At 34.3% G+C, this 98,203-nt stretch carries 83 protein-coding genes, 2 tRNA genes, 1 pseudogene and 1 riboswitch (1 of these 87 cut by a window edge); of the genes and pseudogenes, 55 read left to right on the plus strand and 31 right to left on the minus strand.

Translation table 11 applies throughout. From position 1 onward, the window contains the following. The 5 genes from ACFPH8_RS04970 to ACFPH8_RS04990 form a co-directional block, all read left to right on the plus strand. Window positions 1-945, plus strand: the 3' portion of a protein-coding gene (locus tag ACFPH8_RS04970; protein ID WP_376858941.1) for a pyruvate dehydrogenase complex E1 component subunit beta. 33 nt of this gene lie to the left of the window's left edge; the window shows 945 of its 978 coding nt (coding positions 34-978); the start codon falls outside the window, past its left edge; it ends in the stop codon at window positions 943-945. A gap of 64 nt (window positions 946-1,009) precedes the next feature. Then, window positions 1,010-3,511 (plus strand): DUF5686 and carboxypeptidase-like regulatory domain-containing protein, encoded by a 2,502-nt coding sequence (locus ACFPH8_RS04975; RefSeq protein ID WP_376858943.1) that lies wholly within the window; start codon window positions 1,010-1,012, stop codon window positions 3,509-3,511. 326 nt (window positions 3,512-3,837) lie between these two features. Beyond that, the gene (locus tag ACFPH8_RS04980) at window positions 3,838-4,365 is read left to right on the plus strand and encodes an inorganic diphosphatase (protein ID WP_376858945.1); all 528 of its coding nucleotides are present in this window, start codon (window positions 3,838-3,840) and stop codon (window positions 4,363-4,365) included. Window positions 4,366-4,481: 116 nt separating this feature from the next. Further along, a complete protein-coding gene (locus ACFPH8_RS04985) occupies window positions 4,482-6,923 on the plus strand; it encodes a sodium-translocating pyrophosphatase (protein WP_376858947.1) in 2,442 nt (813 codons plus the stop codon). 80 nt (window positions 6,924-7,003) lie between these two features. Then, window positions 7,004-8,002 carry an App1 family protein gene (locus tag ACFPH8_RS04990; RefSeq protein WP_376858949.1) on the plus strand — a complete coding sequence of 333 codons (999 nt, stop codon included), beginning with the start codon at window positions 7,004-7,006 and terminating at the stop codon, window positions 8,000-8,002. 3 nt (window positions 8,003-8,005) lie between these two features. Here the strand turns inward: ACFPH8_RS04990 and ACFPH8_RS04995 are convergent, their stop codons facing one another. Both ACFPH8_RS04995 and ACFPH8_RS05000 read right to left on the minus strand, forming a co-directional pair. Continuing rightward, a complete protein-coding gene (locus ACFPH8_RS04995) occupies window positions 8,006-8,620 on the minus strand; it encodes a deoxynucleoside kinase (RefSeq protein ID WP_376858951.1) in 615 nt (204 codons plus the stop codon). Window positions 8,621-8,625: 5 nt separating this feature from the next. Next, window positions 8,626-9,402 (minus strand): hypothetical protein, encoded by a 777-nt coding sequence (locus ACFPH8_RS05000; protein WP_376858953.1) that lies wholly within the window; start codon window positions 9,400-9,402, stop codon window positions 8,626-8,628. 169 nt (window positions 9,403-9,571) lie between these two features. Here ACFPH8_RS05000 and ACFPH8_RS05005 point away from each other — a divergent pair, with 169 nt between their 5' ends. The 4 genes from ACFPH8_RS05005 to ACFPH8_RS05020 all read left to right on the plus strand — a co-directional run bounded on the left by ACFPH8_RS05005 (window position 9,572) and on the right by ACFPH8_RS05020 (window position 15,437). After that, window positions 9,572-10,492 carry a GLPGLI family protein gene (locus ACFPH8_RS05005; protein ID WP_248397773.1) on the plus strand — a complete coding sequence of 307 codons (921 nt, stop codon included), beginning with the start codon at window positions 9,572-9,574 and terminating at the stop codon, window positions 10,490-10,492. A 175-nt stretch (window positions 10,493-10,667) separates the two neighbouring features. Then, window positions 10,668-13,421: a carboxypeptidase regulatory-like domain-containing protein gene (locus ACFPH8_RS05010; protein ID WP_376858955.1), complete on the plus strand. Its 2,754-nt coding sequence runs from the start codon at window positions 10,668-10,670 to the stop codon at window positions 13,419-13,421. 229 nt (window positions 13,422-13,650) lie between these two features. Then, the gene (locus ACFPH8_RS05015; RefSeq protein WP_376859110.1) at window positions 13,651-15,171 is read left to right on the plus strand and encodes a M20/M25/M40 family metallo-hydrolase; all 1,521 of its coding nucleotides are present in this window, start codon (window positions 13,651-13,653) and stop codon (window positions 15,169-15,171) included. Window positions 15,172-15,355: 184 nt separating this feature from the next. Continuing rightward, window positions 15,356-15,437, plus strand: a tRNA-Tyr gene (locus ACFPH8_RS05020). Between the two features lie 261 nt (window positions 15,438-15,698). On the opposite strand, the gene ACFPH8_RS05025 is transcribed toward ACFPH8_RS05020, so the two are convergent. Beyond that, entirely contained in the window at window positions 15,699-16,490 is a 792-nt protein-coding gene (locus tag ACFPH8_RS05025; protein WP_376858957.1) for a DUF547 domain-containing protein, read from the minus strand. 86 nt (window positions 16,491-16,576) lie between these two features. Here ACFPH8_RS05025 and ACFPH8_RS05030 point away from each other — a divergent pair, with 86 nt between their 5' ends. Beyond that, window positions 16,577-17,287, plus strand: coding sequence for a glycosyltransferase (locus tag ACFPH8_RS05030; RefSeq protein ID WP_376858959.1), 711 nt, complete (start codon window positions 16,577-16,579; stop codon window positions 17,285-17,287). A gap of 56 nt (window positions 17,288-17,343) precedes the next feature. Here ACFPH8_RS05030 and metK read toward each other — a convergent pair whose 3' ends face one another. Next, window positions 17,344-18,633, minus strand: coding sequence for a methionine adenosyltransferase (gene metK / locus ACFPH8_RS05035; protein WP_376858961.1), 1,290 nt, complete (start codon window positions 18,631-18,633; stop codon window positions 17,344-17,346). 256 nt (window positions 18,634-18,889) lie between these two features. Then, window positions 18,890-19,015, plus strand: a riboswitch (SAM riboswitch). Window positions 19,016-19,137: 122 nt separating this feature from the next. Between metK and ACFPH8_RS05040 the strand changes: the two genes are divergently transcribed. The 6 genes from ACFPH8_RS05040 to ACFPH8_RS05065 all read left to right on the plus strand — a co-directional run bounded on the left by ACFPH8_RS05040 (window position 19,138) and on the right by ACFPH8_RS05065 (window position 27,589). After that, a complete protein-coding gene (locus tag ACFPH8_RS05040; protein ID WP_376858963.1) occupies window positions 19,138-20,433 on the plus strand; it encodes an O-acetylhomoserine aminocarboxypropyltransferase/cysteine synthase family protein in 1,296 nt (431 codons plus the stop codon). Window positions 20,434-20,456: 23 nt separating this feature from the next. Beyond that, the gene (locus tag ACFPH8_RS05045; protein ID WP_376858965.1) at window positions 20,457-20,906 is read left to right on the plus strand and encodes an OsmC family protein; all 450 of its coding nucleotides are present in this window, start codon (window positions 20,457-20,459) and stop codon (window positions 20,904-20,906) included. A 3-nt stretch (window positions 20,907-20,909) separates the two neighbouring features. Next, on the plus strand, window positions 20,910-24,308 hold the full coding sequence (thrA, locus tag ACFPH8_RS05050) for a bifunctional aspartate kinase/homoserine dehydrogenase I (protein ID WP_376858967.1): 3,399 nt from the start codon (window positions 20,910-20,912) through the stop codon (window positions 24,306-24,308). Window positions 24,309-24,440: 132 nt separating this feature from the next. Continuing rightward, window positions 24,441-25,700: a pyridoxal phosphate-dependent aminotransferase gene (locus ACFPH8_RS05055; protein WP_376858969.1), complete on the plus strand. Its 1,260-nt coding sequence runs from the start codon at window positions 24,441-24,443 to the stop codon at window positions 25,698-25,700. Window positions 25,701-25,744: 44 nt separating this feature from the next. Further along, window positions 25,745-26,836 (plus strand): acyloxyacyl hydrolase, encoded by a 1,092-nt coding sequence (locus ACFPH8_RS05060; protein WP_376858971.1) that lies wholly within the window; start codon window positions 25,745-25,747, stop codon window positions 26,834-26,836. Window positions 26,837-26,839: 3 nt separating this feature from the next. Further along, complete coding sequence (locus ACFPH8_RS05065; RefSeq protein WP_376858973.1) at window positions 26,840-27,589, plus strand: head GIN domain-containing protein; 750 nt, start codon at window positions 26,840-26,842, stop codon at window positions 27,587-27,589. Window positions 27,590-27,591: 2 nt separating this feature from the next. On the opposite strand, the gene gldA is transcribed toward ACFPH8_RS05065, so the two are convergent. Beyond that, window positions 27,592-28,491 carry a gliding motility-associated ABC transporter ATP-binding subunit GldA gene (gldA, locus tag ACFPH8_RS05070; protein ID WP_376858975.1) on the minus strand — a complete coding sequence of 300 codons (900 nt, stop codon included), beginning with the start codon at window positions 28,489-28,491 and terminating at the stop codon, window positions 27,592-27,594. A 310-nt stretch (window positions 28,492-28,801) separates the two neighbouring features. Here gldA and ACFPH8_RS05075 point away from each other — a divergent pair, with 310 nt between their 5' ends. From ACFPH8_RS05075 to rlmN, 10 genes are all read left to right on the plus strand, one after another. After that, a complete protein-coding gene (locus ACFPH8_RS05075) occupies window positions 28,802-29,626 on the plus strand; it encodes a prephenate dehydratase (RefSeq protein WP_376858977.1) in 825 nt (274 codons plus the stop codon). Continuing rightward, window positions 29,626-30,768: a pyridoxal phosphate-dependent aminotransferase gene (locus tag ACFPH8_RS05080; protein WP_376858979.1), complete on the plus strand. Its 1,143-nt coding sequence runs from the start codon at window positions 29,626-29,628 to the stop codon at window positions 30,766-30,768. The genes ACFPH8_RS05075 and ACFPH8_RS05080 overlap by 1 nt, the downstream gene beginning before the upstream one ends. Window positions 30,769-30,772: 4 nt before the next feature. Further along, complete coding sequence (locus ACFPH8_RS05085) at window positions 30,773-31,624, plus strand: prephenate dehydrogenase (RefSeq protein WP_376858981.1); 852 nt, start codon at window positions 30,773-30,775, stop codon at window positions 31,622-31,624. A gap of 90 nt (window positions 31,625-31,714) precedes the next feature. Next, window positions 31,715-32,797, plus strand: coding sequence for a chorismate mutase (locus ACFPH8_RS05090; protein ID WP_376858983.1), 1,083 nt, complete (start codon window positions 31,715-31,717; stop codon window positions 32,795-32,797). A 60-nt stretch (window positions 32,798-32,857) separates the two neighbouring features. Beyond that, a complete protein-coding gene (gene rsgA / locus ACFPH8_RS05095) occupies window positions 32,858-33,808 on the plus strand; it encodes a ribosome small subunit-dependent GTPase A (protein WP_248397807.1) in 951 nt (316 codons plus the stop codon). Between the two features lie 50 nt (window positions 33,809-33,858). Then, complete coding sequence (gene dtd, locus ACFPH8_RS05100; protein ID WP_376858986.1) at window positions 33,859-34,311, plus strand: D-aminoacyl-tRNA deacylase; 453 nt, start codon at window positions 33,859-33,861, stop codon at window positions 34,309-34,311. Beyond that, entirely contained in the window at window positions 34,311-34,637 is a 327-nt protein-coding gene (locus tag ACFPH8_RS05105) for a nucleotide pyrophosphohydrolase (protein ID WP_066248482.1), read from the plus strand. Before dtd ends, ACFPH8_RS05105 begins: the two co-directional genes overlap by 1 nt. Before the next feature lie 3 nt (window positions 34,638-34,640). After that, window positions 34,641-35,870, plus strand: a complete 1,230-nt coding sequence (locus ACFPH8_RS05110) for a 3-phosphoshikimate 1-carboxyvinyltransferase (protein WP_376858988.1) — start codon at window positions 34,641-34,643, stop codon at window positions 35,868-35,870. A 101-nt stretch (window positions 35,871-35,971) separates the two neighbouring features. Further along, on the plus strand, window positions 35,972-37,021 hold the full coding sequence (gene queA / locus ACFPH8_RS05115; RefSeq protein ID WP_376858990.1) for a tRNA preQ1(34) S-adenosylmethionine ribosyltransferase-isomerase QueA: 1,050 nt from the start codon (window positions 35,972-35,974) through the stop codon (window positions 37,019-37,021). Between the two features lie 69 nt (window positions 37,022-37,090). After that, window positions 37,091-38,131, plus strand: a complete 1,041-nt coding sequence (gene rlmN, locus ACFPH8_RS05120; RefSeq protein ID WP_376858992.1) for a dual-specificity RNA methyltransferase RlmN — start codon at window positions 37,091-37,093, stop codon at window positions 38,129-38,131. 56 nt (window positions 38,132-38,187) lie between these two features. Here rlmN and ACFPH8_RS05125 read toward each other — a convergent pair whose 3' ends face one another. Beyond that, window positions 38,188-39,009 (minus strand): choice-of-anchor J domain-containing protein, encoded by an 822-nt coding sequence (locus ACFPH8_RS05125; protein WP_376858994.1) that lies wholly within the window; start codon window positions 39,007-39,009, stop codon window positions 38,188-38,190. Window positions 39,010-39,313: 304 nt separating this feature from the next. Continuing rightward, complete coding sequence (locus ACFPH8_RS05130) at window positions 39,314-40,471, minus strand: T9SS type A sorting domain-containing protein (RefSeq protein WP_376858996.1); 1,158 nt, start codon at window positions 40,469-40,471, stop codon at window positions 39,314-39,316. Window positions 40,472-40,797: 326 nt separating this feature from the next. Between ACFPH8_RS05130 and ACFPH8_RS05135 the strand changes: the two genes are divergently transcribed. From ACFPH8_RS05135 to ACFPH8_RS05150, 4 genes are all read left to right on the plus strand, one after another. Beyond that, a complete protein-coding gene (locus tag ACFPH8_RS05135) occupies window positions 40,798-41,775 on the plus strand; it encodes a polyprenyl synthetase family protein (protein WP_376858998.1) in 978 nt (325 codons plus the stop codon). A 62-nt stretch (window positions 41,776-41,837) separates the two neighbouring features. Continuing rightward, window positions 41,838-42,419, plus strand: a complete 582-nt coding sequence (locus ACFPH8_RS05140) for an RNA polymerase sigma factor (RefSeq protein ID WP_376859000.1) — start codon at window positions 41,838-41,840, stop codon at window positions 42,417-42,419. After that, on the plus strand, window positions 42,406-43,176 hold the full coding sequence (locus ACFPH8_RS05145; protein WP_376859002.1) for a hypothetical protein: 771 nt from the start codon (window positions 42,406-42,408) through the stop codon (window positions 43,174-43,176). The genes ACFPH8_RS05140 and ACFPH8_RS05145 overlap by 14 nt, the downstream gene beginning before the upstream one ends. A 28-nt stretch (window positions 43,177-43,204) precedes the next feature. After that, complete coding sequence (locus tag ACFPH8_RS05150) at window positions 43,205-44,284, plus strand: hypothetical protein (RefSeq protein ID WP_376859004.1); 1,080 nt, start codon at window positions 43,205-43,207, stop codon at window positions 44,282-44,284. 63 nt (window positions 44,285-44,347) lie between these two features. Here the strand turns inward: ACFPH8_RS05150 and ACFPH8_RS05155 are convergent, their stop codons facing one another. Continuing rightward, a complete protein-coding gene (locus ACFPH8_RS05155; protein WP_376859006.1) occupies window positions 44,348-46,180 on the minus strand; it encodes a Xaa-Pro dipeptidyl-peptidase in 1,833 nt (610 codons plus the stop codon). A gap of 75 nt (window positions 46,181-46,255) precedes the next feature. Continuing rightward, on the minus strand, window positions 46,256-47,353 hold the full coding sequence (locus tag ACFPH8_RS05160) for a DUF748 domain-containing protein (RefSeq protein WP_376859008.1): 1,098 nt from the start codon (window positions 47,351-47,353) through the stop codon (window positions 46,256-46,258). A 133-nt stretch (window positions 47,354-47,486) separates the two neighbouring features. Between ACFPH8_RS05160 and dnaG the strand changes: the two genes are divergently transcribed. Next, a complete protein-coding gene (gene dnaG, locus ACFPH8_RS05165; protein WP_376859010.1) occupies window positions 47,487-49,448 on the plus strand; it encodes a DNA primase in 1,962 nt (653 codons plus the stop codon). Here dnaG and ACFPH8_RS05170 read toward each other — a convergent pair. Together ACFPH8_RS05170 and nadE are read right to left on the minus strand one after the other, a co-directional pair. Further along, the gene (locus ACFPH8_RS05170; protein ID WP_248397842.1) at window positions 49,443-50,069 is read right to left on the minus strand and encodes a response regulator; all 627 of its coding nucleotides are present in this window, start codon (window positions 50,067-50,069) and stop codon (window positions 49,443-49,445) included. The genes dnaG and ACFPH8_RS05170 overlap by 6 nt on opposite strands. A gap of 93 nt (window positions 50,070-50,162) precedes the next feature. Then, a complete protein-coding gene (nadE, locus tag ACFPH8_RS05175) occupies window positions 50,163-50,951 on the minus strand; it encodes an NAD(+) synthase (RefSeq protein ID WP_376859013.1) in 789 nt (262 codons plus the stop codon). A 93-nt stretch (window positions 50,952-51,044) separates the two neighbouring features. Here nadE and gldB point away from each other — a divergent pair, with 93 nt between their 5' ends. Together gldB and gldC are read left to right on the plus strand one after the other, a co-directional pair. Next, window positions 51,045-52,010: a gliding motility lipoprotein GldB gene (gldB, locus tag ACFPH8_RS05180; protein ID WP_376859015.1), complete on the plus strand. Its 966-nt coding sequence runs from the start codon at window positions 51,045-51,047 to the stop codon at window positions 52,008-52,010. After that, a complete protein-coding gene (gene gldC, locus ACFPH8_RS05185) occupies window positions 52,003-52,335 on the plus strand; it encodes a gliding motility protein GldC (RefSeq protein WP_248397850.1) in 333 nt (110 codons plus the stop codon). The genes gldB and gldC overlap by 8 nt, the downstream gene beginning before the upstream one ends. A 161-nt stretch (window positions 52,336-52,496) precedes the next feature. Here gldC and ACFPH8_RS05190 read toward each other — a convergent pair. From ACFPH8_RS05190 to ACFPH8_RS05230, 9 genes and pseudogenes are all read right to left on the minus strand, one after another. Next, a pseudogene (locus ACFPH8_RS05190) lies at window positions 52,497-52,992 on the minus strand (aquaporin). A gap of 210 nt (window positions 52,993-53,202) precedes the next feature. Next, window positions 53,203-54,000, minus strand: coding sequence for a neuromedin U (locus tag ACFPH8_RS05195; protein WP_376859017.1), 798 nt, complete (start codon window positions 53,998-54,000; stop codon window positions 53,203-53,205). Between the two features lie 231 nt (window positions 54,001-54,231). Beyond that, window positions 54,232-55,509, minus strand: coding sequence for a rod shape-determining protein RodA (gene rodA / locus ACFPH8_RS05200; RefSeq protein WP_376859019.1), 1,278 nt, complete (start codon window positions 55,507-55,509; stop codon window positions 54,232-54,234). A 5-nt stretch (window positions 55,510-55,514) separates the two neighbouring features. Further along, on the minus strand, window positions 55,515-57,446 hold the full coding sequence (mrdA, locus tag ACFPH8_RS05205) for a penicillin-binding protein 2 (RefSeq protein WP_376859021.1): 1,932 nt from the start codon (window positions 57,444-57,446) through the stop codon (window positions 55,515-55,517). Next, a complete protein-coding gene (locus ACFPH8_RS05210; RefSeq protein WP_376859023.1) occupies window positions 57,446-57,949 on the minus strand; it encodes a rod shape-determining protein MreD in 504 nt (167 codons plus the stop codon). Before ACFPH8_RS05210 ends, mrdA begins: the two co-directional genes overlap by 1 nt. Beyond that, window positions 57,942-58,766: a rod shape-determining protein MreC gene (gene mreC / locus ACFPH8_RS05215; protein WP_376859025.1), complete on the minus strand. Its 825-nt coding sequence runs from the start codon at window positions 58,764-58,766 to the stop codon at window positions 57,942-57,944. The genes ACFPH8_RS05210 and mreC overlap by 8 nt, the downstream gene beginning before the upstream one ends. A gap of 11 nt (window positions 58,767-58,777) precedes the next feature. Continuing rightward, window positions 58,778-59,806, minus strand: coding sequence for a rod shape-determining protein (locus tag ACFPH8_RS05220; RefSeq protein WP_248397866.1), 1,029 nt, complete (start codon window positions 59,804-59,806; stop codon window positions 58,778-58,780). Window positions 59,807-59,965: 159 nt separating this feature from the next. Further along, entirely contained in the window at window positions 59,966-61,498 is a 1,533-nt protein-coding gene (purH, locus tag ACFPH8_RS05225; protein WP_376859027.1) for a bifunctional phosphoribosylaminoimidazolecarboxamide formyltransferase/IMP cyclohydrolase, read from the minus strand. 112 nt (window positions 61,499-61,610) lie between these two features. Next, entirely contained in the window at window positions 61,611-62,066 is a 456-nt protein-coding gene (locus tag ACFPH8_RS05230) for a GAF domain-containing protein (protein ID WP_248397872.1), read from the minus strand. A gap of 94 nt (window positions 62,067-62,160) precedes the next feature. On the opposite strand from ACFPH8_RS05230, the gene xrtF reads away from it, so the two are divergent. The 7 genes from xrtF to ACFPH8_RS05265 all read left to right on the plus strand — a co-directional run bounded on the left by xrtF (window position 62,161) and on the right by ACFPH8_RS05265 (window position 66,901). After that, complete coding sequence (gene xrtF / locus ACFPH8_RS05235; RefSeq protein ID WP_376859029.1) at window positions 62,161-62,709, plus strand: exosortase family protein XrtF; 549 nt, start codon at window positions 62,161-62,163, stop codon at window positions 62,707-62,709. Continuing rightward, window positions 62,706-63,149, plus strand: a complete 444-nt coding sequence (locus ACFPH8_RS05240; RefSeq protein WP_376859031.1) for an exosortase F system-associated membrane protein — start codon at window positions 62,706-62,708, stop codon at window positions 63,147-63,149. The genes xrtF and ACFPH8_RS05240 overlap by 4 nt, the downstream gene beginning before the upstream one ends. A gap of 50 nt (window positions 63,150-63,199) precedes the next feature. Next, window positions 63,200-63,601, plus strand: a complete 402-nt coding sequence (locus tag ACFPH8_RS05245; RefSeq protein ID WP_417281666.1) for an HYC_CC_PP family protein — start codon at window positions 63,200-63,202, stop codon at window positions 63,599-63,601. 124 nt (window positions 63,602-63,725) lie between these two features. Continuing rightward, the gene (locus ACFPH8_RS05250; protein WP_376859035.1) at window positions 63,726-63,935 is read left to right on the plus strand and encodes a heavy-metal-associated domain-containing protein; all 210 of its coding nucleotides are present in this window, start codon (window positions 63,726-63,728) and stop codon (window positions 63,933-63,935) included. A gap of 1 nt (window position 63,936) precedes the next feature. Then, window positions 63,937-66,174 carry a TonB-dependent receptor gene (locus ACFPH8_RS05255; protein WP_376859037.1) on the plus strand — a complete coding sequence of 746 codons (2,238 nt, stop codon included), beginning with the start codon at window positions 63,937-63,939 and terminating at the stop codon, window positions 66,172-66,174. A gap of 56 nt (window positions 66,175-66,230) precedes the next feature. After that, window positions 66,231-66,602: a heavy-metal-associated domain-containing protein gene (locus ACFPH8_RS05260; protein WP_376859039.1), complete on the plus strand. Its 372-nt coding sequence runs from the start codon at window positions 66,231-66,233 to the stop codon at window positions 66,600-66,602. A gap of 92 nt (window positions 66,603-66,694) precedes the next feature. Further along, window positions 66,695-66,901, plus strand: coding sequence for a putative signal transducing protein (locus ACFPH8_RS05265; protein WP_066248571.1), 207 nt, complete (start codon window positions 66,695-66,697; stop codon window positions 66,899-66,901). Between the two features lie 18 nt (window positions 66,902-66,919). On the opposite strand, the gene ACFPH8_RS05270 is transcribed toward ACFPH8_RS05265, so the two are convergent. The 8 genes from ACFPH8_RS05270 to miaB all read right to left on the minus strand — a co-directional run bounded on the left by ACFPH8_RS05270 (window position 66,920) and on the right by miaB (window position 76,253). After that, the gene (locus tag ACFPH8_RS05270) at window positions 66,920-69,277 is read right to left on the minus strand and encodes a hypothetical protein (protein WP_376859041.1); all 2,358 of its coding nucleotides are present in this window, start codon (window positions 69,275-69,277) and stop codon (window positions 66,920-66,922) included. A 171-nt stretch (window positions 69,278-69,448) separates the two neighbouring features. Beyond that, window positions 69,449-71,077 (minus strand): chaperonin GroEL, encoded by a 1,629-nt coding sequence (groL, locus tag ACFPH8_RS05275; RefSeq protein ID WP_248397894.1) that lies wholly within the window; start codon window positions 71,075-71,077, stop codon window positions 69,449-69,451. A gap of 123 nt (window positions 71,078-71,200) precedes the next feature. Next, a complete protein-coding gene (locus ACFPH8_RS05280; RefSeq protein ID WP_066248585.1) occupies window positions 71,201-71,476 on the minus strand; it encodes a co-chaperone GroES in 276 nt (91 codons plus the stop codon). A 159-nt stretch (window positions 71,477-71,635) separates the two neighbouring features. Beyond that, window positions 71,636-71,989 carry a preprotein translocase subunit SecG gene (secG, locus tag ACFPH8_RS05285; protein ID WP_066256321.1) on the minus strand — a complete coding sequence of 118 codons (354 nt, stop codon included), beginning with the start codon at window positions 71,987-71,989 and terminating at the stop codon, window positions 71,636-71,638. Window position 71,990: 1 nt separating this feature from the next. Further along, window positions 71,991-72,965, minus strand: a complete 975-nt coding sequence (locus tag ACFPH8_RS05290; protein ID WP_376859045.1) for a hypothetical protein — start codon at window positions 72,963-72,965, stop codon at window positions 71,991-71,993. Window position 72,966: 1 nt separating this feature from the next. Continuing rightward, window positions 72,967-73,473 carry an LptE family protein gene (locus tag ACFPH8_RS05295; protein ID WP_248397903.1) on the minus strand — a complete coding sequence of 169 codons (507 nt, stop codon included), beginning with the start codon at window positions 73,471-73,473 and terminating at the stop codon, window positions 72,967-72,969. Window positions 73,474-73,493: 20 nt separating this feature from the next. Next, a complete protein-coding gene (locus ACFPH8_RS05300) occupies window positions 73,494-74,762 on the minus strand; it encodes a sigma-54 interaction domain-containing protein (RefSeq protein WP_376859047.1) in 1,269 nt (422 codons plus the stop codon). 51 nt (window positions 74,763-74,813) lie between these two features. Then, complete coding sequence (gene miaB, locus ACFPH8_RS05305) at window positions 74,814-76,253, minus strand: tRNA (N6-isopentenyl adenosine(37)-C2)-methylthiotransferase MiaB (RefSeq protein ID WP_376859049.1); 1,440 nt, start codon at window positions 76,251-76,253, stop codon at window positions 74,814-74,816. A 151-nt stretch (window positions 76,254-76,404) separates the two neighbouring features. Here miaB and ACFPH8_RS05310 point away from each other — a divergent pair, with 151 nt between their 5' ends. The 8 genes from ACFPH8_RS05310 to ACFPH8_RS05345 all read left to right on the plus strand — a co-directional run bounded on the left by ACFPH8_RS05310 (window position 76,405) and on the right by ACFPH8_RS05345 (window position 86,367). Further along, a complete protein-coding gene (locus ACFPH8_RS05310) occupies window positions 76,405-76,566 on the plus strand; it encodes a hypothetical protein (RefSeq protein ID WP_376859051.1) in 162 nt (53 codons plus the stop codon). A 159-nt stretch (window positions 76,567-76,725) separates the two neighbouring features. Beyond that, a complete protein-coding gene (topA, locus tag ACFPH8_RS05315; protein WP_376859053.1) occupies window positions 76,726-79,257 on the plus strand; it encodes a type I DNA topoisomerase in 2,532 nt (843 codons plus the stop codon). Between the two features lie 9 nt (window positions 79,258-79,266). Then, window positions 79,267-80,433, plus strand: coding sequence for a formimidoylglutamase (locus ACFPH8_RS05320; protein ID WP_376859055.1), 1,167 nt, complete (start codon window positions 79,267-79,269; stop codon window positions 80,431-80,433). 163 nt (window positions 80,434-80,596) lie between these two features. Further along, window positions 80,597-81,967, plus strand: a complete 1,371-nt coding sequence (porK, locus tag ACFPH8_RS05325) for a T9SS ring complex lipoprotein PorK/GldK (RefSeq protein ID WP_376859112.1) — start codon at window positions 80,597-80,599, stop codon at window positions 81,965-81,967. A gap of 60 nt (window positions 81,968-82,027) precedes the next feature. Next, window positions 82,028-82,672, plus strand: a complete 645-nt coding sequence (gene porL, locus ACFPH8_RS05330) for a type IX secretion system motor protein PorL/GldL (RefSeq protein ID WP_248397918.1) — start codon at window positions 82,028-82,030, stop codon at window positions 82,670-82,672. A gap of 51 nt (window positions 82,673-82,723) precedes the next feature. Further along, window positions 82,724-84,274, plus strand: coding sequence for a type IX secretion system motor protein PorM/GldM (porM, locus tag ACFPH8_RS05335; RefSeq protein WP_376859058.1), 1,551 nt, complete (start codon window positions 82,724-82,726; stop codon window positions 84,272-84,274). A gap of 50 nt (window positions 84,275-84,324) precedes the next feature. After that, window positions 84,325-85,224 carry a type IX secretion system ring subunit PorN/GldN gene (gene porN / locus ACFPH8_RS05340; RefSeq protein ID WP_376859060.1) on the plus strand — a complete coding sequence of 300 codons (900 nt, stop codon included), beginning with the start codon at window positions 84,325-84,327 and terminating at the stop codon, window positions 85,222-85,224. Window positions 85,225-85,323: 99 nt separating this feature from the next. After that, window positions 85,324-86,367, plus strand: coding sequence for an NAD(P)/FAD-dependent oxidoreductase (locus ACFPH8_RS05345; protein ID WP_376859062.1), 1,044 nt, complete (start codon window positions 85,324-85,326; stop codon window positions 86,365-86,367). Here the strand turns inward: ACFPH8_RS05345 and ACFPH8_RS05350 are convergent. Then, a complete protein-coding gene (locus ACFPH8_RS05350) occupies window positions 86,360-86,740 on the minus strand; it encodes a DUF983 domain-containing protein (protein WP_248397923.1) in 381 nt (126 codons plus the stop codon). The two genes, ACFPH8_RS05345 and ACFPH8_RS05350, sit on opposite strands and share 8 nt — an antisense overlap. 82 nt (window positions 86,741-86,822) lie before the next feature. Here ACFPH8_RS05350 and ACFPH8_RS05355 point away from each other — a divergent pair, with 82 nt between their 5' ends. The 7 genes from ACFPH8_RS05355 (at window position 86,823) to ACFPH8_RS05385 (ending at window position 92,595) form a co-directional block, all read left to right on the plus strand. After that, window positions 86,823-88,730, plus strand: a complete 1,908-nt coding sequence (locus ACFPH8_RS05355) for an ABC-F family ATP-binding cassette domain-containing protein (protein ID WP_376859064.1) — start codon at window positions 86,823-86,825, stop codon at window positions 88,728-88,730. 113 nt (window positions 88,731-88,843) lie between these two features. Next, window positions 88,844-89,593 (plus strand): leucine-rich repeat domain-containing protein, encoded by a 750-nt coding sequence (locus tag ACFPH8_RS05360; RefSeq protein ID WP_376859066.1) that lies wholly within the window; start codon window positions 88,844-88,846, stop codon window positions 89,591-89,593. A gap of 71 nt (window positions 89,594-89,664) precedes the next feature. Then, window positions 89,665-89,847, plus strand: a complete 183-nt coding sequence (locus ACFPH8_RS05365; protein WP_248397929.1) for a CPXCG motif-containing cysteine-rich protein — start codon at window positions 89,665-89,667, stop codon at window positions 89,845-89,847. Between the two features lie 119 nt (window positions 89,848-89,966). After that, window positions 89,967-90,039, plus strand: a tRNA-Met gene (locus tag ACFPH8_RS05370). 55 nt (window positions 90,040-90,094) lie between these two features. Then, window positions 90,095-91,417: a tyrosine-type recombinase/integrase gene (locus tag ACFPH8_RS05375; protein WP_376859068.1), complete on the plus strand. Its 1,323-nt coding sequence runs from the start codon at window positions 90,095-90,097 to the stop codon at window positions 91,415-91,417. Window positions 91,418-91,426: 9 nt separating this feature from the next. Continuing rightward, complete coding sequence (locus tag ACFPH8_RS05380) at window positions 91,427-92,119, plus strand: hypothetical protein (protein WP_376859070.1); 693 nt, start codon at window positions 91,427-91,429, stop codon at window positions 92,117-92,119. Between the two features lie 38 nt (window positions 92,120-92,157). Next, window positions 92,158-92,595: a hypothetical protein gene (locus ACFPH8_RS05385; protein ID WP_376859072.1), complete on the plus strand. Its 438-nt coding sequence runs from the start codon at window positions 92,158-92,160 to the stop codon at window positions 92,593-92,595. 702 nt (window positions 92,596-93,297) lie between these two features. Here ACFPH8_RS05385 and ACFPH8_RS05390 read toward each other — a convergent pair. Continuing rightward, a complete protein-coding gene (locus ACFPH8_RS05390) occupies window positions 93,298-95,214 on the minus strand; it encodes an N-6 DNA methylase (RefSeq protein ID WP_376859074.1) in 1,917 nt (638 codons plus the stop codon). A 9-nt stretch (window positions 95,215-95,223) separates the two neighbouring features. Then, complete coding sequence (locus ACFPH8_RS05395; RefSeq protein WP_376859076.1) at window positions 95,224-97,755, minus strand: DEAD/DEAH box helicase family protein; 2,532 nt, start codon at window positions 97,753-97,755, stop codon at window positions 95,224-95,226. Window positions 97,756-98,203: the final 448 nt, after the last annotated feature.

The following is a 98,203-nucleotide window of genomic DNA, read 5'->3' on the forward strand; positions in this document are numbered from 1 at the left end:
GAAGCCATGAGCGAAGAAATGCGTCGTGACGAAAGTGTTTATTTAATGGGTGAAGAAGTTGCCGAATATAATGGTGCCTATAAGGCATCTAAAGGTATGCTGGATGAATTCGGCCCAAAACGTGTTATTGATACGCCCATTGCCGAGCTAGGTTTTGCTGGAATAGCAATAGGATCTACCATGACAGGTAACAGACCGATTGTAGAATATATGACGTTTAATTTCTCATTAGTTGGTATTGATCAAATTATAAATAATGCGGCGAAAATCAGACAAATGTCTGGAGGACAATTTCCGTGTCCAATTGTTTTTCGTGGACCAACCGCCTCTGCAGGTCAATTAGCTGCTACACACTCGCAAGCTTTTGAAAGTTGGTTTGCTAATACACCAGGTTTAAAAGTAGTAGTTCCTTCTAATCCATATGATGCAAAAGGCTTATTAAAATCGGCTATTCGTGATAACGACCCCGTTATTTTTATGGAAAGTGAGCAAATGTACGGTGATAAAGGCGAAGTGCCAGAAGGCGAATATGTTGTTCCATTGGGTGTTGCAGATATTAAACGAGAAGGTACAGATGTTACTATTGTTTCTTTTGGTAAAATTATTAAAGAAGCTTATATAGCTGCTGATGAATTAGCTAAAGAAGGTATCTCATGTGAGATTATCGATTTACGTACGGTAAGACCAATGGATCGCGAGGCTATTTTAAAATCGGTTAAAAAAACCAATCGTCTAGTTGTTTTGGAGGAAGCATGGCCATTTGGAAATGTTGCGACAGAAATAACATATTTAGTCCAATCTGAAGCATTTGATTATTTAGATGCACCTATTATTAAAATAAATACAGCAGATACACCTGCGCCTTATTCACCAGTTCTTTTTGAAGAATGGTTGCCTGATCATAAAGAAGTGATAAAGGCCGTGAAAAAAGTAATGTATAAATAAATACGTATATTTTACGTTAATAAAACTTCATTGGCTAGATTGTTGATGAAGTTTTTTTATAACTATGAGATTTAACTTACTACTTTTTATTTTTGCCCTTGCTACTTTTGTTGGTTACGCCCAAACAAAAGTTAGTGGCTACGTGTTTGATGAAAACAATGAACCCGTTGCTTATGCTAACATAATTTTTAAAGGTTCTTTTGAAGGCACCATAACTGATGAAAATGGTCGTTTTTATATGGAATCTGATAAAACGTGGCCAACGTTAATTGTCTCCTTCGTAGGTTATAAAACCATAGAGTTGCCATTAGACAAGAAAGTGAATTACGACTTACGTTTTACTATTGAAGAAGAAGCAGCTGCGCTTAATGAAGTGTTTATTGTAACAGGAAAACAATCTAAAAAAGCAGAAGAAAATCCAGCAATTGCAATTCTGCAAAAAATTTGGGAACGCAAACGTCAAAATGGCTTGAGTCAGTTTAAGCAGTATGAATATGATAGGTATGAAAAAGTAGAATTCGATTTAAATACTATTGATAGCGCACTGATAAAGAGTAACCTTTTTAAAGGTATGGAGTTTATTTTTGAGCAAGTAGATACATCTAAAGTTACAGGAAAAACATATTTGCCAATATTTTTAAATGAAGAGGTGGCCAAAGTTTATGGCGATAATTTATTAAACAAGGAGAAAGTAGAATTAAAAGGAAACAAAAATTCAGGCTTCAGTAATAATCAAAGCATTATTGCTTTTATCAAGGACTTATATTCGGAATACGATGTGTATGATAACTATCTAAAGTTTTTTGATAAAAGTTTCGTGAGTCCAATTTCCAGAACAGGTGTCAATACCTATAATTATGTATTATCTGATAGTGCTTATCGGGACAATAAATGGTGTTATAACATTATTTACTATCCAAGACGTAAAAACGAACTAACTTTTAAAGGTGACTTCTGGGTGAATGATTCCACATTTGCTATTAAGGAAATTAATATGCAAGCCTCTAAAAGTGCCAATATAAACTGGGTAAAAGAAATTTATATTGAACAAGAATTTGACGTGCTAAATGACTCTGTCTTTCTTATAAAACGCGATTATTTCATGTCCGATTTCACGTTTAATAAAAAAGAAAAGTCGCGAGGTGTTTATGGTAAACGCACAACGTTATACGATAATTACGAGTTTAATAAATCCAAAGACGAAAAGTTTTATAAGGAAGAGGTATTCGATTACAATTTAGATGCCTATAATCGGGAAGATGATTTTTGGGACGAAAACCGAATGGAAGCTTTAAATAATGATGAAAAGGGTATTTACCAAATGTTAGATACTTTAAAAACCGTAAAAAAGTTTAAGCGGTTGTATAATGCAGGAAGTATTTTGGCGTCTGGGTATATTGAGTTTGACGATTTAAACCTTGATTATGGCCCTATTTTTTCTACTGTAGGTTATAATGATGTAGAAGGTGTGCGTTTACGAGCAGGTGCAAGAACGTATTTTGGACCTAATGATTTGTGGCGCTTACAAGGATTTTTGGCTTATGGTTTTAAAGATGATAAAATGAAATATGGTTTTTCGGCCAAGTATTTATTAAACAAGCGAAACCGGTTAATTGTATCTGCAGGTCATAGGCGCGATATTGAACAAATTGGGGCAAGTTTAACCACATCAACCGATGTTTTAGGGCGAAGTCTAGCTTCCAATGCGGTTTTCAGTACAGCCACCAATGATAAATTAACCAATATTAATCTAACGGCGTTAGCTATAGAACTGGAGCCCATTAAAAACGTATTGTTTCGCGTGGGAGGTGATTATAGAACGCTGTCATCCGCTTCGCCAACATTTAGTTTAGATTATGTAGATCCGGAATCCACTACTGGTGTTTCATCAGAAATAAAGCAATTTGAAAGTACCTTTGCAGTATCTTATTTTCCAGGTAGAAAAATGGTAGGTTACGGTGTAGAACGTCGTAATGGAAATGATACCTATGCATCTATATTTGCACAATATTCTTTAGGTGATAAAAATATTTTTGGTAGCGATTTTAATTATACCAAGTTACAGCTTTCTTATATTCAGCCATGGCAATTAGGTGGTTTAGGCCGCCTGTATTCTACCATTGAAGTAGGTAAAACATTTGGAACGGTTCCATTGGGGTTATTAAGTGTGGTACCTGGTAACCAGTCGTATTTCTCTATATACAAATCGTTTTCGCAATTAAATTATTATGAGTTTGTAACAGATACCTATGCCTCTTTGCATTTAGAACATAATTTTAATGGACGATTGTTTTCAAGAATTCCATTTTTAAGAAAGTTAAATTGGCGAGAAATTGTTGGTTTTCGCGGTGTTTGGGGAGATATATCAGCAGATAATATAGCTTTAAGCGCACCGTCTAATATTCCATTGGTAGCACCAACAGACGAAATTTATTATGAATACAGCCTTGGTATTGGTAATATTTTTAAAGTATTTAGAATAGACTTTAATTTCCGTGGAAATTATCATGAGGTCCCTGATGCCCGAAATTTTGGCGTAACCGGAAGTTTTGGCTTTAATTTCTAAAATTCAGACAACCTATTTTTGAAATAATTATATAAATATAGCCTCTAACTACTAGAGGCTATTTTTATTAAATAAAAGATTTAATTCATTTGCTTACTTTTAAAATTATCAGATCGTGATTTGGATTCCTTTTTAGGAAACGTGGTATTTAACATATTGGTATCGACAAATTCGAAATTATAGGATCTAAATTAATTTTAGTTGCCCAAACCCAAAGACTTATGTATCTTTGCAGCCCGTAAAAATGAGGCTTCTGAATATGAACCTTCTTCAATTTTAATAGGAATAAAAAAACAAGCCTGAATAAAAGGTTAAAATAATATATAATGACAAAAAACGGAAAATTAACTTTTGATGTGTTAATCGAAATACCGAAAGGAAGTAGAAACAAATATGAATATGATTTCGATTTAAAAAAAATACGTTTTGACCGTATGCTTTTTTCATCCATGATGTATCCAGCAGATTATGGGTTTATACCAGAAACATTAGCATTAGATGGTGATCCATTAGATGTTTTAGTGTTAGGTGGTGAACCAACATTTCCTATGTGTGTGGTAGAGGTAAAACCAATTGGTGTTTTCCATATGGCAGACGAGAAAGGTCCAGATGAAAAAGTAATTTGTGTACCAGTTTCAGATCCGATTTGGAATATTTTAAATGATTTGTCAGATATGAATCCACACCAAATAAAAGAAATTGAACACTTTTTTCAAGTTTATAAAGATTTAGAAAAGAAAAAAGTTGACGTAGGAGGCTGGGGAAATGCAGGTGAAGCCTATGATATTTTAAACAAATGTTTAGATCGTTACGAGAATAGTGAGCATAAAGCAAATGGTAATTTTACCATATAGTTGTAAGAAACACAGTAATATAAAGCCCTTCTATTATTAAATAGAAGGGTTTTTTAGTTTTAATGTATTTCACTACTTTAGCGAGCTAATTAACAATTTAAAAAAATTATTAATATATGGAATCAATGATGATTTATATGCCAATTGCCATGGCACTTTTAGGATTAATTTATATGGTCGTAAAGAAATCTTGGGTTATGAAACAAGATGCTGGCGACGGAAAAATGAAAGAAATTTCAGATCATATTTATGAAGGAGCTTTGGCTTTTTTAAATGCCGAGTATAGATTACTTGCCATATTTGTACTTGTAGTAAGTATTGCACTTGCAGCTGTGTCATTTATTGTTCCAACAACACATTGGTTAATTGTAGTTGCATTTATTTTTGGAGCTGTCTTTTCGGCATTTGCAGGAAATATAGGTATGAAAATAGCAACAAAAACGAATGTTAGAACGACACAAGCGGCTAAATCTAGTTTGCCTAATGCACTAAAAGTATCTTTTGGTGGTGGAACTGTAATGGGATTAGGAGTAGCTGGATTGGCAGTTTTAGGTTTAACTATATTTTTCATAGGGTTCTTCCATTTCTTTATGGGAGGTGTTTGGACAAATACCATGGATATGACTATTGTTCTTGAAACATTGGCTGGTTTTTCTTTAGGTGCTGAATCTATTGCTTTATTTGCCCGTGTTGGTGGTGGTATTTATACCAAAGCTGCCGATGTTGGAGCCGATTTAGTTGGTAAAGTAGAAGCAGGAATTCCTGAAGATGACCCTCGTAACCCTGCAACTATTGCAGATAACGTTGGTGATAATGTTGGTGATGTTGCTGGTATGGGAGCCGATTTATTTGGTTCGTATGTAGCTACAGTATTAGCTGCTATGGTTTTAGGAAACTATGTAATAAAAGATATGGGTGGAAATATTGCTGATGCCTTTGGCGGTATTGGACCAATCTTATTACCTATGGCTATTGCTGGTGCGGGAATTATTATTTCTGTTATTGGTACTATGTTGGTGAAAATTAAAAGTAACGAGGCTAAAGAAGCTCAAGTTATGGGCGCTTTAAATGTGGGTAACTGGACCTCTATTGGTTTAGTAGCCTTATCTTGTTTTGGTTTAGTAACGTGGATGTTACCGGAAACCATGCAAATGAATTTCTTTGGTGAAGGCTTACAAGAAATATCTTCCATGCGCGTATTCTACGCTACTCTAGTAGGATTAGTTGTTGGCGCTGTTATTTCTTCGGTAACTGAATATTATACAGGTTTAGGTAAAAAACCTATTTTAAATATAGTACAACAGTCAAGTACAGGTGCTGGAACCAATATTATTGCTGGTTTAGCTACTGGTATGATTTCTACATTCCCTTCTGTATTGTTGTTTGCTGGAGCCATTTGGGCGTCTTATGCATTTGCCGGTTTTTATGGTGTGGCTTTAGCAGCTTCAGCTATGATGGCAACTACAGCTATGCAATTGGCTATTGATGCCTTTGGACCTATTGCGGACAACGCAGGTGGTATAGCTGAAATGAGTGAACAGGAACCTATAGTAAGAGAACGTACTGATATTTTGGACGCTGTTGGAAATACAACTGCGGCTACAGGAAAAGGTTTTGCTATTGCTTCTGCAGCATTAACATCTTTAGCTTTATTTGCTGCCTATGTAACCTTTACTGGTATTGATGGTATTAATATTTTTAAAGCGCCCGTTCTAGCCATGTTATTTGTAGGAGGAATGGTGCCTGTCGTATTCTCTGCTTTAGCTATGAATGCGGTAGGAAAAGCAGCTATGGAAATGGTAGAAGAAGTACGTCGTCAGTTTAGAGAGATTCCAGGAATTATGGAAGGTACTGGGAAACCAGAATATGATAAATGTGTGGCAATTTCTACTGAAGCGTCTTTAAGAGAAATGATGTTGCCAGGTTTATTAACTATTGGTTTTCCGTTAGTAATTGCATTTGTTCCTATGATTTTTGGAATGAATAACATGGCAATTGCTGAAATGTTAGGTGGTTATATGGCTGGTGTTACTGTTTCAGGTGTGCTTTGGGCTATATTCCAAAACAATGCTGGTGGCGCTTGGGATAATGCTAAAAAATCCTTTGAAGCTGGTGTATTAATTAATGGCGAAATGACCTATAAAGGTTCGGAAGCTCATAAAGCTGCTGTAACTGGTGACACCGTTGGAGATCCATTTAAAGATACTTCTGGTCCATCTATGAATATTTTAATTAAGCTAACCTGTTTAATTGGTTTGGTAATTGCACCAATTTTAGGTGGTCATTCTGCTGAAACTGGTTTGGCTATTACTGAAACTACAGAAGTTGTAGTAGGACTTACGGCAAAAAAAGTATATGTTGATTTTGTAATTAAATCAGACGATTTTGCAAAAGCTGTCGTTAGCGTTACAAATGTAAATGGTAATAACATTAATATGGAAGAATTAGTAATCTCTGGGACAAAAGCAGAAGTTGATGCTAAAATTTCCAAGCTAAAAGAAGAGTCTACGCAATTCAAAATGGATGTAACAGATGATAGACCAATACAGGTTAAATAAATGTTATAGTACTATAATATTACAAAACCACGCTAATCAGCGTGGTTTTTTTATCAATCAAATCTTTTATATTTTTAAACATGTTTAAAAAAGATCCGTTTCAAATTATTACGTTTCAAAGTTATGGAAGTGACACGCATTTTTATCTGCGCGGTAGAGCTCTTGAAGACGAATCTATAAACCTAGAAGATAAAGGTTGGTTTAAACTTTTAGTAAACACCTATAAACGGTTTGAAAGTGATGAAATTAAAAATGTTGACATAAATTTAAAGTTGCCCAACGGGACAATTTTAAAAACTAAAACGGACAATAAGGGGTATTTTAAATGCGAAAAACAACTAGAAGGTTTAGGCGCCTTAGCTAATAATGAAGGTTGGTTACCAATAGTTGCATCTTTTAGTGATGTAAATTTGAAGCGAAACATAACCAATAATAATGTATTTCCAGCTGAAATTTTAATTCCATGTGAAGAATCAGAATTCGGCGTCATTAGTGATATAGATGATACTATTTTGCATACTGGTGTGGTTTCACTATTTAAATGGCGCGTCATATTTAATACGGCCTTTAAAGGTGCCTTTAGTCGGATTCCTTTTGAAGGAGCAGCCAAATTCTACCATAAGTTGCATCGGGGCAAATCAGGGCAAAACGCAAACCCTTTATTTTATGTTAGTCACAGTCCTTGGAACCTTTATCGGTATTTAAAGTACTTTCTAAAAACGAATGATTTTCCAAAAGGACCCATTTTATTGCGTAGTGTTAATGGGGTTTTTCACAAGAAAAGTCAAGATGAAAAGCCGCAGAAGCAGAATGAAATTATGCATATTCTAGAGGCTTATCCGAATTTGAATTTCATTCTAATTGGTGATTGTGGTGAATATGATGCGGATATTTATATGGAAGTATCAGAAAGCTACCCGAACCGTATTTTGGCTATTTACCTACGAATCGTTAATCATAAAAAGAAAATGTTACGTATCAAAGCCTTGTTTGAAAACTATAAAACAACACCTGCGTTATTAGTTGAAAGTAGCGATCAGGCTATTATTCATGCAAGAGAACGTGGCTTTATAAAATAAACCCTAAAAAAGGCCGTGAATTTGTGCTTCAATTTTATTGATAATAGTCCCTAAATCTTCTGGGTTTGCCACAAAATCCATATTATCTACATCTATTATTAATAAGTTGCCCTTATCATAACCATGAATCCAAGCTTCATAGCGTTCATTTAAGCGACTTAAATAATCAATACTAATCGTGTTTTCATAATCGCGACCACGTTTGTGAATTTGACTCACTAAATTCGGGATAGAACTGCGTAAGTAAATCAATAAATCGGGACCTTGAACAAAGGATTCCATCAAATCAAACAGCGAGCGGTAATTTTCAAAATCTCTATTTGTCATTAATCCCATGGCATGTAAGTTGGGAGCAAAAATATGCGCATCTTCATAAATGGTACGGTCTTGAATAATATCCTTACCACTTTCTCTAATCTGATTTACTTGACGAAAACGGCTATTTAAGAAATAGACTTGTAGGTTGAAACTCCAACGTTCCATTTGGTTGTAAAAATCGTCTAAATATGGATTGTCTACAACATCTTCAAGTTGCGGTTCCCATTTATAATGTTTGGCTAATAATTTGGTAAGTGTAGTTTTTCCTGCACCAATATTTCCGGCTACTGCAACATGCATACGTTTTAATTTTTAAGTTGGAATTCATGAAGAATTTTCGAATCGTAAATATACATCGTTTCACCCGTTACTAAAAACTGATTTATTAACAAATTTGGTAAAGCAATTGGTGTAATTTCTTGTGTTTTATCATTTAAAAAATAAAGGTTGTTTCCCTTCTGAAGAATAATATCATCATTCCGTTCTGTGAGCTTGGTATAACCGGTATTTTTAATTTTAAAAAGTAAACTACCAAAATAACTGTATTTATAAATGTAATTCTCCGTTAACAACCACGCGTAATTGTAATTACTTGTAAAAGACAATGCATTAGAAACAACAGGGATAGTAGTGGCTCTCACGGATTTTGCTTTGTAATCATACAACTCCAATTGCTGGTTATCTTGATTGAAAATCCATATGGTATTGTCATTTCCTAAGGACACAAAACTAGCATTTTTGTATGGTTGAACTGTATTAAAATCTATCCTTAAAATTTCTGACAATCGATTATCTAAAATAATTACAGTATTGAAATCTTTGTAAAAGGCAATTAATTTTAGCGGGTTAAAAACATCAACAGAGGTTAATCTTCCTAATTGAACATTGCTATAATTAATGGTTTTTTCAGCAGTTTTTTTATAGAAAACATTATTGATCTCATAATATTTGGTGCCAAAATTATCAACACCTATTATGGTTTCAACCTCTATGGGGAATTTAGACTTCCTAAACGTAGAGATACTATCTTGTGCAAACACAGATAGAGACAATAAACTAATTATAAAGGTGAGTAGATTCATGAAGCATGAAAAGTACAAAATTCAAACCAAACTATATATTTTAGTTCGGGATTAGCTGGAATTTCTTTTTAAGAAAACTTTAACAATTTAAGGCTTTACGTTTTAACCTTATTTAAGTCTAACTAGTATCAATTAAGATTATTTATAAAAATCATATAAAATATTCCAAATGAATCAATTCTACAAATTACTTGCAATCTTGTGCCTAACCTTATCAATATCTACTTACAATTACGCGCAACAGGATTTTCAGGGTCAGGCTTATTACCAAACTAAAACCACTATGGATTTAGATAATTGGGGTGGGCGCCAAATGAGCGAACAACAAAAAAAGCAAATCATGGAACGTATGAAAACCATGCTTGAAAAAACCTATGTGTTGACATTTTCTCAAACAGAATCTACCTATAAAGAAGAAGAAAAGTTAGAAGCGCCAGGAAGTGGAAGAGGTTTTGGAATGATGAGTAGTTTTACAGGTGGTTCTCAATACAAAAACATTAAAGACAAGCAAATGATTCAGGAACAAGAATTTTTTGGAAAACAGTTCTTAATTGTAGACGAAATAACAGAATTGGATTGGGAATTAAGCGGTGAAACCCGACAAATAGGTCAGTACATGTGCTTTAAAGCAACGGCTGTAAAAAAAGTTGATGAATTTGATTGGACTAGTATGAGAAGAAGGTCCAGAGATGATGATAAAAAAGAAGACAAAGAAAAAAGTCAGGACTCTGTTAAAACCGAAACGGATTCTACAGCTACGGATTCTACCAGTAAAGACTTCATGGCAGATATAGAAGTGCCAAAAGAAATTACGGTTACGGCTTGGTACACACCTCAAATACCAGTAAGTAATGGACCTGGTGAATATGGCGGTCTGCCAGGGCTTATTTTAGAAATTAATGCAGATAGAACGACTATGTTATGCTCTAAAATTGTTTTAAACCCTTCAGAAAAAGAGACTATTAAAAAACCAACAAAAGGAAAAGAAGTAACGCGTAAGGAATACAATGCCATTATGAAACAAAAAATGGAAGAAATGCGTGAAATGTATGGTGGTAGAGGCGGCCGAGGCGGCGGTCGTGGACGTTAATTACAAATTATAGTCTGCCATTTTAATTGATTTTTTCTTTATTGAAAATTATCAATTCACATTTATATTACAATTTCAAGGACCCAATTACAACAGGTGCCCCCTTGCTGTTGTTAGGCTTAATAGCATCCCTAAACAATCAAGAAAAAAAATCAACAAACCAATCACCAAATAAATGAAACATGTAATTACGGCAATATTGCTACTAGTAGTATCTGCCACGTTTTCCCAAGTAAAAATTGAAGGTATTGTAAAAGATAGTATAGGTAATCCACTGGAACTCGCCAATGTCATTGCTATAAACCAGCAAACAAGTAAATTGGAATCCTATGGAATTACTAACGATCAAGGGCGGTATAAGCTGACTTTAGAAAAAAATACAGATTATAAAGTTCAAGTCAGTTATATTGGTATGAAAACATCCGATGCATCCATTTCAACCAAAGAAGCTGATATTTCAAGAGATTTCACACTAGAGAATGATAATGCTTTAGATGAAATTGAATTGATTTACGAAATGCCTGTAACCGTTAAAGGCGATACGCTTATTTATAATGCCGATTCGTTTAATAAAGGAACCGAACGGAAACTAGAAGATGTCCTTAAAAATTTGCCAGGTGTTGAAATAAATGCGGATGGTCAAATTGAAGTAGAAGGCAAGGTTGTCTCCAAAGTGATGGTGGAAGGTAAAGACTTTTTTGATGGCGATTCTAAATTAGCCACCAAAAACATTCCGGCCAATGCAGTAGATAAAGTTCAAGTTCTTAAAAATTATGCCGAAGTTGGCCAATTAAGTGGGGTTCAAAACAATCAAGATAATATTGCTATTAATATTAAACTGAAAGAAGGAAAAGACGCCTTTTGGTTCGGAACTGTTACAGCAGGAGCTGGAGTAGCAGATGATAATGGCTTGTATTTAGCGCAGCCAAAATTGTTTTATTACAGCCCAAAATACAGTGTTAATGTTATTGGAGATATCAACAATATTGGTGAACTAGCCTTTACGCGTCGTGATTATTTTAATTTTGCAGGTGGTTTTAATCGACCTAGTCAAACGAGTGGTACCAATTTAAATTTAAGCGACAATGGTTTAGACTTTTTATCCCTTCAAAATAATCGAGCCAAAGAAATAAATGCCCGTTTTGGTGCTGCAAATTTTAGTTATTCTCCGAATGATAAATTAGATTTAAGCGGATTTGGAATTTATACGGGAAATAAAATTCGATTACAGGAAAACAGTAATGTCATTTATAATGATCCAGAACTAGGAATTCCTGATGAAAGCACTGAAAGTAATACCACACAACGTAGTGATTTGGGGATGTTGAAATTAAGTGCTAAATACAAACCGAATGCTAGTAACCAATTGGATTATGAAATTTTAGGACGTATGTCTCAAGAAACACAAGAGCAAAATGTGTTTTCTACCGTTATTGGAGGAATTGCTCAAAATGAAGAGACAAACCCATTTAGTCTTAATCAGAATTTAAATTACTATTACACCTTAAATGAAAATAATATTTTTGCTTTTGAAGCCACTCACCTTTTAAAAGACGAAGATCCATTTTATAATGCACTTTTAGCCAACGATCCAACAAATAATGCCGATATGCCAAACGATCCTTATGATGATACGGCTGAAGATTTAGGGATGGATCAAAATCAATTTATTTACGATTTATCTCAAAACAAACGCGTTAAATCCAATCAATTGGATGCCAAGTTAGATTACTGGAACGTGCTAAACAATAAGAGTAATATAAACGTAACTTTTGGAACTATTTTAAGTAATCAGAAGTTTAATTCTGATATATTTCAAACACTAGATGATGGATCTATCTTCAATAATCAACCTGTAAATTATAATCCAGAGAATGATATTAACTATACCTTCACCGATTTGTATGTTGGTTTACATTACCAATTAAAAGCCGGAATTTTCACATTCACTCCTGGTTTATCGGCTCACGCTTATAGTGCCAAGAATGAACAATTTGGTGTGGAATACAAAGATAATTTCTTCAGAGTTTTACCAGATTTTAACACGCGTATTCAATTTAAAAAGAGTGAAACCTTAACGTTTAACTACCGTATGCAAACGCAGTTTACAGACGTTAATCAATTAGCTGAAGGATTGGTGTTAAATAGATACAATTCATTCTTTACGGGTAATCAAGAATTAGAAAGTTCATTGGCTCATAATTTAAGCTTAATGTATTTTAGTTTTAACATGTTCAATTATACCAATGTATTTGCTCGTGTGAATTACACAAAAAATATTGATAGAATTAGAACCGCTTCCCAGTTTCAATCTGGTAGTGTAATTAATGTTGGAACACCTTTTAACTCTAATTATGCTGACGAAAGCTTTTCAGCTAATGGTCGTTTTCAACGTGCTTTTGGAAAACTTCGTGCAACTGCCCAAGCTAATTTTAGTTATGCTAAGTTTAATCAGTTTATTTCCACTAGAGATAATCCAGGCGAGCTTACCCGTTCGGTTAATGAAAACTACAACCAATCATACACAGCTTCTTTACGGTCAAATTACCGGGAAGCACCAAATTTTGAAGTAAGCTATACCTACGGAATTCAAGATAACGACCAAGGTACGAGACGAACCAAGTTTTATACCAATGCGCCAAAATTAGAGTTTGATGCCTTAATTTGGAAAGCCTTTACCTTAAAATCCAGTTACGAGTATAACCTGTTAAGTGATGAAGCTGGTAAAATTAATAGTTTTGATTTCTGGGATGCATCATTAGCCTACCGAAAAGATGCAGATGCCAAATGGGAATTTGAAATGAAGGCAACTAACTTGCTAAATACCAAATCGCAAAGCCAAACAAATGCAGGTTCTTTGTCTGTAAGCACTAACGATTATTATATTCAACCGCGCTTTGTAACATTGCGCGTTATATACAACTTATAATTAATCAGCACAACACGATTAATTAGGCTGCCTGACAAGTTATTATACTGATATTTAGAATAAAAATTCACTTTTCAGGCAGCTTTCTTTTTTGGGTATTTCACTTCTGTTTTTCCAGCTTATTATACGGTCTGTCTCATAGAAATGTTGTATTTTAATAGGTCACAATTTATTAACTAAAATTAGAATTATGAGAAACATTTTTAAACACGGTTTGGCTGCTTTAGTTATGGTTTCCGTGGGCTTTATTCATGCACAAAACACGGATGCTGTTGTTGAAAATATTGTAAAAGAAGCTACTGAAAATTCACAATTAGAACGTTTAGCACACGAAATGTTAGATGTAATTGGTCCGCGTTTAGTGGGAACACCACAAATGAAACAGGCCAATGATTGGGCTGTTGCTCAATATGGGGAATGGGATATTTCAGCTAGAAATGAAAAATGGGGAGAATGGCGTGCATGGGATCGTGGTATCACACATATTGATATGGTGCACCCAAGAATCCAATCGTTAGATGGTATGCAATTAGCTTGGAGTCCAAGCACGGGATCCAAAGGAGTTACAGCAGAAGTAATAATACTTCCAACGGTTAAAGATTCTTTGGAGTTTAATAATTGGATGAAAAGTGTAAAAGGCAAATTCGTTATGACATCTATGTATCAAACTACGGGGCGTCCAGATTATAACTGGGAAGAGTTCGCAACAGACGAATCATTCGAAAACATGAAAAAAGAACGCGATTCGCTCTCAACAGAATGGTATGCCAACTTGAAGAGAATGGGTTATAATTCAAGAAATATTAATCAAGCATTAGAAACGGTTGGAGCAGCCGGAATTATTACGTCCTACTGGTCTAAAGCATTTGGTTCTAACAAAATTTTTAGCGCAAGAACTGAAAAAATTCCAACCGTAGATATTGAGCTGGAAGATTATACCATGTTATATCGTTTAGCAAAATACGGTAGTAAACCACGTGTAAAAATTGTAGCGGAATCTAAAGATTTAGGTGTAGCTACAAATTATAATACTATAGCTGAAATAAAAGGTTCTGAAAAACCAGACGAGTATGTTATTATGTCAGCCCATTTCGATTCTTGGGATGGTGGAACTGGAGCTACCGATAATGGTACTGGAACATTAGTTATGATGGAAGCTATGCGCATTCTAAAAAAGGTATATCCAAATCCAAAACGTACTATTTTAGTTGGTCATTGGGGAAGTGAGGAGCAAGGTTTAAATGGGTCTCGGGCTTTTGTGGAGGACCATCCTGAAATTGTGAAAAACATTCAAGCCGTATTTAATCAAGATAACGGAACAGGTCGTGTTGTGAATCTTTCTGGTGCTGGTTTTTTGCATGCTTATGAGTATTTATCACGTTGGTTAGAGCCAGTTCCAAACGATATTTCAAAGCATATTGAAACTAATTTTCCAGGTTCGCCTAGTGGAGGTGGATCAGATAATGCATCGTTTTTAGCCGCTGGCGCGCCATCATTTAACTTGAGCTCATTAAGTTGGTCTTACTGGAATTATACATGGCATACAAATAGAGATACCTATGACAAAATTGTCTTTGACGACGTAAGAAGTAATGCTATTTTAACGGCTATTTTAGTTTATATGGCTTGCGAAGATCCAAATAGAGCATCTTCCGAAAAAATAATACTACCAGTTAACGCGAGAACAGGTGAGCAACGTACTTGGCCAGAGCCACGTTCACCACAGCGTAAAGGCGGTCTTAATGATTAATTAAACGCCGAGTTTAAAGCAATTTTCCTCTTAATGTATTAAGGAAAATTGTAACAAGAACTCATAATGAATAACTAATGGATTCATTATGAGTTTTTTGTGTTTTAATGTGGACATTATAGAAAAAAAGGAGCCGTTTTTTGCAAAAAGAAATAAAAACTATAATATATTTACGCTCGGTTTTGGGGAGATACTCAAGCGGCCAACGAGGGCAGACTGTAAATCTGCTGACTACGTCTTCGCAGGTTCGAATCCTGCTCTCCCCACTTTAACTCGAAAAATCCACACTGCCGTGTGGATTTTTTTGTGTTATAAAATGCGCGTGAGTTTACTCACAAGCGTATTTTATAACACAAAAAAATAAACTGCTTTTGCAGTTTGATTTTTCAATTTCCAAAAGAGTTAAGCAGGATCAGCGCAGCTAATCCTGTAATGTAACGCTTACTTTTCTGTTTTGTGTCTTTTTATGTTTTCAAGGAGTGGATTACAGGATCAGCGTAGCTAATCCTGCCTTTTATATAAAAGTTTTAATTAAAATCTGCCCAATTATCTAAATCTAATGTCCAATCATAATCGCCGTAATCTATCGAGAATTTTTCAGTGGTCGCTAATATAGCATAAGATTTCAGTATATCTTTTATGTCATTTTTAGAGCCAAAATCGCCTCGAAACCATTTAAACAAAGGTGAAATGGTTACAATTTTCTTTTCGTTATCATAGGTGGTTGTTTTTATTAAATAATTTCTAGAGCTCATATCAAACTGTGCTTCTAGATTATCTGGCGTATAAATAGAGACAGGTGGACAATTTTTAGCACCACAATTTAAAACAAAATGAATTCTGAAATCGCGTTCGTCAACACGCAATGCGCGCTCAAATTTATTAGGAAACCATTTTCTAATTTTACCCAGTCCTAATTTCCATTGCGATTTTCTAATTATACCATGTTCAATTTTGTCAAAAGACACCATGTTGCCGGCAATAGCAATTTGTTTTTTCTTGAAAAAAGCACCTCGATCCTCAAACAATTCTGGTTTATCGGTTAATATAATTTGAATATAGGCATTGTATATATTCACCCAAAACGCTAGTTTTTCAGTATCCGTTTTTAATGCTGTGCTTAACGTTTCTAATGAGGTATTCTTTAAAATATCCTGAATGTCCTGTATGTTTTGTCCACTTTTTATTTTTGTCAACAGTTGTTCGGAAAGCGCATTAAAGTTCGTTGGTTCACTTGTATCTGTTTGTGCTTCGCCCTGAACAGAGATTAATAGAACGGAAAGAAATAGGATGACTTGTTTTAAAATTGTTGTTTTCATGAATTTGTTTTTATGATGGGATTTTAGCTACAAAAGTAAGTTAGTTATAAATCCACATCCTATAAATTTACGTATATTTCTTATATATGGTTTTAGTTAAAAGTATTTCAGTGATTATTCCGGCGCATAACGAACGAGATAACTTATTCGTTTTAGTACCACATTTAGTAGCTATTTCTCAAGGATTTAATGTTGAAATTATTATCGCCTTATCAGCGGAATCCCAGAGTATAAGTGCTAAAGATTTTCGGTGGAATGAGGTTTCTATACTTAGGTGTGCAAAAAAAGGTCGCGCCGTTCAAATGAATCAAGCAGCTAAAAGTGCTATGGGAGATATTCTAGTTTTCCTTCATGCGGATGTTTTACCGCCATTAAGTTTTTTTAAGAATATTCAAGAAACAGTTGCATCAGGTATGGATGCTGGTTTTTTCTCTTATACATTTGATTCGGATAATTTCTGGTTGAAAATAAATGCGCATTTCACTAAATCCGACGGCATATTTACTGGGGGTGGTGATCAATGTTTATTTATTAAAAAGTACGTTTTTGAAATTTTAGGTGCTTTTGATGAAGATCAAGTTCTAATGGAAGATTTCGAGTTTTTTAAACGAATGAAGAAGGCCAAAACACCCTACACCATTGTAAATAACGACTTAATTGTTTCGGCTAGAAAGTATCAAAACAATTCTTACCTAAAAGTTAACTTGTGTAATTTATTAATGGTTGTTTTATTCAAATGTGGCTATAAGCCCGAAAAATTAAAAACCTTATACGGCCGTATGCTTAAAACGACTTAACACAAAAAAAGCCTCACAAAAAAATGTAAGGCTTTTAGAGATTTTTAAGGGTGATATTATAGGTCGAATGCGGCTTTTACTTTATCCACATAGTCTAATTTTTCCCATGTAAATAATTCAACATCCAAGGTAATGGATTCACCATTTAATTGTTCAAATGTCTTGGTAATAGTTTCGTTCTTTCGTCCCATATGCCCATAGGCAGCCGTTTCACTATACATAGGTTGGCGTAATTTCAATCTGCTTTCAATAGCAAATGGTCTCATATCAAAAATTTCAGTCACTTTCTGTGCTATCTCACCATCTGTTAAATTAAACGGACAGGTTCCATATGTGTCAATATAAATAGAGGTTGGTTTTACCACACCAATAGCATAACTAACTTGTACTAAAATTTCATCTGCAATACCAGCGGCAACCAAGTTTTTGGCAATGTGTCGTGTTGCATAAGCAGCACTTCTATCTACCTTACTTGGGTCTTTGCCTGAAAACGCACCACCACCATGGGCACCTTTTCCTCCATAAGTATCCACAATAATTTTACGACCCGTTAAACCGGTGTCACCATGTGGTCCTCCAATAACAAACTTCCCTGTTGGGTTGATATGATAGGTGATATCGTCATTAAATAATTCCTGAATATGCTCCGGAAGTTTTGCAACCACGCGTGGAATTAGTACCTCTTTAATGTCCTTGTTTATTCGTGCTATCATTTCCTCTTCAGCTGCATTTTTATCTTCAGCAGATTTGGATTTTGGTAATACAAATTCATCGTGTTGTGTTGAAATGACAATAGCTTCAATACGTTGTGGTACATTGTCATCACTATACTCTATAGTTACCTGACTTTTAGAGTCAGGACGTAAATAGGTGATGTCTTTTTCTTCACGACGTAATTCTGCTAATTCTAATAACAATCTGTGCGATAAATCTAAAGCCAATGGCATATAGTTTTCGGTTTCGCTTGTCGCATAACCGAACATCATGCCTTGATCTCCTGCACCTTGTTCTTCTTTACTCGCTCGATCTACACCTCGATTAATGTCTTCTGACTGTTCATGAATGGCAGAAAACACACCACACGAACTACCATCAAACATATACGCGCCTTTGGTGTATCCAATTTTATTAATGGTATCACGTGCAATTTTCTGAACGTCTAGGTAGGTGTTGGATTTTACTTCGCCTGCTAAAACAACTTGCCCCGTTGTTACTAATGTTTCACAGGCTACCTTTGATTCGGGATCAAAAGCTAAAAAATTATCAATTAATGCGTCACTTATCTGGTCGGCAACTTTGTCTGGATGTCCTTCAGAAACACTTTCCGAAGTAAATAAATATGGCATAGTTTCACTTATTTATGCGTTAAACACTGTGAAAAATTATGTGATTGCTGTGGCCTGCTAGAGTAGTAGAATTGAACTGCTTTAGCATTTTTTTATGAGGTTGCAATCAGACAAATTTTTCCTCTTAATTATTACGCTGCAAAAATAAGAAATTTAAATGGAACAAAATTTTTTTAGACTTTTTTTCACATTTAATTTGGTTATTATGAATTTGTATTGCAATATTTGTGCTCACAAAGTTCAAAAACTTACTGAAATGTTATCAAGAAAGGTGGAGGGATTAGACCCGTTGAAGCCTTAGCAACCCTTAGTTCTATACTATGAAGGTGCTAAATTCTACTTAATTTTCGATTCATTTATCGAAATATTGGATAGATAACTCAAACGAAATTACTCATCTGTGATTTCAATTTTCTTTTTAACATTTTTCTAATAGGTACGCTTCTAACGAGGCTTATTTGACTTTTGGTTTAATTTATTTATTAATTCAAAAAAACTAGAAAAATGAGTATTCAAAATTTCGCAACAAAAGCGTTGCATGCTGGACATGATGTTCAGCAACATGGAGGAACCAAAGCCGTTCCTATTTATCAAACGACATCTTATGTTTTTAACAATTCAGAACATGCAGCTAATCTTTTTTCATTAAAAGAATTAGGGTTTATTTATACCCGTTTAAATAACCCTACGAATCAAATCCTACAAGATCGTTTGGCTGCCGTAGAAGGTGGTGTTGGCGCCGTGGTTTTCGCGTCGGGAACATCAGCAATTTCTACAGGGCTATTAACCCTTTTAAAAGCTGGAGATCATATTGTAGCTTCTAGTAGTTTGTATGGTGGCACATTTAATTTGCTAAATGTTACTTTACCAAGATTAGGGATTACAACCACTTTTGTAAATGCTGATAATCCCGACAACTTTGCAGCAGCCGTGCAAGATAATACAAGAGCTTTCTTTGTTGAGTCTTTAGGGAACCCAAAGCTTGATGTTTTAGATTTAGATGCTATTTCCGTACATGCAAAAGCAGCTGAAGTTCCTTTTATTGTAGATAATACTGTGGCAACTTCCGTATTAGTAAAACCCATAGAGCATGGTGCAGATATTGTTATTCATTCCCTTACAAAATACATTGGTGGTCAAGGAACTTCCCTAGGAGGCGCCATAATTGATGCGGGCACTTTTAATTGGGCAAATGGAAAATTCCCTGAATTTACAGAGCCTTCAGCAGGATATCATGGTTTAAAGTATTATGAAACTCTAGGAGCTGCTTCCTATACTTTTAAATTAATTTTAGAAGGTTTGCGTGATTTTGGTGGTGCGTTAAGTCCAACCAATGCTTTTAATATTATTCAAGGTTTGGAAACATTGCCCATAAGAATTAAACAACATTCTCAAAATGCATTAGCATTGGCTAAATGGTTAGAAGACCAAGAAGAAGTAAGTTGGGTAAATTACCCAGGTTTAGAAAGTAGTAAATACAAATCTTTGGCAGATAAATATTTGCCAAACGGGCAGAGTGGTTTAGTGACTTTTGGTGTTAAGGGCGGATTTGAGTCGGCAAAAACTATTGCTGACAACACGAAATTATTTTCATTATTAGCCAATATTGGAGATACAAAATCATTGATAATTCACCCAGCGAGTACAACCCATCAGCAATTAGATGCAGCGCAACAAGCCAAGGCAGGCGTAAGTCAAGATTTAATTAGGTTGTCAGTTGGTATTGAAGATCTAGAGGATTTAAAAGAAGATTTAAAAGCTGCTTTTAAAATAATTAACGAAGCCGTTTTACAAGATTAATTAAATTTTTATAGATACTAATTATGAGCGATTTAATATTTAAAGTACACGGAGAAAGTGCTTCTCCTGCGAAATTCATTGCCAAAACAAGGAATTTTAGACTAATAATAGACGAGCCAGAAGATTTAGGTGGTACCGATGAAAATGCCAATCCTGTTGAATATGTTTTAGCGGGTTTAGCTGGATGTGTAAACGTAGTTGGACACTTGGTGGCTAAAGAATTAGGGTTTACAATTAATACCTTAAAAATAGAAGTTGAAGGAAGTATAAATCCAAATAAACTTTTTGGAAGGTCTAATGCTGAAAGAGCAGGATTTAAACAAATTAGTTTAAAGCTAATTCCAGATACAGAAGCGCCCATTGAAACATTGGTAACTTGGTTGAAAATAGTTCAAGAGCGCTGTCCTGTTAAGGATAATTTATTGAACGCGACGCCAGTAAGTTTGGAGGTTGAAAAACAATATGCCATTTAAAGCATGTCAAAATTAGAACACATCCAAATTCCACATTTCAAATTAGAGATTGGTAAGACAGTTACTTTAAAATTGTCTTACCAATTATTTGGAAAACCTTTAGGTTCAGCCCCAATTGTGCTTGTTAACCATGCGCTTACGGGAAATAGTAATGTGTCTGGAGCCGATGGTTGGTGGAAAGATCTTATTGGAACAGCTAGAGTTATCGATACGCAGGTATATACGGTTTTAGCGTTTAATATTCCGGGTAATGGTTATGATAATTTTATCATTGAAGACTATAAGAGTTTTGTTGCCAAAGATATTGCAGCACTATTTTTAGTGGGGTTAAAAGCACTTAAAATCCATAAGTTATTTGCCATTATTGGCGGCTCTTTAGGTGGTGGTATTGCTTGGGAAATGTTAGTACTGAAACCAGATTTAGCATCACATTTTATTCCAATAGCTACCGATTGGAAAGCAACGGACTGGCTTATTGCCAATTGTCAAATCCAAGAACAGTTTTTAGTTAATTCTAGCAATCCGGTACACGATGCGCGCATGCATGCCATGTTATGCTATAGAACGCCAGCCTCATTTAAGGAGCGGTTTCAGCGAACTAAAAATACCGATTTACAGATGTTTAATGTCGAAAGTTGGTTGTTGCACCACGGTAAAAAATTGCAAGAACGCTATCAGCTGGCATCTTATAAATTAATGAACCAATTATTAAAAACAATTGATGTTACTAACGGCGGTGAGTATAGTTTAAAAATTTTAGATGGCATTCAGGCCAATATCTATATTATAGGTGTCAATTCGGATTTGTTTTTTACAGCTGAAGAAAACCGCGAAACACAAAAATATCTAGCCTTAACACATCCTAATGTGACTTATAATGAAATCCATTCCATTCACGGACACGATTCGTTTTTAATAGAGTTCGAACAGTTAGAAAAAATTATTTCAGGAATTTTTAAACCTGAAACAAAAAGAAATAGAATGAAAGTATTAAAATTTGGAGGGAAATCTTTAGCAAATGGCAACGGATTAGAAACCGTGCTTTCCATTATTGAAGCTAAAGTAAAAAACAAGCAGAATATAGCAGTTGTTGTTTCTGCTAGAGGAAATGCCACCAACCAATTAGAAGTTATTCTAGAAAAAGCAGCTGCCAAACAAATATATAAACCAGAATTGGAAGCATTTAAGAGCTACCAAATGGAACCTTTAAAGTCTATTGATTTTTCTGAAGAATTTTCCAAAATAGATACACTTTTAGAAGGCGTAAGCCTACTTGAAGATTATAGCGAAAAAATTAAGGATGACGTATTAGCACATGGTGAATTACTCGCAACAAAAATTGTTACACAATTATTACAGGAGCGACACATAAAAGCACATGCAACAGACGCTAGAACTTTAATAAAAACCGATGCTAACTTTGGGGATGCGCAGCCTATTTTAGCTGTTTCTGAACAAAATGTAAAAGCGCATTTTGAAAAATATAATGGTGATACTGTTCATATTGTTTCCGGGTTTATTGCTTCCAATTTAAAAAATCAAACAACTACTTTAGGTCGGAACGGTAGTAATTATACAGCGTCCTTACTCGCTAATTATTTAGATGCCGAGGAATTGGAAAGCTACACACATGTAAATGGAATTTATACGGCTAATCCTGAATTAGTCGCCGATGCTAAAACAATTAGTCAATTATCTTATGAGGAGGCAAATGAGCTTGCTACGTTTGGAGCCACAATTTTGCATGCGAAAACAATTGTACCTTTAATTGAAAAAAACATCAATCTTCGAATTTTAAATACGTTTAATTCGGAAGGCCAAGGAACTTTAATAACATCTAAATCAACAGTGGATGGCATTAAATCGCTTTCAGTTTTAGATCATGTATCTTTAATAAATTTTGAAGGCCGAGGACTTTTGGGAAAAGTAGGTGTGGATGCTAGAATATTTAAAACCTTAAGTACACATCGTATTAGCGTCAGTATTATTGCTCAAGGCTCGTCAGAACGTGGAATTGGTTTTATTGTTTCCGCAAATAGAGCAAAAGATGCGGTTGTTGCTTTGGAACATGAGTTTGAGCTTGAATTTCAAACGAATGACGTGCATAAAATTTCAATTATAGACGATGTTTCCGTTATTTCAATTATTGGATTGGATTTAAGTAAATTTCATCAACCCTATAATGCGCTTATAAAAAACCAAATTGTGCCTTTACTATTCAACAATACCATTTCTGGCAAAAATGTGAGTTTGGTGGTTAAAAAAAATCAATTGCATAAAGCTTTAAATGTTATTCACGGGCAGGTATTTGGCGTAGCAAAAAAAATAAATATCGCCATCTTCGGTAAAGGCTTGGTTGGAGGAACACTTATTGAACAACTATTAGAAAATACAGCGTCTATTTTAAAGCGAAGGAACATTCAGTTAAAGATATTTGCCATTGCAAACTCAAAACAAGTGCTGTTGAATGCTTCAGGAATTAGTGGAAATTGGAAACAAGATTTAGAGTCTGAAGGTCTTACTAGTACACAGGTAGAAACCATTATTGATTACGCGAAAAAACATCATTTAGAAAATTTAATTGCCGTAGATAATACAGCAAATACTGATTTTATTGATAATTACATCCCATTAGTGGAGGCTGGTTTCGATTTGGTGTCTTCTAATAAAATTGCCAATACGGTTTCTCATAATTTCTATAAAACCTTAAGAGCTAAATTAGTCGAAAATAAAAAAGAATATCTATATGAAACTAATGTAGGTGCAGGATTGCCTTTAATAGATACCATTAAATTATTACATGAATCTGGTGAAAACATTACAAGAATAAGAGGTGTTTTTTCTGGTTCCTTAAGTTATTTGTTCAATACATTTTCATCTGAAAGTAGACCTTTTTCAGAAATTCTTCAGGAAGCCATTGATGAAGGATACACGGAGCCAGATCCAAGAGAAGATTTATGTGGAAATGATGTGGCTAGAAAGTTATTAATCCTAGCTCGTGAGTTGGATTTAGAAAATGAATTTGAAGATATTCAAATAGAGAACTTAATTCCTCAAGAATTTAGGGATATTCCTGCTTCTCAATTTTTAGGAAATTTGGATGCTTTAAACACAGTTTTTCAAAATAAAAAAGAGTCACAAAAATCAGATCACGTCTTGAGATATATTGGTGATTTGTCGGGAGATTTATTTAAAAGTAAAGGGCAGCTAGACGTGCAATTGGTTTCTGTGCCAAAAACTTCACCTTTGGGAGCATTAAAAGGTTCGGATGCTATTTTCGAAATATTCACCGAGTCATATGGCGAAAGGCCTCTAGTTATCCAAGGTGCTGGTGCTGGAAAGGCAGTTACGGCTAGAGGTGTCTTTGGAGACATTTTACGATTGGCTAAAAACAGCAACTAACAGAATTGAATTAATTACCAAAAAGGGAAATTAAACTGATTTTTTAATTAATAAGTCAAATTTATAAGCAGAAAAAATAATGTGTATTTATATGATTAAGAATCCTTATTTTTGACGAAACATGACGTATTTATGAAAATATCAAAATTAGCCGAAGGTTTAAAAGGTTCGGAGATTATTAAAATTGCTGGTGAAGTCAATGCTTTAAAAGCACAAGGGGAAGTGGTTTACAATCAAACTATTGGCGATTTTGATTCAGGAATTTTTCCCATTCCTGATGAGTTGAAAGCTGAAATTGTTACGGCCTACAATGATAACCAAACCAATTATCCGCAGGCCAATGGTATGGAAGCCTTGCGTGTTAGCGTTTCTAATTACTTGTTGCGAAATTTAAAATTAGACTATTCAAAAGATGAAATCTTAATTTCAGGAGGAGCAAGACCTTTAATCTACGCAGTTTATCAAACTATTTTAGATTTGGAGGATACCGTTTTGTATCCTGTGCCTTCTTGGAATAATGATGCCTATTCCTATTTAGCTCGTAATAAAGCTGTGGTTGTCGAAACCAAGGTTGAAAATAATTTTATGCCAACAGTTTTTGATATAAAACCGCATATTCAACAGGTTAATTTAATTGCTTTATGTTCGCCTTTAAATCCTACAGGAACAACGTTTACTAAAGAAGCGCTTTTAGAAATTTCAGAACTCGTTATTGAAGAAAACAAACGTCGAGCCAGCCAGGATGAAAAACCACTTTACATATTATACGACCAAATTTACTGGCAGTTAACTTATGGCGAAACTATACATTACAACCCTGTAGAATTGGTGCCTGCCATGCGGGATTTTACCATTTTTATTGATGGAATTTCTAAAGCATTTGCGGCAACAGGTGTCCGTGTTGGTTGGGCTTTTGGTCCTGTGCATGTTATTAATAAAATGAAAGCCTTATTGAGCCATATTGGTGCTTGGGCTCCCAAAGCAGAACAGTTGGCAACGGCCTCGTATTTAAATCAGACGGAAGTAGTTCAAGATTATTTAACACATATTAAAACCGAATTGAACGATAGATTAATTTCCTACTACCAAGGTTTTAACGCACTACAAACTAAGGGATTTCCTGTGCGTGCCATTCAACCCGAAGCTGCTTTGTATTTAACGGTTCAGTTTGATTTAATAGGAAAAACAACGCAAGAAGGGACAACCCTTAAAACCATTCAAGAAGTAACAAGTTTTCTACTGCATGAAGCAAAATTAGCTATTGTCCCTTTTTATGCTTTTGGGACTTCTACAGATTCCAATTGGTTCAGATTATCAGTAGGAACAGCGAGAAAAGAAGATATTGAAACGGTTTTTGAACTGCTAGAAAATGCACTTCAGAAATTAAAATAAGATGCTTTTAAGAAATTACATACATTTGCGCCACAAGTTTTAGAATGAAGCACCTGTTTACTTTTTTATGTAGTATTGGTTTTGCTGCGCTTTTTGCACAAGATAAACCGACGAATTCCTATTTCGACTTAAATTATTTTAAAGGAAATATAGCCCTTCATAATAATGATATTTTACACCTTATTAAAGGACATCCGGAAGGTTTTATATTAAGTTGGAATAAAAAAACTTTTGGAAATGAAGATTGGGAACAGCGCTATGGCTATCCAGATTATGGTGTGTCATTTGCTTACCAAGATTTAAAGAATGATGTTTTAGGAACTAACTATTCGCTTTATGCCCATTATAATTTCTACTTTTTAAAACGGAATTTAATGTTGCGCATTGGGCAAGGTTTAGGCTATACAACCAATCCGTATGATAAAGTGGAGAACCCTAGAAACAATGCCTTTGGAACATCCCTTTTAAGTAGCACCTATTTGATGTTGAATTACAAGCGCGAACGGATTTTTGATAAGTTTGGTCTTCAAGCTGGATTTAGTTTAATTCACTATTCCAACGCAAACGTGAAAGCGCCCAATACCAGTGTTAACTCCATTACATTTAATCTAGGTGTTACTTATAATTTAGATGAAGAAGATTCTGAATACCAATACACCATTACCAAAGAAAAATTTACGGAACGCATTAAGTATAACATTGCTTTTAGGAGTGGAATTAATGAAAGTGATGTAGTAGGAAGTGGTCAATTTCCATTTTACATTGTTTCGGCTTATGCTGATAAACGTTTAGGACATAAAAGTGCCATTCAGTTTGGTGCAGATGTGTTTTTTTCCAAATTTCTAGAGGAATTAATTTATTATAAATCCGTTTCATTTCCTGAAGAGAATGTTACAGGTGATGAAGATTGGAAGCGGGTTGGATTATTTGTAGGTCACGAATTATTTATTAATAAAATGTCCATTGAAACCCAATTGGGCTATTATGTGTATTATCCGTATGATTTTGAAGGACAAACCTATATTCGTATTGGATTGAAACGCTATTTTGGCAAAAAATGGTTTGGCGCATTAACCTTAAAATCTCATGGTGCTAAAGCCGAAGCTGTTGAATTTGGTGGCGGAATCCGATTGTAATTTATGATTAAAAAACTCACATATCTCGTTGTATTATTTGTACTTTCTTCATGCAGTAGTGAAGATGCAAACGATTGTTTTCAAAACACAGGAACAACGATCCAGCAAACAGTGTTTGTTTCAGATTTTGAACGCATTTTAGTTAATCGTGATGTGGAACTTATTTTAAACGAAGCTCCAGATTTTTCCGTAATTATTGAAACGGGTGAAAATTTATTAAACGATGTGGAAGCAATTGTTGTTGGTAATCAACTACAATTAACCGACAATAACACCTGTAATATGGTTCGGGATTATGGTACAACTAAAATTTATGTGTCGGCTCCAAATATTAAGGAAATTAGAAATTCCTCACAGTTTGATGTATCATCAAATGGGGTATTGAATTATCCTGAATTAAAACTTATTTCTGAAAATTTTAAAGAACCCGATGCGTTTACTATAGGTAATTTCAGAATGACGCTAAACACCACAGATTTAATAGTGACGTCCAATAACTTATCCTCCTTTTATATATCTGGAACCGCTGAAGATGTTATTATTGGATTCTATTCTGGAATAGGCCGTTTTGAAGGTCGCGATTTAATGGCTCAAAAAATGCGTGTATATCATCGTGGTAGTAACGATATTATTGTGAATCCTATACAAGAACTTAAAGGTGATTTGTATGGAACAGGAAATCTTATTTCCGTAAATACGCCGCCAACGCTTGAAGTTACACAGCATTATCAGGGTCGTCTTATTTTGGAGTAGTATTATTTATTGGCTGTTAACTCCCGAAACAAACTTTCCAAACTCGCATTTTTCTGATTTAATTGCAGAATTTTCAATTCGTTATCATGAGCAAAATCAAACACATGAGAACGCATATCTTCAGCGGTTGCAAAAGTAATTTCATAAATAAAATCATGCACATTCACAACGTCTTTTACATGCGGTAATTTCTCTAGAAAAACGGTTTCTACACGATAATCAAATTCCACGATTACTATCTGTTCTTTATCGTCGCGCAGTTCTTTTAATGTTTTATTTGCTACAATTTCACCTTTATTGATAATAATAACGCGGTCGCACATGGCTTCCACTTCTTGCATAATATGTGTAGACAAGAACACCGTTTTTTCCTTACCTAAGGATTTAATTAAATTCCGAATATCCACCAATTGGTTTGGATCCAGACCCGTTGTAGGTTCATCTAAAATCAACACATCCGGATTGTGTAATAAGGCATTTGCTAAACCCACACGTTGCCTATATCCTTTGGAAAGTTGACCAATTTTTTTATGGGCTTCAGGCGTTAATCCTGTTAATTCAACTACGTATTGAATACGCTTTTTATCCACACCGTAGACTGATGCATTAAATGCCAAATATTCCTTCACATATTGGTCCAAATACAACGGATTGTGCTCAGGTAAATACCCAACACTTTGCTGAACGTTTTGTTTTTCAGAATTAACATCAAAACCATTTACTTTGGCGTTGCCTTCCGAGGCCTCAATAAAGGTGGTTAAAATTTTCATCATGGTTGATTTTCCAGCACCATTAGGTCCTAAAAAACCCACAATTTCCGATTTATTAACTTTAAAAGAAACTTGATTTAACGCTTTTTGAGAGCCGTATAATTTGCTGATGTTTTCAACTTCAATAGACATAAAGTAAATTCGTTTTTTCAAAAATAACATATAAATATGAAATGGAACGTACAACGAAAACCTTATATTCTTAAAATAAATAAAAAAGATTTTGTTTTTTCATTTTATTAACTACTTTAGCCTTTCGAATTATGAACACAAGTACGAATAACACATATTACAATTGGTATTATTTCTTTTTTAACAAAAGGAACGAGACGCTGTATGTGTAATTTTTAATCATAAAATTAAACTATTTAAAGTCTCGATGTTAATCGGGACTTTTTTTGTTTATACTAGTTTGGTTTTGAAATGTAATAAAGAAAACAACATGACAAAGGCAGTAGCCATACAAGGAATACAAGGGTCATTTCATCATATTGTTGCACAGCAATATTTTGGAGATTCAGTCCTATTATTGGAGTGTTTATCATTTGATGAAGCTGTAAACTCCTTATTAAACAAGAAAACAGATGCCGTTGTTATGGCGCTTGAAAACTCTATTGCCGGATCTATTATTCCCAATTATGCATTAATTGATACGCATGATTTACATATTGTAGGCGAGCAGTATTTGGATATTCAACACCATTTAATGGCTTTGCCAAAACAAGAAATTCAGGATATTAAAGAGGTGTATTCGCATCCTATGGCTTTGTTGCAGTGTAAAGCATTTTTTAAAACACATCCACATATAAAGTTAATTGAAGATAAAGATACAGCTGAAGTGGCTCAACGCATTCAAACGCAGCAATTAAAAGGTGTTGCAGCTATTGCAAGTCAATTAGCAGCCGATTTATTCAAGTTAGAAGTTTTAGCTAAAAGCATTCAAACCATTCAGCATAACGAAACTCGTTTTGTGATTGTAAAACGTGATAATGCAGACTTTTCGAATGAAGAAACCAATAAAGCGTCTTTAAAATTCGAATTAGAACACAAACGTGGCAGTTTAGCAACTATTTTAAATGTGATGAGCGATTGCCAATTAAATTTAACCAAAATACAATCGCTTCCAAAAATTGAAACTCCTTGGAAGTATGCTTTTTTTGTGGATGTCACTTTTGATGCCTATAGCAATTTTCAAAAAGCAAGCTCAATACTAGAAATTATGGCCCAAGACTTCAAAATCTTAGGACAATACAAACACGCAAAATAATGATTGAATTAGCCAATCGCTTACAAACTGTAGAAGAATACTACTTTTCGAAAAAACTACGAGAAGTGGCATTACTCATGGCAAACGGAAAGCCTATAATTAATTTAGGTATCGGAAGTCCGGATTTAAATCCACCACAAAAAGTGATAGATACTTTAACGGATAGTTTTAAACATCCTAAAGCTAATCAATATCAAAGCTATCAAGGGTTGCCAGAATTTCGTGAAGCCATTGTGTCTTTTTACAGAGATCAGTATGATGTGTATTTAAGTCCTTCCACAGAAGTCCTTCCATTAATGGGAAGTAAAGAAGGTATCATGCATATTTCTATGGCATTTTTAAACCCGGGAGATCAAGTGTTGATTCCTAATCCAGGTTATCCAACCTATACATCGGTCACTAAATTAGTAGGCGCGGAACCTGTTTTTTACGATTTAACGGAATCTTCAAATTGGCTTATAGATATTGAGGCGTTGGAAGAACAGGATTTATCTAAAGTAAAAATTATGTGGGTTAATTATCCCCACATGCCAACAGGAACGAATGCAAGTAATGCTTTTTTTACGCGACTTATTGCATTTGCCAAACGGCATAATATTTTAATAATTAATGATAATCCATACAGTTTTGTTTTAAACAAGGAACCAAAAAGTATACTTCAAATTGCAGGCGCTAAAGACGTGTGTTTGGAGTTAAACTCGTTGAGCAAAACCTTTAATATGTCTGGTTGGCGCGTAGGAATGGTGCTTGGAAGAGCAGAATATATAAACGCTATTTTAAAGGTGAAAAGCAATATGGATTCTGGTATGTTATTTGGCATTCAGAAAGCAGCTATTCAAGCTTTAAATTGCTCTAAATTATGGCATGTAAGTCTGAATCAGGTTTATGAAGAACGACGGCAACTTATTTGGAAATTGGCTGATGCACTAAATTGTACCTATAATAAAAACACGAGTGGCATGTTTGTTTGGGCCAAATTACCACCTTTTGTGAAATCGGAAGAGTTTGTAGATTTATTATTAAAAGAGAAAAACATTTTTATAGCACCAGGAACCGTTTTTGGAAGTAATGGTGAAGGTTATGTGCGTTTTTCATTATGTGCAAGTACCGAAATAATTGAAGAAGCGTTAGCTAGAATTTAATACTATGAAAAACATATATATTATTGGTGTTGGGTTAATTGGCGGAAGTATAGCCAAAGATATCAAGCATTTGAATCCTGAAATTACCATTTTTGGAATCGATACAAATGAAGACCATTTAAATGACGCTTTAGCATTAAAAATAATTGATGAGAAAGCAGAGTTTGAAGATGTAAAACATGCAGATGCCGTTATTTTAACCATTCCTGTAGATGCCGCCGTAACGGTTTTACCAAAAGTATTGGATTTAGTGCTTGATAATGCTTTGGTTATGGAAGCAGGCTCTACTAAAGTGGCTATTTGTAAGGCTGTTGAAAATCATCCAAAACGGCGAAACTTTTTAGCAACCCATCCTATTGCAGGAACGGAATTTTCAGGCCCAAAAGCAGCATTAGCTGGTTTATTTCAAGGAAAAACAAATATTATTTGCGAAGTAGAAAAAACAGCGTTTCAATTGCAAGAGCGTGCATTAAGTATTTTCAAAATTATGGGTATGCGCATTCGGTATATGAATCCGGAGGCACATGATAAACATATTGCTTATGTATCGCATTTATCCCATATTAGTGCGTTTATGTTAGGGAAAACGGTTATTGAAAAAGAAAAAAATGAACGCGATATTTTTGATATGGCAGGAAGTGGGTTTGCATCTACAGTGCGATTGGCAAAAAGTTCGCCAGACATGTGGACACCCATTTTTAAGCAAAATAAAACCAATGTTATAGAAACTTTAAACGAATATATTCAAAACTTAACCACGTTTAAAACCTATTTAGAAACGGATCGTTTTGAGGAAATTCACAAAGAAATGTCGGATACAAATTACATTAAAGATATATTAAACGGAATACAATAAGCTAAAATCAAATTCCAAAAATTAAAATCCAAAACGGATTTACTTTAATAGCAATTGGAGTTTGTTTTTTCGAAATAAAAAAAGAAGATTATGGAAAATAAAAAAGAATTAGGAACCTGGTTACATAACTTCGGATTAGATCATCCGTTAGTAATAGCTGGGCCTTGCAGTGCAGAAACAGAAGAACAAGTTTTAAAAATAGCCCACCAATTAAAAGATACAGATGCTACAGTTTTAAGAGCAGGAATTTGGAAGCCACGCACAAGACCTGGGAATTTTGAAGGTGTTGGTGCTTTAGGTTTAAAATGGTTGCAAAAAGCTAAAGAAGAAACGGGGATGTTAATTGCAACGGAAGTAGCTAATGCCAATCACGTGGAATTAGCGTTAAAACATGATGTTGATGTACTATGGATTGGTGCACGCACAACCGTTAGTCCGTTTATTGTTCAAGAAATTGCAGATGCTCTAAAAGGAACGGATAAACCTGTTTTAGTAAAAAATCCTGTGAATCCAGATTTGGCTTTATGGCTTGGCGCTGTGGAGCGTTTTTATACGGCTGATATTAAAAATTTGGGTGTTATACATCGCGGGTTTTCAACCTATGAAAAAACACGTTACAGAAACAATCCAGAATGGCAATTACCAATCGATTTGCAAAATCGGTTTCCAGATTTACCGCTAATTTTAGATCCATCGCATATTGCTGGGCGTCGTGATATTATTTTCGATTTATGCCAAACGGCCCTCGATTTAAATTATGATGGTTTAATGGTAGAAACCCATTTTGATCCAGACAATGCGTGGAGTGATGCTGCCCAGCAAATTACACCAGCAACGCTGGTTCAGTTTATGGACGATTTAAAGATTAGAAAAGAAACAGGTGAAGCCACCGAATTCAAAAATAAAATCAATACCATGCGAACGCAAATTGATGTAATTGACCATCAATTAATTGATATGTTCGGCAAGCGTATGAAAGTAGCTGATGATATTGGAGCGCTTAAAAAAGCACATAACGTTGCTGTTTTACAAACTAAACGTTGGAATGAAATTTTAGGTAAAATGATTCTCCAAGGCGAAGAAAAGAATTTAAGCGAAGAGTTTATTTTACGAGTTTTTAAAGCCGTACACCAAGAATCGATAAACCATCAGGAAAAAATTATCAATAAGTAAATCATGTGTTTTTTTACCGATTAATTTTTCACTAAAAATTAATATCGCATCTTTGTAATAATGACAGGAATCGTTTATAAATCTACAGGAAGTTGGTACACCGTAAAAACGGATTTAGGTGCCGTTTACCCATGTCGTATTAAGGGTAAGTTTCGAATGAAAGGAATCAAGAGTACCAATCCGGTAGCTGTTGGTGATCGTGTGGATTTTGATCTGGATTATGACAATAACGAAGAGCCTGTTGGTGTGATAACCCTAATTCATGATCGGAAAAATTATATTGTTCGAAAATCGGTTAACCTATCCAAACAAACCCATATAATTGCTGCCAATATTGATCAGGTTTTTTTATTAATAACCATTGATAATCCACCAACATTTACAAGCTTTATCGACCGGTTTTTGGTGACGGCTGAAGCGTATTCCATCAAAACGATTCTGCTTTTTAATAAAGTAGATACCTATGACGAAGACACGTTGAATGAGGTGAAATATCTAGCACATGTATATCGGAAAATTGGCTATGATTGTATTGGTATTTCGGCAACAACTGGAAAAAATATTGAAAAGGTTAAAGGTTTAATGACCGGGAAGGTTAGCATGTTTGCTGGACATTCAGGAGTTGGAAAATCTACTTTAGTCAATGCCATTGAGCCGGAATTGGATTTGAAAACAAAAGCTATTTCAGCGCAACATTCGCAAGGGCAACACACAACAACTTTTGCTGAAATGTTCGACTTAAGTTTTGATGCCAAAATTATTGATACGCCAGGCATTAAAGGTTTTGGTGTGGTAGATATGGATAAGGAAGAAGTTAGTGATTATTTTCCAGAGTTTTTCGCCTTAAAACAAGACTGCAAGTTTAATAATTGTATTCATGTAGAAGAACCACATTGTGCTGTTAAAGATGCCTTGGAAGCTAATGACATTGCCGCATCGCGTTACCGAAGTTATCTACAAATCCTAGAAGGTGATGAAGATCATTTCCGAACGGAAGAATGGATGAAATAATATTTAAAAACCAATCACTATTATTCCCCAAAAATTAATTTCTTATTTACATGAAAGCAGTTATTCAAAGGGTTTCTCAAGCAAGTGTTACAATTAATGATGATAAAGTAGCGTCTATAAATACTGGTTTAGTGGTGTTATTAGGCATTGTAAATGACGATGCAGCCGAAGATATTACGTGGCTTTCCAATAAAATTGTGAATATGCGTATTTTTCCAGATACAGAAGGCGTCATGAACAATTCCATATTAGATAATCAAGGTGATATTATTGTAGTCAGTCAATTTACGTTACATGCCAATACAAAAAAAGGTAACAGACCCAGTTATATAAAAGCGGCAAAGCCAGATGTGGCTATTCCGTTGTATCAGGATTTAATTAAGCAAATGGAGACGGTTTTAGGAAAACAGATTCAAACGGGTGAGTTTGGTGCCGATATGCAAGTGGCATTAATTAATGATGGCCCTGTTACGATTATTATAGATACTAAAAACAAAGACTAATGAATATTGAAAATGCACAATTAGCCGTTGATGAATGGATAAAAGAACATGGTGTTCGGTATTTTAACGAGTTGACCAATATGGCACAACTAACTGAAGAAGTTGGGGAAGTTGCTCGAATTATTGCCCGTCGTTATGGCGAACAAAGCGAAAAAGAAAGCGATAAAAATAAGGATCTAGGCGAAGAGTTAGCCGATGTTGTTTTTGTGGTTTTATGTTTAGCAAACCAAACGGGTATTGACTTGCAAGCTGCTTTTGATAAAAAATTGGATATCAAAACCAAACGCGACCATGAGCGTCATCAGAATAACCCGAAGTTGAAGTAGATTATGAATCTCAAACTCCAAAAGTCAGTAATCAAAAACCAGCAATCTCCAATCAATATTACGGGTTCTAAAAGTGAATCCAACAGATTGTTATTGCTGCAAGCCTTGTATCCTGAAATTCAAATTCATAATCTATCCAATTCAGACGATACGGTTTTTATGGCAAAAGCGTTGTCTTCAGATTCAAATACTATAGATGTGCATCATGCTGGAACCGCCATGCGATTTTTAACGGCTTATTTTGCGGTTCAAGAAAACCGAACGGTGACCATATCAGGTTCCAAGCGCATGAAAGAACGTCCCATTCAAATTCTGGTTGATGCTTTAAATCAATTAGGAGCAGATGTTTCTTTTCTTGAAAACCTTGGATTTCCACCTTTGCAAATAGAAGGTCGGAAACTAACTAACAATCAAGTGACTGTTAAAGCAGCTGTAAGTAGTCAATATATTTCGGCTTTATTACTTATTGGATCTAAATTGGAAAATGGATTATATGTAACGTTAGATGGCGAAATCACGTCCATTCCATATATAAAAATGACCCTTCAGTTACTCAATCAGATTGGTGTGGAAACCTTTTTTGAAAATAATATTATTGAAATTAAACCATTAAAAAAAATAAAAAACAGCGAATTAACCGTTGAAAGCGATTGGTCTTCAGCTTCCTATTTTTACAGTTTAATAGCTTTAAGCCATATGGAAACTGAAATTTCGTTAACATCGTATAACATGAATAGTTTACAAGGCGATTCTGTTTTAGCTAAAATTTACAAACAATTTGGAGTCTCAACATCATTTCAGGAGAAAAGCATCACACTAAAAAAAGTAGCTAAAATAAATTCTTCTGTAAACATAAAATTAGATTTAGTTAACGCGCCAGACATTGCTCAAACCATTGCTGTTTCCTGCTTCGGTTTAGGAATAGCGTGTCATTTAACTGGTTTACATACGCTCAAAATTAAAGAAACGGATCGGTTAGTGGCTTTAAAAACAGAATTAGAAAAATTAGGCGCTACTGTAATTATTACGGAAGATAGTTTGCAATTAAAAGCAACGTCCACCATAAAAAAAGATATTGCCATAGATACCTACAACGATCATAGAATGGCTATGGCTTTTGCGCCATTAGCTTTAAAAACGGACCTGGTTATTCATGATGCTGGCGTGGTTTCAAAATCATATCCGTCATTTTGGAACGACTTGAAAGCCACTGGAATTAGGCTATCTGAATAATAAATGGCTAAATACTTGACAACGCCTACTTTCAGGTTGTATATTTGCAACTTTTGTAAGTAAAATTATTAACTTCTAAAACATATAGGTCTATCAAAAAAATGAAACTATCGCATTTTAACTTCGAGTTACCTGAAGAGTTATTAGCGGAATATCCCTCTGAAAACAGGGATGAGTCACGTTTAATGGTATTAAACAGAAAAGATCAAACAATTGAACACAAAATGTTTAAAGATGTCATCGATTATTTTGATGAAGATGATGTCATGATTTTAAACGACACCAAAGTTTTTCCAGCAAGATTATACGGGAATAAAGAGAAAACAGGTGCGCGTATTGAAGTATTTTTATTACGTGAGTTAAATGAAGAACAGCGTCTTTGGGATGTGTTGGTAGATCCAGCTAGAAAAATCCGTATTGGTAATAAATTGTATTTCGGTGAAGGCGAATCTTTAGTCGCTGAAGTTATTGACAATACCACATCTAGAGGTAGAACCCTTCGTTTTTTATATGATGGTTCTTACAGAGATTTCCGCGTAAAATTAACCGAACTTGGAGAAACGCCACTGCCTAAATACATCAAGCGTGAAGTGGAACCAGAAGATGAAGAGCGTTACCAAACTATTTTTGCAAAAAATGAAGGTGCCGTTGCAGCTCCAACAGCTGGTTTACATTTCTCGAGACATCTATTAAAGCGCCTAGAAATTAAAGGCGTTAAGTTTGCGGATGTAACCTTGCATGTTGGTTTAGGAACATTTAATCCTGTTGAGGTTGAAGATTTATCCAAGCATAAAATGGATAGTGAAGAAATCATTATTAAGAAACCAACAACAGATATAATTAATAAAGCAATTAAAGATAAAAAACGCATTTGTGCCGTTGGTACAACAGCAATGCGATCTGTAGAAAGTGCTGTTTCGTCCAGTGGAACCTTGAATGAGTTTGATGGCTGGTCCAATAAATTTATTTTCCCACCTTACGATTTTAGTATAGCCAATTGCATGATTACTAATTTCCATACACCAAAATCAACACTTTTAATGATGGCTTCCGCTTTTGCTGGTCATGACTTTATTAAGAAAGCGTATGATGAGGCTGTTAAAGAAAAGTACAAATTTTATAGTTATGGTGATGCCATGCTAATTATATAATAAACATGATTAAAGCCTTGTTTTTACAAGGCTTTTTCATTTTATTTTTTTACGTTTTATAGATCTTATATGAGTGATAAAAAAGATATCCGTGCTTTAACCAAAGACCAATTACGAGACTTTTTTGAAAAAGAAGGCAATCAAGCATTTCGTGGCAATCAGGTTTATGAATGGCTTTGGAGTAAATCGGCACATAGTTTTGCGGATATGACAAACTTGTCCAAGGAAACACGCGCTATGCTAGAAAATAACTTTGTCATTAACCATATTAAGGTGGACGATATGCAAAGGAGTAGTGATGGCACGATTAAAAATGCGGTTAAGCTACATGATGGGTTAGTTGTGGAATCGGTTTTAATACCTACTAAAACGCGTACAACAGCGTGTGTATCTAGTCAAGTTGGTTGTAGTTTGGACTGTAAGTTTTGTGCCACATCACGATTAAAGCGTATGCGTAATTTAAATCCAGATGAAATTTATGATCAGGTGGTTGCTATTGACAATGAAAGTAGACTTTATCATGACAGACCTTTAAGCAACATTGTGTTTATGGGAATGGGTGAGCCGCTTATGAATTACAACAATGTGCTGAAAGCCATTGATAAAATAACATCACCTGAAGGTTTAGGTATGTCGCCAAAACGCATTGTGGTATCCACGTCAGGTGTACCTAAAATGATAAAAAAAATGGCAGATGAAAAGGTTAAATTTAAATTAGCCGTTTCCTTACATTCCGCCATCGATGAGGTGCGAACATCTATTATGCCTTTTAATGCTACGTTTCCCTTAAAGGATTTACGCGAAGCTTTGGAGTATTGGTATGCACGGACAAAAAATAGAATTACCTACGAGTATGTGGTTTGGAAAGGAATTAATGATCAAAAAAAGGATGTTGATGCTTTAATAGAATTCTGCAAGTTTGCACCTAGTAAGGTGAATTTAATTGAGTACAACCCAATTGATGATGGTATGTTTCAACAAGCACATGATGAAGCTATTGATATGTATGTAAACATGCTAGAAAAAAATAATATTACAGTTACCGTAAGACGTTCACGAGGTAAAGATATTGATGCCGCTTGTGGGCAGTTAGCCAATAAGAGTTCATAAAAAAAAGGCTACTTAATTATAAGTAGCCTTTTTAATTTAATAGTAGTTATTTATAATTATTCAATAACCACTTTCTTTCTTTTTTGTGCGTTAGAATTCGCATCTGTAACCTCTACAATATAAATTCCAGAAGCTAAATTACCAGCATCAATGTTTTGAGATTCTAAACGTGTATTTCCGTTAAGAACTTCTTGTCCTGCAATATTCAAAATGCGATAGTTAGCTTCGCCTTGAAGATTAGAAAGGGTTACTACTTTGTCTTTACAACCAATAAACATGGAGTTTAATGCGAATTCATCAGTGCTTAATAAAGTGCCTACTAAACTGACATCATCAAAGTTTATAATAAATTGATCAGAAACATCATGATGTCTGAAGGCAATATATATAGTTGATGAGCCATCCAGTGCTGACAAATCTAAACTTCTACTAACGAATGCGCCAGCAGCTCCGGCATCGTTACCTAAATCTTCATTAAAACTTACAGTTATGGCTGGATTCATAAAGTCGGCAATGGTATTTCCTGTTGAGACATAAACGGTATACACTTCCGCAGAATAATCTGGATCTGCACCTCCTACTGAATAGTTTAAAACCATATCAATATTATTAGTTACATCAATAGCAGGTGATATGGCATAATTGTTTGGGAATAAAGCACCTGGTGTTGGGTTCCATGATTCAGACGACATATAATTATTAATACCGTTTTGCGCAACACTAGGATCATAAGCCATGAAATTAAAGCCGTCACCATCTTCGTCTAAAAGTGTCCAATCTGAAATGTCTTGATCCTCAAAATCATCCGAGAATAATTGTGCTTTGGCACTAAATGAAATGGTAAGACAAATAGTTAATAGTAAAGTAATTTTTTTCATAATATTATAATTTTCAAGATTAATCAATAAAAATACAAAATTTAAATTATTTAAGCGATTTTTGTACGATTTTAACATGTCACCTAATTAGTAGTTATATCATGTTAGTGTTTAAGCAGTTCTTTCAATTACGTCATTATTTCAATAATCCTAATGGCTGTTTGCAATTAGTAGAACATGGAAACCATGGTATAGCTTATTATCTGATTTAATAGTAAATGTTTGAAGTTGGCGGATAAAAAGCCATAAAAAAAGCGCTACTTTATAATTAAAGTAGCGCTTTTATGTTTAATTAAAATAGTCGTTATTCTTTAACTATTTTAATTGTTTGCTTTTTGCCTTCAGCAGAAATATTCATAAAGTAAATACCATTGCTTAATGTTGATACATTAATTGTATTATTTACAATATTTGCTTCATTTACAAGTAACACACGCTGACCTAATTGATTGATTATTTCAACAGCATTAATGTTTAAAGTCGTCTTAATAGTTACATTAGTGTTAACAGGATTTGGATAAACGGAAAACAATTCAAGCGTGTTTGTGTCAACAGATAATAATGGGTCTTCTTCTGTTGTAAAGCTCCAAGTGCTAGATCCCACAGCTTCTCCAGCAAGATTTTTAGCAACTATTTGCCAGAAGTATTCTGTAGAATAATCCATTCCAGTAATATTTACCATATCATTTGGTGTGTTTCCTAATAAGTTAAGATTGTTGGCAGCATCACCTAAATAAACATCATAAGAAGTTGCAGCATCGCCAGTTGTAGCAGGACTCCAATCAAAAGCTACAAGATAGTCGCCATTTGTAGGGTCTACAAATACATCAACTGCGCCGTCAGCAGGTGTTGGAGTTGTTACTGGATTCGGAGCAGAACCTGTTGGCTGCTGAACCATTACATTGTCTAATGTCCAATAATAAGACCAGTCGCCTACCCATCTAAATCTAACTTGTGCATTAGTTACACCAGCCAATTCAGCAGAAACATCAATTGTTACAGCGCCAAGAGTAAAATAGTCAGGCGCAGGTACTGTAGTCTCATCATAAACAGCAACTTGTACCCATGATGTACCATTATACACTTCTACATAACCTTCTCCGCCATATTCCGTAAGAATAAGATGATTAAAAGTTAATTTTATAACGGTTAATGCAGAACAATCAAAAGCAGGACTTATTAAAGCCGCATTTTCTGGTGCACTATCATTACCATAAGCATCACTATTGAACATGGCATAAATGCCAGAAAATCCAGCCGCACTGTATAAAACATCATTTGCCGCACCGAAGAATGGCGCTTCTCCACCTGTTTCAAAAGTCCAAACGCCTCCAGCTGCTAAATCCGTGTTAGACCAACCTGTTGGTGTAGAAAGACCAGCATCAAAATTTTCGTCTAAAACAACCTGTCCAAAAGAAAAGGAAATAGACAATAAAAATAAAAATAAAGTAATTTTTTTCATGTTTGTTAATTTTAATTAAAAAAAGTTAACCTCAAAGGTATTGTTTATTTTCACAAATCCTATAAGATTTTGGCTACAAAAAAAATTTCTAAAAAGCTATTGCAGTCCTTTTATTGTAGAATTTGTTAATGAAAAGCAGAAGTTCACTGATTTCGTGTTAGTTATGCTATTTTCATATAAGATTTGGGTTCTAACCTTCATATTCAAAACACCCTTAACAAACAATTGTTATGAATTTTTTTTAAATATGTGTCTACCAGAATCAATGTTAGTTTTTCACTGGCTTTTTTAGTAATTTCGCCATTCCACAATAGCCATATTTGCTTTTGAAAATAGTAGAACAAATAAAACAGCCAGTAGATTATGAAATGGAACTTTTTGAACAAAAGTTTCAGTTGGCTATGTCTTCTAAAGTGGCGCTGCTAAATAGGATTACCCATTATCTTGTTAATAGAAAAGGAAAACAAATGCGACCTATGTTTGTGTTTTTGGTTGCTAAAATGGTTTCCAATGGCGAAATTAGTGAGCGTACATATCGAGGTGCATCCGTTATAGAATTGATTCATACAGCAACGTTAGTGCACGATGATGTGGTGGATGATAGTAATAGACGACGTGGTTTTTTCTCTATTAATGCACTTTGGAAAAATAAAATTGCCGTTTTAGTTGGGGACTACCTGTTGTCCAAAGGTTTGTTACTCTCTATTGATAATAATGATTTCGACTTATTGAAAATCATTTCTATTGCTGTTCGTGAAATGAGTGAAGGTGAATTGCTTCAAATAGAAAAAGCCCGAAAACTCGATATTACCGAAGCTATTTATTATGAAATTATTCGTCAAAAAACAGCAACTTTAATTGCAGCTTGTTGCAGCTTGGGTGCCGCATCCGTAAAACCAGATTCAGATCATGTAGAACGTATGCGTAAATTTGGAGAGCTTATTGGTATGGCGTTTCAAATTAAAGACGATTTGTTTGATTATGGTACCGAGAAAATTGGTAAACCAACAGGTATTGATATAAAGGAACAAAAAATGACCTTGCCCTTAATTTATGTGCTGAATACCGTTTCTAAAAAAGATAAAAATTGGATTATCAATTCCATAAAAAATCATAATAAAGATAAAAAAAGAGTAAACGAAGTCATTGCATTTGTTAAAGAAAACGGTGGTTTAGATTATGCCATTGTTAAAATGAAAGCTTTTCAAGAGGAAGCTTTACAAATACTTAATACCTATCCCAAATCTGATTTTCGTGATTCTTTAGAGCTTATGGTGAATTACGTTATTCAACGTAAAAAATAATTTTTTTTTAACGTCAGGCAACCTTTCGTATAAAATTTGCGTCTTAATTAATAGAAGCTCTAATGAAAGCGATTTTGAAGGTTATTCAACTACATAAAAATAATACGACCCTAATTAAAAAGGCTGCTAAAAACAATCGGGAAGCACAACAAGTGCTGTTTGATACCCATGCGCCTAAAATGTTGAGTGTTTGTAGGTATTATGTAAAAGATTTCCAAAAAGCCGAAGAAGTCATGCTTAACGGTTTCCTTAAAGCATTTACACATTTAAAACAATTTCAGGATACGGGAAGTTTTGAAGGGTGGTTGCGAAAAATTATGGTTCGCGAAGCTATTTCTTATTTGCGTCAAGCTAAAAAAATTGAATTTCCTGTAGATGATATAGAATCAAATCAATACCAAGAGAGTTATAATAATGTGCATAGTAATATGGATGTGGCGCAAATTCAACAATTAATTGATCAGCTTCCCGAAGGTTATAAAATAGTTTTTGTTATGTATGCTATTGAAGGCTACAAACATCAAGAAATTGCAGATATGCTTAACATTACGGAAGGCACCTCTAAATCGCAATTATTTAAAGCGCGAAAGCAGCTTCAACAACAATTACAAGTACTTAATTCATCGCAATATGGCACCAAATAAATTTGAAAATAATATAAAGAAAACATTGGAGGAACGTCAAATTCAACCGTCGTCCAATGCTTGGAATCAGTTATCGGAATCATTGGATAAGCAAGATAAAAAATCATCAAATACATATATCTGGTTTATCGGTATTGCTGCCAGTATTATTGGTTTGTTGTTTGTAGTGAATACTTTTCAACCTTTTCAGGAAATAGAAAAGACATCAAATCCAGTGGTAGTCGAAACATCTTCTGAAAATAATCTGGAGATTGATTCCAAAGTAGAAACACCAAAAATGGTTACTAGTTCTGATAAAGAAAACAGTAGTCTAGTTGAAGATTTAGCTACGAAGAGTTCCGCTAATTATCAAACTTCAAAAAGACAAAAAGTATCAGCAAAACGTTATGCCGCTGTGGATAAAGATGAGTGGCGTGAAGTGACTTCCAACAATACGTCTGATGTGGAAAAAACCTCTGAAGAGGCCAAACAAATAATTAACAACCAAGCGACTGAAAATATGATTGTCCAAAACGAAACTGCTAATGGGATTATTGATTCCGATTTAAATTTGGAAGTAGAAGCCTTGTTGAAACAAGCAACATCCAAGGTTTCGTCTGTGTCAGGTTCAGATGAAACAAACTATACTATTAACCCCAATAATTTATTAGAAGACGTGGAAATGGATTTGGAAAAATCCTTTCGAGATAAAGTTTTTGAAACCATAAAAACAAACTTCACCATTGTAAAAACAGCGGTTGCCGACCGTAATAATTAATAATTCATCAATTTCAAATCAAACAGTTATGCAAAACAGTATTAAATATTTAGTAGGCTTTATGCTCACCTGTGTCGTATATGTTAATTACGCACAAGAAGTAAATAACAGCGAAAAAATTGAACAGCTCGAGAACCAGAAAACGCTAGTTCAAAATGAAGAAAAAGAACAGTTAAAACAGGCTGTGGAAGCTATTAATGTCCGCTTGGATAATAAGGAAATTTCTTATGAAGAAGCCTCCAAATTAAAATCGGCTGCAGCGGAAAAGCACGCATTAAATATTGAAAATCGTTTAACAATTATTGAAAATCGTATCGCATTATTAGAACGCAATGCGCATGTTACACAGGATACGGGTGCTAATTTAGACGGTTTTACATTGGAAATTGGCAAAAACAAGGATTCTGATGAGTACGACGTGAAGAGTATTTATATTGGACCAAAAACAAAAAAGAAGCCTGTTGTTTATGACCGGAGAACCACGAGTGATTTAGTTTTTGCCATCGGGTTTAATAATGCTATTATTGAAGGGCAATCCTTAAACGATTCACCTTACAAAATAGGAGGTTCAGGATTTGTGGAATTAGGTTGGGCTTGGAAGACACGTATCTTTGAAAACACGAATGCCGTTCGTTTTAAATACGGTTTATCTGTGCAATGGAACAAATTAGACATTAAAGATAATTTGTATTTCACGGAAGAAAATGACGTGGTTACATTGGAAGAACACCCACTAAACTTAAATAAATCAAAATTTAGAACAACCAATTTAGTCATTCCAATGCATTTTGAATTTGGGCCTTCAAAGAAAATAGAACGCGATGATTATTTTAGATATTCTACTTATAAGAAATTCAAATTCGGAATAGGAGGTTACGGTGGCATTGTCATGCAGTCCTTACAAAAATTAAAGTATGATGAAAATGGCAGTAAGCAAAAAGATAAATTTAAGGATTACAACACCAATAATTTTGTTTACGGTTTAAGTAGTTATGTGTCTTGGGGAAATGTTGGTATTTACGCTAAATATGATTTGTCAACCATATTTAAAGATCAAGCCATAGAACAAAACAATATTTCACTAGGATTGCGCTTTGACATGGATTAGATTTAAGTGTTATTTGAATTAGTAACAAAGGCTTCAATGTAATTGAAGCCTTTTTGTTTGTTATTATTTAATTGCTTTTTCCAAGGCATCTTTACCGCCAACAATAGGAAGTTGTAACGTTGTTTTATCTAAATCAATGGTTAATTCCGTTCCAGGTTTTGGCAATATGGTGTATTGATTATCACTAGAAAAAATCATTAACCCAATGTGTTGCCCTTTAGGAATAACTTGGTCATCTGGTTGTAAATCGAAATTAACTGTATAAAACTTGCCGGGTTTCAATGGTTCACTCTCGGAAATAGATTTATGGTTCTGAGGGTCTGCCCAACCACGCGTTATAATGTTGTCCGTAATTTTTGCGCCTTTTTCTCCATTCCAAGGTAAAGACACTAACCAAACAGATAAGTTGGCTGCTGGTTTACTGCTAGCAAGTGTAACAGATATTTTGGCTAAACCAGAAATATGTAGGTCTTCCGTTAAAGTTGGTAATGTATATAATAACCTATTGTTAGATTCTGTTGCTTGTGCTAAATCTATTCCGGAAACTGTGGCATCATCAACCAAGGTTTCCTGTCCTTGTTTTTTTGCTGGTATTGGTGTTAAACGACCTGCTGTCTTGCCACCTTTTCCTAAATGAAGTGTTATATGTTTGGCATCAGGATTTGGATAGTCTTTGTAAGCAGTAGGCTCTTGTCTGTAGTCATTTTCACGAACAATCCATGCTTTCGCATCATTTTCTACACCATTATCAACACCATGTAAATAATGAGTAAACCAACGATTCATCATGGACATTGGAGGTGGACCTCCATGACCAAACTGGTGATAATAAATTTGTACCGGTAATCCCATGTCTTTAGCTGCTTGATAAATACGGTAGCTGTGTTCTGGCATCACGTTCCAATCATTAAAACCATGAGACATTAATAAAGCAGCTTTCATAGGTTCCATTTGGTTTAAATAATCACGTCCAGCCCAAAAGTCATTATAATCGCCTGTTACGCGATCCATACCATTTTTCATCTCCGTATCGCGAACAGTCCTATTATTATAAGCGCGTTTGGATTCGTCACCGCTATGAATAAAATCATATAACACATCAATATCTTCACCAAGATAACCACCTGGTGAGCGTACCAAACCATTAGAACGGTAATAATGATAGTATGATGTGTTTGGTGCTACAGGAATTATAGCTTCCAAACCTTCAACACCTGTTGTAGCGGCTGCCAATGGAATAGTTCCATTATAACTGGTTCCAGTCATACCTACTTTTCCAGTACTCCAAAAGGCCTCTACAGTTTCGTTACCATCCGGTGTTGTATAACCTTTTGCACGACCATTTAACCAGTCAATAACCGCTTTTGGTGCTAAAGACTCATTGATGCCGCCAACGGTAGGTGCACCCTGTGATAATCCCGTTCCTGGCGATGAGGAATGCACCACAATATAACCACGTGGAACCCACGTCCGAATTTGCGAATTGGAAATTATAGGGCGTTCACCTGTACGTTTTACTTCTACTTTGGTTCTTGGCTTTTCTTCCTCACCAAGTTCATGATTTACATTCCAGAATAAGCCGTCAACTTCGCCAGCAACACCAGCATAATATGGACTAGATTCATATACAATAGGTAGCTTTAAACCTTCAGTGTCGGTTTGTTTAGGTCGTGTAACTGCTACGTGCATCCGGTCCATCTTGCCATCGCCATCCGTGTCAAAAGTAGTTTCAACCCATAAGTCATGACGAATCCAATCCTCTGTATTACTAAAGGCTTCAACTATTTGCGCTTCGCCATTTTCAAAAACAGGGATGGCTTTTTCTTGTGCACTCACCAAGGAAATACTAAATAAGGAGAGTATACTATATACAAACCATTGAACGTGTTGTTTCATAATAAAAATGCGTTTAATTATTTAAAAAAAATAGAGTAACCAATTTAGTATTTTAATTGGCACATCAAAATTAGGTTATTCATCATTAGATTCTTGAAAGGCATCTTGAAATTCAATATCATCATCAACGACACCTTTAAAAGCTTCAATCCAGGCATTTTTAAAAATACTGGTAATTGTGGGCCACACTTTAGTCCCTACGTTATTTAAATCTCCTTCAATAGGAATTTTGGTTGCTAAGGTATCGGTTTTCTGATTTTTTAATGCGAATTTAAAGAATCCTATAAATCCTTCCCATAATGTTTCAACAAAATTATCGTCTTTACCAATTAGCACAGAGTCTGCTAAAAGCGGTTTCATATACCCCTTTAAATACCCGTCAGCTATAGCAATTTCGCTAAATAGACCAAAATTTCCACGTTCAAAATTGATGTTTGCATAATGTTTGGTAAAATCATTTAAAGCAGTCATATCTACATTTTCCAAAGAAAAGGCAATATCCATATCTGGAACTTCTTTAATTAAGTTGACTTTACCATCCAATGTCATGTTGCCAGCACCAATAGATCTTCCGGTAGCATGAATGGGCGATGGTAGTGTTTTTTCTTTAGAAACCACATTGCGTAAATTATCAGCAGTAAATTCAACTTCTGTGAAATTCAAATCAATTTGTGGCTCTGCTTGCATTTGCAAAAATGAAAATTTTCCATTGTGAATTTCAAAATGGTTAATATCGATTGGAATAATTTCAGTTAATGCATTAGTCCAATCGTCAGCATCAGCCTCCGGTGTGCCTGCTTCCGATTCTTGATCCTCAAAAACATAACTAATTTCTGGGTTAGACATGATAACTTCCGTCACTATTTTACCTTTGAATAAGGATTTCCATTCGATAGAAATATCGCTTTTAGGAAATTTTAAAAACGGTATTTCGGTTTCTGCGTTTACTTTATTCAAATACAAACCATCAATAACATAGGCGCCGCGAATAAGTGCAATGTCTATATCTTCAACGTGACCATAATATCCCGGTAAATCTTTAAGTATGGAATTAACATGGTTTTTAACCAACGTAGGCAAATACATGCGAAAAGCGACTAAAAGGACAATTATTATAATGGGAATAGTATAACGCTTTCTACGATAAACCGGCTTTTTATTTTTTGGAGTCATTTTTAGAATTTAAAAATTTAAGATAACCAAATGCCTTATTATTTGACCTTTCTTTTAGAATGATTTAACATATTTTCAGTATTAAAACTATATTTGTAGCACGTTAAATTTTTTAAACTAAAACCCTTTCTTTTTGATTTCAAAATCCACCATAGATCAAGTATTTGAAACTTCTCGTGTAGAGGAGGTTATTGGCGATTTTGTACAATTGAAAAAATCGGGTAGTAACTACAAAGGTTTAAGTCCGTTTAGTGATGAACGTTCACCAAGTTTTATGGTGTCGCCAGTAAAACAAATTTGGAAAGATTTTTCAAGTGGGAAAGGCGGAAATGCCGTTGCTTTCTTAATGGAACATGAACATTTTACCTATCCAGAAGCTATAAAATATTTAGCGAATAAATACAATATTGAAATTGAAGAAACGCAGCAATCTAATGAGGAAAAGGAACAGGCTGATGCGCGAGAAAGTTTGTATTTAGTAAGCGAATATGCGAGCAAGTATTTTCAAAACATCTTACATAAAACAGATCAAGGAAAAGCCATAGGATTAAGTTATTTTAAGGAACGTGGTTTTACAGAAGAGACCATTAAAACCTTCAATTTAGGCTATTCTTTAGATGAATGGCAGGCTTTTACAGACGAGGCCTTAAAAAAAGGTTATCAATTAGAGTTTTTAGAAAAAACAGGCTTAACCATTGTTAAAGGCGAAAAACAATTCGATCGATTTAAGGGTCGCGTAATGTTTCCTATTCAGAGTATGAGTGGTCGCGTTTTAGGATTTGGAGGCCGTATTTTAACCAGTGATAAAAAAGCAGCCAAATATTTAAACTCGCCAGAAAGTGATTTGTACCACAAGAGTAAAGTGTTATATGGTATTTTTCACGCCAAGCAAAGTATTGCCAAAGAGGATAATTGTTATTTGGTAGAAGGGTATACGGATGTTATTCAGTTTCATCAACGTGGTATTAAAAATGTTGTGTCTTCATCTGGAACGGCTTTATCGCCAGAGCAAATTCGATTAATAAATAGGCTTACCAAAAACATAACCGTCTTATTTGATGGTGATGCTGCAGGTTTACGGGCTTCCTTGCGAGGTATTGATTTAATTTTGGAACAAGGTATGAATGTTAAGATTTGTACGTTTCCTGCTGGTGATGATCCAGATAGTTTTGCCAAACAAAATACATTGGAGGAAATTACCACGTATTTAGAAGATAAAGCCCAAGATTTTATTCAGTTTAAAGCCTCGCTTTTGGTAAAAGAAGCAAAAAACGATCCTATAAAAAAGGCCGAAACCATCCGTGATATTGTAAACAGTATTGCAAAAATTCCAGATCGGATAAAAACGGAGATTTACATTCAGGAATGTGCCCGAATAATGGACATCAGTGAATCGGTTTTGTTTAGCACTTTGGCACAAATAACGAAAAAGGAAACCCAAGAAACTAATAAACAGCTTAAGCAAGAGCAAAAAGCTTTTGATGTTATTAAGAATGAACAACAGTCTGCTAAAAAAGTGGATGTTCAATATGAATTAGAACGGAAAATTATTCAAATTCTCTTACTTTATGGGAATAAAACGGAAGATTTTGAAGATTTAATTCTGAAGGAAAACGATACGAATGAATTGGTTTTAGAACCTGTAAAGCATCAAGCTAAAGTGTTTGAAAAAATATATTTAGACTTACAGGAAGATGAAATGCAATTTACCAATGACACCTTCAAGGACTTATATTATACCATTATTGAAAGTTTAAATCAAAACCCAGATTTACAGATTGAGAACATAGTCAATACAGTTGAACCTTTAATGGCGTCAGAAATCACTACAATTTTAATGGAAGACGAGCGTCATTCATTGTCTGATTGGGAACGTAAAAATATTTTCCCTAAAGCTAAAAACACGACTATTGCACAATTAGTTAGTGAAACTATTTTAAGCTTACGCTGCTATTTAATAGATTTAAAAGTGCGTGAATTTCAACAAGAAACGTTAAGTAATAAGCAGGAAACAAACCGAAACATATTAGAAGAAGTCAAGGATTATTCGAGTTTAAAAATGCTGCTTTCAAGAAAACTTAATCGCGTTTTATAGCTCTAATAATTTAGCGCGACTAATTAAATCAACAATATTACTGACATTTAATTTTTTCATGAGTCGTGCTTTATAAGTACTCACGGTTTTTTCATTAATGTCCAATTCTTGCGCTATTTCTTTGTTTTTACGGCCTGAAGCTAATAGTTTTAAAACTTCAATCTCGCGCATGGAGAGCTTTTTGTAATAACTGCCCGATCTAGAACCGCGTTTTTTTGAGGACATTTGCTCGGCAATATCATTGCTTAAATAAACACTTCCGTCATGAACCTTTAAAATAGCTTCTTTAATTGTCATGATATCTACACTCTTCATCAGGTAGCCTTCAGCACCAGATTTAATAGTATTTATGGCATAAATTTCTTCTGGTTGTGCACTAAACATGATGGTTTTAACTTTCGGGAATTCTTTCCGTAAACGTCGCAAAGCCGTAATACCATTTAGTTTTGGTAAATCTATTTCACTTAAAATAATATCAACAGGGTGTTGTTTTAGGAAGTCAAAAATAGCTTCTCCATTATTGACACCTCCTACAACTTGAATCTGTGGTGATGTTACAAATAATAGTTCGAGCCCTTTTCTAACAATAGGGTGATTATCTACCACCAACAATTTGATCATAATTATTAAATTATAAAATTAATACAAATGAGGCGTTGCTATTTGTTGAAAGTATATCATAAAGATAGGAAATATCTGATACATTTTTAATTATTATTTTAAATTATTTGGAATTTCACAAATTGGTATTGGATTCATTTTATGCTTATTAGCATTGTTCAGGCGTTTATATATTTTGAAAACTCTGTGCTTCCGTCCATCAAATTCAGTTTCGTTTCTTCCGGCTTCATCCATGTTCATAGCCCATTCTAACTCGGGATAGGAGGCGCCAATTTGGTCTTCATCACTTCGGGAATCGCCAAATAATCCATCACTTGGTGCTGCCTTCATAATGGAAGCGGGTACGTTTAAAAATTCACCTATAGTATAAACTTCAGATTTCATTAAATCGGCAATGGGACTTAAATCCACACCACCATCACCATACTTGGTGTAAAAACCAACACCAAAATCTTCAACTTTATTTCCAGTACCTGCAACCAATAATTTTTGCAGTCCAGCATAGTAATATAGCGTCGTCATGCGCAGTCGTGCGCGCGTGTTTGCAAGAGCCATATCTACAATGTCTTGATTGCCTTCTAAAGAAACTTCGGTTTTAAATTCTTCAAAAACGGGCGTTAAATCGGTTTGGGTATCGCGTACGTTTGGATAGTTTTTTTTAAGAAAGGCTATGTGCTCTTGTCCATGCGATACGTGACTTTGTGCTTGATGGATTGGCATTTCAATACACAAAACATCCAATGCTGTTTTGGCACAAAGGGTTGAGGTCACTGCCGAATCTATTCCACCTGAAATACCCACAACAAAACCATTAACTTTAGCGTTTGTAGCATAATTGGTAAGCCATGTTACAATATAATCGATAATTTTTTCTGTTTGCATTTAATGGATTTTTTAAACAAAGTGATGTACCTTTGCCTCACAAAAATATGGCAATCGTTGGACTAATAAAAATTAACAACCTATAAGTTTTTTATGAAGTATTTAGTAAGTTTCCTTTTAGTTTTCTGCCTCTTTTCTTGCCAACAAGAAAGTCAAGTTGAACAGGATATAGAAAAAATAGAGGTTGATTTTACGGTAGAACGTTTTGATAAAGCTTTTGGAAATGCAACCCCTGATGAATTGCCAAAACTTAAAGCTGCTTTTCCATTTATGTTTCCAAAGCAGTATCCTGATGAGTTTTGGGAGGCACGAATGCAAGATACTTTGCAACAACAATTAATGACAGAAAGTAGTCAGATTTTTGATGATTTCAGTCAAGAGAAAGATGACATTACCAGACTTTTTAAGCATGTAAAATACTATTTCCCAGAATTTAGAATACCGCGCGTTATTACAACCACATCATCTGTAGATTATAGAAACAAAGTAATTGTAACAGATACCTTGGTGTTAATTTCTATCGATACCTATTTGGGGAAGGATCATAAGTTTTATGATGGAATTTCAACCTATCTAAAAGCTAATTTTGAAAGGAATCAAATGGTGGTAGATTTGGCTGCAGCTTATGCTGAAAAACAGGCCTATCAAACCGCGAGAAAAACCTTGTTGGACGAAATGATTTATTATGGTAAACAGCTGTATTTTAAAGATATGATGATTCCCTTTGTTTCAGATGCTGATAAAATAGGCTACACAGAAATGCAATTAGAATGGGCCGTTGAGAACGAATGGTTTATTTGGAATTATTTTATTGGCGAAGAATTGCTGTATGATACCAATGCCAAATTACCATCCAGATTTATTAATCCTGCGCCTTTTTCCAAGTTTTATTTGGAGCAAGTTGATAATGAGTCACCAGGTAGAGTTGGTCAATTTATAGGCTGGCAAATAGTTAAATCCTATATGGCGAATAATGACGTAACTATAAAAAGTATGTTAACAGCAGAACCTTTAGAAATTTTTAATAATAGTAAATATAAACCAAAAGATAATGGCTAATTTGAAATCAACGATAGAGCTAACAGTTGAATTAGATGAAAATCGTGTGCCCGAACATTTAACATGGACAGCCCAAGATGGAGGTATAGATAATGAAGAAGCAAAAGCAATGCTACTGTCTGTTTGGGACAGTAAAAACCAAGAAACATTGCGTATAGATTTGTGGACTAAAGATATGCCTGTAGACGAAATGAAATTGTTTTTTCATCAAACTTTAGTTGCTATGAGTGATACGTTTAATCGGGCTACTCAAGATGAGAAAATGACCGCAACTATGAAGGATTTTTGCGATTATTTTGCAGAAAAATTAGAGTTAAAGAAATAAGAAGCAATCCAAAAAGGCGATTTATATGTTAAATATACATAGAGCGTAGTTTAAATGCTTTCTATTTTTAAAAACAATAATACGGTAACTGTGCTAAATTTAACAATGAATAATCACTTTTTAGACCGCTTCTTTAAGGCTATTATTTAGTGGATTTGGTGTTAGTCATTATTTGGCGCTAAATACTTATATAGAAGCCCTGCCAATACAGCTCCTACAATTGGAGCAAGCCAAAACAGCCATAATTGACTCGTTGCCCAATCGCCCACAAATAGCGCCTGGCTCGTGCTTCTTGCTGGGTTAACGGAGGTGTTGGTTACAGGAATACTAATTAAATGGACAAGCGTTAGGGCTAGGACCTATGGCAATACCGCCAATTCCTGGAGATGCGTTTCTATGTGTTGCACCCAAAATGACGATAAGAAACATAAAGGTCATTACAATTTCTGTTATTAAAGCAGAAGTCATATCATAACCCATTGGAGAGTGTTCGCCATAGCCATTGGCTGCAAAGCCATCCGCTAATGAAAAATTAGGATGACCACTGGCAATTAAATAAAGAATTCCAGCACCAGCAATTCCAATTCCCAATTCAGGAATTCCTGCCGCTAAAACGGCACTTCCACAACCTCCAAGTACAAGCCAAAAGGTTCCAATAAATTATGCTAAAAGTTTTTTCATGTTTAATTCGTATTAATTGTTTGATTAGTAGTGGATTAAAATTACAAAAAACTTTTTAATTAAGAATCGAAACAGGTTATAATCAAAAAAAATAGGTAAACTTAAATTGTGTCGTTTAAACTTGCGGCAAAACCTCTCGATTTTATTGTTTAATTGATAATCCCAATATCGAAGATTCTTCAAATCCTACTTCGAGTTTATAATAAAGCTAGCCTCTACTTGTATTAACCAATCAGCATCCGAAGAATGTGCAACATATTTATAAACACTCCCTTTTAAATTAAGTGGTAAATAGCGGTTTTGGGTAATTAATTTTCCTACTCCAGCTCCTAATGGAATAGTCCATTGACTTTCAGTTGGTGCCTGCCAATTAGCAGTGATATTAGGATTTGAGTATAAATACCAACCGTTTTTTAAATACTTTGATAGTATAATTTCAGAATTCAAAAAATTAACCTTTTCTGTATTACTATTTCCGGCAACCGACAGAAAGTTTTGTAGTCTAAACCCGTAGGTAAAAGTATTTGCTTGCTTGATAATGACAACTGTTGGGCTTACAGAAAGTTTATCAAACCCTAAAGATTTATTAATAGATGGAAACAGAATAGCAGGGCCAAATCCCCAAGTAAAATTGCTGATTTTTGAAGGTGTTATGACGGACATAATTTGGATATTTCCAAAACCATTTTCATAACCTCTTATTGAAGGCGCATTTATTACTGGTATTTTAACGTTATTTATAAGGAGCCATTTTTGAGATAGTGCAGTAGGAATTGTGGTTTGTAATTTTAATACATTTATGTTTTCATTAGAAACAGAAAGATTATAATGAAGTGGAATAACCGCCAAATTGGCAATTGGACTTTGTATTTTGTACTCAATATTTGTGAGATCGGAATTATAATCATCAGAACCGAACTTTTCCTGTGCGTAAACAGAAAGTAGAAATAACCAAAAACATAGCATTAGTGTAAATTTTTTCATACCTGTATTTTTAAATTAATACCGAATTGAATTAATTGATTTACGCTATAAGTAATCAGAGAGGTTATTATAAAGATATAAAAATAAATTGTAATAATTTGATGTTCATTGATTTAAATGGAAATTTAATTATACTTTTTTATGAATTAGTAATTTTAATACGTTTCTATTTGAAGAATATCACATGAAATGAATTTACAGGTTTACGATGCAAAATTCCATCAATTATGCTTACCACTCATTAATTCGATTAGAATCCAGCTTAATAAAAATAAATAGTAAAATGGTAAAGCCCCAAAGTCCGGAACCACCATAACTAAAAAAGGGTAGTGGAATACCAATGGTAGGAATTAAGCCCATTACCATGCCTATATTAATCATGAAATGAAAGAATATTATGGAGGCAACGCTATAACCATATACGCGACTAAATTGCGATTTTTGGAGTTCCGCCAAATGGAGGATTCGTAATAATAGGAGCACAAAAACTAACACGACGAAGGTGGTTCCTGCAAAGCCCCATTCCTCACCAACTGTACTAAATATATAATCGGTATGTTGTTCGGGAACAAATTTTCCCGTGGTTCGTGTGCCTTCTAAATAGCCTTTTCCTTTCCAACCACCAGAGCTAATAGCTTTTTCAGATTCATAGAGATTATACAGGATGTCACGTTGCATTTCTTGAATTTTTACCGGATCCTTCTCTAACCGAAGCCATAAACTAATCCGATCCTTTTGATGCGCTTGTAAAATATTTGTATAAAAAAAGTTTATTGAAAAAGATATAATAGCGGCCGCAATAAGCATGGCTAATGGCTGTAATACCGATGGTCGTCGTTTTCTTAAAAAATGAAATGCAAATATTAAAACAGCCGAAGCTATAATAGTAATTACAATGCCAAATTTTAAAGCGGCTATAGATATAAATGCCAAAACTAAAACAATAGATAAGTAAATTTTTGGTAAGCCTTCTCTGTATAAAACAAAGAAAAAAGAGGTGTAAACAAGTGTGCTTCCAGCATCGTTTTGCATGAGTACTAAAATAGCAGGAAGTGCAATTATAATGCAAAGGCGTATTTGATCTTTAAAGGTCTTAATGTCGGTATTTAAATCACTAACATATTTGGCAACCGCTAAAGCTGTGGCTGCTTTAGCAAACTCACTAGGTTGAATAGTCATACCACCAATACCATACCATGAAATAGCGCCATTTACTTTTTTCCCAAAAAGAAACAACCCAATAAGAGATAGCATGCTTATCAGGTAAATAACACTTGAAAACCGTTCATAAAATTTGGCTTCAATAGATAAAATTAAAACGATAAGAAAAAACGTTAGTATTATAAAAATGAGCTGCTTACCGTAAGGTTGTGAAAAATCAAAATAATCTATAGTATCACCAACATGAGAAGCCGAAAGGATGTTCATCCAACCAAAGCCAACCAACATCATAAATAAAACGATGGTAATCCAGTCAAACTTGAAATATTTATTTGTTTCTCTTGCCATTAGTATTAATTACTGGTGTGTAATTTGCTTTTTAATTTTTCTACTTCTTCTGGTGGAATTGGTTGAAAAGTGGATTGCCTATTAATTTTAAACGGCGCGCCAGAATATGGTTTCAAATATTCATGTTCCAAACTATAGGTTAAAATCCAATCTTGTAAATCGGTTCTTGTAATAGTTTCATTAATATATTTTTCAATCATTAAGCTGGCAATTTTTCCTGCATAAGTAGAACCGTAATGGCCATTTTCCACAAAAACAGCAATGGCAATTTTAGGGTCATCTTTAGGTGCGAATGCTATAAATAAGGAATGATCTGTTAATTGTGTGCGTTTGCCTTCAATGATGGCGAAATTTTCAGCCGTTCCCGTTTTTCCACAAATTTCAATACCTGGAACGCGGAGTGAACGTGCTGTTCCATTGTTTTCATATACATCAAATAAGCCCTCTACTACAGGTTCAAAATGTTTTTTATCAATTGTTGTATAGTTTGGTGTGGTAAATTTCGGATCTAATTTTTGACCTTCAATATGTTTAATGATATGTGGTGTGTAATAACATCCTCGATTGGCTATAGCAGCTGTCATATTTGCTAAATGTACAGGTGTGACTAAAATTTCACCTTGACCAATGGAGTTTGAAATAATAGTTGTTGCGCCCCAATTAAAATCAGGATACCATTTGTCATAATACGCACCATCTGGGATATTTCCTTTTTTTCCAATAGGTAAATCAGTACCTAAAAACTGTCCCAATCCAAAGCTTTTTACATGCTCGCTCCAGATATCCATAGCTTTGCTAGAATTAGGAACAATATCCAAACTGCGTCTGAAAATAGTGGCGAAATAGGAGTTACAAGATTTAGAAATTCCAGAAATTAAATCGCGATTCCCTCCGCCACAGTGGCAACCCATAGTGCCACGACGACCATAATGATAAACACCAGAGCAAAACACATTGGTTTGCGGTGTAATTACACCTTCTTGCAAAGCGGTTAAGGCTACAATAGCCTTAAAAGGTGAACCAGGTTCGTGAACGCGCAAAAGTCCTTTATCTATTAAAGGTAAGTGGATACTGTCATTATATAATCTGGTGTAATTTCTAGAACGTTTTCGACCAACCAATAAATTTGGATCATATGAAGGCGCTGATACCAAAGCTAAAATTTCACCTGTTTTTGGTTCTAAAGCAACAATTCCACCACGCTTATTGGACATGAGTAATTCGCCATATTCCTGTAATCGTTGGTCAATAGTAATGGTAATGTCTTTACCTTGTTTGGGTATGGTATCGTGTTTTCCGTCTTGATAGGGACCAATGTCCCGATTGAAACGGTCTTTTTGGATGAATTTAATACCTTTAACACCACGCAACTCTTCTTCATAAGATAATTCTACACCTTGTTTTCCAATTAAATCGCCCATAATATAGTACGGATTCTTTTCAATCTGGCTTGGCGTCGCTTCAGCAATAAAGCCTAAAACATTGGCTCCAACCGTTGTTTGATAATCACGAAGCAATCGTTTTTGGATATAGAATCCTTCGTATTTTCGCATTTTCTCCTGTAAAACCGCATAATCCTCTTTAGATAAATGGGCTATAAAAACAGAGGGTAATCTAGGCGAATAATTATAAGCACGTTTATAGGTTTTTAAAAATTGTTCCTTGGTTATTTTTAAAAGTGAACAAAATTCGGTTGTGTCTAAAGGTTTTACGTCACGAGGAATAACCATCACATCATAGGATGGTTGATTGCCTACTAAAAGTTTGTTATTTCTATCATAAACAAAGCCACGTTTGGGGTAATCGTATACTTTACGGATAGCATTGTCATTTAGGATATCATGCGCTTCTGCTGAATATATCTGCAAATAGAATAGCCTACCAATAAAAGTAAAGCCTACAATAATGATAATAAAAAAGAGTAAAAATTGTCGCATTAAGTTTTCCTACTGAATAAAGTGGTTGTTATTAAACACAGTATAATAGTGAATATACTTGAAAATAACGTTTTTTGAAGCACCAAAATTATATCATTAAAGTTAAATATTTCTAAAGCGAATAGAATGAAGTGGTGAATGAAAATTAAAATGATAAAATAAATGACTTTGGCTCCAAAATCTACATTTTTAAACTTAATAGTGTGATGCTCATAAACAGAGCCAAAACAGAATTTAAGTACAACAGGTCTTATAAAAGCTATAGTTACTGCTGCAGCTGCATGAACGCCTCCAGAATCTGAAAACATATCTATTGTTAATCCTAGTGCAAAACTTAATAAAAGAAAAACAAGTCGGTTATTGTTTACAGGAAATAACAAGATAAAAATAACATATATATACGGATTTATTGACCCTAAAAAGTTAATATGGTTAAACACCAAAACTTGCGCCAACACAAGCACAATAAACTGAACGCTATATAAAAGGACGTTATTATTCATTGCTAGGTTTTAGTAAACTGTTTATTTCAGGCTTATCAACATTTTCTATAATGTACACATATTCAATATCGGTCATGTCATTAAAAAGCTGGACGTCTATGGTATAGAAATTTTCGGCTACATCTAGTCTAAAATCTTGAATCGTTCCAACGGGAATTCCTTTTGGAAAAATTACCGAACGGCCCGAAGTTACAATAGTATCGCCTTTTTTTAAGGTTGCAATTTTAGAAATTTCATTTAACTGCACAACATGAGGTGATTTGGTGTCCCACATTAATGACCCAAAATGATTGGAGTTTTTTAATTGAGCACTAATTTTAATATTAGTATTTAATATGGATAAAACCGTTGCGAACTTAGTACTGGTTTGATCTACTATTCCTAAAATTCCATTTGGTGTAATAACCCCGAAATCCTGTTGAATGCTGTCGCGTTTTCCGCGATTAATAAGTAAGACATTGTTTTTTACAGAATAACTATTTTTTATTACACGCGCCGTTGTAAACTTATAATTAACACCCGAATAAATACTATCGGATATAAAACTAGAATTAATAGTATCGTGTGGTGTGTGTAAAACAGAATTTAAACGCGCATTTTCTTCTTGTAAAAGTTGATTTTGCGATTCTAAATTGAAATATACGGTTAAGTTATTTACGGAATTATAAACACCTCCCGTAACAAAATTAGCCGAATTTATAAACTTACTTTTATGATAAGAATGCGATTGAATTGTAAAAATAACGGCAATAAAAAGCAACAGGAAATACAACAAAAAAGTTTTGTTTCTTAAAAAGAATTTAATGATTTGTTGCATGAGTTAGTATGCTATTTTATCAAGACGCTTTTAAACTTTGATAAATTTTTAAGCGTGATACCTGTTCCCCGAACTACTGCACGTAAAGGATCTTCAGCAATGTACACTGGTAAATCCGTTTTCTGTGATAAACGCTTATCTAATCCGCGAAGCATAGAGCCACCACCAGCTAAATAAATACCTGTATTATAAATATCGGCAGCTAATTCTGGGGGCGTTTGAGATAGTGTTTCCATAACAGCATCTTCAATACGCAAAATAGATTTATCAAGTGCTTTAGCAATTTCACGGTAGGAAATTTGAACTTGTTTTGGTTTACCTGTTAGTAAATCACGACCTTGAACACTCATGTCTTCTGGAGGTAATTCTAAATCTTCAGTAGCAGCACCAATTTGAATTTTTATCTTTTCGGCAGTACGTTCACCCACATATAAATTATGTTGTGTACGCATGTAATAAATTATGTCATTGGTGAAAACATCACCAGCAATTTTAACCGATTTGTCACAAACAATACCACCCAAAGCAATTACGGCAATTTCGGTAGTACCACCACCTATATCTACAATCATGTTTCCTTTGGGTTGCATAATATCTACTCCAATACCAATAGCGGCTGCCATAGGTTCATGAATTAAGTATACTTCTTTACCGTTAACACGCTCACAAGATTCCTTAACCGCACGCATTTCTACTTCTGTAATCCCCGAAGGAATACAAACTACCATACGCAAGGATGGTGGGAATAATTTTTTCTTAAGGGCAGGAATATTTTTTATAAACAGACTTATCATTTGCTCACTGGCATCAAAATCTGCAATTACACCATCTTTTAATGGCCTAATAGTTTTAATGTTTTCATGAGTTTTTCCTTGCATCATGCTGGCTTCTTTTCCAACGGCAATTATTTTTCCAGAAATTCTATCACGTGCAACAATTGACGGACTATCCACAACCACCTTGTCATTATGAATAATAAGGGTGTTTGCAGTACCTAAATCTATTGCAATTTCTTCAGTTAAGAAGTCAAAAAATCCCATGTGCTTAAGTCGTTTATTTGAGGGTTGTTAATCAAATCTTGTAAATGTAATAAAAGTATTGCAATTATTATCTGTGGTTTACTTATTGGATGATTTTTATATCTGTTTTTATTTGAAATTTCGTTGAAAGCAATTATGATTTTCACTTTCATAAAAATACTAGTGTTTAAAATGACGTGTTCCTGTCATAACCATGGACACATTATTTGCATTACAATAATCCACACTTAACTGATCCTTTATAGAACCACCTGGTTGAATTACCGCTGAAATTCCTGCATTATCGGCAATTTCAATACAATCAGGGAATGGGAAAAAAGCATCACTTGCCATAACCGCACCTTTTAAATCGAAATTAAAAGATTGTGCCTTGTGAATGGCTTGATTTAAAGCGTCCACACGACTGGTTTGTCCGGTTCCACTAGCGCATAATTGCTTATTTTTTGCTAAAACGATGGTGTTAGATTTAGTGTGCTTACAAATTTTAGATGCAAATATTAAATCTTCTAACTCACTTTCGCTTGGTTTATTGTTAGTGGCATAGGTTAAATTCTCAATAGTGTCTGTTAAACTATCGCGTTCTTGAACTAAAACACCATTTAAACAGGTTCTCACAATAGTTTTTGGAAGTTCAATATCGTTTTGCGTTAATAAAATACGGTTCTTTTTACCTTTTAAAATTTCTAAAGCAGATTCAGAAAAAGAAGGTGCAATAACCACTTCGCAAAATAAACTATGGATTTCAGTTGCCGTTGCTTGGTCAATTTCCGTATTGCAGATTAAAATGCCTCCAAATGCCGAAACAGGGTCTCCAGCTAAAGCATCTGTATACGCTTGTTTTACGGTATTTCTTTGCGCAAAACCACAGGCGTTATTGTGTTTTAAAATAGCAAACGTTGGCGCTTCACCTTTAAATTCATTCATTAAATTTACAGCTGCATCTACATCTAATAAGTTGTTGTAGCTTAATTCTTTGCCATGAAGCTTGGTAAACATAGCGTCAAAATTGCCAAAGAAAAATCCTTTTTGGTGTGGGTTTTCGCCATAACGTAAAACTTGACCATTGTTTTCGCTTAATTTAAAACTGGCAATCTCATGATCTTGGTTGAAATAATTAAAAATAGCCGAATCGTAATGAGATGATACATTGAAGGATTTTGCTGCAAAACGTTTTCTGTCTGCTTCCGTTGTTTCTCCTTTTTGAGTTTCAAGTAACTCTAAAAATTCCTTGTAATCATTTACAGAAGCCACGCAAACTACATCGGCATAATTTTTAGCTGCAGCGCGGATAAGTGAAATACCACCAATATCAATCTTTTCAATAATATCTTGTGTGTCGGCACCTGAAGCTACCGTTTTTTCAAAGGGATATAAATCTACAATGACTAGATCTATTTGCGGAATATTAAATTCAGCCAATTCTGCAACATCACTTGTATTATTTTGTCTGTTTAAAATACCGCCAAAAACTTTTGGGTGTAATGTTTTAACGCGACCTCCCAAAATAGACGGGTAGGAGGTTACATCTTCAACAGGAACGACAGGAATGCCTAAATCCTTAATGAATTTTTCGGTTCCTCCTGTGGAGTATATCGTAACGTTTTGTTGGTGTAATGTTTTTACAATTGGCGCTAACCCGTCTTTACTGAAAACAGAAATTAATGCCGATTTAATAGTTTTAGTTGTACTCATGTGTGTTGTGTTGTTTTATGCCTGCAAAAGTAGGGAATTACATTAAAAAAAGTGGTTGTGTTTCGGTTTAAAACACAACTGTTTTTCAACTTAAAAAGGAAGTTATTAACAGTTATAAAATTGTAGCAACTTTTTTGCAGACAAACTCCAAAAAGCGTTCATCCATTTCTGTAAACGGATCGGGTGTATTGGAATCGATATCAATTTGTCCAATATTCTGACTATTTACAAAAATAGGGACTACAATTTCAGCCTTTACGGTTAGGCTGCACGCAATATAATTATCTTGAGCAGACACATCGGGAACCACAAAGTTCTGATTGCTAATAGCAACTTGACCACAAATACCTTTTCCAAACGGAATAATGGTATGATCTGTAGGTTCACCAACATAAGGGCCTAATTTTAATTCGTTTTTATCACCATTTTTAAAATAAAAACCAACCCAATTATAATAGGGTATTTCTTTTTCAAGTAAAGCACAAATAGCTAATAGTCTGTCATCTACAGATGTTTCTGTTTGTTGAATAATTTCAGTTACAGCAGGTTTTAATTCTTGGAGTGTCATTAGTTTTTTAAGTTTCCGCAAAAGTATTTAAATTGCAATGATTTATACGTGTCAATTTGTATAACTTTAACAACGAAATGACTAAAATTTTAGCGTGAAAAAAATACTTCAAAAATACAAATCAGTTATTAGGTTTATACTCACGTTTTTGTTGGTTTATGCGGTTATGACGTTTGGGTATAAATTTTATTTGCAATTATCAACCGGTGCGGTTTATTATCCGGATTATATGACACATATTGTGGCGCAACAAAGTGCGGATTTGCTGCAAACATTGGGTTATGAGGCGCAGGTGTTGCCACATCCAGATGAAGCGTCCATGAAACTTTTTATCAATGAGAAATATGTAGCACGTGTTATTGAAGGCTGTAATTCCGTGAGTGTTATCATTCTGTTTATGGCATTTATTCTAGCGTTTTCAGGTCGTTTTAAAACAACTATTATTTACCTTTTAGCTGGAAGCGTTTTGATTTATGTTGTTAATTTGTTTCGTGTGGTGATACTTTCAGTTGGGTTATACCATTATCCATGGCGAAAAGATATTTTGCATACCGTTATTTTTCCTGCCATTATTTATGGTATGGTGTGTTTGCTTTGGGTAGTTTGGGTTAACCGATTTTCAAAAATAGCTTCCAAAAAATGAGTAAAGCATTAACTTATTTAACCATTGGAGTTTTAGCTACACTGTTAGTTTTAATCCGTGTATTTGAGCAACAGTTGTTTTATGATCCGTTTTTAGCATTTTTTCAAAACGATTATCTTTATATTGATTCACCAAGACGTGAAGTGTTTAAGCTCACCGCTTTTACCAGTTTGCGTTTTCTATTGAATACGGTTCTGTCTCTAGGTATTTTATTTGCCATTTTTAAAGATGTCAGCGTGCTTAAATTTTCGTTATTAATTTATGGTGCTGCTTATCTGATTCTTATTTTATTGTTTTTGTATTTTGTAATCAATCCGAAACAAGAGGATTATTATTTGTTTTTTAATACGCGACGCTTTTTAATTCAGCCACTTATTCTTTTACTTCTTATTCCGGCTTTTTTCTATCATAAGAAGAATACCGGCATTAATCAAGCTTAAAAATTATTTTATCAAACACATTTATTGTAAATTTGCAGCACAATTACGGTATGATAAAAACCTTTATATATAAAACATTTTCTGCTAGCATGGCTTTGTTAGTCTTATTTTCAACGGTATCTTTTACTGTTGAAAAGCATTTTTGTGGTGATGTTTTAATTGATGCAGCCGTTTTTGATACCGCTGAAAAATGCACATCAGACAGTTATGAGCTAAAAGCTGCTATGGATTGCTGTAAAGACACGATTGGTGTTATAAAAGGTCAAGATGAATTAAGCGTAAAAACGTTCAATGACCTCGATTTTGATCAGCAGTTATTTATAGCGACTTATGCGCATACTTACTTAAATTTATTTGAAGGTTTACCACAATTGGTTATTCCTCATGAAAACTATTCTCCTCCCAACTTGATTTTCGATATTCAGATTCTGGATCAAGTTTTCATCATTTGATTATTTAACGATTTTTATTTTGTGAGTTTTTCCTCATAAAAACCCTATTCGTTTTGTGTTTCAGTGGCTTCATTGATTAACAAAACAACTTATAAATACGTTAAATTTTAATTCGATATTAATAATGATACATACATATACCATTTCAGGGATGACCTGCAATGGCTGTAAAAATTTAGTGGAAGATGCGCTAATAAAGCTGGATGCCATTCAAGATGTTCAAGTCCATATAGAAGCTTCAGAAGCAAGCATGACATTGAAAAAAGAGATAGGCTTGTCCACATTACAAGAGGCACTTCCGAAACAGTTCACCATCAAACCAAATCTTTCTTAAAATGAAAAATATATTATTTATTTTAGGCTTTATGCCATTTTTGGTTATGTCTCAAGTTAACTTGAAAGGTGTAATATTAGAAGCCAATCAAGATCAAAAAGAAATGCCTGTGGCAGGTGCCAATGTTTATTGGTTAAACACTGCTGTTGGTGCTGTTACGGATTTTGACGGGAATTTTACCATTCCTTATCAATCTGATTATGAAAAATTAGTCGTCAGTTTTGTAGGTTATAAAACGGATACAATTTCTGTTCATTCTGTCAAGCCTATAAAGCATTTATTAGAACCAACAAGTGCATTGGATGAGGTTGTCGTAACCTCCAGAAATCAAGCTACAGCAAAATCATATTTACAATCCCAAAATATTATGGTGGTAAGTAGTGATGAATTATTAAAAGCAGCTTGTTGTAATTTGGCAGAAAGCTTTGAAACCAATCCATCAATTGATGTAAATTTTGCGGATGCCGTTTCGGGAACACGACAAATAAAAATGTTAGGATTAACCACGCCTTATATTTTGATTGCTACAGAAAACATTCCGTCTATTCGCGGTGCATCTCAAGCTTACGGATTAAGTTTTATTCCAGGTACTTGGGTAGAAAGTATTCAAATTGGTAAAGGCGCCGGAAGTGTGGTTAATGGCTTTGAAAGCATTGCAGGGCAAATAAATGCCGAACTAGTAAAACCTTCAACGGATAAAAAATTATTTGTCAATCTTTATGGTGGCAATAATGATCGCTTTGAATTAAATACTCATGTAAATACCAAAGTAAGTGAGAAATGGGCAACCGGTTTATATCTTCATGGCAGTACTCAAAACACGAAACATGATGTAAATGATGATAATTTTATGGATATGCCAACCTACAATCAGATTAATGTAATGAACAGGTGGCAATACACCAACCCGGAAAAGGGTATTGTTAGCTTTATTAATTTGAAGTATTTAAACGATGGTAAGCAAACAGGAGAAGTCAATTTTAATCCAGACACAGACAAAGGAACTACGAATGCTTGGGGAAGTGAAATTGATACCGAACGTTATGAGGTGTCTGCAAAGTTGGGTTATGTAAACCCGAACATTCCGTATCAAAGTATTGGTGTTCAAACGGCTTTTAGTCGGCATGAACAGGATTCTTATTTTGGGCTGAATGTTTATGATATTGTTCAAAACAGTTTATATGCCAATGCCATGTACAATACCTTAATTGGTGATACACGTCATAAAGTAAAAACAGGTTTAAGTTTTACTTATGATCATTATGATGAGTTGGTAAATACCCAAGATTACGAACGAACGGAATCATCTGTAGGTGCATTTTTTGAGTATAATTATGATAATTTAGAGAACTTAAACCTAACGGCCGGTGTTCGTGTAGATCAGCATAATTTACTCGGATTTTTTGTAACGCCAAGATTGCATTTGCGATATACACCTTGGGAAAAGTCTGCATTTAGAGCATCCGTTGGTCGTGGAAAACGTAGTGCGAATATCTTTACAGAAAATCAACAAATATTTGCAACATCAAGAACAATTAATATTGTTAATTCTGGAGGTGCTGTTTATGGGCTAGACCCAGAAATTGCTTGGAATTACGGCGTTTCATTCCTGCAAGGGTTTAATTTGTTTGGTAGAAAAGGTGATGTGACGTTTGATTATTACCGCACCGATTTTCAAAATCAAATTGTCGTAGATTATGAAAACCCACAAGCAGTCAGTTTTTATAATTTGGAAGGTGATAGTTATGCCAATAGTTTTCAAGCAGAAGTAAATTATACTATATTTAATCGTTTTGATTTACGTTTGGCTTACAAGTATTACGATGTTAAAACCCAATACCAATCCGGTAAATTGGATAAGCCATTAACGCCAAAACACCGTTTCTTTGCCAACGCTGGATATGAAACGCATCAAACCGATTCTGGTGGTCATTGGAAATTTGATGCCACATATAATTGGTTAAGTAAGCAACGTTTTTCGTCCACGCAAACAAATCCGTTAGCGTATCAATTGCCAAAGTATACACCAACGGTTGGAACTTTAAATTTGCAGGTCACTAAAGTATTTTCTCCGAAATTTGAAGTATATTTAGGAGGCGAAAACGTCACCAATGTGCGTCAAGATAATCCAATTGTAGCAGCCGATGATCCGTTTGGCGCTAATTTTGATACCACATTTGTATATGGACCCGTATTTGGTAGTATGTATTATGCCGGATTGCGATTTAAAATTAATTAAAACTAAAAATAATAATCAGATTTCTGTTTTTACAGAATTCATAAAAGAAAAACAACATGAAAAAATTAGGAATATTAATAGTCATGCTTTTTGGTTTAACAGCCTTTTCACAAGATAAGAACGCCAGAGCTTCTATAGAAGTAGATGGTGTTTGTAATATGTGTAAAGAACGCATTGAGAAAGCATGTATTAGAACAAAAGGTGTAAAATCGGCTGTATGGAATGTAGAGACTCATGAGTTAAAGCTGATTTTTGATGAACGTAAAACCGATTTAAAAACCATTAATCAAAGTATTGCCGATATTGGTCACGATACCAAAGAAATCAAAGCAAGCGATGATGCTTATAATAGCTTACATGCCTGTTGCTTATATAGAGATGAAGCAGTACAAGATAATCATAAAGATGATTATATGATTGTAAATTAATAAGAAAGCCCAAACGGATTGTTTGGGCTTTCTTTATGTTGGGAGTTTCCATTAAAATGATTAACTTACTATATCATTAAAAAAGAAGAACCATGTCAAGAAAACTAATCCTATCCAGTAATTCTCAAGTGCAAGTTTCAGGTGTAAAAAATGCCTTGGACGAAGCCCAAATTGCGTATTTTGAAATTAATAAATCTGATTCTTCCTATCCGGGAATTTTAGGTCAAATTGAAATTCATGTTCATGATGCTGATGAAGCCGAAGCTTTATTAGTAATTAAGGATTTGGTAAACAATTAACCGTTTCTCCTTTTCCTTTTATTTTAATTTAATAGTTTCTACTTTCGAAATTAAACTACCATCTTCACACATACCTTCAATATATAGGTCTATTTCATTGTAGAAATAGTTCGGGATATTGAATACAAATTCGCCATTCTGATTGGGTGTCACATTCGGAATCCAATTTAAAACGCCCATTTTTGAAAATGCATCACGTTTGGTTGTGTTGTACATTGGCGCATAGTAGCTTTTAGGCATAGAGTAGCCTATTTTAATGGCATTGCTGCTAAATTTGCCTTTCGGATTGCTTTTGGATCTGCCGCCATCTTTAGTGAAAATGTTTATGGTGCCTCCAGCGCCATCAATACCATAACCTGTTTTTGCGACAAATAATTTTTCGACTTCTGCAACCGTTAAATATTGTATAAGTTCTAATTGATCTGAAACAATAATACCGTCCAAGTATACATTTGGGCTTAATCTACCTTGTAAGTTAGAGCTTCGCCTGGAAAGTAGTTTTATGGTAGATTGTCCAGATTCTATTACATCAAAACCATTACTTCGTATAACATCTAGAATCCGTGTTGAAAAGTTATAAACGTTCTTTAAATCTACAGAACGATTATTAACCCCTCCATTAATCATGAATTTTTCTTGTCTCGATTCTTTCTTAATTTTAAACATTATGGTGTCCAATTGGGTAATCGTATCGTCATAAATAAAACTATCACTATTTAAAATAATACTAACCGGTTTTTTAATGATGTTTTTGGTGTCAAGCGAATCATTTTCAAAGGTAGGGTACACATTATAATATACTCTAGGGGTTACTAATTTCCCGCGTTTATTCTTCGCACTCAAGGAAACTACCGAACTATCCATTAATGATAAATGTTCAAAACTGAAATAGGAGTCTTTAACTTCAGTAGATATCATTAATTCATTGTTAGCTGAAAAAAGTACGATTTCTTTATACTCATCAGCATTTGTTTCATTGATTTTTCCTTGTATTTGAAAGCCAGCTTCAAAATTATATTTTGCAATTTGTGGTACATGAAAGATGTTATTCCATTCATAACGACTCCAGCCTTGTGTAAGCAGCAATAAATCTAAATTATAATTGGTTTTTCGCTCGTTATCTTTAAAATATGCTTGTGGATTATCGACTGAACCTTTAATATATGGTTGTAATAGAAATGCTGAAGTAATGGTATTGCTATTGTTGTAAGCTTCTGTTGAAGCTGGTAAAACAGAAACACTCATGTATTTTTTTAATGTATTTTTTTTATTCGAAACCAATCTGATTTGCGTAGAATCATATCCAACCTTTTTTCCTAAAAATGACACATCATGAATTAAATTTTCAGTTTTATGAAACACCAAGCGCTCTAAAACAGGTTGGTTTTTTTCATTAAAAACAGTTAGAATATTCATGCCACTATACAAATCTGTTTTCGGAATTGCTATAGTATATTCAAAGGTGTTAGCTTCAAATTTGATGTCTATTTTTTTAAGAAGCCCATCTCTATGAATCAATAAGTAGTGCGGTTTTTCCAATAAATATGGTAAGGTGCGCTTATTGGTTTTTACACTAACAAATAAGGTGTTTTGGTTAAGCGTATTTACAGATAGTGACAAACCTGTAACATCTGCTTTTTGCATATTTTGATTAATATTAGAACCGTTTTCTAATGTAGCTTCAACCGTATAGGTTTCATTTTCTGAAACTAACATACTAAATTTTCCTATACCAAAGTCGTTACTCTTAAAGGTTGAAATGGTATTCCCCTTGCTATCTCGTACTTTTCCGGATGTTATAATTAAAGGGTCTCCGTTAATATCTGTCCCTTTAAAACCAATACTGTTATTTGTGTTTTGAAGTAAATGTCCCCCTTCAGGTAATAATTGGAAATCGTATTTTTGCTCGCTTTCAGTTGGGTTTTCAGAATTTGAATCACTACCTATAATTTCAAATTGATGAAGACTGTAATGAGGTTCATTAAAGTTTTTCATCCAATTGGTTGTCACCTTTAAAAAATAGATGCCAGGAAAATAATTATCTTTTAAGTTGAAGTTTCCATGCGTTATACCATTTTCAGCATAGAACATTTTTTTTTCAATTAAAATGCCATCAGCATCATAAACGCTAGCATGCACATTACTCGTTGTTAAATAGGGCTTTTGTGTTTGTGTATTATAAATGTACGTTTTAAACCAAAGCTCTTCTGAATTTGAATACTTCGATTTATTAACCTGTGTATAAATAGTTTCAGGTTGGAGTTTGTAGTAATCCAGATATTTGTTTTCAACGAAATTAAACTCTGGGTTTTGTGCAATGCCATAAGTTGAACAAAGCACAAATAGTAAGAAAGCTACTATATTTTTAATCATCATTTTAGGTTAAAGTTATGAATGAGGCTTTTATGAGATTAAAAGTACTGTTTTTATTAATAATGAAAAAACGGTTTCCCGTCAATAATCCATTTTTTTCATGAATGGGAATAAAAAACGCCTCAATTTCTTGAGGCGTTTTTAAAATTATAATTTAAGTTATGAAGCTTTGGACTACATCATGCCTGGCATTCCGCCACCGCCCATTGGCATAGCAGGTGCATCTTCTTTAATGTCAATTAAAGCACATTCAGTCGTTAAAATCATTCCTGCAACAGATGCTGCATTTTCTAATGCTACACGTGTTACTTTTTTAGGATCGATAATTCCAGCTTTTAGCATATCAACATAGGTTCCTGATTTAGCATCAAAACCAAAGTCTTTTTTACCTTCTAATACTTTAGCAATTACAACGCTTCCTTCGCCACCTGCATTTTCAACAATGGTTCTTAAAGGTGCTTCAATAGCACGTGCTACAATTTGGATACCTGTAACTTCGTCTAAATTTTCAGCTGTTAATTTTTGTAATAAACCAATGGCTCTTACAAGTGCAACACCACCACCAGCAACAATACCTTCTTCAACGGCAGCTCTAGTTGCGTGAAGTGCATCATCAACACGGTCCTTTTTCTCTTTCATTTCCACTTCACTAGCCGCACCAACATAAAGTACAGCAACACCTCCAGCTAATTTAGCTAAACGTTCTTGAAGTTTTTCCTTATCATAATCGCTTGTTGTTGTTTCAATTTGCGCTTTGATTTGGTTTACACGGTTTTTAATGGCGCTAGCATCTCCAGAACCATTTACAATAGTGGTATTATCCTTATCAATAGTTACTGTTTCAGCAGTTCCTAACATGCTTAAATCGGCGTTTTCTAATGAAAAACCACGCTCTTCAGAAATAACAACACCACCTGTAAGAATAGCAATATCTTCTAACATGGCTTTACGTCTGTCTCCAAAACCAGGCGCCTTAACAGCAGCAATTTTAAGTCCACCACGTAGTTTATTTACAACTAATGTTGCAAGGGCTTGACCTTCTACATCTTCAGCGATAATTAATAATGGTCTTCCAGATTGGGCAACTGGTTCTAAAATTGGAAGTATTTCTTGTAAGTTTGAAATTTTCTTGTCAAATAATAAAATGTATGGATTTTCTAAATCAGCAACCATTTTATCAGAATCAGTAACAAAGTAAGGCGATAAATAACCTCTGTCAAATTGCATGCCTTCTACAACATCCACATAGGTTTCCATTCCTTTAGCTTCTTCAACGGTAATAACACCTTCTTTTCCAACTTTACTAAACGCTTTGGCAATTAAATCGCCAATTGTTTCATCGTTGTTCGCAGAAATAGAAGCAACTTGCTTTATTTTTTCAGAAGAATTCCCAACTTGTTTGGACTGCTTAGCAAGATCTGCAACAATAGTCTCAACAGCTTTGTCAATACCGCGTTTTAAATCCATTGGATTTGCACCTGCCGCTACGTTTCTTAAACCTTCTTTTACAATTGCCTGCGCCAATACGGTAGCTGTAGTTGTGCCATCACCAGCTAAATCGTTGGTTCTACTAGCAACTTCTTTTACCATTTGTGCGCCCATATTTTCAAGCTCATTTTCAAGCTCTACTTCTTTAGCAACTGTTACACCATCTTTAGTTACTTGTGGTGCACCAAAACTTCTACTAATAATTACGTTACGACCTTTTGGTCCTAATGTTACTTTTACTGCATTTGCTAATGCATCCACACCACGTTTTAAACCGTCGCGTGCGTCAATATCAAATTTTATATCTTTTGCCATAATGAATAATTTTATTTAAAATTTTAAACTTTAAAAAATCAGTAATCAGATTCCAAAAAGGAATTCAATTGTGTCAATTTTAAATGTTTATAATTTGTTTATTGGATGTTTGAATTTTTACGATTAAACTATTGCTAGAATGTCGCTTTCGCGCATAATTAGATAATCTTTACCCTCTAATTTTAATTCCGTTCCTGCGTATTTGCCATAAAGAACAGTATCACCAACCTTAACAGTCATAGGCTCGTCTTTAGTGCCTTTTCCTGCTGCCATTACTTTGCCTTGTTGTGGTTTTTCTTTTGCGTTATCTGGAATAATAATTCCTGATGCTGTTTTCGTTTCAGCTGCTTCTGGTTCAATAAGAACACGGTCTGCTAATGGTTTAATTTTTAATGCCATTTTTGTATGTTGTTTATTAATTATAAAATTGTTTAGTACTTAAGGACTGTACTAAAAATGTGCCAATAGCTATATACTGACAAAATTTCATTCATTCCCTTAAGGGTACAAAAAAAGCCAACTGAACAGTTGGCTTTTTTTATTTTTTTGTAACACGTTCTAGTTAGAAGCGTCTGGTGTTTCAGTGCTTTCATTAGTTGCGGCTGGAACAGCTGGTGCAACAGGAGCAGGTTGTTGTGTATTGATTTGTTCAATAGCTTTGGATTCTGCAGTTCCTGTTCTGCTAATAGTTACATTAGAAACTAAAATTAACACCAACATAATTGTTGCTAGTGTCCAGGTGCTTTTGTCTAAAAAGTCTGTTGTTTTTTTAACACCACCTAGTTGTTGAGTGCCACCACCACCAAATGATGATGATAGTCCGCCACCTTTAGGGTTTTGAACCATTATAACTACTATTAGTAAAAAGGCAACCACTACAATAAGTGCTAAAAATATGGTAAACGTACTCATGTTATTCGTTATTTTGTTCTTGTAATTGTTTTACTGCTTTAATTTGGTCTGCAAAGAAACCACTTTTTTCTGGATATTTCAAACTTAAAATGTTGTAAGATTGAATTGCTTTTTTATAGTTCTTTTGCTCTAAATAAATTCGGGCTAAAGTTTCAGTCATTAAGGCTTCTGGCTGAATCATTTGTGCATCAGCAATGTTGGTGTTTACAGTGGTTGTTTTTTTTGGTTTTAACTTCGGGTTTTTGGTGATAAATTCATCAATTAAATCAAACTTTTTACTGCGTTCTGTTTCCGAATTGTCTGTGTTTTCTATACCACTTTCAATTGGTTTTTCGCTCTTTATATTATCAGTTCCCCGATTAATTGGTTCAAAACGTGTAAGCATTAACCATTCATTAAAGGAATGTTTTTCTTGATGATTAAACTGTAAAGGTTGACCTAGCTTTAAAACTTGGTCAGGAGCAGGCGAGTCTGACGTATTCGATTCAATTGTTTTATTTTTTGAAATGTCTTCAATTGGTAATGCCTCATCAATCTGAAAATGCGCTATGGGTGGTTTATTCGTTTTAAGTTGAAACAATTCTGGATCTAACGTGCCTTCCGTGTCTGTAATTTGTTGCTTTAAAACATCATCAACCCGACTTCTTTTATTAAATGACATGTCTTCAGAATCAACTTCAATAGATTTAATATGGTCTAAATGTTGTTTAATATGCTGTGATATTTCATTTTGCAAAAAGGCTTCTGATGTAATAAAATCAAATAAAATACTTCTATCGGTGGTATATGCAGCGGTTACTTTTAACTCATTATTATATTTAATACTAGACTTGGATTTTAATCCTTTTAAATAACTAGCACGAGCCGCTTGAAAATAAGGGTATTGCTCCAAAATCGCTTTCAATTCCGCTGTTTGTTGTGACGAAATATCTTGGGGTTTCTGTATGATTTTAGAAAATTCAGCAGCTGTTATCATATTACCATTTTGCTAATGTTGCATTAAAAATATCTTGTGTTAAACGCTCGAATATTTCAGCTAAAGCGGTGTCTTTTTGAGAACCTGTTAATAATGCTGCTCCAGCATAATCATAAAAGAATGAGAAGCGTTGCTCTAAATTATCTTCTTCGTTTTTCATATTGTAAAAACGAACATTTACCGTAACATTCAATCGGTTTTGAGCGGCTGTGTTATTGGCTGTTGCTGTAGTAGGCGAAATACGATATTCTGTAATCTCTCCTTCGTAAACCAAATCACCACTAGACTTTACTAAATCTAAATTGGTTTGATTTATTAATAAATCGGTTAAAGCATTCGTAAAGTCCCGATCTAAACCAGGTTCTACTAAAATAGCATTATTTTGAAAATAATTGACTTGAAATGTTTTAACATCGGGAGCAATGGAGGCTCCTGTAAACGAATAGGCGCCACAACCCAAAAAGGTGATTAAAACGATAGCTGATAAAACTATTTTTATGATTTTCATAAATTAATTTTTAAAACCAATTACAGGTCGTATTGTTTAATTTTTCTATATAATGTCCGTTCGCTAATGCCTAATTCGGCAGCTGCTAATTTACGCTTTCCGCCATGGCGTTCCAACGATTTTTTTATGAGTTCTAATTCCTTATCATGTAAGGACAGCGTTTCTTCTTCTTCAATTTCTTCAGCAAAATGATATTTGTCTGTTGCTGTTTCAATAGGTTCATCAGAATAGGTGTCACTTGGTTTTTCAGGAATGGAAAGTACTTCTAAATCTTCATAAGCCTCCTGCGTGTCATCATCTACTTCGCCATAAATTTTATCGATAAGGCTCTCATTTTTCTTCTGAACTTCTGAAGCATTTCCAGTTTTCATTAGTTCCATGGTGAGTTTCTTTAAATCGTTTAAATCACTTTTCATGTCAAAAAGCACTTTATATAGAATTTCACGTTCGCTACTAAAATCGCTTTCCGATTTTGTATTACTAATTACAGCGGGTAATTGTGAGCTTTCTGAAGGTAAATAATGTCTCAACGTGTCTGCCGAAATTTCCCTAGTTTGTTCTAAAACGGAAATTTGTTCGGCAACATTGCGCAACTGTCTAATATTTCCATTCCAGCGAAACTTTAATAATATAGCGACAGCTTCATCGGATAATTTGATGGTTGGCATTTTATATTTTAAAGCAAAATCACTAGCAAACTTTCTAAATAATAAATGAATATCCTCTTTTCGGTTTCGTAGCGGTGGTAAATTGATTTCAACTGTACTTAAGCGGTAGTATAAATCTTCCCGGAATTTTTCTTTTTTAATTGCGTCAAACATATTAACGTTTGTAGCTGCAACAATGCGCACATTGGTTTTTTGTACTTTACTGGAACCTACTTTTATAAATTCGCCATTTTCTAAAACTCGTAATAAACGTACCTGGGTTGTTAGTGGTAATTCACCAACTTCATCTAAAAAAATGGTGCCACCATCGGCTACTTCAAAATAACCATTTCGAGTGGCTGTAGCACCTGTAAAAGCACCTTTTTCATGGCCGAAAAGTTCACTGTCAATTGTGCCTTCTGGAATGGCACCACAGTTTACGGCAATATATTTACCGTGTTTTCTGTGAGATAGGGAATGGATAATTTTAGGAATACTTTCTTTACCCACACCAGATTCACCAGTTACTAGAACCGAAATATCTGTTGGTGCTACTTGAATAGCTTTTTCAATGGCGCGATTAAGTGTTGGGTCGTTTCCAATTATGCCGAAACGCTGTTTGGTTGCTTGTACTGATTCCATATCTAATTTCCTGCGAAGGCAGGAATCTTATTAATTATTAATAGCTCCTTTTTATTCTGAATACCCAACAGCCTCGCCAATGAGTGTTGCTGTGGTACAGTCTATTATTTTTACGTTTACAAATTCGCCTACTTTATAATATTCTTTCGGAAAAACTACAACTGTATTTTGTGAGGTTCGTCCAGACCAGTCTAAATCGGATTTTTTCGATTCTTTTTCAATCAACACTTCATGGATTTGGCCTAAATTTGCCAATGTTTTTTTATGACCATTAGCACGTTGCACATCAATAATTTCTTGTAAACGACGTTTTTTTGTGGCTTCTGGAACATCATCTTTCATATTTCTACCAGCCATGGTTCCTGGTCTTTCTGAATAGGCATACATAAAACCAAAATCGTATTGAACAAATTCCATTAAGCTCAACGTATCTTGATGATCGGCTTCTGTTTCTGTTGGGAAACCTGCAATCATATCTTGACTTATAGCGCAATTTGGGAGAATACGTTTTATATTGGTAATGAGATCCATATATTCTTCACGTGTATGCTGCCTGTTCATTTCCTTTAAAATGCGGTTGCTACCACTTTGTATTGGTAAATGAATATGGTTACAGATGTTTTTATATTTTGCCATGGTTTCTACAACATCCAAAGTCATGTCTTGCGGGTTAGATGTAGAGAAACGTATGCGCATTTTAGGTTGTGCTTGGGCACATTGTTCTAATAATTTCGAGAAATTGATAGCTGTTGCTTTTTGCATGTCACTTGCTTTTTCAAAATCTTTTTTCAGTCCGCCGCCATACCATAAATAACTGTCTACATTCTGACCTAGAAGTGTAATTTCTTTATACCCTTTGCTCCATAAATCGTTTATTTCCTCCATAATACTTTGAGGATCTCGACTACGTTCACGACCTCGAGTAAAAGGAACAACGCAAAATGTACACATATTATCGCAGCCACGCGTAATGGAAACAAATGCCGTAACACCATTCGTGTTTAAACGTACTGGAGAAATATCACCGTAGGTTTCATCTTTAGAGAGTATGACGTTTATGGCGTCACGACCAGCTTCCACTTCAGAAAGCAGATTGGGCAAATCTTTATAAGCATCTGGGCCAACAACGAGATCTACAATTTTTTCTTCATCTAAAAATTTACTTTTCAAACGTTCTGCCATACAGCCTAAAACCCCTACTTTCATTTTGGGGTTTATTTTTTTTACGGCATTGTATTTTTCTAAACGCTTACGAATGGTTTGTTCAGCTTTGTCACGAATTGAACAGGTGTTTACTAAAACCAAATCAGCTTCTTCTAGCTTTTGGGTTGTGTTAAACCCTTCGTTGGTAAGAATGGAAGCCACAATTTCGCTATCGCTAAAATTCATAGCACAGCCGTAACTTTCAATAAAAAGTTTGCGTGTATTGGATTCTTTGGCTTCTAGTATAAGGGTTTCACCTTGTTTTGATTCGTCTATAATCTTCTCCATAAATGCATCTGAAATGAGGTTCAGTCAATAAGTATGCAAAGTTACAATTATTTTTTACACTGTGACAAAGTGTCATATAATAAAAAATAATTTTGCGCATGCTATATAATTAACCGTAATTTGAAATCTATCACTAACTAATTAACCACTTATGAACACAATGAATTCACTTTTAGCACAAATTGTTGGTATGCTAATGTGCGGTATAGGTATTTTAGTTACAGCACCGTTTGTATACCATCCTATGTATTTAGTTTATAAAAATGTAATTGGTTTTGAAGATGAAGTACCAACCAATCATATTGTATCGTAAATTGTAAAAACATTTAATTTTATATTTAATACCTGTATTTAAAATTGTTTAAATACAGGTTTTTTATTGGTAGTAGTGATAAAATAAAGCATAGGATTTTTTAAAAATTAGGAACATGTACTTTTTTTCATATACATTTGTAGCCTTAAAAAACATGAAATGGCAAAGAATTTAGTTATTGTTGAGTCGCCAGCCAAGGCGAAAACAATTGAAAAATTTTTAGGAAAAGATTTTAAAGTAGAATCCAGTTTTGGACATATAGCTGATTTACCTTCCAAGGAATTAGGTGTTGATGTTGAAGGCGATTTTAAACCTGTTTATGAGGTTTCTAAAGATAAAAAAGCAGTAGTAAAAAAACTGAAAGATTTAGCAAAAAAAGCCGATATAGTTTGGCTAGCAAGTGATGAGGATCGCGAGGGTGAGGCAATTGCATGGCATTTAGCCGAGTCTTTAAATTTAGATAAAGAGAAAACAAAACGGATTGTTTTTCACGAAATTACAAAAACCGCTATTCAAAAAGCCATTGAAAATCCACGTGGAATTGACTACGATTTAGTGGATGCACAACAAGCTCGTCGTGTTTTAGATAGAATAGTAGGTTATGAGTTATCGCCTGTTTTATGGCGAAAAGTAAAAGGTGGTTTGTCCGCGGGACGTGTGCAATCGGTTTCAGTGAGACTCATTGTAGAGCGTGAACGTGATATACAAGGATTTAATCCGGTGGCATCTTATAGAATTGATGCGGAGTTTTCAAATGAAGATGGTCAAACCTTCAAAGCAAAACTTCCGAAGAATTTTTCATCTAAAAAAGAAGCACAAGCCTTTTTAGAAAAAAATGCTAAAGCGACATTCAAAATTGGTGATTTACAAAAAAAGCCAGCAAAAAAATCGCCAGCAGCACCATTTACAACATCCACATTACAACAGGAAGCAGCACGTAAATTATACTTTTCTGTAAGTAAAACCATGACTATGGCACAACGCTTATATGAAGCCGGTTTAATAACCTATATGAGAACCGATAGTGTCAACCTTTCTGATGAGGCCCGAAAAGGTGCCAAAGCAGAAATTGAAAGTGCTTATGGTTCTAAATTCAGTAAACCACGTACGTATAAAGGAAAATCTAAAGGCGCACAAGAAGCACATGAGGCTATTCGTCCAACAGATTTTGCAAATCATTCTGTAAATATCGATCGCGACCAAGCGAGATTATATGATTTAATATGGAAACGCGCTATTGCATCACAAATGAGCGATGCGGAATTAGAGCGTACCAATTTAAAAATAGACGCCTCCACACACAACGAAAATTTTACTGCAAATGGTGAGGTAATTACCTTTGAAGGTTTTCTAAAAGTATATTTAGAAGGCACCGATGATGAAGATGAAGAGCAAGATGGTATGTTGCCAGCCATGAAGGTGAACGAAACCTTGCTTAATAATTATATTACCGCAACCGAACGGTATACTAGACCACCAGCGCGCTATACTGAAGCGTCTTTGGTTAAAAAGCTAGAAGAACTCGGTATTGGTCGTCCGTCCACCTATGCGCCAACAATTTCTACCATTCAGAACAGAAATTATGTAGAAAAAGGAACTATTGATGGTGTGGAACGTGAGTACACGGTATTAACATTGCAAGATGGAGCAGTTAAGGATAAATTACTTTCTGAAAAAGTAGGTTCAGACAAAGGGAAATTAGTACCAACAGATATTGGTATGATTGTAACTGATTTCCTAGTGAATCATTTTGAAACTATTTTAGACTACAATTTTACCGCTAAAGTGGAAGAGGATTTTGATGAAATTGCTGAAGGTAAAGTAGATTGGAAAAAAATGATGAAGGATTTCTATAAAGACTTTCATCCAGTTGTTGTTGATGTCCAGGAGAATGCAGATCGGGAATCTGGCGAACGTATATTAGGAAAAGACCCAGAAACAGGAAAGCAGGTAAGTGTGCGTTTAGGGAAGTTTGGACCTATGGTTCAAATTGGAACCGTAGATGATGAAGAGAAACCACAGTTTGCAAGCCTGTCTCCCGAGCAACAATTAAATACCATTACCTATGAAGAAGCTATGGATTTATTTCAGCTTCCTAAATCTTTAGGTGAATACGAAAAATTACCTGTTGAGGTAAACAACGGTCGTTATGGACCGTATGTTAAGTTTGGCGATCAGTTTGTGTCCTTGCCAAGAGGTACAGATCCATTAAGCGTAGAGTTGGATGATGCTATTGTTCTTATTAAAGAGAAGCAAAAAGCAGATGCTCCTATATATATGTATAAAGATTTACCGGTTCAGAAAGGAAAAGGGCGTTTTGGTCCTTTTATAAAATGGAACGATATGTTTATTAACGTAAATAAAAAATATGATTGGGATAATTTATCGGATGATGATATTGTAACTTTAATTGAAGATAAAATTCAAAAAGAAATAGATAAGGTTATCCATAATTGGGAAGATGCTGGTATCCGTGTTGAAAAAGCACGTTGGGGCAGACATAACATTATAAAAGGTAAAACTAAAATTGAATTACCAAAAACACATGATGTTAGTGAAATGACGTTAGAAGAGGCACAAGCAATTCTAGAAAAAAATGCACCCAAGAAAAAGGCAGCCAAAAAGAAGGCGCCTGCCAAGAAGGCGACAGCCAAAAAAGTAGCCAAGAAAAAAAACACGACTAAAAAGTAATAGTAGCTAATGAATTTTAGTTTTCTGACTCCCGTTCCCGATAGTGTTGTAGCTCATAATGAATTATTGTCAACACAAGCGCTTGGAAGAAAATTGCGTATTCATTCTGCTCAAAGTGGGATTCCAGATTTAGATGGTGTGCAAATAGCCATCATTGGCGTTTTGGAAAACCGGAATGATATTAATTATATAGGTGAAGATTTTAATTTAAACGAAATTAGAAAATCACTTTACGCTCTTTTTCCTGGAAATTGGCATACTACAATTGCCGATTTAGGCGATATTCATAAAGGAGAATCTATAGAAGATACCTATTATGCCGTAAAAACTGCCGTTGCTCTATTGATTCCCAAAGGTATTATACCAATTATCCTTGGTGGAAGTCAGGATTTAACCTATCCTATCTATCGTGCTTATGATGCGTTGATGCCAATGGTGAATATTGCCAACGTAGATTCTAAATTCGATTTAGGCGATTCAACCAAGCCAATTAAAAACAATAGCTTTGTTGGAAAGATTATATTAGATGAACCGTATAACTTATTCAATTACGCAACTATAGGTTACCAAACCTATTTTAATTCGCAAGAAGAAATAGACTTAATGGATAAGCTTTATTTTGAGTCTTACCGATTAGGGTCTGTGTCTAATGATATTACACTTGTGGAGCCAGCCTTACGGGATGCCAATATAGTGAGTGTTGATTTAGGGTCTGTAAAAGGATCGGAAGTTGGCTCCAGGCAACAAGCATCACCAAATGGTTTTGATGGAAAAGAAATTTGCGCAATTTCACGTTATGCCGGAATTAGTAATAAAGTAACAACATTTGGAATTTTTGAGTACAAACCGTCTAGTATTGACGATTTAACCTCTGGTTTAATAGCTCAAATGTTGTGGTATTTTATAGAAGGTGTTAATTATAGGGTGAAAGACGATGATTTTTCATTAGATCATAACTACCAAAAATTCATTACCTTGGTCGACCACCAAGAGCTTATTTTTTATAAAAGTATGAAATCTGGGCGTTGGTGGATTGAAATTCCTTTTTTAGAAGAAATAAATAATAAATTGAAAAGACATACGTTATTACCTTGTACGCACCAAGATTATCAGAATGCCTGCAATAATAATGTACCAGAACGCTGGTACAAGGCGTTTCAAAAGAATTGTGTATAAAACTTTAACGTTTTAAGGTGGTATTTTATCGATGAGATGCATTTTTTTACGATGAAACGAGTAATTTTAGGAAAAAAAAGTTGTTTTTTACAAATTATATAAATATGTTTACGCTCTTAAAATTTTTAAGACCGAAATAATTAACCTCGAGTTTTCTATGGATATGAAAAAATTAATGTTATTAACCGCAATTTTAGCTGTGCTAACTAGCTGTGGATCTGGAGACAGAGGTCAGCTTGTAGGAGTTAAAGGAAAAAAATGGCATCCCGAAAAACCTTATGGAATGGAATTAGTTCCAGGTGGTGCTTTTATAATGGGTAAAGCAGACGACGATCTTGCTGGAGTTAATGATGCACCAGCCAAAACGGTAACCGTTCGTTCCTATTATATGGATGCTACCGAAATTACAAACAGCGAGTATAAGAAGTTTGTTAACTGGGTACGTGATTCAACAATCAGAACACGTTTAGCTATTTTAGCCGATGAAGAAGGTTTAACTCAAGCTGACGCTGGTACTATTGGAGATTATGCATTTGTAGATGCAGATCCAGAAAATATGTCTGTGTACGAAAAATACATGTATGATAATTATGCTGGTTTAGGTCCAACAGGCTACGAAGGTAGAAAGTTAAACAATGATATCGATATTGAATTTGATACAGCTGCTTATATTGATGAGTTGTATGCAGAAGTTATGGATACCATGTATTTGCCAATAGAAGAATCTTATAATGGTCAACGTACTTGGGATGTAAAGAAATTTAAATTCCAGTATACATATATGGATATCGAGAAAGCTGCCAAAATGCATAATAAAGGTAAAAAGCGTTCGGAATTCTTAATTACAGAAGCTGTAGAAATTTATCCAGATACAACGGCTTGGATTCGTGATTTTGCATACTCTTATAATGAGCCAATGCATAATGATTATTTCTGGCATGCTGCTTATGATGATTATCCAGTTGTAGGTGTGTCTTGGAAACAAGCTAATGCGTTCTGTGAATGGCGTACCTTATATCATAATTCATACAGAAAAGGTAAAAAGCAACATAATGTACCAAAATACCGTTTACCATCAGAAGCGGAATGGGAGTATGCTGCACGCGGTGGCTTACAAGCGGCAACCTTTCCTTGGGGTGGACCTTACACTAAAAATGATAGAGGTTGCTTTATGGCAAACTTTAAACCATTACGTGGTGATTATGCTGCCGATCAAGCATTATATACTGTAGAAGCAAAATCTTACGAAGCAAACGATTACAATCTATACAATATGGCTGGAAACGTTTCAGAATGGGTACATGCTTCTTACGATCCATCTTCTTATGAGTATGTTTCAAGTATCAACCCTAGTGTAAATGATATTAATAATAACCGGAAAGTAGTACGTGGTGGATCTTGGAAAGATGTCGCGTATTATTTACAAGTAAGTTCAAGAGACTATGAGTATGCAGATTCTGCACGTAGCTATATTGGTTTCAGAACCGTTCAAGATTATTTAGGTACGGATGTAACCTTAAATTCTCTAAACTAATTAAACAAAAAATTAAACTAAACTATAAACTAAATTTAACTAAACTAAAAATTAAAAATTATGGCACAATCAAGAGGATTTAAGAAATTTATGGCAATGGCTTACGGATTAGGTGCATCTATTGTTATTATTGGTGCATTATTCAAAATTATTCACTTTGAAATCGGTCCATTAACAGGTAACGTGATGTTAACAATTGGTTTAGTTACTGAAGCAATAATTTTCGCACTTTCTGCCTTTGAACCAGTAGATAATGATTTAGACTGGTCATTAGTATATCCTGAATTAGCTGGAGGTATGGCAACAACTAAAAAGAAAGAACAACCAAAAGATGCTGAAGGATTATTATCTCAAAAATTAGATAATTTATTAAAAGATGCTAAAATTGACGGTGAGTTAATGGCTTCTTTAGGAAACAGTATTAAAAACTTTGAAGGTGCTGCAAAAGGAATTGCTCCAACCGTAGATTCAATTGCTGCTACTAAAAAGTATGGTGAAGAATTATCTTTAGCTGCTGCACAAATGGAATCATTAAACAGCTTGTATAAAGTTCAATTAGAAAGCGTTAATCGTCAAGCAACCATCAACGAAGAGTCTGTTGAAAATGCACAAAAATTAAAAGAACAAATGCAATCATTAGCATCTAACTTATCATCATTAAACGGTGTTTATGGAGGTATGTTATCTGCAATGAATAAAAACTAATTAAGTTTAGTAGTATCAATTTTAACTAATTAACAAAAAACTAAATTAGAAATGGCAGGAGGAAAATTATCTGCAAGGCAGAAAATGATTAACTTGATGTATTTAATCTTCATTGCAATGTTAGCATTGAATATGTCAAAAGAAGTGCTTTCGGCATTTGGCTTAATGAACGAAAAATTAGTCGAATCAAACGAAGCAACTACGGATAGAAATCAAGCGTTTATGACTGGGTTAGCTGAAAAAGTTAGCGAACAACCAGCTAAATATCAACCATTGAAAGCGCAAGCTGATCAAATTGATGCATTATCAAACGATTTCAACTCATACTTAAGTGATTTAAAAGGACAAATGACAGCAACTGTTGATGACCCTCAAGATTACGAAGTTATGGATAAAGGTGACTTTTTAGACAACTACTTCTTTAAAGGCGAAAAGTTGAAGCCAGAAGGTCAAGAGTTCATGGATAAAATAAACGCCTATAGAGATGGTGTTGTTGCTGTATTAAACACAAACCCTGATTTAGCTGATATTGCTGAAGATGTGGAAGAAAAGTTTTCTACGGAGCCAGTAGTAAATAGAGATGGTAACAAAATTGATTGGTTAAGCTACCACTACAGAGGATTTCCTTTAGTAGCCTCTTTAACTAAAATGACCCAATTACAAGCAGACGTTAAAACAACAGAATCTGAAGTGTTATCGTCTATGTTAGCTGGTAAATTAAAAGTTGAAGCCTCTTTAACAAACTTTGATGCTATTGTAGTACCAAGTAAAACAGCTTTCTTTTCAGGAGAAAACTTTACAGGAACTATTATATTAGGTAAAAAGGATAATACGCTTCAAGCGGATAAAGTAATTATCAACGGTCAAGAATTATCTAAAGAGTCTATGCAAGCTGGTAAGACAATTTTAGACTTCCCGGCAGGTGCTGTTGGAGAAAGAGAAATTACTGGTGAATTTCAATTTAAAGAAGGTGATTCTATTATCTCTATTCCTGTGCAATCTACGTATGCAGTAGTACCAAAACCAAATTCAGCAACTATTTCTGCTGATAAGATGAACGTTGTTTATCGTGGTGTTGCAAACCCAATGACTATTTCTTTCGCTGGTGTATCGGATAATAATGTATCTGCAAATGCAGCTGGTTTAAGTAAGGCTTCAGGAGTTGGTAAATACGTTATGAATCCAGGTTCTGGTCGTGAAGTAGCCATTAATGTATCAGGAACTTTACCTGATGGATCAAAGGTTAGTGATAGAGCAACTTTTAGAATTAAAGATATTCCAAAACCAACAGGATCAATTAGTGGTCAAACAGGTATTGTAAAATTACCTCGTAACAGTGTTGAAATTTCAACCATTGGTGCGTTATTGGATGATTTTGACTTTGAATTACCAATTCAAGTAACATCATTTAAGGTAAAAGTACCTGGACAGCCATCTGTAAATGTTAGTGGAACAAAATTAAATAGTCAAGCTAAAAATGCCTTACGTAAGGCAAGACGTGGAGACCAAATATCAATTTTCGATATTTCAGCACAAATTAAAGGAAACTCATCTTATAAGTTAAAAGGTGTATCTCCAGTAATTGTTGAATTAACAAATTAATATTGGTTTTAACATCTGATGATAAGCCCAAATAATTAAAATTAAAACAGATGAATTATAAAAGTTTTTTATTAACCGTTTTAGGAGTGTCTTTTGTGACAGCTTCTTTTGCACAGGCAAACTTGTTGAGTGCAAAATCGCCAGAGGAAATTGGTGTGCGCACAGAAGCTCAAAAAGCAGTGGATAATGATAAACCATTGGAATATGGTTATGTGGATGATAGAGACATTCTGTTTTCTAAAATGACATGGGAACGCGTTGTTCTTGATGAGCGTGTAAACTTTCCGTTGTACTACCCTGTAGATACAAACAACATAGGCAAGCACAGACGTTCATTATTTGATGTACTTTGGAAAAACGTTAAAAATGGAAACATTGCTACCGTTTATGACGATTCATACTTTACAGCAGAACGTACTATTAATGATTTACGTGCTAGTATGTCTAAAGTAGATACGTTAGATATTGGTTACGACCAATACAATGCGGATGGATTTGTTTCTCCGGAGTATATTACCAAACGTGATATAACATCGTATGATGTAAGCGCCTATTTAATAAAAGGACTTTGGTACTTTGATAAGCGTCAAGCTGAATTAAAATATCGTTTAATTGGTATTGCACCTGCAGCACCAGATGTTAACTTTATTGATTCGGATGATGAGGCAAACAAAGAACCTATTCCATTGTTTTGGGTATTTTTCCCAGATGCACGTGAAATTTTACACGAAGCTAAAGCATTTAATAATGAAAACAGCTCAGTGCCATATTCATTTGATCATTTGTTAAACTCTAGACGTTTTAACGGCTATATTTACAAAGAAGAAAACGTATATGGAGACCGTAAGGTAACCGAGTATATTTCTGAAAATGCATTAATGCAGTTATTAGAATCCGAGCGCATTAAAGAGAAGATTAGAAACTTTGAATTAGATATGTGGTCTTACTAAGCCTTACATATTAAGAATATTAAAACGCTCACCTTTTTAAGTGAGCGTTTTTTGTTTTTATGATATTAATAATCCGAAAAGCACAGTACCTTTGCATATATGAAAGTAGATTATTTTATAGTAGGTCTGGGTTTAGCTGGTGTTGCCTTTTGTGAGCAATTACGTAAAGCCAACAAATCCCTTTTGGTGTTTGATAATAATTCCCAACAAGCGTCTTTGGTTGCTGCTGGTATGTATAATCCGGTTATTTTAAAGCGTTTTACTGAGGTTTGGATGGCAAAGGAGCAATTGGCTTTAGCCCAACCATATTATAAGGAACTAGAGCGCCTATTGAACGTTAAACTCGATTATAAACTCAAATTATATAGACGTTTTGCATCTATCGAAGAACAGAATATCTGGTTTACAGCTTCAGATAAGCCAAACTTGGAACCGTATTTGTCAACGACTTTAGTACCTAATAAAAGTCCACAAATTGATGCTCCATATAATTTAGGTGAAGTTTTTGAAGCTGGACGTGTGGATACAACCGTTTTGATTTCGAATTATAGGACCTATCTAAAAAGCCATTCACAAATAGTAACGGATGGCTTTCAATATGAAGCCTTACAAATAGAGGCCGAGACGCTTCAGTATAAAAACCATGAAGCCAATCACATTGTGTTTTGCGAAGGGTTTGGATTAAAACAAAATCCGTTTTTTAACTACTTACCAGTAAATGGAACCAAAGGAGAGGTTTTAACCATAAATGTTCCCGGTTTGAAAATAGATTATGCCATAAAATCTAGTGTTTTTATTATGCCAAATTCAGATGAAGATTATTATGTTGGTGCCACCTATAGTCGATTTGATAAAACAAACAATCCTACAGAAGACGGGAAGGCGGAATTAAGTAGTAAACTGAAAACATTTTTAAAAGCACCTTTTGAAGTGGTGAGCCATAAAGCGGGTGTTCGGCCAACAGTAAATGACAGAAGACCATTGGTAGGTACGCATGCAAGTCATAAAAATCTACATGTGTTAAACGGATTGGGCTCTAGAGGGGTAATGATTTCGCCTTATGCCGCAAAGCAACTTTTTAACTTTATAGAAAACAAGCAACCATTAAACCCAGAAATTGCAATAGGCAGATATACTATTTAGCTTTTTCCTTATCGTAATCTACAAACATGTTTATCCAGATGTTTCGAGAAATACGCATGATTATTGGCGAGAAAACAATTAATGTTCCCACTATGGCAATAAAGGCCGTCATTAATCCGGAACCTAGAAAAAGATAACTAATTACAAAAGCAGCCACGGCAAAAGCAATGCCAACGGCATAACTCACATACATTGATCCGTAAAAAAATGAGGGTTCAATATGAAATTTAAAGCCACAATGAACGCAGTTTTCATGCATTTTTTGTACTTCAGATAGTACGTACGGGTTTTTATTAACGTACATGGATTCCTGATGGCACTTAGGGCAAGCACCTGTAAAAATGCTATAAAGCTTCGTTCCTTTTGTTATCATTTTTATTAGTTTACTTTTGCACTTTATAAGAAACACAAAATTAGCCAATTATTTAATATAGTTTAGTAACAATTGTAACAAAATGCTCAATATTCACAACCTTTCTGTTTCCTTTCAAGGCGATTATCTCTTTGAAGAAATTACCTTCAAAATAACCGCAGGCGATCGTATTGGTCTCATTGGGAAAAATGGCGCAGGAAAATCGACCATGCTAAAAATTTTAGCAAAAGAAATGGAGCCGGATTCTGGCCAATTGGCAGCCGATAAAAACTTACGAATCGGATTTTTAAAACAGGATATCGATTTTGAATTAGGACGAACCGTTCTGGAAGAGTCCTACGAAGCTTTTAAAGAAATTAAGGAAGTTGAAGCAAAGCTTGATGATATAAACACCCAATTGGCAACACGTACCGATTATGAAAGTGATGGCTATCATCAACTCATGGTGGATGTAAATGATATGCAACACCAATATGAAATTTTAGGTGGTTATAACTACCAAGGCGAAACCGAGAAAATACTTCAAGGTTTAGGATTTAAGCGTGAGGATTTTAATAAATTAACGGATACCTTTTCTGGAGGTTGGCGTATGCGAATTGAGTTAGCCAAGCTTTTATTGCAAAACAATGATTTGCTGCTTCTGGATGAGCCTACCAACCACTTGGATATTGAATCTATTATCTGGCTGGAAGGCTTTTTAACAGGCTATTCCGGTGCTGTGGTAATTGTATCACACGATAAAATGTTTTTAGATAATGTGACGAACCGAACAATTGAAATTTCATTAGGAAGAATCTACGATTACAACAAGCCATATTCCAAGTTTTTAGTATTGCGAAAGGAAATAAAAGAGCAACAATTAGCCACACAAAAAAATCAGCAAAAGGAAATTGAACAAACCGAAAAGCTAATTGAAAAGTTTCGTGCTAAAGCATCTAAAGCTACCATGGCACAATCCTTAATCAAGAAGTTGGACCGAATGGATAGGATTGAGGTTGATGAAGATGACAACAGCGTCATGACGCTTAAATTCCCGGTGTCTATTGTTCCTGGGAAAGTGGTGATTGAAGCAAATAATATCACTAAAAAATATGGCGATTTAACCGTTTTAAAAGATATCGATTTGCATATTGCTCGCGATATTAAAACGGCGTTTGTTGGACAAAATGGTCAAGGAAAATCCACCTTAGCTAAAATTATTGTGGGCGAATTAAAGCATGAAGGCAGTTTAAAACTCGGTCACAATGTTCAAATAGGTTATTTCGCACAAAACCAAGCTGAATATTTAGATGGTAATAAAACGGTTTTAGATATTATGATTGATGCGGCCAATGAGAAAAATAGAAGTCGCGTTCGTGATATTCTAGGATCTTTTTTATTCCGCGGTGATGAAGTAGATAAGTATGTTCGTGTATTATCTGGAGGTGAACGAAACCGGTTGGCACTAGCCAAATTATTATTGCAGCCTTTTAATGTATTGGTTATGGATGAGCCAACGAATCATTTGGATATCAAATCTAAAAACGTGTTAAAGGATGCCCTAAAACAATTTGAAGGAACATTAATTCTAGTATCGCACGATAGAGATTTTCTCCAAGATTTAACCGATACGGTTTATGAATTTAAAGATCATAAAATAAAAGAATATCTCGGAAATATTGATTTCTACCTCCAACAACGTAATGTTGAAAATCTGCGTGAGGTGGAAAAACGTGATGTAGAAAAACAAGCGCCTAAAGAAAGCAATAAAGAAAGTTACGAATACCAGAAGAAATTTAAATCGCTTAATAATAGGTTGAGTAATATTGAATCTAAAATTCAACAATTAGAAAAAACGATAAAAGAAATTGATGTGGAGCTCGCCACAAATTATGATGAAGTGGTTTCTAATCCGGACTTTTTCGAAAGTTATCAAAGTAAAAAAGATAAATTAGAAAGTTTAATGCATGACTGGGAGCAGGTTCAAGAATCTTTAGACGCTTTGGATTAATTTGTGATTTTGGGTTTAAAATCTTAACAAAACGTGCATTTCATCGAATAAATTTGTTTTTAATCTATATTCGACTTAATATTGTTCAAGATTTGATTCCAAATTTATCACTTATGAAAGCTATGAAAGCTATTAAACTATCAATTTTATGTTTGTTTGTAACAGCCTTGTCATGGGCTAACGTTACAAATACGGAGAAAGCTGCGCTTGTAGCACTTTATAATTCTACAAACGGAAGTCAATGGACACATGCTTGGGACTTATCATCTCCTATGGAAAGTTGGTATGGCGTAACGGTTAAAAACAACCAAGTTGTAGATTTAAATTTAGAATTCAATAACTTACAAGGAACACTTCCCCAAGAAATAGGAAATTTGGTTAATTTGAAGCATTTAAATTTCGGTTTAAACAAGCTATCAGGTTCCATTCCTTCATCAATAGGAAATTTAAACAAATTAGAAACATTAAACTTATCTATGAATATTCTAGATGGGTCTATACCTACTAATATTAGTAAGTTATCAAACCTACGCATATTAGAATTAGGCAGTAATAAGTTAACCGGCACGATACCTACAGAAATTAGTGCTATGAGTAATTTAGTAAAATTAAGTTTAATCGATAATAAGATTAGTGGTGAGATTCCTGCTGAAATTATGGCATTAACACAATTAGAAGAAATTGTTTTAGCTAATAATCTATTAACAGGAGACGTACCATTTGAATTATCTTATTTCCCCAAATTAAAAACATTTATGGTAAGCGACAACAAATTAAACCAGGAGTACATTAGCGTTATTAACGGTAACAATCCAAACATGATGGACTTAAATTCAGGATCTGTTATTACAGACAACGATTAAGGAAACGTACAAGAATTATTTTAATAAAGAGGTTATTTTTTAATAACCTCTTTTTTTTGTATTTTAATTTTATGGAAGAACACGAGTTTCAATGCCCATATTGTTGGGAGTCTATTTCAATGTTATTAGATAGCTCACAATCTGAGCAGCAATATATTGAGGACTGTGAGGTCTGCTGTAATCCCATTCAAATATCGGTGCAATTTGAGGGGCAAAACTTGGTTAGTTTTCGTGCAGAAAACATTGAGCAATAATTTTTTTTAAATTCTGCTTGTTATATTTAAAAAGCATTGTATCTTTGCAGTCCAAAATGGTTGAATCGGCATTATGAACCGGTAAGTTAAAAGCTAAACAACGTACTTGGAAATTAAATCGCGGGATAGAGCAGTAGGTAGCTCGTCGGGCTCATAACCCGAAGGTCACTGGTTCGAGTCCAGTTCCCGCTACTAAATGTTATCTGTTTAAAATCAATGGTTTTGTTCACGCAAAACCATTTTTTTTATGTTTAATTTAAATTCTTATCTTGCGAAAGAACACGGAAATGAACACGTTTTAGAACACAGTTTGTCAAAAAAGAAAAAATTTTCAGCCCCAAAAATTTATTCAGCCAACGGCGATTTAAGTAAACGCTGGCACGTCTATTATTCCTTTCGAAATCCTGAAACGGGCATGCTCGAGCGGATGAAAAATGTCTATGGAATAGCTAATAGATATAATACCAAAGAAGACCGACTCGCTGTTTTGAGTGTTTATAGAATTAAACTGTTAAGTTTATTAAAGGAAGGATTCAATCCTTTTGAAGATAACAACCAACTTTATCAAGAGCGTGAAGAGAAAAAACAGCTTCCACAATCAGAAACAAATATAAAAGAAACGAAGGAAGTTGCATTGCCTGAAACAGAAACTAAATCACAAGAACCAGTTATTTCCTATCAAGACGCTTTTAAAAAGGGCTTAAAATTCAAGGAAAAACTTATTAGTGATACTACCAGACGCAGTTATGAAAACCGTTTGAAAAACTTCCTGCTATGGGTTGAGAAGCAGTATCCCGAATCGGAATGTATTACCGATATTGATAAAAAGATGGTAATGGATTTTTTAAATCATATTTTAGACCAAACCAGTCCAAGGAATCGGAATAATTACAGAACGGATTTAAGTAGTATTATGCAAGCTTTAGAAGACAATGATATTATTGCTTCTAATTTTATCAAAAAGATTCCTGTTTTAAAATCTATCCCACAACGTAACAAAACGTATTCTTCCGAAGAGCAAAAAGACATCTTTGAGCATTTAGAGAAGACCGATAAAACATTACTACTATTCATTAAATTCATTTCATATAATTTTTTAAGACCTATAGAGGTCTGTAGACTGCAAGTAGGCGATTTAGACATCAAGAACAAGCGGATTCAATTTAAAGCGAAGAATAGTCCTTTAAAAACGAAAATAATACCTGATTTGCTACTTCAGGATTTACCTGATTTGTCCAAACTAAACAAAAAACATAGTTTGTTTACACCAGATGGCATCGGTGGTGTTTGGGAATCCGAATTAAGTAATAAGCGGGATTACTTTTCTAAACGGTTTAAGCGCGTTGTAAAAGACCCATTTAAATTAGGAGAGGACTATGGTTTGTATAGTTTTAGGCATACTTATATTACCAAATTGTATCGGGAGTTAGTAAAAGATTCATCACCGTTTGAAGCCAAAAGTAAACTGATGCAAATCACAGGGCATTCCTCAATGAAAGCTCTTGAAAAATATTTAAGGGACATTGATGCCGAGTTTCCAGAAGATTATTCAGAATTAATAAAATCCTAATTTTGTAACGTGGAGAAACCTTTAAAAGACAAACACAGTGCTTTAATAAATAGCTTATATAAGCCACTTATTTTTTACATTCCGAGAAAGCTTTGGGCAGATTTGGATGATGGTAAGTGGCTGGATAAGGAATTTGACCCTATATTCGACACAGTTGTGCTTATGCATGAAGATGGAAGTAATCATGTATTGAATAATGATACATCCAATTATCATATGATGAGTAAAGGTTCAGCTTTGGATAAGAATATCTATGAATTATTAGATTTGAAAGCTCAATTAACAACTGAAGCCTTCAGTTTCTTATCTGAAAGATATTCATTAAGCGTCGCATTTTACAAAAAAGTATCCAGTTGGATGTTAGAACATGTGAAATTAGATATTCCAGCTATTAATGGTGAAACCCTAAAATCGTTTGAAATTCAGAAATTAGCATTTAATAGCCATTGGGATTATATTCAGGAGCACTTTTCGGTACCAGAACATGTAAAAAATCATTTCGCAGAAGTGGACTTAAGTTCAAAGGAAGTGATTGCTATGCGTGATTTCATGAGTGATTCAGAACAGAAATCTGGAAATATACATGATAACCTACAAAAGGCTAAAAACAAAAGCAAGAAAAGGAAAGAAAAGCAGGTGCTCATTACAGCAGAAGAAGCAGAAAAATTTCTTTTAGAAACTGTTTTTAGTGTAAAACTATAGTTTTTAACGTAAATATTACGTAACATTAACGCTAAAACATGCAAAATTCATATAATTATACTTGTAACTATTGTTTTAAGGAATACAAACCAACGAAAAGAGGGAAGCAAAAGTTCTGCACCGCATCTTGTCGAGTAGCCCATTTTAATGCCAAGAAAAAATTAAAGCAACTACAAACAATAGAAAATACTACAAAGGAAACCATAACGAAACCTCAAAAAGATACACCAAAAGTCAATCTGCCTGACATAACTAATGCAGCTCTAGGTCATGCTGCATCAAGTGCTATAATAAGTTTTTTTACACCTAAAAATAAAAAACCAGTAACGAAACAAGATTTAGATAATTTAAAGACGACAATTCAAGGTGGGAGATATAGGCCAGTTTTAAACTATCGAATAAATGATAAGGGTGAAAGGGCATATTTTGATTTAGAAAGAAATGAGGTGGTTTTTAGCTTCAATAAATTAGCGTAGATATTTTTGAAAACTTGTGATAAATGGTGTGATTAAAACGTGATAAAAAATTATCACAAAAATCTAAAATTAATTTTGACCTGTGATTTTGACTACACATGGTGTCAAATGTAACCCAATTTCATGTTTAAAACTGATCTAAACCGTTTATAAACTTGCAAATTGTTAAAAAAGGTTTGTGATACAAATTTTTAAAATAAGACTTTGATAAAAGTATTTTCTCAATTTATCTATTTTAAAATTCTTAAAAAAAAAATCGAAATAGTAAACCAGCCTGAATAATTTACGCTATTACATGCGTGTCTTATTATTTGCTGGATAATACTATTAGTGTATCTTTAATTATGTAGCCTTATTTTAGGACGGGTCAGAATTGCACATAACGGTCTTGTGTATGAAACGTAGCGTATAAAAAGACACTAACTTTTCGGATTTAGCACGAGCCGAATTTTTTATTTTTATGTTTAATTTTCTTTTCTAAACATAACCAAATAAAAAATTTGGCGTACTTTGTAAATATACAAAAACCTCTCGGAAAGCCTATATTAGCTATGTTTTATACACGTTGTTGTACACTGGCTTTTTCTTTCCGTAAACTTGCTAGCGTTGGCAAAAGACTTACTCTTTTGCAATTTTTGGCTTTAGCGTTGGCTGGTGCGAATTGCAAATGTGTATGGCTTTAAGCGTTGGATAAATCCTATTCTATTGCCATATTTCGGCACCATTGCTCATTAATTCTTCTTTGTGTAGGACACATTCTTTTTCTTTCTTTATAACTAACTTTTCTATAATAACTTGTGATTTAACAAAATCATTCTGCACATTGATATCTGGAAAAGGTATTTCCAAATCGTATAAATCTGCCATATCAAGTGAAATGTTGGAAGTTCCAGTCATTAAAGAAGCTATAATTTCATCCTTCATTGCTGATAATATGTAAAATAAGAATTTCGGATTTAATACATTTTCGTCAAGTACTTCTATACCACACATAATATTTGCTAACGCAAATTTGCCTTCTACATATTGAAGTCGATGCACACTCGCGTGACCGTGACCTGTAGACGATACTATTGGAATACATACAGCTTTACAGTCAAAAGTGTAATTTTTTGCGGTCTTCATTTTTTTCGCAGTAACGATAAATGGGTATGAACCACTTTCGGTACTTTGAGCTCCAGATAGTCCTTTAAAAACACGGATTATAGATTTGTTTAATTTTTTGGCTGGATATTTTGAATTATTTGCAAAGTGAACTGCCTTGTATCTTCTTCCTACTAGGCTTAAACTTTTATCTTCTAATATTTCCTTTTTAGTAACCGTATTATATTTAACCTTTTGATTGGAAATTTTGGTATTGAGTTTAAACTCATTAATTAATGCTAAAGCTTCAGGTAAATCATTTTTAGAAACTGGTTTTCTTGAGCCAGTTTGGGTAAAACCATCACTTGTTATTTGAACAAAAAGAATTTCATTCTTATTTTTTGCAATGTTTTTATCAATTAGAAGAACGTGTGTTTTTACGCTAGCATAAGGTTTGAACACACCGTGAGGTAACTCTACAGTTGCCCAAAGTAAATTTTCTTTAATTAATTTTTCTCTTATTGATTTGTAAGATGAGAAATTGTTATGTAAAACACCTTCTGGAATTATAATGCCGGCCTTAGTTGTTCCGCTTAAATGTTCAATAATATAATCTAGAAATAATATTTCAGCTTTATTAGCTTGAATACTGAATTTTTTATGAGGTCTAATACCTCCTTTGGGACTCATAAAAGGCGGATTTGCTAATATCACGTCAAAATTCTCATTCCAACGTTCTTCGCTGCTTAATGTGTCGTACTCAAAAATGTGAGGTTCTGAAAAACCGTGTAAATACAGATTAACCAAACTCAAGCGTACCATATCAGGGGAAATATCATAACCCATAATATTTTTAATTAGTTTTTTACGCTGTTCAGGTGTTAATCCTTTTTTATTTTTTTCTTTAATATTATTATAAGCAGAAATTAAAAATCCAGCTGTACCACAAGCAGGGTCAAGTATAGTGTCTGTAATTTTTGGGTCAACAATGCTTACAATAAAATCTATTATGTGCCTTGGTGTTCTAAATTGCCCAGCATCACCTTGAGAACCCATTACGGATAATAAATACTCAAATGCGTCTCCTAATTTTTCGCTGTGTGTGTATTCAAATTCTCCTATTGTTTTTAAAAATAACTTTAAGGTTTCTGGGTCACGATAGGGTAGATATGCATTATTGAAAATATCTCTAAACAGTTGAGGAATGTTTGGGTTTTTTTCCATACCCTCAATAGCTTCTGAATATAAACGCAGCATTTCTGATGCTGTTACTTTGGTGTCAAAAAGGCTATCCCAACTATAGTTTGAAAAAGGAATAGTGATTGCCTTATTTTTATCTTTTGGGTCAGGAATTGTATAATCTGAAAAGAATTTTGCTTTTCCACCCAAATCAATTGCTTCTTTATCCATATCATACATAAACTTGTAAATTAAGCCTATGGTTATCTGCTCTATCTGTGCTTTTGGGTCAGGAAGTTTACCTACTAAAATGTCACGGCAATCGTCAATTCTTTTTTTTGTTATGGTATCTAACATAAGTGTCTATTAAGCAGCAAACTGCTCTAATTTTATATAATCTTTAATGTACACTGGTATTACTTCACGGTATTTTGTTGCAACTGCTTTAAACTGTGAAATGGTCAATGTAGGATTGGTTTGTAATGCTTGAAAATCTTTTGTTTCAATTATTTTCCTAATGTCTTGGTCAACAATATAGGCTTTGAAAAAGTACTTTAAAGCTCTAATATTAATGTCGTTTTCTTCTGGCGGATAAATAGAAATGAATTTGTCAAATTCTTCTTCTAATAACTCGTCTTTTGATTTAAACTTTGGAATAATACCAAATATTTTTTCTACAACTTCACGAATAGAAACTTTTCTATCTATTTTGGCTGCTTTACGTAGTTTTTCTAAATTGAAGTATTCTTCTGGTTTGTCAAATATTTCTGCTTGAATATGGCTAACAACGTGTTCCCAATTTCCAAGTTCTACGTTCTTTTTGATAATATCATCCATTGCGATGCGGTCTTCGAACTTTTTAAAAAGTTCTCTGTCAATTCGCATACCTTCATATCCAATTTGTTCTTCATTTACCGTTAAAATTGGGTCAGGTCTTAAACTATTGTATTTGTCAATATCAATTCCACCTCCTCCACCTTCGGCGTTTCCGTTTTTTGGTTTTGGAAGTTTTAGTTTTTCATCATAATCGAATTTTTCTTCGAAATATTCGCAATTGGCAAAGAAGTCAAATAGTTTAAAGACTTCTTTTTCCTTCTTAATTATTTCTTCTTCGTTAAGCTCGTTTTTAAATGTATGTGTAAACGTATGTTTTCGAGTTCCTCTACCTTTTATTTGAACAAAATCAGAAGGACTAAAGATTGGTCGCATCATACATAAATTAAGCAAGTCAGGACAATCATAACCTGTTGTCATCATTCCAACTGTTACGCAAATTCTAGTCTTTCCAGTTTTATAACCTTCTAACCAAGATGATTTTCCATTAAGGTTGTTATTTGTAAAGTTGATAGTCATTTGTTGAGCATCACCAACTTGCGATGTCACTTGAACTGCAAAATCTGAATTGTATTTATTTGGATATAATTGTTCTGCAAAGTCATTTAGAATTTCAGTGATTTTTCTTGCGTGATTTTGACTTACAGCGAAAATGATTGTTTTACCAATTTCTTTTGTGATTGGGTCACGCAAAGCGTTTTCTAAAAACGTTTTACAGAAAACACGATTCGTTTTTTCAGAGAAAAACTTTTTCTCAAAATCTCTTGAAATAAAAGTTTCTGTTTCTTCTCCTTCTTCTGTTGCAATTGCAACAGAATAGCCTTCATCAGAAAGCAATTGCGTTGTTATTTCTGTTCTAGCATCTAAAACTCTTGGATTGATAAGAAAACCATCTTTCACGCCATCTAATAAAGAATATCGAAAAGTTGGGTCACCACCTTCGCAACCGAAGGTTGCATAGGTGTCTCTTAACAAACGTCTTTCAATTTCTCTTGGGTCGTTTTCTTTTACTTTGTCAATATCAACACTTTTTAAATAGTCTTTTGGTGTTGCTGTTAATCCTAATTTATAGCCGTGAAAATATTCGAATACTGCTCTTGCGTTTCCAGAAATTGAACGGTGAGATTCATCTGAAATAAGTAAGTCAAAATCAGTAGGTTTAAATTCGTATCTGTATTTGTTATCGAACATTAGAGATTGAATAGTTGTAACAACTATATCTGCTTTATGCCAATCGCTTTTATGTTCTTTATAAATGAATGTTGTGTAATCAGGTTTAAGATAGTTAGTGAAAGCTTTCCAAGCTTGGTCTTCTAATTCTAATCTGTCTACGAGAAATAATACACGCCTTGCATTTTTGGTTCTCAAAAATAGTCGAATTACTCCAGCAGCAGTAAGTGTTTTTCCAGTTCCAGTTGCCATTTCAAAAAGAAAACGGTCTTTTTTATTTGCAACAGCTTTTTGCAATTTTTGGATTGCCTTTAATTGGTAATGTCTTAAAAATCGTAAACCATTATTCCAAACAAAGTCTTTACTGTCAATCGGATTTCCTTTCCATTCAGGTCTTTCTGCATAATCTGGCATTTGAACGATTGCAATAAAATCTTCTTTGATTTCTTCGTTTGCCAATGATGTTCTGTCAGGATTCCATTCTTTAATTGCTCCAATTTCGATTGGTGAAGGAAATTTATAAATCGGTTTTGGATTTCCTTTTTCTAGGTTCCAAAGGAAATGTACAATTCCATTTGACAGAATAATGAATTGAGCTCCTACAGTTTTCGCATATTTTCTAGCTTGTTCTTTTGCAACAAGTGGATGAAGACTTTCTTTTTTTGCTTCTAAAACACAAATTGGTTTATTGTTACTGTCAACAAGTAAAAAGTCTAAAGAACCAGACTTTACTTTTTCAAAATCGTTTCCCCAAGCGTCAACTTCAGTTTGAGTTATTTTTACGTGATTTTCAAGCAGAATATTCGCAGAACCTTGCTCATTGTCAAAAAACCTCCATTCCGCTTCTTCGAGCAGTTGGTTGATTTTTATTCTTGCGTGAGCTTCATTTTTCATTCTTTTAATTCGGTTGAGCGTTGGCTAAAATAGCTCTTTTGTTTTTTTTAGCATTGGATTTGCGTTGGCAAAAAAACAAATGTGCTATTTATGCGGCTGTCTTTGCGTTTTTTTTAGCTTGTGTACAACGGTTTTGTATATGATGCGTTGCGTTGGTTTAGCACGTAATTTAGCAAATAAAAACCGAACAGAAAATCCGCAAGGATTTTCGTAAGTAGGCTAGTACTAGCAATGGATTATATACGTTGTGCCTGTTGCACAACTCTGTTGATAAAGTTACCACAATGGTTATAATCTTGCAATAAAAATCATTAACTTACGGATATGCAAGGCAAAAAGATATATCAGGAGAAGTTATTTACAGAATTTTTATTGAGTGAACGTGTACCAAAGCACAACTTTTATCGACAACTTAAAAGTGTATTAGATTTAAAGTATTTATACAAAT

Origin of the sequence: Bizionia hallyeonensis, assembly GCF_042657385.1 — a bacterium.
GTDB lineage: Bacteria > Bacteroidota > Bacteroidia > Flavobacteriales > Flavobacteriaceae > Algorimicrobium > Algorimicrobium hallyeonense.

Coding starts and splice junctions, on each gene's coding strand:
- ACFPH8_RS04975 (WP_376858943.1), top strand. CDS start 1,010: ATGAGATTTAACTTACTACTTTTTATTTTTGCCCTTGCTACTTTTGTT.
- ACFPH8_RS04980 (WP_376858945.1), top strand. CDS start 3,838: ATGACAAAAAACGGAAAATTAACTTTTGATGTGTTAATCGAAATACCG.
- ACFPH8_RS04985 (WP_376858947.1), top strand. CDS start 4,482: ATGGAATCAATGATGATTTATATGCCAATTGCCATGGCACTTTTAGGA.
- ACFPH8_RS04990 (WP_376858949.1), top strand. CDS start 7,004: ATGTTTAAAAAAGATCCGTTTCAAATTATTACGTTTCAAAGTTATGGA.
- ACFPH8_RS04995 (WP_376858951.1), bottom strand. CDS start 8,620: ATGCATGTTGCAGTAGCCGGAAATATTGGTGCAGGAAAAACTACACTT.
- ACFPH8_RS05000 (WP_376858953.1), bottom strand. CDS start 9,402: ATGAATCTACTCACCTTTATAATTAGTTTATTGTCTCTATCTGTGTTT.
- ACFPH8_RS05005 (WP_248397773.1), top strand. CDS start 9,572: ATGAATCAATTCTACAAATTACTTGCAATCTTGTGCCTAACCTTATCA.
- ACFPH8_RS05010 (WP_376858955.1), top strand. CDS start 10,668: ATGAAACATGTAATTACGGCAATATTGCTACTAGTAGTATCTGCCACG.
- ACFPH8_RS05015 (WP_376859110.1), top strand. CDS start 13,651: ATGGTTTCCGTGGGCTTTATTCATGCACAAAACACGGATGCTGTTGTT.
- ACFPH8_RS05025 (WP_376858957.1), bottom strand. CDS start 16,490: ATGAAAACAACAATTTTAAAACAAGTCATCCTATTTCTTTCCGTTCTA.
- ACFPH8_RS05030 (WP_376858959.1), top strand. CDS start 16,577: ATGGTTTTAGTTAAAAGTATTTCAGTGATTATTCCGGCGCATAACGAA.
- metK (WP_376858961.1), bottom strand. CDS start 18,633: ATGCCATATTTATTTACTTCGGAAAGTGTTTCTGAAGGACATCCAGAC.
- ACFPH8_RS05040 (WP_376858963.1), top strand. CDS start 19,138: ATGAGTATTCAAAATTTCGCAACAAAAGCGTTGCATGCTGGACATGAT.
- ACFPH8_RS05045 (WP_376858965.1), top strand. CDS start 20,457: ATGAGCGATTTAATATTTAAAGTACACGGAGAAAGTGCTTCTCCTGCG.
- thrA (WP_376858967.1), top strand. CDS start 20,910: ATGTCAAAATTAGAACACATCCAAATTCCACATTTCAAATTAGAGATT.
- ACFPH8_RS05055 (WP_376858969.1), top strand. CDS start 24,441: ATGAAAATATCAAAATTAGCCGAAGGTTTAAAAGGTTCGGAGATTATT.
- ACFPH8_RS05060 (WP_376858971.1), top strand. CDS start 25,745: ATGAAGCACCTGTTTACTTTTTTATGTAGTATTGGTTTTGCTGCGCTT.
- ACFPH8_RS05065 (WP_376858973.1), top strand. CDS start 26,840: ATGATTAAAAAACTCACATATCTCGTTGTATTATTTGTACTTTCTTCA.
- gldA (WP_376858975.1), bottom strand. CDS start 28,491: ATGTCTATTGAAGTTGAAAACATCAGCAAATTATACGGCTCTCAAAAA.
- ACFPH8_RS05075 (WP_376858977.1), top strand. CDS start 28,802: ATGACAAAGGCAGTAGCCATACAAGGAATACAAGGGTCATTTCATCAT.
- ACFPH8_RS05080 (WP_376858979.1), top strand. CDS start 29,626: ATGATTGAATTAGCCAATCGCTTACAAACTGTAGAAGAATACTACTTT.
- ACFPH8_RS05085 (WP_376858981.1), top strand. CDS start 30,773: ATGAAAAACATATATATTATTGGTGTTGGGTTAATTGGCGGAAGTATA.
- ACFPH8_RS05090 (WP_376858983.1), top strand. CDS start 31,715: ATGGAAAATAAAAAAGAATTAGGAACCTGGTTACATAACTTCGGATTA.
- rsgA (WP_248397807.1), top strand. CDS start 32,858: ATGACAGGAATCGTTTATAAATCTACAGGAAGTTGGTACACCGTAAAA.
- dtd (WP_376858986.1), top strand. CDS start 33,859: ATGAAAGCAGTTATTCAAAGGGTTTCTCAAGCAAGTGTTACAATTAAT.
- ACFPH8_RS05105 (WP_066248482.1), top strand. CDS start 34,311: ATGAATATTGAAAATGCACAATTAGCCGTTGATGAATGGATAAAAGAA.
- ACFPH8_RS05110 (WP_376858988.1), top strand. CDS start 34,641: ATGAATCTCAAACTCCAAAAGTCAGTAATCAAAAACCAGCAATCTCCA.
- queA (WP_376858990.1), top strand. CDS start 35,972: ATGAAACTATCGCATTTTAACTTCGAGTTACCTGAAGAGTTATTAGCG.
- rlmN (WP_376858992.1), top strand. CDS start 37,091: ATGAGTGATAAAAAAGATATCCGTGCTTTAACCAAAGACCAATTACGA.
- ACFPH8_RS05125 (WP_376858994.1), bottom strand. CDS start 39,009: ATGAAAAAAATTACTTTACTATTAACTATTTGTCTTACCATTTCATTT.
- ACFPH8_RS05130 (WP_376858996.1), bottom strand. CDS start 40,471: ATGAAAAAAATTACTTTATTTTTATTTTTATTGTCTATTTCCTTTTCT.
- ACFPH8_RS05140 (WP_376859000.1), top strand. CDS start 41,838: ATGAAAGCGATTTTGAAGGTTATTCAACTACATAAAAATAATACGACC.
- ACFPH8_RS05145 (WP_376859002.1), top strand. CDS start 42,406: ATGGCACCAAATAAATTTGAAAATAATATAAAGAAAACATTGGAGGAA.
- ACFPH8_RS05150 (WP_376859004.1), top strand. CDS start 43,205: ATGCAAAACAGTATTAAATATTTAGTAGGCTTTATGCTCACCTGTGTC.
- ACFPH8_RS05155 (WP_376859006.1), bottom strand. CDS start 46,180: ATGAAACAACACGTTCAATGGTTTGTATATAGTATACTCTCCTTATTT.
- ACFPH8_RS05160 (WP_376859008.1), bottom strand. CDS start 47,353: ATGACTCCAAAAAATAAAAAGCCGGTTTATCGTAGAAAGCGTTATACT.
- ACFPH8_RS05170 (WP_248397842.1), bottom strand. CDS start 50,069: ATGATCAAATTGTTGGTGGTAGATAATCACCCTATTGTTAGAAAAGGG.
- nadE (WP_376859013.1), bottom strand. CDS start 50,951: ATGCAAACAGAAAAAATTATCGATTATATTGTAACATGGCTTACCAAT.
- gldB (WP_376859015.1), top strand. CDS start 51,045: ATGAAGTATTTAGTAAGTTTCCTTTTAGTTTTCTGCCTCTTTTCTTGC.
- gldC (WP_248397850.1), top strand. CDS start 52,003: ATGGCTAATTTGAAATCAACGATAGAGCTAACAGTTGAATTAGATGAA.
- ACFPH8_RS05195 (WP_376859017.1), bottom strand. CDS start 54,000: ATGAAAAAATTTACACTAATGCTATGTTTTTGGTTATTTCTACTTTCT.
- rodA (WP_376859019.1), bottom strand. CDS start 55,509: ATGGCAAGAGAAACAAATAAATATTTCAAGTTTGACTGGATTACCATC.
- mrdA (WP_376859021.1), bottom strand. CDS start 57,446: ATGCGACAATTTTTACTCTTTTTTATTATCATTATTGTAGGCTTTACT.
- ACFPH8_RS05210 (WP_376859023.1), bottom strand. CDS start 57,949: ATGAATAATAACGTCCTTTTATATAGCGTTCAGTTTATTGTGCTTGTG.
- mreC (WP_376859025.1), bottom strand. CDS start 58,766: ATGCAACAAATCATTAAATTCTTTTTAAGAAACAAAACTTTTTTGTTG.
- ACFPH8_RS05220 (WP_248397866.1), bottom strand. CDS start 59,806: ATGGGATTTTTTGACTTCTTAACTGAAGAAATTGCAATAGATTTAGGT.
- purH (WP_376859027.1), bottom strand. CDS start 61,498: ATGAGTACAACTAAAACTATTAAATCGGCATTAATTTCTGTTTTCAGT.
- ACFPH8_RS05230 (WP_248397872.1), bottom strand. CDS start 62,066: ATGACACTCCAAGAATTAAAACCTGCTGTAACTGAAATTATTCAACAA.
- ACFPH8_RS05240 (WP_376859031.1), top strand. CDS start 62,706: ATGAGTAAAGCATTAACTTATTTAACCATTGGAGTTTTAGCTACACTG.
- ACFPH8_RS05245 (WP_417281666.1), top strand. CDS start 63,200: ATGATAAAAACCTTTATATATAAAACATTTTCTGCTAGCATGGCTTTG.
- ACFPH8_RS05250 (WP_376859035.1), top strand. CDS start 63,726: ATGATACATACATATACCATTTCAGGGATGACCTGCAATGGCTGTAAA.
- ACFPH8_RS05255 (WP_376859037.1), top strand. CDS start 63,937: ATGAAAAATATATTATTTATTTTAGGCTTTATGCCATTTTTGGTTATG.
- ACFPH8_RS05260 (WP_376859039.1), top strand. CDS start 66,231: ATGAAAAAATTAGGAATATTAATAGTCATGCTTTTTGGTTTAACAGCC.
- ACFPH8_RS05265 (WP_066248571.1), top strand. CDS start 66,695: ATGTCAAGAAAACTAATCCTATCCAGTAATTCTCAAGTGCAAGTTTCA.
- ACFPH8_RS05270 (WP_376859041.1), bottom strand. CDS start 69,277: ATGATGATTAAAAATATAGTAGCTTTCTTACTATTTGTGCTTTGTTCA.
- groL (WP_248397894.1), bottom strand. CDS start 71,077: ATGGCAAAAGATATAAAATTTGATATTGACGCACGCGACGGTTTAAAA.
- ACFPH8_RS05280 (WP_066248585.1), bottom strand. CDS start 71,476: ATGGCATTAAAAATTAAACCATTAGCAGACCGTGTTCTTATTGAACCA.
- secG (WP_066256321.1), bottom strand. CDS start 71,989: ATGAGTACGTTTACCATATTTTTAGCACTTATTGTAGTGGTTGCCTTT.
- ACFPH8_RS05290 (WP_376859045.1), bottom strand. CDS start 72,965: ATGATAACAGCTGCTGAATTTTCTAAAATCATACAGAAACCCCAAGAT.
- ACFPH8_RS05295 (WP_248397903.1), bottom strand. CDS start 73,473: ATGAAAATCATAAAAATAGTTTTATCAGCTATCGTTTTAATCACCTTT.
- ACFPH8_RS05300 (WP_376859047.1), bottom strand. CDS start 74,762: ATGGAATCAGTACAAGCAACCAAACAGCGTTTCGGCATAATTGGAAAC.
- miaB (WP_376859049.1), bottom strand. CDS start 76,253: ATGGAGAAGATTATAGACGAATCAAAACAAGGTGAAACCCTTATACTA.
- ACFPH8_RS05310 (WP_376859051.1), top strand. CDS start 76,405: ATGAACACAATGAATTCACTTTTAGCACAAATTGTTGGTATGCTAATG.
- topA (WP_376859053.1), top strand. CDS start 76,726: ATGGCAAAGAATTTAGTTATTGTTGAGTCGCCAGCCAAGGCGAAAACA.
- ACFPH8_RS05320 (WP_376859055.1), top strand. CDS start 79,267: ATGAATTTTAGTTTTCTGACTCCCGTTCCCGATAGTGTTGTAGCTCAT.
- porK (WP_376859112.1), top strand. CDS start 80,597: ATGAAAAAATTAATGTTATTAACCGCAATTTTAGCTGTGCTAACTAGC.
- porL (WP_248397918.1), top strand. CDS start 82,028: ATGGCACAATCAAGAGGATTTAAGAAATTTATGGCAATGGCTTACGGA.
- porM (WP_376859058.1), top strand. CDS start 82,724: ATGGCAGGAGGAAAATTATCTGCAAGGCAGAAAATGATTAACTTGATG.
- porN (WP_376859060.1), top strand. CDS start 84,325: ATGAATTATAAAAGTTTTTTATTAACCGTTTTAGGAGTGTCTTTTGTG.
- ACFPH8_RS05345 (WP_376859062.1), top strand. CDS start 85,324: ATGAAAGTAGATTATTTTATAGTAGGTCTGGGTTTAGCTGGTGTTGCC.
- ACFPH8_RS05350 (WP_248397923.1), bottom strand. CDS start 86,740: ATGATAACAAAAGGAACGAAGCTTTATAGCATTTTTACAGGTGCTTGC.
- ACFPH8_RS05355 (WP_376859064.1), top strand. CDS start 86,823: ATGCTCAATATTCACAACCTTTCTGTTTCCTTTCAAGGCGATTATCTC.
- ACFPH8_RS05360 (WP_376859066.1), top strand. CDS start 88,844: ATGAAAGCTATGAAAGCTATTAAACTATCAATTTTATGTTTGTTTGTA.
- ACFPH8_RS05365 (WP_248397929.1), top strand. CDS start 89,665: ATGGAAGAACACGAGTTTCAATGCCCATATTGTTGGGAGTCTATTTCA.
- ACFPH8_RS05375 (WP_376859068.1), top strand. CDS start 90,095: ATGTTTAATTTAAATTCTTATCTTGCGAAAGAACACGGAAATGAACAC.
- ACFPH8_RS05385 (WP_376859072.1), top strand. CDS start 92,158: ATGCAAAATTCATATAATTATACTTGTAACTATTGTTTTAAGGAATAC.
- ACFPH8_RS05390 (WP_376859074.1), bottom strand. CDS start 95,214: ATGTTAGATACCATAACAAAAAAAAGAATTGACGATTGCCGTGACATT.
- ACFPH8_RS05395 (WP_376859076.1), bottom strand. CDS start 97,755: ATGAAAAATGAAGCTCACGCAAGAATAAAAATCAACCAACTGCTCGAA.